This window comes from Roseovarius albus, assembly GCF_900172335.1.
GTDB lineage: Bacteria > Pseudomonadota > Alphaproteobacteria > Rhodobacterales > Rhodobacteraceae > Roseovarius > Roseovarius albus.
Genome location: NZ_FWFX01000006.1, coordinates 57672 through 171370, shown reverse-complemented (window position 1 = coordinate 171370; position 113699 = coordinate 57672). Strand labels below are relative to the sequence as shown.

At 54.6% G+C, this 113699-nt stretch carries 120 protein-coding genes and 2 tRNA genes (1 of these 122 only partly in view); 44 read left to right on the top strand and 78 right to left on the bottom strand.

Translation table 11 applies throughout. The features are described 5' to 3' along the window. From ROA7450_RS11150 to ROA7450_RS11135, 4 genes are all read right to left on the bottom strand, one after another. Positions 1-384, bottom strand: the beginning of a protein-coding gene (locus ROA7450_RS11150; RefSeq protein ID WP_085805795.1) for a phytoene/squalene synthase family protein. The gene continues 384 nt to the left of window position 1, outside the view; only the first 384 of its 768 coding nucleotides appear in the window; it begins with the start codon at positions 382-384; its stop codon lies off the left edge, out of view. Beyond that, positions 377-1987 (bottom strand): citramalate synthase, encoded by a 1611-nt coding sequence (gene cimA, locus ROA7450_RS11145; protein WP_085805957.1) that lies wholly within the window; start codon positions 1985-1987, stop codon positions 377-379. Before cimA ends, ROA7450_RS11150 begins: the two co-directional genes overlap by 8 nt. A gap of 100 nt (positions 1988-2087) precedes the next feature. After that, a complete protein-coding gene (cysS, locus tag ROA7450_RS11140; protein ID WP_085805794.1) occupies positions 2088-3467 on the bottom strand; it encodes a cysteine--tRNA ligase in 1380 nt (459 codons plus the stop codon). A 163-nt stretch (positions 3468-3630) separates the two neighbouring features. Next, positions 3631-4014, bottom strand: coding sequence for a VOC family protein (locus tag ROA7450_RS11135; RefSeq protein WP_085805793.1), 384 nt, complete (start codon positions 4012-4014; stop codon positions 3631-3633). Between the two features lie 80 nt (positions 4015-4094). On the opposite strand from ROA7450_RS11135, the gene soxR reads away from it, so the two are divergent. Together soxR and ROA7450_RS11125 are read left to right on the top strand one after the other, a co-directional pair. Further along, positions 4095-4565, top strand: a complete 471-nt coding sequence (gene soxR, locus ROA7450_RS11130) for a redox-sensitive transcriptional activator SoxR (RefSeq protein WP_085805792.1) — start codon at positions 4095-4097, stop codon at positions 4563-4565. Positions 4566-4856: 291 nt separating this feature from the next. Then, positions 4857-6395 carry a trimethylamine methyltransferase family protein gene (locus ROA7450_RS11125; protein ID WP_085805791.1) on the top strand — a complete coding sequence of 513 codons (1539 nt, stop codon included), beginning with the start codon at positions 4857-4859 and terminating at the stop codon, positions 6393-6395. A 59-nt stretch (positions 6396-6454) separates the two neighbouring features. Here the strand turns inward: ROA7450_RS11125 and ROA7450_RS11120 are convergent, their stop codons facing one another. Next, complete coding sequence (locus tag ROA7450_RS11120) at positions 6455-8071, bottom strand: acyl-CoA dehydrogenase family protein (RefSeq protein WP_085805790.1); 1617 nt, start codon at positions 8069-8071, stop codon at positions 6455-6457. 131 nt (positions 8072-8202) lie between these two features. On the opposite strand from ROA7450_RS11120, the gene ROA7450_RS11115 reads away from it, so the two are divergent. From ROA7450_RS11115 to ROA7450_RS11095, 5 genes are all read left to right on the top strand, one after another. After that, on the top strand, positions 8203-8502 hold the full coding sequence (locus ROA7450_RS11115; RefSeq protein WP_085805789.1) for an FtsB family cell division protein: 300 nt from the start codon (positions 8203-8205) through the stop codon (positions 8500-8502). A 125-nt stretch (positions 8503-8627) separates the two neighbouring features. Beyond that, positions 8628-9617, top strand: a complete 990-nt coding sequence (pdhA, locus tag ROA7450_RS11110; protein ID WP_085805788.1) for a pyruvate dehydrogenase (acetyl-transferring) E1 component subunit alpha — start codon at positions 8628-8630, stop codon at positions 9615-9617. A gap of 32 nt (positions 9618-9649) precedes the next feature. Next, on the top strand, positions 9650-11020 hold the full coding sequence (locus tag ROA7450_RS11105) for a pyruvate dehydrogenase complex E1 component subunit beta (protein WP_085805787.1): 1371 nt from the start codon (positions 9650-9652) through the stop codon (positions 11018-11020). Positions 11021-11032: 12 nt separating this feature from the next. Further along, positions 11033-12292, top strand: coding sequence for a 2-oxo acid dehydrogenase subunit E2 (locus ROA7450_RS11100; protein ID WP_085805786.1), 1260 nt, complete (start codon positions 11033-11035; stop codon positions 12290-12292). 197 nt (positions 12293-12489) lie between these two features. Continuing rightward, complete coding sequence (locus tag ROA7450_RS11095) at positions 12490-12834, top strand: CBU_0592 family membrane protein (RefSeq protein WP_085805785.1); 345 nt, start codon at positions 12490-12492, stop codon at positions 12832-12834. A 65-nt stretch (positions 12835-12899) separates the two neighbouring features. Here the strand turns inward: ROA7450_RS11095 and cysE are convergent, their stop codons facing one another. Then, positions 12900-13706: a serine O-acetyltransferase gene (gene cysE, locus ROA7450_RS11090; RefSeq protein WP_085805784.1), complete on the bottom strand. Its 807-nt coding sequence runs from the start codon at positions 13704-13706 to the stop codon at positions 12900-12902. 46 nt (positions 13707-13752) lie between these two features. On the opposite strand from cysE, the gene ROA7450_RS11085 reads away from it, so the two are divergent. Next, on the top strand, positions 13753-14130 hold the full coding sequence (locus ROA7450_RS11085) for a TraR/DksA family transcriptional regulator (RefSeq protein ID WP_234999499.1): 378 nt from the start codon (positions 13753-13755) through the stop codon (positions 14128-14130). On the opposite strand, the gene ROA7450_RS11080 is transcribed toward ROA7450_RS11085, so the two are convergent. From ROA7450_RS11080 to ROA7450_RS10985, 20 genes are all read right to left on the bottom strand, one after another. Further along, positions 14131-18156, bottom strand: a complete 4026-nt coding sequence (locus tag ROA7450_RS11080) for a baseplate multidomain protein megatron (protein WP_085805783.1) — start codon at positions 18154-18156, stop codon at positions 14131-14133. It abuts the gene before it with no gap. Next, a complete protein-coding gene (locus ROA7450_RS11075) occupies positions 18156-18602 on the bottom strand; it encodes an NlpC/P60 family protein (RefSeq protein WP_085805782.1) in 447 nt (148 codons plus the stop codon). The genes ROA7450_RS11080 and ROA7450_RS11075 overlap by 1 nt, the downstream gene beginning before the upstream one ends. Beyond that, positions 18599-19489, bottom strand: coding sequence for a phage/gene transfer agent baseplate hub protein (locus ROA7450_RS11070; protein WP_085805781.1), 891 nt, complete (start codon positions 19487-19489; stop codon positions 18599-18601). Before ROA7450_RS11070 ends, ROA7450_RS11075 begins: the two co-directional genes overlap by 4 nt. After that, positions 19486-20118 (bottom strand): DUF2460 domain-containing protein, encoded by a 633-nt coding sequence (locus ROA7450_RS11065; RefSeq protein ID WP_085805780.1) that lies wholly within the window; start codon positions 20116-20118, stop codon positions 19486-19488. The genes ROA7450_RS11070 and ROA7450_RS11065 overlap by 4 nt, the downstream gene beginning before the upstream one ends. A gap of 18 nt (positions 20119-20136) precedes the next feature. Then, positions 20137-20802: an RcGTA-type gene transfer agent tail tape measure protein gene (locus tag ROA7450_RS11060; protein WP_085805779.1), complete on the bottom strand. Its 666-nt coding sequence runs from the start codon at positions 20800-20802 to the stop codon at positions 20137-20139. Then, the gene (locus ROA7450_RS11055; RefSeq protein ID WP_085805778.1) at positions 20795-20995 is read right to left on the bottom strand and encodes a rcc01693 family protein; all 201 of its coding nucleotides are present in this window, start codon (positions 20993-20995) and stop codon (positions 20795-20797) included. The genes ROA7450_RS11060 and ROA7450_RS11055 overlap by 8 nt, the downstream gene beginning before the upstream one ends. Then, positions 20995-21324, bottom strand: coding sequence for a gene transfer agent family protein (locus ROA7450_RS11050; RefSeq protein ID WP_143534434.1), 330 nt, complete (start codon positions 21322-21324; stop codon positions 20995-20997). Before ROA7450_RS11050 ends, ROA7450_RS11055 begins: the two co-directional genes overlap by 1 nt. Positions 21325-21326: 2 nt before the next feature. Further along, positions 21327-21740 carry a phage major tail protein, TP901-1 family gene (locus ROA7450_RS11045; protein ID WP_085805776.1) on the bottom strand — a complete coding sequence of 138 codons (414 nt, stop codon included), beginning with the start codon at positions 21738-21740 and terminating at the stop codon, positions 21327-21329. A gap of 33 nt (positions 21741-21773) precedes the next feature. Beyond that, positions 21774-22187, bottom strand: coding sequence for a DUF3168 domain-containing protein (locus tag ROA7450_RS11040; protein WP_085805775.1), 414 nt, complete (start codon positions 22185-22187; stop codon positions 21774-21776). Next, positions 22184-22522 carry a head-tail adaptor protein gene (locus ROA7450_RS11035; protein WP_085805774.1) on the bottom strand — a complete coding sequence of 113 codons (339 nt, stop codon included), beginning with the start codon at positions 22520-22522 and terminating at the stop codon, positions 22184-22186. The genes ROA7450_RS11040 and ROA7450_RS11035 overlap by 4 nt, the downstream gene beginning before the upstream one ends. Continuing rightward, positions 22519-23121 (bottom strand): head-tail connector protein, encoded by a 603-nt coding sequence (locus tag ROA7450_RS11030; protein ID WP_085805773.1) that lies wholly within the window; start codon positions 23119-23121, stop codon positions 22519-22521. The genes ROA7450_RS11035 and ROA7450_RS11030 overlap by 4 nt, the downstream gene beginning before the upstream one ends. A gap of 145 nt (positions 23122-23266) precedes the next feature. Then, positions 23267-24448 carry a phage major capsid protein gene (locus tag ROA7450_RS11025; protein ID WP_085805772.1) on the bottom strand — a complete coding sequence of 394 codons (1182 nt, stop codon included), beginning with the start codon at positions 24446-24448 and terminating at the stop codon, positions 23267-23269. 43 nt (positions 24449-24491) lie between these two features. Next, on the bottom strand, positions 24492-25046 hold the full coding sequence (locus ROA7450_RS11020) for an HK97 family phage prohead protease (RefSeq protein ID WP_085805953.1): 555 nt from the start codon (positions 25044-25046) through the stop codon (positions 24492-24494). 23 nt (positions 25047-25069) lie between these two features. After that, a complete protein-coding gene (locus tag ROA7450_RS11015) occupies positions 25070-25300 on the bottom strand; it encodes a GTA head formation protein, RCAP_rcc01685 family (protein WP_085805771.1) in 231 nt (76 codons plus the stop codon). Beyond that, complete coding sequence (locus ROA7450_RS11010) at positions 25293-26483, bottom strand: phage portal protein (RefSeq protein WP_085805770.1); 1191 nt, start codon at positions 26481-26483, stop codon at positions 25293-25295. Before ROA7450_RS11010 ends, ROA7450_RS11015 begins: the two co-directional genes overlap by 8 nt. A gap of 419 nt (positions 26484-26902) precedes the next feature. After that, positions 26903-27364: a DMP19 family protein gene (locus tag ROA7450_RS11005; RefSeq protein ID WP_085805769.1), complete on the bottom strand. Its 462-nt coding sequence runs from the start codon at positions 27362-27364 to the stop codon at positions 26903-26905. 120 nt (positions 27365-27484) lie between these two features. Next, a complete protein-coding gene (locus ROA7450_RS11000; protein ID WP_442475975.1) occupies positions 27485-28807 on the bottom strand; it encodes a DNA-packaging protein in 1323 nt (440 codons plus the stop codon). Continuing rightward, a complete protein-coding gene (locus tag ROA7450_RS10995; RefSeq protein WP_085805767.1) occupies positions 28764-29105 on the bottom strand; it encodes a hypothetical protein in 342 nt (113 codons plus the stop codon). Before ROA7450_RS10995 ends, ROA7450_RS11000 begins: the two co-directional genes overlap by 44 nt. A gap of 194 nt (positions 29106-29299) precedes the next feature. Beyond that, complete coding sequence (locus ROA7450_RS10990; protein ID WP_085805766.1) at positions 29300-29821, bottom strand: hypothetical protein; 522 nt, start codon at positions 29819-29821, stop codon at positions 29300-29302. 258 nt (positions 29822-30079) lie between these two features. Then, positions 30080-30985, bottom strand: coding sequence for a LysR family transcriptional regulator (locus tag ROA7450_RS10985; protein ID WP_085805765.1), 906 nt, complete (start codon positions 30983-30985; stop codon positions 30080-30082). A gap of 103 nt (positions 30986-31088) precedes the next feature. On the opposite strand from ROA7450_RS10985, the gene ROA7450_RS10980 reads away from it, so the two are divergent. Beyond that, a complete protein-coding gene (locus tag ROA7450_RS10980) occupies positions 31089-32021 on the top strand; it encodes a DMT family transporter (RefSeq protein WP_085805764.1) in 933 nt (310 codons plus the stop codon). Positions 32022-32088: 67 nt separating this feature from the next. On the opposite strand, the gene mltG is transcribed toward ROA7450_RS10980, so the two are convergent. From mltG to fabD, 6 genes are all read right to left on the bottom strand, one after another. Continuing rightward, entirely contained in the window at positions 32089-33243 is a 1155-nt protein-coding gene (gene mltG, locus ROA7450_RS10975) for an endolytic transglycosylase MltG (RefSeq protein ID WP_085805763.1), read from the bottom strand. Then, positions 33243-34502 (bottom strand): beta-ketoacyl-ACP synthase II, encoded by a 1260-nt coding sequence (fabF, locus tag ROA7450_RS10970; RefSeq protein WP_085805762.1) that lies wholly within the window; start codon positions 34500-34502, stop codon positions 33243-33245. The genes mltG and fabF overlap by 1 nt, the downstream gene beginning before the upstream one ends. Positions 34503-34618: 116 nt before the next feature. Further along, positions 34619-35362 carry a 1-(5-phosphoribosyl)-5-[(5-phosphoribosylamino)methylideneamino]imidazole-4-carboxamide isomerase gene (locus ROA7450_RS10965; protein ID WP_085805761.1) on the bottom strand — a complete coding sequence of 248 codons (744 nt, stop codon included), beginning with the start codon at positions 35360-35362 and terminating at the stop codon, positions 34619-34621. A gap of 186 nt (positions 35363-35548) precedes the next feature. Beyond that, entirely contained in the window at positions 35549-35782 is a 234-nt protein-coding gene (locus tag ROA7450_RS10960) for an acyl carrier protein (protein WP_085805760.1), read from the bottom strand. Between the two features lie 235 nt (positions 35783-36017). Then, positions 36018-36755: a 3-oxoacyl-[acyl-carrier-protein] reductase gene (fabG, locus tag ROA7450_RS10955; RefSeq protein WP_085805759.1), complete on the bottom strand. Its 738-nt coding sequence runs from the start codon at positions 36753-36755 to the stop codon at positions 36018-36020. A gap of 64 nt (positions 36756-36819) precedes the next feature. Beyond that, positions 36820-37761 carry an ACP S-malonyltransferase gene (fabD, locus tag ROA7450_RS10950; RefSeq protein WP_085805758.1) on the bottom strand — a complete coding sequence of 314 codons (942 nt, stop codon included), beginning with the start codon at positions 37759-37761 and terminating at the stop codon, positions 36820-36822. Positions 37762-37925: 164 nt separating this feature from the next. Here fabD and ROA7450_RS10945 point away from each other — a divergent pair, with 164 nt between their 5' ends. Further along, positions 37926-39197, top strand: coding sequence for a cytochrome b/b6 domain-containing protein (locus ROA7450_RS10945; RefSeq protein WP_085805757.1), 1272 nt, complete (start codon positions 37926-37928; stop codon positions 39195-39197). 56 nt (positions 39198-39253) lie between these two features. On the opposite strand, the gene ROA7450_RS10940 is transcribed toward ROA7450_RS10945, so the two are convergent. Further along, entirely contained in the window at positions 39254-39826 is a 573-nt protein-coding gene (locus ROA7450_RS10940) for a YceI family protein (RefSeq protein ID WP_085805756.1), read from the bottom strand. 334 nt (positions 39827-40160) lie between these two features. Here ROA7450_RS10940 and rpsF point away from each other — a divergent pair, with 334 nt between their 5' ends. From rpsF to ROA7450_RS10915, 5 genes are all read left to right on the top strand, one after another. Beyond that, positions 40161-40517, top strand: a complete 357-nt coding sequence (gene rpsF / locus ROA7450_RS10935) for a 30S ribosomal protein S6 (protein ID WP_085805755.1) — start codon at positions 40161-40163, stop codon at positions 40515-40517. 26 nt (positions 40518-40543) lie between these two features. Continuing rightward, entirely contained in the window at positions 40544-40771 is a 228-nt protein-coding gene (gene rpsR / locus ROA7450_RS10930; RefSeq protein ID WP_009805008.1) for a 30S ribosomal protein S18, read from the top strand. A gap of 12 nt (positions 40772-40783) precedes the next feature. Beyond that, positions 40784-41389 carry a 50S ribosomal protein L9 gene (rplI, locus tag ROA7450_RS10925; RefSeq protein WP_085805754.1) on the top strand — a complete coding sequence of 202 codons (606 nt, stop codon included), beginning with the start codon at positions 40784-40786 and terminating at the stop codon, positions 41387-41389. 265 nt (positions 41390-41654) lie between these two features. Then, on the top strand, positions 41655-42356 hold the full coding sequence (locus ROA7450_RS10920) for an autoinducer binding domain-containing protein (protein WP_085805753.1): 702 nt from the start codon (positions 41655-41657) through the stop codon (positions 42354-42356). Positions 42357-42444: 88 nt separating this feature from the next. Further along, complete coding sequence (locus tag ROA7450_RS10915) at positions 42445-43221, top strand: acyl-homoserine-lactone synthase (protein ID WP_085805752.1); 777 nt, start codon at positions 42445-42447, stop codon at positions 43219-43221. 78 nt (positions 43222-43299) lie between these two features. Here the strand turns inward: ROA7450_RS10915 and tig are convergent, their stop codons facing one another. Further along, positions 43300-44631 carry a trigger factor gene (gene tig, locus ROA7450_RS10910; RefSeq protein ID WP_085805751.1) on the bottom strand — a complete coding sequence of 444 codons (1332 nt, stop codon included), beginning with the start codon at positions 44629-44631 and terminating at the stop codon, positions 43300-43302. A 393-nt stretch (positions 44632-45024) separates the two neighbouring features. Here tig and ROA7450_RS10905 point away from each other — a divergent pair, with 393 nt between their 5' ends. From ROA7450_RS10905 to ROA7450_RS10880, 6 genes are read left to right on the top strand one after another with little or no spacing between them, the layout of a single operon-like run. Then, positions 45025-46029 carry an AAA family ATPase gene (locus ROA7450_RS10905; protein WP_085805952.1) on the top strand — a complete coding sequence of 335 codons (1005 nt, stop codon included), beginning with the start codon at positions 45025-45027 and terminating at the stop codon, positions 46027-46029. Between the two features lie 15 nt (positions 46030-46044). Next, positions 46045-46995 carry a DUF58 domain-containing protein gene (locus ROA7450_RS10900; RefSeq protein ID WP_085805750.1) on the top strand — a complete coding sequence of 317 codons (951 nt, stop codon included), beginning with the start codon at positions 46045-46047 and terminating at the stop codon, positions 46993-46995. Then, entirely contained in the window at positions 46992-47465 is a 474-nt protein-coding gene (locus tag ROA7450_RS10895; RefSeq protein ID WP_085805749.1) for a DUF4381 domain-containing protein, read from the top strand. The genes ROA7450_RS10900 and ROA7450_RS10895 overlap by 4 nt, the downstream gene beginning before the upstream one ends. Continuing rightward, positions 47465-48448 (top strand): VWA domain-containing protein, encoded by a 984-nt coding sequence (locus tag ROA7450_RS10890; RefSeq protein WP_085805748.1) that lies wholly within the window; start codon positions 47465-47467, stop codon positions 48446-48448. Before ROA7450_RS10895 ends, ROA7450_RS10890 begins: the two co-directional genes overlap by 1 nt. Then, complete coding sequence (locus tag ROA7450_RS10885) at positions 48418-49968, top strand: VWA domain-containing protein (RefSeq protein ID WP_234999498.1); 1551 nt, start codon at positions 48418-48420, stop codon at positions 49966-49968. Before ROA7450_RS10890 ends, ROA7450_RS10885 begins: the two co-directional genes overlap by 31 nt. Further along, positions 49965-51209: a BatD family protein gene (locus ROA7450_RS10880; protein ID WP_085805747.1), complete on the top strand. Its 1245-nt coding sequence runs from the start codon at positions 49965-49967 to the stop codon at positions 51207-51209. Before ROA7450_RS10885 ends, ROA7450_RS10880 begins: the two co-directional genes overlap by 4 nt. Before the next feature lie 60 nt (positions 51210-51269). On the opposite strand, the gene ROA7450_RS10875 is transcribed toward ROA7450_RS10880, so the two are convergent. Together ROA7450_RS10875 and ROA7450_RS10870 are read right to left on the bottom strand one after the other, a co-directional pair. Further along, positions 51270-51354: transfer RNA gene (locus tag ROA7450_RS10875), tRNA-Leu, on the bottom strand. Positions 51355-51403: 49 nt separating this feature from the next. Beyond that, entirely contained in the window at positions 51404-52999 is a 1596-nt protein-coding gene (locus ROA7450_RS10870; RefSeq protein ID WP_085805746.1) for an NAD(P)H-hydrate dehydratase, read from the bottom strand. Positions 53000-53168: 169 nt separating this feature from the next. On the opposite strand from ROA7450_RS10870, the gene ROA7450_RS10865 reads away from it, so the two are divergent. The 6 genes from ROA7450_RS10865 to ROA7450_RS10840 all read left to right on the top strand — a co-directional run bounded on the left by ROA7450_RS10865 (position 53169) and on the right by ROA7450_RS10840 (position 58991). Then, entirely contained in the window at positions 53169-53507 is a 339-nt protein-coding gene (locus ROA7450_RS10865; protein WP_085805745.1) for a P-II family nitrogen regulator, read from the top strand. 38 nt (positions 53508-53545) lie between these two features. After that, on the top strand, positions 53546-54952 hold the full coding sequence (gene glnA / locus ROA7450_RS10860; protein WP_085805744.1) for a type I glutamate--ammonia ligase: 1407 nt from the start codon (positions 53546-53548) through the stop codon (positions 54950-54952). Positions 54953-55100: 148 nt separating this feature from the next. Continuing rightward, on the top strand, positions 55101-55940 hold the full coding sequence (locus ROA7450_RS10855) for an amino acid ABC transporter substrate-binding protein (protein ID WP_085805743.1): 840 nt from the start codon (positions 55101-55103) through the stop codon (positions 55938-55940). A gap of 389 nt (positions 55941-56329) precedes the next feature. Continuing rightward, positions 56330-57220: a hypothetical protein gene (locus ROA7450_RS10850; protein WP_085805742.1), complete on the top strand. Its 891-nt coding sequence runs from the start codon at positions 56330-56332 to the stop codon at positions 57218-57220. 85 nt (positions 57221-57305) lie between these two features. Beyond that, positions 57306-58118, top strand: a complete 813-nt coding sequence (locus ROA7450_RS10845; RefSeq protein WP_085805948.1) for a lytic murein transglycosylase — start codon at positions 57306-57308, stop codon at positions 58116-58118. A gap of 207 nt (positions 58119-58325) precedes the next feature. After that, complete coding sequence (locus tag ROA7450_RS10840; protein WP_085805741.1) at positions 58326-58991, top strand: hypothetical protein; 666 nt, start codon at positions 58326-58328, stop codon at positions 58989-58991. Between the two features lie 64 nt (positions 58992-59055). Here the strand turns inward: ROA7450_RS10840 and ROA7450_RS10835 are convergent, their stop codons facing one another. After that, positions 59056-59850, bottom strand: a complete 795-nt coding sequence (locus ROA7450_RS10835; RefSeq protein ID WP_085805740.1) for a heme-dependent oxidative N-demethylase family protein — start codon at positions 59848-59850, stop codon at positions 59056-59058. A 124-nt stretch (positions 59851-59974) separates the two neighbouring features. Here ROA7450_RS10835 and purB point away from each other — a divergent pair, with 124 nt between their 5' ends. The 3 genes from purB to ROA7450_RS20795 all read left to right on the top strand — a co-directional run bounded on the left by purB (position 59975) and on the right by ROA7450_RS20795 (position 62130). Further along, the gene (gene purB, locus ROA7450_RS10830) at positions 59975-61282 is read left to right on the top strand and encodes an adenylosuccinate lyase (protein ID WP_085805739.1); all 1308 of its coding nucleotides are present in this window, start codon (positions 59975-59977) and stop codon (positions 61280-61282) included. Between the two features lie 95 nt (positions 61283-61377). Further along, positions 61378-61911, top strand: coding sequence for a tetratricopeptide repeat protein (locus ROA7450_RS10825; RefSeq protein ID WP_085805738.1), 534 nt, complete (start codon positions 61378-61380; stop codon positions 61909-61911). Between the two features lie 63 nt (positions 61912-61974). After that, positions 61975-62130, top strand: coding sequence for a chitin-binding domain-containing protein (locus ROA7450_RS20795; RefSeq protein WP_143534426.1), 156 nt, complete (start codon positions 61975-61977; stop codon positions 62128-62130). Here ROA7450_RS20795 and ROA7450_RS10820 read toward each other — a convergent pair. The 5 genes from ROA7450_RS10820 to clpS all read right to left on the bottom strand — a co-directional run bounded on the left by ROA7450_RS10820 (position 62127) and on the right by clpS (position 66229). Continuing rightward, positions 62127-63068, bottom strand: coding sequence for a lysophospholipid acyltransferase family protein (locus ROA7450_RS10820; protein WP_085805737.1), 942 nt, complete (start codon positions 63066-63068; stop codon positions 62127-62129). The genes ROA7450_RS20795 and ROA7450_RS10820 overlap by 4 nt on opposite strands. Before the next feature lie 87 nt (positions 63069-63155). Beyond that, the gene (gene hemF, locus ROA7450_RS10815) at positions 63156-64037 is read right to left on the bottom strand and encodes an oxygen-dependent coproporphyrinogen oxidase (RefSeq protein ID WP_085805736.1); all 882 of its coding nucleotides are present in this window, start codon (positions 64035-64037) and stop codon (positions 63156-63158) included. Between the two features lie 14 nt (positions 64038-64051). After that, complete coding sequence (locus ROA7450_RS10810) at positions 64052-64858, bottom strand: SDR family NAD(P)-dependent oxidoreductase (RefSeq protein ID WP_085805735.1); 807 nt, start codon at positions 64856-64858, stop codon at positions 64052-64054. Positions 64859-64893: 35 nt separating this feature from the next. After that, positions 64894-65883: a class I SAM-dependent methyltransferase gene (locus ROA7450_RS10805; protein WP_085805734.1), complete on the bottom strand. Its 990-nt coding sequence runs from the start codon at positions 65881-65883 to the stop codon at positions 64894-64896. 1 nt (position 65884) lies between these two features. After that, positions 65885-66229 carry an ATP-dependent Clp protease adapter ClpS gene (gene clpS, locus ROA7450_RS10800; protein WP_085805733.1) on the bottom strand — a complete coding sequence of 115 codons (345 nt, stop codon included), beginning with the start codon at positions 66227-66229 and terminating at the stop codon, positions 65885-65887. A gap of 777 nt (positions 66230-67006) precedes the next feature. Here clpS and ROA7450_RS10795 point away from each other — a divergent pair. Both ROA7450_RS10795 and ROA7450_RS10790 read left to right on the top strand, forming a co-directional pair. After that, complete coding sequence (locus tag ROA7450_RS10795; RefSeq protein WP_143534425.1) at positions 67007-67393, top strand: hypothetical protein; 387 nt, start codon at positions 67007-67009, stop codon at positions 67391-67393. Further along, positions 67390-68148 (top strand): nuclear transport factor 2 family protein, encoded by a 759-nt coding sequence (locus tag ROA7450_RS10790; RefSeq protein ID WP_085805731.1) that lies wholly within the window; start codon positions 67390-67392, stop codon positions 68146-68148. The genes ROA7450_RS10795 and ROA7450_RS10790 overlap by 4 nt, the downstream gene beginning before the upstream one ends. Positions 68149-68391: 243 nt before the next feature. On the opposite strand, the gene ROA7450_RS10785 is transcribed toward ROA7450_RS10790, so the two are convergent. From ROA7450_RS10785 to ROA7450_RS10770, 4 genes are all read right to left on the bottom strand, one after another. Continuing rightward, positions 68392-69357 (bottom strand): LysR family transcriptional regulator, encoded by a 966-nt coding sequence (locus ROA7450_RS10785; protein WP_085805730.1) that lies wholly within the window; start codon positions 69355-69357, stop codon positions 68392-68394. A 6-nt stretch (positions 69358-69363) separates the two neighbouring features. Then, positions 69364-69921: a polyhydroxyalkanoate synthesis repressor PhaR gene (gene phaR, locus ROA7450_RS10780; protein WP_085805729.1), complete on the bottom strand. Its 558-nt coding sequence runs from the start codon at positions 69919-69921 to the stop codon at positions 69364-69366. 128 nt (positions 69922-70049) lie between these two features. Further along, entirely contained in the window at positions 70050-70499 is a 450-nt protein-coding gene (locus ROA7450_RS10775) for a phasin, PhaP (RefSeq protein ID WP_085805728.1), read from the bottom strand. Positions 70500-70637: 138 nt separating this feature from the next. Then, entirely contained in the window at positions 70638-72440 is a 1803-nt protein-coding gene (locus tag ROA7450_RS10770) for a PHA/PHB synthase family protein (protein ID WP_085805727.1), read from the bottom strand. 99 nt (positions 72441-72539) lie between these two features. Between ROA7450_RS10770 and phaZ the strand changes: the two genes are divergently transcribed. Further along, positions 72540-73832: a polyhydroxyalkanoate depolymerase gene (gene phaZ, locus ROA7450_RS10765; protein WP_085805726.1), complete on the top strand. Its 1293-nt coding sequence runs from the start codon at positions 72540-72542 to the stop codon at positions 73830-73832. A 112-nt stretch (positions 73833-73944) separates the two neighbouring features. Beyond that, positions 73945-74367, top strand: a complete 423-nt coding sequence (locus ROA7450_RS10760) for a hypothetical protein (RefSeq protein ID WP_085805725.1) — start codon at positions 73945-73947, stop codon at positions 74365-74367. 35 nt (positions 74368-74402) lie between these two features. Here the strand turns inward: ROA7450_RS10760 and ROA7450_RS10755 are convergent, their stop codons facing one another. The 5 genes from ROA7450_RS10755 to ROA7450_RS10735 all read right to left on the bottom strand — a co-directional run bounded on the left by ROA7450_RS10755 (position 74403) and on the right by ROA7450_RS10735 (position 78293). Continuing rightward, on the bottom strand, positions 74403-75128 hold the full coding sequence (locus ROA7450_RS10755) for an alpha/beta fold hydrolase (RefSeq protein WP_085805724.1): 726 nt from the start codon (positions 75126-75128) through the stop codon (positions 74403-74405). 206 nt (positions 75129-75334) lie between these two features. After that, positions 75335-75760: a VOC family protein gene (locus ROA7450_RS10750; protein WP_085805723.1), complete on the bottom strand. Its 426-nt coding sequence runs from the start codon at positions 75758-75760 to the stop codon at positions 75335-75337. After that, positions 75760-76503 (bottom strand): alpha/beta hydrolase, encoded by a 744-nt coding sequence (locus ROA7450_RS10745; RefSeq protein ID WP_085805722.1) that lies wholly within the window; start codon positions 76501-76503, stop codon positions 75760-75762. The genes ROA7450_RS10750 and ROA7450_RS10745 overlap by 1 nt, the downstream gene beginning before the upstream one ends. Before the next feature lie 72 nt (positions 76504-76575). Next, entirely contained in the window at positions 76576-76833 is a 258-nt protein-coding gene (locus ROA7450_RS10740) for a hypothetical protein (protein ID WP_085805721.1), read from the bottom strand. A gap of 254 nt (positions 76834-77087) precedes the next feature. Beyond that, the gene (locus ROA7450_RS10735) at positions 77088-78293 is read right to left on the bottom strand and encodes an MFS transporter (protein WP_085805720.1); all 1206 of its coding nucleotides are present in this window, start codon (positions 78291-78293) and stop codon (positions 77088-77090) included. Between the two features lie 127 nt (positions 78294-78420). Here ROA7450_RS10735 and ROA7450_RS10730 point away from each other — a divergent pair, with 127 nt between their 5' ends. After that, positions 78421-79302, top strand: coding sequence for a LysR substrate-binding domain-containing protein (locus ROA7450_RS10730; RefSeq protein WP_085805719.1), 882 nt, complete (start codon positions 78421-78423; stop codon positions 79300-79302). 96 nt (positions 79303-79398) lie between these two features. On the opposite strand, the gene ROA7450_RS10725 is transcribed toward ROA7450_RS10730, so the two are convergent. Then, positions 79399-80562 (bottom strand): S-(hydroxymethyl)glutathione dehydrogenase/class III alcohol dehydrogenase, encoded by a 1164-nt coding sequence (locus ROA7450_RS10725; protein WP_085805718.1) that lies wholly within the window; start codon positions 80560-80562, stop codon positions 79399-79401. A gap of 13 nt (positions 80563-80575) precedes the next feature. After that, entirely contained in the window at positions 80576-81235 is a 660-nt protein-coding gene (locus ROA7450_RS10720) for a DUF1826 domain-containing protein (RefSeq protein WP_085805717.1), read from the bottom strand. Between the two features lie 257 nt (positions 81236-81492). Here ROA7450_RS10720 and thrS point away from each other — a divergent pair, with 257 nt between their 5' ends. From thrS to ROA7450_RS10695, 5 genes are all read left to right on the top strand, one after another. Continuing rightward, positions 81493-83424, top strand: a complete 1932-nt coding sequence (thrS, locus tag ROA7450_RS10715) for a threonine--tRNA ligase (protein ID WP_085805716.1) — start codon at positions 81493-81495, stop codon at positions 83422-83424. Positions 83425-83699: 275 nt separating this feature from the next. Then, positions 83700-84002 carry a BufA1 family periplasmic bufferin-type metallophore gene (locus tag ROA7450_RS10710; RefSeq protein WP_085805715.1) on the top strand — a complete coding sequence of 101 codons (303 nt, stop codon included), beginning with the start codon at positions 83700-83702 and terminating at the stop codon, positions 84000-84002. A gap of 83 nt (positions 84003-84085) precedes the next feature. Next, positions 84086-84943: an MNIO family bufferin maturase gene (gene bufB / locus ROA7450_RS10705; RefSeq protein ID WP_085805947.1), complete on the top strand. Its 858-nt coding sequence runs from the start codon at positions 84086-84088 to the stop codon at positions 84941-84943. Next, complete coding sequence (locus tag ROA7450_RS10700; RefSeq protein ID WP_085805714.1) at positions 84940-85692, top strand: HvfC/BufC N-terminal domain-containing protein; 753 nt, start codon at positions 84940-84942, stop codon at positions 85690-85692. Before bufB ends, ROA7450_RS10700 begins: the two co-directional genes overlap by 4 nt. A gap of 5 nt (positions 85693-85697) precedes the next feature. Beyond that, positions 85698-86291, top strand: coding sequence for a DoxX family protein (locus ROA7450_RS10695; RefSeq protein ID WP_085805713.1), 594 nt, complete (start codon positions 85698-85700; stop codon positions 86289-86291). Positions 86292-86343: 52 nt separating this feature from the next. On the opposite strand, the gene ROA7450_RS10690 is transcribed toward ROA7450_RS10695, so the two are convergent. The 3 genes from ROA7450_RS10690 to ROA7450_RS10680 are packed head-to-tail and all read right to left on the bottom strand — an operon-like array spanning position 86344 to position 87285. Then, on the bottom strand, positions 86344-86712 hold the full coding sequence (locus tag ROA7450_RS10690; protein WP_085805712.1) for a hypothetical protein: 369 nt from the start codon (positions 86710-86712) through the stop codon (positions 86344-86346). A 46-nt stretch (positions 86713-86758) separates the two neighbouring features. Continuing rightward, positions 86759-87073: an ArsC/Spx/MgsR family protein gene (locus tag ROA7450_RS10685; protein WP_085805711.1), complete on the bottom strand. Its 315-nt coding sequence runs from the start codon at positions 87071-87073 to the stop codon at positions 86759-86761. Continuing rightward, positions 87073-87285, bottom strand: coding sequence for a hypothetical protein (locus ROA7450_RS10680; RefSeq protein ID WP_085805710.1), 213 nt, complete (start codon positions 87283-87285; stop codon positions 87073-87075). Before ROA7450_RS10680 ends, ROA7450_RS10685 begins: the two co-directional genes overlap by 1 nt. Here ROA7450_RS10680 and ROA7450_RS10675 point away from each other — a divergent pair. Further along, positions 87284-87490, top strand: a complete 207-nt coding sequence (locus tag ROA7450_RS10675) for a cold-shock protein (protein ID WP_085805709.1) — start codon at positions 87284-87286, stop codon at positions 87488-87490. The genes ROA7450_RS10680 and ROA7450_RS10675 overlap by 2 nt on opposite strands. Before the next feature lie 53 nt (positions 87491-87543). Here the strand turns inward: ROA7450_RS10675 and ROA7450_RS10670 are convergent, their stop codons facing one another. Genes ROA7450_RS10670 through ROA7450_RS10640 form a run of 7 tightly spaced genes read right to left on the bottom strand, consistent with a single transcriptional unit; the run spans position 87544 to position 94056 of the window. After that, positions 87544-88473: an AEC family transporter gene (locus ROA7450_RS10670; protein WP_085805708.1), complete on the bottom strand. Its 930-nt coding sequence runs from the start codon at positions 88471-88473 to the stop codon at positions 87544-87546. A 5-nt stretch (positions 88474-88478) separates the two neighbouring features. Further along, positions 88479-89282, bottom strand: coding sequence for an MBL fold metallo-hydrolase (locus tag ROA7450_RS10665; protein WP_085805707.1), 804 nt, complete (start codon positions 89280-89282; stop codon positions 88479-88481). Beyond that, positions 89282-90088, bottom strand: a complete 807-nt coding sequence (locus ROA7450_RS10660) for a TatD family hydrolase (protein ID WP_085805706.1) — start codon at positions 90086-90088, stop codon at positions 89282-89284. Before ROA7450_RS10660 ends, ROA7450_RS10665 begins: the two co-directional genes overlap by 1 nt. 15 nt (positions 90089-90103) lie before the next feature. After that, complete coding sequence (locus tag ROA7450_RS10655; RefSeq protein WP_085805705.1) at positions 90104-91231, bottom strand: DNA polymerase III subunit delta'; 1128 nt, start codon at positions 91229-91231, stop codon at positions 90104-90106. After that, complete coding sequence (gene tmk / locus ROA7450_RS10650) at positions 91228-91854, bottom strand: dTMP kinase (RefSeq protein WP_085805704.1); 627 nt, start codon at positions 91852-91854, stop codon at positions 91228-91230. The genes ROA7450_RS10655 and tmk overlap by 4 nt, the downstream gene beginning before the upstream one ends. Further along, the gene (locus tag ROA7450_RS10645) at positions 91851-93053 is read right to left on the bottom strand and encodes a D-alanyl-D-alanine carboxypeptidase family protein (protein ID WP_085805945.1); all 1203 of its coding nucleotides are present in this window, start codon (positions 93051-93053) and stop codon (positions 91851-91853) included. The genes tmk and ROA7450_RS10645 overlap by 4 nt, the downstream gene beginning before the upstream one ends. Further along, on the bottom strand, positions 93031-94056 hold the full coding sequence (locus ROA7450_RS10640) for an SPOR domain-containing protein (RefSeq protein WP_085805703.1): 1026 nt from the start codon (positions 94054-94056) through the stop codon (positions 93031-93033). The genes ROA7450_RS10645 and ROA7450_RS10640 overlap by 23 nt, the downstream gene beginning before the upstream one ends. 260 nt (positions 94057-94316) lie before the next feature. On the opposite strand from ROA7450_RS10640, the gene ROA7450_RS10635 reads away from it, so the two are divergent. After that, positions 94317-94406: transfer RNA gene (locus ROA7450_RS10635), tRNA-Ser, on the top strand. A 436-nt stretch (positions 94407-94842) separates the two neighbouring features. Here the strand turns inward: ROA7450_RS10635 and ROA7450_RS10630 are convergent. From ROA7450_RS10630 to ROA7450_RS10590, 9 genes are all read right to left on the bottom strand, one after another. After that, the gene (locus tag ROA7450_RS10630; protein WP_085805702.1) at positions 94843-95694 is read right to left on the bottom strand and encodes a carbon-nitrogen hydrolase family protein; all 852 of its coding nucleotides are present in this window, start codon (positions 95692-95694) and stop codon (positions 94843-94845) included. 2 nt (positions 95695-95696) lie between these two features. After that, entirely contained in the window at positions 95697-96599 is a 903-nt protein-coding gene (locus ROA7450_RS10625; protein WP_234999497.1) for a MurR/RpiR family transcriptional regulator, read from the bottom strand. 141 nt (positions 96600-96740) lie between these two features. After that, positions 96741-98033 carry a TRAP transporter large permease gene (locus ROA7450_RS10620; RefSeq protein WP_085805700.1) on the bottom strand — a complete coding sequence of 431 codons (1293 nt, stop codon included), beginning with the start codon at positions 98031-98033 and terminating at the stop codon, positions 96741-96743. After that, positions 98030-98644 (bottom strand): TRAP transporter small permease, encoded by a 615-nt coding sequence (locus ROA7450_RS10615; RefSeq protein ID WP_085805699.1) that lies wholly within the window; start codon positions 98642-98644, stop codon positions 98030-98032. Before ROA7450_RS10615 ends, ROA7450_RS10620 begins: the two co-directional genes overlap by 4 nt. Before the next feature lie 78 nt (positions 98645-98722). Further along, positions 98723-99727: a TRAP transporter substrate-binding protein DctP gene (gene dctP, locus ROA7450_RS10610; protein WP_085805698.1), complete on the bottom strand. Its 1005-nt coding sequence runs from the start codon at positions 99725-99727 to the stop codon at positions 98723-98725. Between the two features lie 413 nt (positions 99728-100140). After that, complete coding sequence (locus ROA7450_RS10605; RefSeq protein ID WP_085805697.1) at positions 100141-100626, bottom strand: thioesterase family protein; 486 nt, start codon at positions 100624-100626, stop codon at positions 100141-100143. A 2-nt stretch (positions 100627-100628) separates the two neighbouring features. Further along, a complete protein-coding gene (locus ROA7450_RS10600; protein WP_085805696.1) occupies positions 100629-101657 on the bottom strand; it encodes a histone deacetylase family protein in 1029 nt (342 codons plus the stop codon). A gap of 9 nt (positions 101658-101666) precedes the next feature. Next, entirely contained in the window at positions 101667-102596 is a 930-nt protein-coding gene (gene kce, locus ROA7450_RS10595) for a 3,5-dioxohexanoate:acetyl-CoA acetone transferase (RefSeq protein ID WP_085805695.1), read from the bottom strand. 3 nt (positions 102597-102599) lie between these two features. Beyond that, the gene (locus tag ROA7450_RS10590) at positions 102600-103943 is read right to left on the bottom strand and encodes an aminotransferase family protein (protein ID WP_085805694.1); all 1344 of its coding nucleotides are present in this window, start codon (positions 103941-103943) and stop codon (positions 102600-102602) included. A 99-nt stretch (positions 103944-104042) separates the two neighbouring features. Here ROA7450_RS10590 and ROA7450_RS10585 point away from each other — a divergent pair, with 99 nt between their 5' ends. After that, positions 104043-105011, top strand: coding sequence for a LysR family transcriptional regulator (locus ROA7450_RS10585; RefSeq protein WP_200812951.1), 969 nt, complete (start codon positions 104043-104045; stop codon positions 105009-105011). A gap of 318 nt (positions 105012-105329) precedes the next feature. On the opposite strand, the gene ROA7450_RS10580 is transcribed toward ROA7450_RS10585, so the two are convergent. From ROA7450_RS10580 to ROA7450_RS10560, 5 genes are read right to left on the bottom strand one after another with little or no spacing between them, the layout of a single operon-like run. After that, complete coding sequence (locus ROA7450_RS10580; RefSeq protein WP_085805692.1) at positions 105330-106589, bottom strand: aminotransferase class V-fold PLP-dependent enzyme; 1260 nt, start codon at positions 106587-106589, stop codon at positions 105330-105332. A gap of 17 nt (positions 106590-106606) precedes the next feature. After that, complete coding sequence (locus ROA7450_RS10575; RefSeq protein ID WP_085805691.1) at positions 106607-107620, bottom strand: glutamate cyclase domain-containing protein; 1014 nt, start codon at positions 107618-107620, stop codon at positions 106607-106609. Further along, entirely contained in the window at positions 107621-108883 is a 1263-nt protein-coding gene (locus tag ROA7450_RS10570) for an aminotransferase class I/II-fold pyridoxal phosphate-dependent enzyme (protein ID WP_085805690.1), read from the bottom strand. After that, positions 108880-110370, bottom strand: a complete 1491-nt coding sequence (locus ROA7450_RS10565) for an aldehyde dehydrogenase family protein (protein WP_085805689.1) — start codon at positions 110368-110370, stop codon at positions 108880-108882. The genes ROA7450_RS10570 and ROA7450_RS10565 overlap by 4 nt, the downstream gene beginning before the upstream one ends. Positions 110371-110383: 13 nt before the next feature. Further along, on the bottom strand, positions 110384-111760 hold the full coding sequence (locus ROA7450_RS10560) for an aminotransferase (RefSeq protein WP_085805943.1): 1377 nt from the start codon (positions 111758-111760) through the stop codon (positions 110384-110386). A 101-nt stretch (positions 111761-111861) separates the two neighbouring features. Between ROA7450_RS10560 and ROA7450_RS10555 the strand changes: the two genes are divergently transcribed. Further along, on the top strand, positions 111862-112788 hold the full coding sequence (locus ROA7450_RS10555; RefSeq protein WP_085805688.1) for a LysR family transcriptional regulator: 927 nt from the start codon (positions 111862-111864) through the stop codon (positions 112786-112788). A 9-nt stretch (positions 112789-112797) separates the two neighbouring features. Here ROA7450_RS10555 and ROA7450_RS10550 read toward each other — a convergent pair whose 3' ends face one another. Further along, positions 112798-113697: a hypothetical protein gene (locus ROA7450_RS10550; RefSeq protein ID WP_234999496.1), complete on the bottom strand. Its 900-nt coding sequence runs from the start codon at positions 113695-113697 to the stop codon at positions 112798-112800. Positions 113698-113699 lie beyond the last annotated feature (2 nt).

Sequence of the window (113699 nt, the reverse complement as noted above, 5' to 3'; positions counted from 1 at the left end):
GGCGGCATCTTTCAGGTACGACTGAAAGTGCGCCGTATCCTCAAATGGTTCTTTATATATATCCCAACGCCTTGCTGCGATGAGTTGATCTAAAAGATTGACCCCTTCAGCATCGATCACTTCTGCCAAAGGTGTTGTCACCTCATGACGCCGCACCGGCCCGCCTGCGCGGATTTCCTCCAACGCATCGCGCCACCATTGAAGGCGCATTTCGGCAATCATCGGCTCTTCGGTCAGCCATGGCGCGCGGGCCACTTCGACGTTGAATGCGTATAGCGGAAACAGCTTGTCGCGCAGTGCGACCGGTGCCGCCATTGTGGCCCTAAAACGATCGGGGTCGCCCTTTTCCACAATGGCGGCACAGGCCGCAATATCTTCACGCATCACGCAAGAGCTTCCAGTTTATGGCATCCAGCAGCGCCTCGAAAGACGCATCAACGATGTTTGGACTGACGCCCACGGTCGACCAACGCCGTCCCTTGCCATCTTCGCTATCGATGATGACGCGAGTCACCGCCTCAGTTCCGCCCTGAGTGATGCGCACTTTGAAATCGACCAGACGCATATCATCAATGGCATCCTGAAAGGGTCCCAGATCCTTTGCCAAGGCTTTCGCCAATGCATTCACCGGGCCACGGTCAGACCCATGGCCATCCATGGATTCGCTGACAGAAAGCTTCTTTTCACCGTCGACCTTAACGACAACAACGGCCTCAGATAACGAAGCCATTTTGTCATACTTGTTTTTGCGCCGCTCCACCGTCACCTTGTAGCGCTTGACCTCGAAAAACTCGGGCAACAACCCCAGTTCGCGCCGCGCCAGAAGTTCAAAACTCGCTTGAGCGCTGTCATAGGTATAACCGTGGTCTTCGCGATCTTTGATCTCGGCGAGAATACGAGATAAGGCCGGATCATCCCGTTGCACATCTAGACCGGCCTCGGCCAGTCGACGGCGCAGGTTGGATAGCCCCGCCTGATTTGACATCGGAATAATGCGTGTATTTCCAATAGCTTCCGGCGGTATATGTTCGTAAGTGGTAGGGTCCTTGAGGATCGCAGAGGCGTGCAGCCCGGCCTTATGCGCAAAGGCGGACGCCCCGACGTAAGCCGCCTGCTTGGTCGGCACGCGGTTGAGGATTTCATCCAGTTGTCGGCTGGCCATAGTCAGGGATTTCAACGCTTCAGCGCAGATCCCCGTTTCAAGCGTGCTGGCATAGGGCTCTTTCAACAGCAATGTGGGGATAATCGCGATCAGGTTGGCATTGCCACAACGCTCGCCCAACCCGTTCAACGTCCCCTGCACCTGCCGCGCACCGGCATCAACAGCGGCCAGACTGCCAGCCACCGCATTTTCGGTGTCATTATGGGTATGAATACCCAGTTGATCCCCCGGAATACCAGCGGCGACCACCTCTGCGGTGATGCGGTAGACATCATAGGGCAAGGTGCCGCCATTGGTATCGCACAACACCACCCAACGTGCACCAGCGTCGAGCGCAGCTTTCAGGCAGCTCAACGCATATTCGGGGTTGGATTTGAAACCATCAAAGAAATGCTCGGCATCAAACAGCGCCTCGCGGCCATTCTTCACAATATGTGAGATGGATTTGGCGATGTTGTCGCGGTTTTCGTCAAGCGTGATACCGAGGGCCGTAGTGACATGGAACTCATGGGTTTTGCCTACGAGGCAAACCGCACCTGTGCCCGCATTCATCACCGCTGCCAAAACATCATCGTTTTCCGCGCTCATACCTGCGCGTTTGGTCATACCAAAGGCGGTCATTGTGGCGCGAGTCTTGGGGGCTGCGTCAAAAAACGCGCTGTCGGTCGGGTTGGCACCGGGCCAGCCGCCTTCGATATAGTCGATGCCCAGTTCATCAAGCGTCTGTGCGATGGTCTGTTTTTCAACAGTCGAGAATTGCACGCCCTGCGTTTGCTGCCCATCGCGGAGGGTGGTGTCATAGAGATAGAGGCGTTCTTTGGTCACAGGGGACACCCCGTTTTGCAAAAGGCAAACCAAAGGTTTGACGTGCGGGCGCTTTGCTTCCGCCCGCGGTCGGATGCTGTGCTCAATTGCGATGGCGCATTCATTTCAAAGCCTCCAGTTTGGAAGCATCAAAATCGATGCCGGGCACCAACTTCACACTCTCTTTAGTCATTTGAACCTCGAGACCTGCTCCGATCAAAGACGATTTCATCTGATCCACAGCGGAGAAATCTTTTGTCGCTTTTGCCGTTTCGCGAAGGTTAAACAACTCGGTTTCTAAATGCGACAAGTCCTGTTGGCCCAAATTTACCCATTCCGGCAACCCCTGCTCGTAAAAACCCAGCATATCCATGTTCTTACGCAGTTGATTTGCATCATCCGCATTTGCGAGACGATGGCATGCGGTTATCGCGCGAGGCGTGTTCAAGTCATCAGCTAGCGCACTGATCAACTCTGGATCGGCTTCTTTTTCTTCAGGTGCCACTCCGGCATCTTCCGAGATCGCATACCACTTGCGCAGCGTCTTCTCTGCCTCTCGCGCCTTCTCTGCTGTCCAGTCCATCGGCTTGCGGTAATGCGTCGACAGAAATACAAAGCGGATCACTTCGCCGGGTATTCCCTGATCCAACAAATCGCGGACGGTAAAGAAGTTACCCAGCGATTTGGACATCTTCTTGCCTTCGACTTGCAGCATCTCATTGTGCATCCAGACGCGGGCAAAATCTGACCCCGGATTGGCGCAGCAGCTTTGCGCGATCTCATTTTCGTGGTGCGGGAATTGCAGGTCGTTGCCGCCGCCGTGGATATCAAAGCTTTTGCCCAACAGGTCATCCGCCATGGCCGAGCATTCGATGTGCCAACCCGGACGGCCCCAGCTCCACGGGCTTTCCCAGCCTGGCTGGGTTTCGTCTGAGGGTTTCCACAGAACAAAATCCATCGGGTTTTTCTTATAGGGCGCAACCTCAACTCGGGCCCCCGCGATCATATCATCGACTGAGCGGCCCGACAGCGCGCCATAGGCTTTGTAGCTGTCCACGGCAAAGAGCACATGACCTTCAGCAGCATACGCGTGCCCCTTTTCGATCAGCCCCGCAATCATTGTCACCATCTGTGGGATATAATCGGTGGCGCGTGGCATCAGGTTGGGCTCCATCGCGCCAAGCGATCCCATATCATCCAAAAACCACTGAATGGTCTCGTTGGTAATGTCACTGATCTTACGACCGGTTTCAGCGGCGCGAACGTTGATCTTGTCTTCTACATCCGTGAAGTTGCGCGCATAGGTCACTTTGTCTGCCCCATACACATGGCGCAGCAGGCGATAGAGCACGTCAAACACCACGACAGGGCGGGCATTGCCCAGATGCGCACGGTCATAGACTGTTGGCCCGCAGACATACATGCGCACGTTGTCACGATCGATGGGTTCAAACACCTCTTTCCGGCGTGTCTTGTTATTGTGCAGCTTGATCTCGGTCATAAGTCCCTCGTGGCGCGCAGTGTTCCCGCAGCGGGCTTATCAACTTACCTTCAAGGATGGAATAGAAGACGACCCGCAGAGTGCTCTCAGCAGGTAATAATGCAGCAGATAATGATGGTTGCAGTCTTCATAGGGGCGACCATAGGGGGCCGCCCCACTGTGGTCAAGCAGCTTGGTTGTAACTCACCACTTCGAATTCGATACCGTCCGGGCCATCAAAGTAGAACCTCAGCCCAGGTTCATAATCGCCGTGGCTGTGCGGGGTATATCCAGCGGCTTCAACCTTGCGCTCGACAACCTTAATATCATCCACCACAACGCCGACGTGATTCAGGCCCGCAATCTGTTCGTAAGTATTGCCCATTGGGGTTAGGGGCTTACCCGGTTTGTAAAGCGCCAGATAACTATCCTCATCTCCAACATGAACGGTGTAACCGTTGTCTTTGGCCGTCCCTTCCCAGCGGACATGCCAGTCAAACAGATCGCATAAGATTGCCGCGATTTCCTGCGGGGCTGTGACTGTGACATTCAGATGCTCGAGTTTCATCCCAATTCCTTTCAATTTGATTCCTCTTGAGTTTCATTGTAATTTCTCAAGTATACCTTAAATCAATATGGATAATTTTCATGCCAACCAACAGGTTAGCCAATCGCGGGTTAAGCATCGGCTTTGTATCCGAGCGCACGGGCCTGCCCACGTCCGCCATTCGCTATTACGAAGATGAAGGATTGGTCACCCCAGACCGCAATGTCTCTGGCCACCGCCGCTACGCCCGGGCGGATATCAGGCGGCTGTCCTTTGTAATGATTTCACAGGGCCTTGGCTTCTCTATCGCCGAGATCCGAGCGGCGCTTGCCACCCTGCCCGATCACCGCACTCCGAATAAAGGGGATTGGAACCGAATCTCTAAAAAATTCGGCTGCATTCTGGATGAAAGGATCGAACAGATGCAGTCCCTGCGCGCGCGCCTAGATGGTTGCATTGGTTGCGGTTGCTTGTCGCTTCAAAGCTGCGCTTTGTATAATCCACGCGACCGTGCCGCAAAGCGTGGCAAGGGTCCGCGCTATCTGATGGGCGATCCTGTCGAGCTCGATTAGGCGCGAGAAACCGCGCAATTTAATCAGTCATGGCAAGTTGAAATGAAAATAAATATCACTTTTTCATTGCCTGTTTGCGACAAACGTCGTTATTTGAATAGATCGGTTGTGCTAGATGGTGCATTCCCTCTCATCACGTAGGGAGAAACTGACAATGAAACCAAAATGCAAGATTGCATTGGTGATCTATACGATCGGCGCGACCCGTGGGCGTGCTGCGCGTGGAAGACCGTCTTTGGTTTGAGCCAATAAGTATCAAATCAAAATTACTCTTTTCTAGGATACCAAATCATGAATGCATCTTCTTCCCGCCGCTCTGGCGGTCGCTCCGCCCGTCGTGCTAGCCGTGCGGCACCTCTTTCAGATGAAATGCGCCCTATTCGCCCCGGTTTGGAAGGTGGTCGATACAAAGCGCTCACTCAGGACCAAATCGAAAAAATTCACAATGCTGCACTTGAAGCTCTGGAAACCATCGGTCTTGCCGATGCCCCAGAAAGTGGTGTCAAATATCTGACTGATGCTGGCGCAATCTTGGGAGACGATGGGCGTATTCGCTTTCCTCGCGCTGTTGTCGAAGATGCGATCGCGAAATCAAACAAGCAGATCACTCTGTATAGCCGGGATGGCAAAAATGATCTGGACCTCTCTGGTACGCGTGTTCACTATGGGACAGCCGGTGCTGCCGTGAGCATGGTTGATATCGAAGGCAAAGAATACCACCACAGCACTTTACAAGACCTGCACGACGCCTGCAGAATCTCTGATGTTCTAGACAACATTCATTTCGTTCAGCGCCCAGTGGTGTGCCGAGATATCGAAGATAACCTAGAAATGGACCTCAACACGATCTACGGAAGCGTGTCAGGCACTACTAAGCACATCGGCACATCGTTCACCGATCCCAGCTACGTCAAAAGTGCGCTGGAAATGTTGCACATGATCGCTGGTGGTGAAGATAAGTGGCGCGAACGTCCCTTTGTCGCGAACTCGAATTGCTTCGTTGTTCCGCCGATGAAGTTCGCAACTGAATCCTGCGAAGTGATGGAAGAGTGCATTCGTGGCGGAATGCCGGTGCTCTTGCTATCGGCGGGTATGGCTGGTGCTACAACACCATCCACGATCGCTGGTGCTGTTGTTCAGGCGACGGCGGAGGTGCTGGGCGGTCTGGTCTATGTCAATGCTGTTTCGCCGGGCCACCCTGCGATCTTTGGAACTTGGCCCTTTGGTCTTGACCTGCGCACCGGTGCCATGACCGGGGCATCGGCCGAACAAGCCTTGCTTAGCTCCGCTTGCGCACAAATGCATCAATTCTACGGCCTGCCCGGCGGCGCTGTTGGTGGTATCTCTGATGCCAAGCTGCCGGACATGCAAGCCGGATACGAGATGATGTGTTCGAACGTTATGGCGGGTCTGTCAGGTCTGAACATGGTGTATGAGGCTGCTGGCATGCATGCGTCTTTGCTTGGCTTCTGCCATGAATCCCTCATCCTTGGTGATGATCTGATTGGCCATGCCATGCGCTGCATCCGTGGTATCGAAGTGAACGACGAAACCTTGGCATTGGATCAAATCCGTGAAGTCTGCATCGGTGGACCCGGCCACTATCTGGGCACAGACCAGACCCTTGCCCGCATGCAGGTGGACTATGTGTACCCCACACTTGGTGACCGAACATCCCCCAAGGAGTGGGCGGAGATAGGCAAGCCAGACCTGATTGAGAAGGCAATCGCGCGCAAAGAAGAAATTCTTGCCACCCGTTCAGCGGCACGGTTTGATCCAATGCTGGATGCACAAATTCGCGAAAAATTCAACATTTACCTTCCCGCGTAAACACCTGTTAATAAATGGATTCGGCGCCCATTGTGGCGCCGTTTCTATTTAGCCTTGTTTCAAATCCTGGCCAAGATACCTTTGTGATTCCCGGCCGGAATCGCACCGTAAACCTGTCTGCGAATTTCTGGCAAACGCGTAGACACGTACGTATCTGATACTTCCGGTGGCGCATGTCGGATCAACACAGACGCTGTTAGAAGTCTCGCCAGATCTTCCACAAACCACCGGGCCTCGACCTCCTCTGGCACGATATCAAACCGCTCCTGATGCCTTGTCAGTGCTATGTCAAAAGTACGGTTCACACCTGTTGCTTTCAACAACTCAGATTTTAGCATTTCACCCGCCAATGGCGTACGCTGCAAGGTTCGCAGAATGTCCAGACAGATGACGTTCCCCGATCCTTCCCAGATCGAGTTTAATGGCGCTTCGCGATACAAAAGCGGCAATCCGGACTCCTCGACATATCCAATGCCACCCAACACCTCCATCACTTCATACACCACCGTGGGGCAGATCTTGTTGTTCAGGAATTTTGCCAAGGCCACGGCGATCCGGGACAAGGCATGCTCCTCCTTGGACACTCCATCAAAAGTTCTGGCCACGTAGAGCCCGAGCGCCAGTGCCCCTTCCCATTCAAGCGTCAAATCGGCCAAAACAGCCTGCAACAGAGGCTGATCAATCAACTGTTTCTGAAAGACACTCCGATGTGATGCCCAATGTTTCGCCTGAACCAGCGCTGCCCGCATCAAACCTGCAGGTGCCAACGCCGTGTCCAGTCGGGTATGATGCACCATCTCAATGATTGTGCGAATGCCTTCCCCTTCATCGCCAAGCCGATAGGCCAAGGCATTTGAATATTCAATCTCAGCCGAGGCATTTGACCGATTGCCAAGCTTATCCTTAAGTCGCTGTAGTTGAATCGAATTGCGTTCCTCGTCCAACCAACGCGGCACCAAAAAGCATGTCAGCCCCTCCGGTGCCTGCGCCAGTGTCAGGAACCCATCAGACATCGGCGCAGAACAAAACCACTTATGCCCACGCAAACGATAAGCCTCTCCGTCTCGCACCGCTTGCGTTGTACATTGGCGCACGTCAGAGCCGCCCTGCTTTTCAGTCATCGCCATGCCCAAAGTGGCTGCGTGCTTACCACCTACATGTTTGATGGAGCGATCATAGGCCCATGATGAGAGTTTTGGTGCCCATTGATCATAGAGCCGCTGGTCCGCGCGCAGGGCTGGGATTGCGGCGTAAGTCATCGTCATCGGACAGCAACTGCCCGGCTCGACCTGACTGTGCAGATAAACCATCGCCGCATGAGTGGCATGGCCACTCGCACGCCCTTCCCAGGCGATACCTGAATACCCGCCTTCCAACCCCAGCTTCATCATCTGATGATAGGCCGGATGATATTTAACCTCATCCAACCGCCGCCCCGCCGCGTCGAACAGCACCAGTTCCGGTGTGTGCTGGTTGGCTGCCCGTCCAACCTCGCGGATCTCCGCGGTACCCAGTGATTTGCCGTGTTTTGACAAATGCACCTGATCTGCCTCTGCCATCGCTGCATAACATTGCAACGCTGGATCAGACGTCCAGAGGCCTATATCCCCAAGCTCAGGCGGCTGATTTCCTACCTCATGAGTTCCCAGTTCCGATCGTGGCGGCAGCTGTGACATGAAAGACTCTCCTATTAACAAAGATTAGCCCGCAATGCGTTTTTCGGCAAAAGGGGGATTCACATCGCGAATCACCTGTGTCATTGTGGACGAACACCGCACGCAGAGGCGGGTTTTGAGGCAGAAACATAATGGCACTCTACAAGCGGCCCGCCTTTGGCGTACTGACATTCTTTCTGATTGCTTTTGGGCTCGGCGCCTACTTCACCTTTGCCGCCGTGCAAGGCGATTATGGCGTGTTTCGCCGTGCGGAAATTGATGCGGAACGCCGTGCCTTGCAGGCACAACTTGATCAGCTCGATACTGAGATTGCCACAATGGAAAATCTGACCAAACGCCTGTCCGATTCCTATCTGGATTTGGACCTTCTGGATCAACAGGCCCGTGATGTGCTTGGCCTGCTACGCGCGGACGAGATCGTCATTCGCTGACCCCTCTCTTCAATTTAACGACACTGACCTGCCGCGGCGGCATTTCCCCCTCGCAACTACAGGCAAAATGTTATATTAAGTAGTTTAAGGCTAAACTATTTATCAAAATTGGGAGACCCGAACGCATGGCCACCCGGAAATCATCCAAAAAATCAAATACTTCCGCAGAGGAGCTGACACAGTTCTATCGCGATATGCTCTTGATCCGTCGATTCGAAGAAAAGGCAGGCCAACTCTATGGAATGGGCCTGATCGGCGGCTTTTGTCACCTGTACATCGGACAAGAGGCCGTTGTAGTCGGCTTGGAGGCTTCGACCAAAGAGGGCGACAAACGCATTACAACCTATCGCGACCACGGCCATATGCTGGCCTGTGGCATGGACGCTAACGGCGTCATGGCCGAACTGACGGGCCGCGAAGGTGGCTATTCGCGCGGCAAAGGTGGCTCGATGCACATGTTCAGCCGAGAAAAGCATTTCTACGGCGGCCACGGCATCGTTGGCGCCAACGTACCTTTGGGTGCGGGTCTGGCCTTCTCAGACAAATACAAAGGCAATGACAACGTCACCTTCACCTATTTTGGGGATGGTGCTGCCAACCAAGGTCAGGTTTACGAGACCTTTAATATGGCCGCCCTATGGGAACTGCCGGTGATTTTCGTGATTGAAAACAACCAATACGCCATGGGCACCTCGCAGAAACGCTCCACCTCTTCCCCCGACATTTATACTCGCGGTCAAGCTTTTGGCATTCCTGGCGAGGCAGTGGATGGCATGGATGTTCTGGCCGTCAAAGAAGCCGGCGAAAAGGCTGTAGCCCACTGCCGCGCAGGCAAAGGTCCTTATATTCTTGAAATCAAGACCTACCGCTACCGCGGTCACTCGATGTCTGACCCCGCCAAATACCGGACGCGTGAAGAGGTTCAGAAAGTGCGTGAAGAAAAAGACGCGATCGAACATGTTCGCGATCTGTTGCTAGATGGCAAACACGCGACCGAGGATGACCTCAAGGCGATCGACAAAGAGATCAAGACCATCGTCAACGCCTCGGCAGACTTTGCCAAGATCAGCCCGGAACCGGCTCCAGAAGAGCTTTGGACAGACATCTACGCCTGAACCGGCCGACAGAGATTGCAGGAGAACAAGAAATGGCAACCGAAATTTTGATGCCCGCCCTGTCGCCCACCATGGAAGAGGGCACATTGGCCAAATGGCTGGTCAAAGAAGGCGACGAAGTGAAAAGCGGCGATATTCTCGCCGAAATTGAAACTGACAAGGCCACGATGGAATTCGAGGCCGTGGATGAAGGCACGATTGGCAAGATCCTCATCGCCGAGGGCTCTGAAGGAGTGAAAGTCAACACTGCGATCGCTGTACTGCTGGAAGAAGGCGAAAGCGCCGACGACATCGCCAGTGCTCCGGCGGCAGCACCCGCAGCAGATGCACCGGCACCCGCTGCAGCAGCCCCAGCAACAGCCTCTGCCGCACCTGCGGCCCCTGCCCCGGACACCAGCCCCGACTGGCCTGAAGGCACTGAAATGCAGAACATGACCGTGCGCGAAGCGCTCAACGCCGCCATGGCCGAGGAAATGCGCAGCGACGACAGTGTCTTTGTCATGGGCGAAGAAGTCGCCGAATACCAAGGCGCATACAAAATCACCCAAGGCCTGCTTGATGAATTTGGCGCAAAACGCGTAATCGATACGCCGATCACCGAACACGGCTTTGCCGGGATCGGCGTTGGCGCCGCTTGGGGTGGGTTGAAACCCATCGTCGAATTCATGACCTGGAACTTCGCCATGCAAGCGATTGACCAGATCATCAACTCAGCCGGTAAAACCAACTACATGTCCGGTGGGCAGTTGGGATGTTCCATCGTGTTCCGCGGCCCCAACGGTGCCGCCGCGCGCGTGGGCGCACAACACAGCCAAGACTATGCCGCATGGTACGCGCAGGTGCCGGGCCTCAAGGTTGTTCAACCCTATTCAGCGGCTGACGCTAAGGGCCTGCTGAAATCGGCCATTCGCGACCCCAACCCGGTGGTGTTTCTGGAAAACGAAATCCTCTATGGTCGCAGTTTTGAAGTGCCCAAGATCGACGATTTCACTATCCCTCTGGGCAAGGCCCGCGTTGCACGCGCCGGCACTGACGTCACAATCGTGACCTTCGGCATTGGCATGACATACGCACTCGACGCCGCCGAGAAATTGGCCGAAGACGGCATCAGCGCCGAAGTCATCGATCTACGCACATTGCGCCCAATAGACTATGACACTGTGATTGCCTCGGTGATGAAAACCAACCGCTGCGTCACTGTTGAAGAAGGCTGGCCTGTCGCCTCCATCGGCAATCATTTGAGCGCCACAATCATGGAACGCGCGTTTGATTATCTCGACGCCCCGGTGATCAACTGTACCGGCAAGGATGTTCCGATGCCCTATGCAGCCAACCTTGAAAAAATGGCGCTCACATCCACGGTCGAAGTTATCGATGCCGTCAAACAAGTCACCTACCGGTAAGGAGAAAGAGCGATGCCCACAGAAATTCTGATGCCCGCCCTGTCCCCCACCATGGAAGAGGGCACATTGGCCAAATGGCTGGTTAACGAGGGTGATACTGTCAGCTCTGGCGATTTGCTGGCCGAAATTGAAACAGACAAGGCCACGATGGAATTCGAAGCCGTTGATGAAGGCACAATCGGCAAAATCCTGGTCGCGGAAGGCTCCGAAGGCGTGAAGGTCAACACCGTCATCGCTGTTCTGCTGGAAGACGGCGAAAGCGCTGATGATATCAGTGCAACACCTGCAGCCGCACCCGAGGCCGCCCCCCCTGCGCCGGTCGCCGCCGACGGCGCACGCATCTTCGCCTCGCCTCTGGCGCGTCGGATCGCGGCGCATAAGGGCCTGGACCTCAACCAGCTATCAGGCTCTGGCCCGCATGGGCGCATCGTCAAAGCTGACGTTGAAGCAGCACAACCGGGCGCAGCGCCCACTGCTGCACCAGCGGCTTCAGCCCCGGCTACACCTTCAGCGGCTCCGGCCGCGGCTGCAGTTTCCGCTGGCCCATCGACGTCTCAGGTCGTCGCCATGTACGAGGGTCGCGAATACGAAGAGGTTTCTCTCGACGGCATGCGCAAAACCATTGCCGCACGCTTGACCGAGGCCAAACAGTCGATCCCGCATTTCTATCTGCGGCGCGACATCAAACTGGACGCCCTGCTCAAGTTCCGCAGCCAGCTCAACAAGCAACTCGAAGGTCGCGGTGTCAAACTCAGCGTTAATGACTTCATCATCAAAGCTTCAGCACTGGCGCTGCAATCCGTGCCCAACGCCAATGCGGTATGGGCCGGTGATCGCATGCTTAAGCTGAAACCTTCTGATGTCGCCGTTGCAGTTGCCATCGAGGGTGGGTTGTTCACGCCCGTGTTGAAAGATGCCGAGATGAAATCGCTCTCGGCTCTCTCAGCCGAGATGAAAGATCTCGCGGCGCGCGCTCGTGATCGCAAACTTGCGCCACACGAGTATCAAGGCGGCAGCTTTGCCATCTCCAACCTCGGCATGTTTGGTATCGACAACTTTGATGCGGTCATCAACCCACCACACGGGGCAATCCTCGCCGTGGGTGCAGGCAAGAAGCAGCCCGTCGTTGGTGATGATGGTGAATTGACCGTAGCGACCGTGATGTCTTGCACGCTCTCCGTGGATCACCGTGTGATCGACGGCGCCTTGGGCGCGGAACTGCTGCAAGCCATCGTCGACAACCTCGAAAACCCGATGGTCATGCTGGCCTAAACGCTACAACAGGATCAAAGGAAAGGCCGCTGTCAGTCAGCGGCCTTTTTGTATGTCTTGAATTTTTTCCCGATTTCTTAACGCAAAATTACGCTACGCCTCACGCCGCATTGCGCCTTTTTAACTATCCTTAGATCAAAAATTTATCTCCGGCCGTCGCATTTTAGCACTGAATTAAATTAAATTTAGGTAATCACATGCCCTCAATCTCATTTGAAACCATCGATACTGTCGTCTTGTGCCGCGCAGTCGGCCTGCTGGGTTTTTCGATTTATGTTATTGGCTTTTTCAGCCTTTGCTCGGGGCGGCTCAATAGCAGTACCCCCGCCTATTCCATGCTTGTTTTTATTGCCTCAAGTTGTGTGATGATCTCGCTCCTAGTCGAATTCAATCTGAGTGCCGCCCTCATTCAACTATTTTACATTGTTATGTCTCTTGGAGGTATTTTCGTTCGCCTTTCAGGCAGGAAGAAATCGCCGAAGCGTCCCGAAAACCCAGTAATTCAAAGCCGAAAAACTGAACATTTTGATCGAGCGGCCTGAAACACACGAATCGCCACCCTGCTTCAGGGCGGCGTTCAAGTCTCCACATCTCATAAATCTGATGCTCAGCGTACACCCAACAACTGATCCATCTCAATCGACGGCTGATCGCATCCCGCCTCGCCAACGATTTTGGCAGGTACACCTGCAACAGTTTTGCAGGGCGGCACTTCTTGCAGCACGACCGACCCCGCCGCGATACGCGAGCAGTTGCCCACCTTTATATTGCCCAGCACCTTGGCCCCGGCCCCAATCAGAACACCGCTGCCAATTTTGGGGTGGCGATCTTCTTCTTCCTTACCGGTCCCGCCCAGTGTGACCGAATGCAGCATCGATACGTTATCGCCAACCACAGCCGTTTCACCGATCACAATCGAGTGTGCATGGTCGATCATGATGCCCTTGCCAATTTTGGCCCCGGGATGAATATCCACACCGAACACCTCGGACGAGCGCATCTGGAAGAAACGCGCCATATCCTGACGGTCATTGTGCCACAGCCAATGCGCCACACGGTAGGCCTGCACCGCCTGAAAACCTTTGAAGTACAGCATCGGCAGAATATAACGATCACACGCCGGGTCGCGATCGTTCACCGCCACGATATCCGCGCGCGCCTCCTGCGAAATCTCAGGGTCCGCGACATGCGCCCAATCACAGATTTCACGCAAAATCTGCTCAGGCATCTCCGGCGAGGCCAATTTCAATGAAATTCGATAAGCCAGCGCCGATTCGATGGTATTGTGGTGCAGAATACTGGAATGCACCAAACCACCCAGCAGCGGCTCGTCAGCAATTGCGGTCTCAGCTTCCTTGGTGATCCGGGTCCAGACCGGATCCACTTCTGAAACATGTGCGCGTGTTTTCACCATTTGCAAGCTCCTTTGGCTCGTGCTTGACTATAACACATAGGGAGCAATGGCAAAATGCAAAGTGGTGATGGGAGATATAAGCAAAATGCATGAATCGGACCTGTCAGAATTCCGCATTTTGATTACAGAACGTCTTGCCGCGCTGGACGCCGAGGATGACCTCGGCGCCGAGGGTCAACAAACGGTTGAACTTGATCAGCAAGCGGTCGGGCGCCTCAGTCGCATGGACGCTTTGCAAAATCAGGCCATGGCGAATGCCAACCACACCCGCCGGCAATCAGAACGCACCCGCCTAAATGCCGCCCTCACCCGCATGGATGAGGATGAGTACGGCTACTGCGACAGCTGTGGTGAAGACATCAACCCAAATCGCCTGCGTCTGGACCCTGCTGCTTTGAAATGTATCGATTGCGCCAAGGGTTAGTCACGCATCAAACACGTATCTGGCAAATACCCCTGCACCATACAGGGCCGAGACCTGTGCCACTTGCAATTCATCCCCTTCGTCAAAGGCATCCGCTATCTGATCAACCGTTGAATAAAGCCATTCAGGTTCATTGGCCATTTCTTCGCGCAATATTTCCCCGGCCCGTACAACACGCACAATATACAGCTCTCGCTCTTCACCCAGTGGAATCTCGGGCGTGTCCCAACGGTCCGCGCCTATCCTGCTGCGCCGCACCCAGCTAAATAGGCGATCCTGTCCTGCAGCACCCTTTAGCTGTAGGTGGACCGGTCGGTAGGGCCGCAATCCGATACCGTCAAACGCCAGCTCGATCTGCTGGTAAGACTCGTCATCAAACGGCCGCCCTGCCGGACCGATCCGATAGAACCGAGACAACCTGCGTTTGGCCTCGGGCAAGTTGATCTGCTGCGGACTGCCATCGAGGCGGACAACAAAAGACCCCTCGGGCCAAGAGTAGCCCTCCGGCCTTTCAGTACCTAATTGCCCGCGCAAGCGCATGCTCAACATGTAGGTTTCAGGCCCAGTCAGACCCGCTGTTTGAAATTGAAACAGCTCCCAGTGATCCGGCTGCCCATCCCCGATCGCGCACAGGTTGGCCCCATTGAGCACCCCTGCCTCACTGACACTTTCTAACTCCCCGTAAAGCATCTTCACCATCAGCCCCGCACCACGATCCATCACGCCAGATGGGGCCCACTCCAAAACGGATTCTGTCACACCAATCGGTGAACGCGCGTTTGCAACGGTATTCAAACGATAGTCCGCGTCAAAGTCAGATGAATAAAGCGAAGCCGCGCCGGGCCAAGGATCCGCCGCAACTGCTAGGTAAGGCGCATGCGGCACCTCCTCTCCGGATAGCAGCGGCAAATCCATGAAAAACGGGGATATGGGCGATGGTGGCACATACGAGCCCACATTCGCCACTTCCTCCACAAACTCCACGGGGCGATAGCTTTCGGGGTCTATCCGTACCCCATCCAATTGCTGTATGCCGCCGCGTTCTTCAACGCGGTCAATCCGATACAGCCCCTGACCACCATCTTCTGGCAGGGCCACGACATCTCCGGCCCCCACCCCCAGATCGGAAGGCGGCAGGCTGAATTGCACTGTATCCGTGTTTAGCTGCGCCTCAGATAACCAACGCTCAACCGTTTGCCGCCCTTCCGCCCGCGTCATCGACAGTGGAAACTCCGATGCCGATACAACAGGATTGGGATCATCCGACAGAATGGCTTCTTCCGCGACCACCTCAAAATCACCGTCGGCCTCGATAAACCGCAGTCGCACTCGGCCTGACAGTTCCGCGGCGCTGCCCCGGGTATATTCTAGGGGGCCCTTTTCCTTTGGATCCCGGACAACCGTTTCCGGGTCAATCATATGATCCGCTACACCATCGCGCATGCGAAATTGAAGTGTTCCATCCCGCTCAATCGCGTCAAACCCATAGCGCAGCATCAAGGGCTGCAGTGCTGCCCGCGCCTCGCCCACGTCGTCCACCTGATACCCGCGCACCATGCCATGAAGCTTGGAAGTATCGACATGGGCCGCCCCCGCCTCCTCAGCGATCTCATCCACAACCGAGGCCAACCGACGCGAGGCCGCCCGACCTGAGATCCAATGCCCCCGACCATAGTTTCCCCCATCACTCCATAGCTTGCGATTATTTGGAAAAAACGGATAGGGCCGCGTATCATAGGCCCAAACATAGGCGTGATCCATATCCACCATCGGCCCTTCGTACAGATCAGAAACCGGGTTGTGCTCAGCGCGTCCCCAATAGCCGTTTATCGCCCGCAGGTACTGCATCTGTATCGTTTCATCCCGCCGTCCATCAGAAAAGTAAGGCAAGCGCGATTCCGAAGACTTCTGATCCAGAAACTTGTTTGGCTGATTGGTGCCTTTATCCACCGCAGCACAGCCATATTCGGTAAATCGTATTGGTTTCGAGCCCGGCACCCAATCCGTGGGCAGCTCAGAGCGCACGCCTCCTACTCGCTCATGGTGCACATTCTCCCAAAATCCGCGCATATCCTTATAGCGCCAAATCCACGGCTCATTATGCTCTGCGTCTGTGATCGGCGTCCTGATCTGCGCCGCGCGCGCCTCATCCGAGGCATAATACCAATCATACCCTTCGCCACCTTCAACATTGGATTGCAAATACCCAAGATCATACGCCGTTTCCCAATGGACATCCGCGTGATCCTGACCATCCCGCCAATCTGACAGCGGCATGTAATTGTCGATCCCAATGAAATCGATGTTCTCATCAGCCCACAGTGGATCGAGGTTAAAAAACCGATCCCCGGAGCCATCCTGCGGTTGATAGCCGAAATACTCCGACCAATCCGCCGCATAGCTGATCTTGGTTTCCGGCCCCAGCAATATGCGCACCTCTGCCGCCAGATCCCGCAATTCCTGCACCGCTGGAAAGCTATTTCCGGTGCCCCGAATTTGCGTCAACCCGCGCATCTCGGACCCGATACAAAAACTCTCCACTCCGCCAGCGGCCTTGCACAGGGCCGCCTGATGCAAAATGAACCGCCGGAACCCCCATTCATTCGGGCCACTGTAGATGACCGGGCTCAATTTCGCGTTCCAGTTCAGATTGATCAGACTGGACAGGCCGCTGCTGCCCACTGTCGCCGTGCCATTGGTCGAAAAATGACTGGCCCGCGCAGTTCCAAAAAACGCAGCCACTTCGGCATCTGCCCCACTCGTCCCATCTGGGCTCCCGGCCCGCCCTGAGGCTTCACTCAATGTGATGCGCCCTCGCCACGGCAACGCAGGCTGCGTGTCTGCATCGCTATAGGGGTCAGACAGCGTATTGCCGTCCTTCTGATCCATCAAAATAAACGGGTAATACATCACCTCTTTGTTCTTTAGCTTCAGTTTTTTGATCGCTTGGATCACAGCCCTGTCAGAAGGTGTCCCTCCATAAAGGGGCTTGTTATCCGATCCTCGAACCACCCGCTGTGCATTACTTCGTAAAACACCAGACACATGCCAGGGCATATTCGCCCCATCAAAGGTATTTTGCTCCACTTTCGGTCGGATGTCACAACGGTCACAACGCAGATCGTCCCCAAACCAACTCACCACTATCGAAACAGCCTTGCAGGCCGGCAACTCACCCTCCAGCGCGGCAATGGCAGTGTTCATGTCACTTCTGCCAGATCGTGAATTCGCATTCACCACCTTGCCTGACCCCGGCCCGTGCCGGAGTGTAATCTGTGCCGTTGCCAGAGAATACTCCCCCGTGCCCGGCAGTAGCGCCACGCCCCTCACCGCCTGCGGTGGGTCCAGCTCGGCCCCCGGCTGCCCCTCTTGCGGCGGCCGTATCACCTCAAATGAAAACTGCGGCACACGGTTCCCAAACTGATCCAATTGCAGGTTTTCAATCACAACATAAGCCGTACCGCGATAGGCCGGGACCGTGCCCGTCCCTTCAATCGCTTCGATCTTGGGATCGGGCAATTGATCACGCGTGCCAAAATACACCCGCATATCCAATTTATCGCGGGTCAGTTCATTGCCATCGGCCCAGACCCGGCCCACCTGACTGATCTCCCCTTCGCACAAGGCAATCGCCAGACTGATCGAATATTTGTATTCGCGCACTGTGGGTTCCGGCGGCGTGGCTGGCCGTCCGCCACCTTTGCCGCCACCACTACTGCCGCCACCACCTCCAGACACAATGACTCGCTCGCGAAACTCCGTGGCCCAGATCACCTGACCTGAAACCCGCATACGACCGTAGATCTTGGCAACCGCATCGCCCTCACCCGATCCGGTCAGGCGCAACCGGCGGACACGCCCGGTTTCAACAACCTCTGATCCCCGTCCCATCGTACGTTGATCAATGGAACGCCCGATCATCGCCCCTGCAAAACGCCCTAACGCCGCGGTCGATAGCCCCAAGACAGTTCCACCGATTTGGCTGCCAATTGCACCCCCCACTGCTGATAAGACAACTGTCGCCATTACACTTTCTCCTCAGGAAATCTAAATCGAGCCGCGATCCGCCGTTGCCACGGCGTACTCAGCGGGCTCTCCACCACCGCATGATCTGAATAGGCATGGATGAAACTGGCCTGCGGCCCCACACACCCAACGATGCCAAGATGTTTGGCCACCGCCCCATCGCGCATCCGAAACAACAACACATCCCCGGGCTGTTCATCATTTAGATGAACCCGCTGCAAATGCCGCTCGGCCGCACGCCACAGCACCTCATCACGCGACGGCTCCGCCCAATCCATCGAATAGGCGGGCACCGCTTCCGGTTCCACTCCACGAACCTCACGCCAGACCCCGCGCAGCAAGCCCAGACAGTCCGTGCCCGCCCCTTTGGTCGAGGTCTGATGCCGATAGGGCGTGCCAATCCAGCCCCGCGCCGCCTGCACCACCTGCTCTCCGATCCCGTTCATCGCCGACGGCTCTTTCCATTCAACCGCCCCGCGCGGGTTGGGTCCGTAACAGACCAATCGTCCCCCGGAATATCCGGGAACCCTTGGAAATTCAGGTAGTTGTCGAACTTTTTCCGACAGGTTTCACTACGCTTGTCGCATCCCGCAATCAGTCGCAACAAATCCCCAGGCCTAATCTCGGCCCGCAAGGGGTGCCACAGCTCAATCAACCGCCCCTTGGCATCTTCACTGTCCCGTTTGATCAAACCGCTCAGCCCCTCGGCCTTGCCGGACAGAACACGCAGAACACCGAATTGAAACCATTCTGCGGCATAACCCTCAAGCGCGGCAAACCGAAAGGCACGGCGCTCTTCAACACCCTCCACCGCGCATTCAGCGAAATACGCTGGCGTCTCCAGATCAAATCCGCAAGCCCGATCCCCCAGTACCGCGCCACAGGGCCTTTGATAAATCCGCCCGTAGGGCTGGTTGAGCACATCCGTCAACCCACGCAATTCCGCCTCAAAGGCCCCACCTTGGCGGCGCATCTCGCCAATCAGCCCGCGAAACTGCAACTGCCGCTCTTCAACGTTTTGCCAGTTGACCAGCCAGGCCTGCACTTCTGCTCCGTCATAACGTCCCGCTTCGATATCGTCCTCGCGGATGGCGGCATCACTCAATGCCCCCATCGCTTCGGTGTTATCCACCGACAGGCCCGTGCTTTGCTGTAAGGCCAGCGCACTCAACCCTGTATCTGCACGAAACGTGACCCCCTCAAACTCCAAAGGTAAATCGTGATCGGTAAACCCCATCACTTCGCCATCTCTTCGCACCAGCACCCAACACCGGCAGGTCGTCGTAACCGTCGTCTGCAGATGCGCCTTAAGACCCTCATTGAACTCACTCATACCCGGATCTCCACCACGGGAATGCTCGGAACCTCACCTGCCTGAAAGCTGGCAACGCTGGTCTGGATCCGATCCGTATCGAACCGCACTGGTACATCAAATTCAAATCCAGCGGTGATCATGATCCCGTCATTCGGCGGATGTGCAAAGGTTACCACGCCGGCGCTTGTATCCACTTCATAATGGATGCCATCCTGCTGTTCGACATCCCCAAGGCCAATTCTCACTGTGCCCAATACCGGCTTCACGATCGGCCGCTGATAGGTGATCTCGCCTGATCGATATGTCTTGATCAGCGGGAACACTGTCGTCACATCATCGCCGCGCGCGATTTCCAAGTCATCATAGGCAGGTATTTCTGCCGCCCGGCTGGTTTTGAAATCCGTCCAGTCCTTCCACCGAAATCCATGGATTTGCCCCTGCCGCGCTTCAAAAAATGCGATTACCGTCTCAATGTCATCCAATGAACGCATCGCCAGCCCCGCATCATAACGCCTGCGCGAATGTGCCCAGGGTGTGTTGCGCTCCTCAAACCCGTTGGCCAACGTCACAATATCAGTGTGCCGCTCCGGCCCCCCCAGCGAGCCGAAACTCAGACTGGCCGGAAATCTCACTTCATGAAATTTCATCTCTCAAATCCTCTCTGATCAGCGGTTGCGATTGCCGCGCCCAATCGCCCGGCCCAGTTGCGCGGCAATCTGCACCTTAGAGCGGCGAAACCCCTCCACATCCGGCGTGTTGATGTTCATGGTGATGTTCACCGGTGCAGCGTCCCCGTTACTGCGCACCCCAAGTTTACCATCGGCCCCTCTGCTCAGAGGCATGATCGCTTCGGGTCCAGCTTCGCCCATCAGCCCGGTCTCCCCTCCACGCATCGGAAAGGATACCGGCCCGCTGACCACCCCTCCCTCGGCAAAGGGCCGCACACGGCCTTGGGAAAAACTGCCCCCCTTAGCAAAGGGCAACAAATTTCCAACCAATCCGCCAATACCTTCCGAAATCAGGCCACCCACATGATTGGTCACCGGCCGCACCGCCGCGTTAAAGGCGCTATTGACCATCGACTGGCCAATCTTGTCCAAAGACTGCGACAGGCTATCGCCGTTCACAATCGCCCCACGCATGGCATTGCTCAGCCCTCGGCTCATGCCACGCTCAAGCGTCTGCACATCAGAACCCACTTCAGCAAAGGCAGCTCTGACCCGCGACAGCTCGGCATTAAACACGCCTGCCATTTCGGCAGCGCCGCCCAGACCGTCCTCCAGCTCTGCCGCCTGCAGATCCAGATCCTCCAACCCATCCCCGTCAATCATCTTTCACCTCCTCAGCATCTGGATACCGCTGCGACAACGCATCCAATCCCGCCCGCCGCAGCGGCATGGCCCCTGACCCGGCCCCCAGCATCAGTTGAAATTCTGCAGGCGTCAGCGCCCAGAACTCTGCCGGTTTCAACCCGAGCCCGCGCAACCCCGTCTGCAACAAGACTGGCCAGTCAAATCCGCCCATTATCCCACCTCAGGCAAGGCAAAGGCCCGAGCCAGCAACGCTGCCGACACCTTGGTCGCCTGCATCGGGCCACCTTCTATCTCAGCTGATAACAAATCCGCAGCACGTCCCTGCCAGCCACCACCGCGCAACCCGGCCACAATCAAAGCCAACACATCACGCGTAGAAAATGCCCCCTGCTCGAACCGCTCGACCAAGGCCACAAGACTGTCGCTTTCTAATCCAGCCTCCAGGTCCGCCAACGCCCCCAGCGTGAGCTTGAGCACATGACGCTGCCCGTCAATGACCAACGCCACCTCGCCCGCCCAGGGATTGCCATCCACTTCCATGCTCATATTGCCGTAAAGTTCAGCCACCCGGCCGAGTCCAGCGACAACTCGTAAGTCGCCTCGCCATCATGGGCGCCGCTATATTCAATTGCCGTCACTTGAAACGGCCCCTCGATGATGCCAAAATCCGGGATCACCACCTGAAAGTCCGGCGTATCCCCATCGAAAAAGATCTGCCGCGCCCGTTCATCACTGGCCTCGTCGCGAAACACGCCAGACCCGCTAATTGACGCCGATTTCACCCCGGCCCCCGACAGCAGCTCGCGCCACCCCCCCTGGCTCTCAAGGCTGGTCACATCAATACTCTCGGCATTGAAACTCACCCGCGTCGCCCGTAGGCCCGCCACGGTCTGAAAACTGCCATCCCCCGTCAGGTCAATCTTGACCAGCAGGTCTTTACCGTTTTGAACTGCCATTTATCGTCTCCATTTCATGAAATCTTGTGCACATCAGACGGCATCATCGACACGCGCCCGAAAAATCAAATCGATCCGCCGCAGCGCTCCGCCATCCTCACGGCGCGCCCGTGCCCGCCAGAAATGCAATCCCGTCAGATGACCCCGGCTCAGGCTCAACTCTGCCTCGTTCAACCGATCGCTGATCGCCGCCGCCACTTGTTTGGCCTGATGAAATCCCGGCGCTTGCGTCACCACCGACACGGTTATACGATGCCAGCCCCCGGCCCCTGTGCTGTCACACCGCCCGCGCACTTCTTCCGGGCCAAGTGTCACGTATGTTTCCGGCAACTCCCCAGTGGGGACCTCGTCATAGATCGCGGTGCCGACCATTGCCGCAAGGTTCAAATCTGTGCTCAGATAGCCATAAATCGCCTCCTGTAAAGCCGCTGCAATGCCATAGCTCATAGCCCACCCTCCTCTTGCACATGGCAGGTCAGAAACCGGCCATGAACGTCGCGTTCGTAGACAGCCTCAATAGCAAACACGCGGGTCCCATCGCGAAACCGCTGCCCAGCCACAGGCCGCGCCGGCGTTCCCACCGGGGCTGCCCGTACCACGATGCGAAACCCGCTTTGCGTCAGATTTGTCGCCGTTCCACCAACCTCGCGCCCGCTCCGCGCCGATACGTCGGCCCAAAGCGTCCCGACAGCGGCCCAGCTCTCTGAATATCCGCCCGCCCCGTCGGCCACCCTCTCGGGTGCCTCCAGCACCAGCTTGCGATTGAGATGCACCCGTTTCATCGCGCCGCCCCTCCGGCAAACAGCCGCACGGTGCGATAGCGCTCGATCAGGCTGGTCACCCCAAAGGGCATGCAGCCTCCGCCAAGCGCCGTCTCGTCGCGATACTCATAGTAATGCGCCGCCAGCAGCAGAACTGCCTGCGCCAGATCCGCCGGTAGATCGCCCCACGTGGGTCCATAACCCGCCGTCAGTACCACCTCCGCCACACCTCCTTCGGGGATCATTGGCAAAAGCGTTCCTCTGGGCCGCAAGATCGGGCGCTGCATATCCGCCTCCAGCAGATAGAGCGCTGGATCAATCACCTCTTCTTCATCGGTCTGACTGCGCAGCTTCAGCGCCGTCACCGCGCTCACCGGTGCGATTGGCAGGGCCTGTCCGGCCTGATCGCGCCACCGCGTCACCGTCCATGAAAACCCTCTCGCAATCAGCGCCTTGCCGGTCCGCGCTTCAATTGCGGCCAAGGCCGCCCGCAGAAAGCTTTCCAGTACCGCATCCTGTAGTGTGTCATCATCAAACCCAGTTCCCAATCGCAAATGCGCTTTGAATTCCGCCAGTGGCAGCGCGGCCTGGGACACCGCAGTTTCTTCGATCAACATCATGGAATTGCTCCACATTTTACGGATCCCTCTTGCGTTCAGACGCGCGGTCCCAGCGTTGCTCGATCAGAGAGGAGCAGCTGGACAACGCCTGCCTGGCCCGCGCGCCCGGGTGGGGCCACGCAGGACCCCACCCCATTCACCCCCCTTACGAAGTGGCGAATTTCAGCAGTTTGATTGCGGCAAAGTCACTGACATCCCCGCCCACGCGCTTGGTGGCGTAGAACAGAACATGCGGCTTGGCGCTGAATGGATCGCGTAGCACCCGCAGGTCCGGGCGTTCGGCCACGGTGTAACCTGCCGAGAAGTCACCAAAAGCAATCGCCATCGCATCCGCCGCCATATCCGGCATGTCCTCGGCAATCAGCACCGGATAGCCCATTAGGCGCGCAGGCTCCCCCGCCGCCAGACCATCAGACCATAGGAACCGGCCATCGGCATCCCTTAGCTTGCGCACCGCGCCCGCCGTTTTTGAATTCATCACAAAAGTGCCATTCGCCCGGTATTGCGCGCCAAGCGCATAGACCAGATCGACAATTGCATCGGATCCATTGAAATCACCCGCCGCACCGGTCGGCACATAGCCCAGATTGCCCCAGCTCCAGCTGTCATTGTCCACACTCGGATGATCCAGCATCCCCTTGGGCTTATCGACACCATCACCGGCGATAAACGCCCCTGCCTCGGCCCGGGCAAACTTGTCGGCAATCCGCCCCGCCAGCCATCCCTCAACATCAAAGGCGCCGTCATCCAACAAGCGCTGGCTCGCCTTCGGCAAGGCGCTTAACTCGTGTAATGGAATGGCAATCCGATCAATCGTTGGCGTTGCCCCCTCGCTCACCGACCCGGTTTCTGTGGCCCAGCCATGGCCTACGTCCGTATGATCAACCAGCACGTCATAAGACGTCGCTTCGACCTGCACCACATTGGCGATCGCCCGGATCGACGCGGTCGAAGATAGCACCGATCGAATGGTCTCGGATGTCTGCGGATCTACCAGATAACCACCATCGCCTGCCACAGCCGTGTTCAGCGCCTTACCTTCCAGCTCCAACCCGCGCAACGCATCATCGTCACCACTGCGCAGATAGGCATCAAAGGCCTTCGCATGCGGCGCATCGCCGTCAGCTGTACGCGCCAATACCGGACGCATCTGCGCCATTGATTTCCGTTCCAATCGTGTCATTTTTTCTTCCTGCTGCTGAAGTCGCTTCATAAGATCGGCTCGAAAGCCCCTGAAATCGCTTGCGAAACCCGCCACTGCGGTCTTCACCTCGGTCACCGAAGACAGATCTTCCCCGGTCCGAGAATTCACCTCGGTTCTGCTCATCGCTTTTCCTGTTCTGGTCGTTTCTGGTTGTGTTCTGGCGCGCCTACCGCGCCATCTCCTGACGCGCGGCCTCAAACCCCGCCGCCAATTCCTGCATGGCCTGCTCCATCGGAATGTCCGCTCCCTTGGCTGTTACCCGCGCGCTGGGCAGCATCGGAAAGGTCACCAGCGACACCTCCCATAGCTCCAGTTCCTGCAAGAGACGTGCTCCCTTGTCATCCTTCACCGCCTTGACGGTGCGATAGCCAATGCTCAGCCCGTCAATTGCCCGTGCCGCAATCAATGCCGCCGCCTCGCGCGCCTTGGCCACATTTTCCAACAAGCGCCCTTTGACATATAGCCCCTTGGCATCCTCGCGCACCTCATCCCACACCCCAATCGGTTGGGCCGGGTCGTGCTGCCACAGCATCTTCACCTGCCGCCCCTCGGCGCGCAACCGCTCCAATGACCCCGCATAGGCCCCCGGCTGCACAATATCGCCGCCCCGGTCCCGGTCATCAAACCGGCTGGCATAACCTTCGATCAGCGTGCCATCGGTCACGTTCAAGACCCCATCCATCTGGCAGAACTTATGTTCCAGCCCCCAATCTATCGTCATTCCCAACATCCTCTCTCAAACCCTCACGGCATCGCAGTGATCAACGGCTGAAACGCCTGCGCCAAAATCGCCCCCACCACACCGTACACCGCCAGCCAAAGCCTTTTTTCCAATCGCTCCAGTGCCGCTTCGATCTTGTCCAACCGCTGCACCAAGGCTTCGTGCTGCAGCTTGGCCACCCGCTCATGCGCCTCCAGCCTCAGTGCAGGCGCGCAATCAAACGCCTCAAACCCATATCGCGTGTCTTCAGACATCCGCAGGCTCACCACTCAACGCCGGCAATCCCAACATTTCGCGCTTTTCCGCTGTGGTCAGAAAATCCGCACCAGTCACCCGTGCCCACTGTGCATCTCGTTCGACTGCCAACGCCGGCACCTGATCCAGATCCGGGCGCAGCTCCACCGGCTCTTCGGTAAAGCCCTTGAGCCATTCACTGACCCCCGCCACCACGCGCGTCGCCAACGGCAACACCGTCAGGCGGTAAAACGCCCGGTTGGCCTCCTGGTAATTGGCATAGGTCGCATCCCCTGGAATCCCCAGCAACATCGGCGGCACCCCAAAAGCCAGCGCAATCTCACGCGCGGCACTTTCCTTGGTCTTCTGAAATTCCATGTCAGATGGGCTGAAACCCATTGGCCTCCAGTCCAAACCACCTTCCAGCAGCATCGGTCGCCCGGCATTGCGCGCCCCCTGATGGTGCGTCTCCATCTCGCTCACTAGCCGGTCATATTGATCATTGCTCAGGCTGCCTTGCCCCTCGGCCCCCTTATAGACAATCGCACCCGAGGGCCGCGCGGCATTATCCAGCAGCGCCTTGGACCAGCGGCTGGCACTGTTATGCACATCCAGCGCCTGCGCCGCCGCCTGCAGCGGAGACAAGCCGTAATGATCGTCCTGCGGATGGAAGTTCTTCAGATGACAGATCGCTGATGGTCCATCCTGCACCTCGAAGCGGTGCTTGCGCCCACTCACGGCGTATTCATAGGCCACCGGCCAGCCATCCCCCCCAGGCAGCACGCTCATCCGGTCCGAGCGCAGCACATGCAGCTCCAGCGGGCATTCGCCCTCGCCGCCGCCCACGGCCTCCAGATAGGCATTGCCACTCAGCAGCAACTGCCCATAGAGCACCTCGAACAATTCCGCCCGCCCCTGCGCCATATTGGGCCGCTTAACCAGATCAAGCACTGGATGGGCACTATAGCGCATCACCTCATCTTGCAGCACCAGCGGCAGGCTCGCCGCCGCCTCGGCCAGCAGTTTGACACAGCGAAAGCCAATCGGATTACCCGCGAACCCCGTCCGCATCAGGCTGGCGGTATCCCGCGGGCTCCACAACACTCGGCCCGCATTGCCCCAGGCCACCACACGGCCAGCTGCACTTGCCTTTTGCTCTGGCGCAACCTGCTCTTGCCCCTGCCGGAAGAAATCCAAAATCATCTGTTCAAAGCTCCTCTGGCTGCCTCACGAGGGATGCTGTTCACCCCGGGTTGAAGCCATAAAACCGCCAAAGCTTTACGAAAGATTTATCAATGCGTGCGCTCGCCATTCGCCAACGAAATAAGGGTTTTCTTCCAATCCCAAGGAAATCTAAAAGGTTCAAACTTCCCACATCATCGTAATACTTTAATGATTATACTTTGCTTAACTGTGGCAAAGAGCACCTCAATGCCCGAAACAGCGCGCGCAGCGCGCCGGGCAGAGCCCGACCGCCCCATGGGCGGGCTCTTTTGCCATGTCAGCCATTTCAGATAAGTCGGATGTGAGTTGAAACATAAATCAAGATGCGACACCCGTATCAACGCCCACCCGCGGTCTGGCTCTGCCCGTGGCAACTTAAAATGTTCAAATCGACTAAATTATGCTCTTTCAGGAACGAGCAAAAGTTCTTCATTCTTTCTCAGGAATCGCAGCAATGCTTCATCAACTACAGAAAGCCTGCGAAAGGCCAGAACATCATATTTCTGAAGGCTTAAGGCGCACTCTTCTTCTGTAATTTTCCCACTTTCAAACTTCGCAAATTTATTGCCCGCTTTTTCTGCAAGATCGGCGCATTCGGACAATTCAACTTCTTTCAAAGCTGAGCATGTATCAAATAAAGTCTCCAAACCTCTGTTCAGAAAGTATTGCGTGAATCCGCCATTTAGAACTTCCCCAGAATAAATGAGGATTAACTGAACTTTCCATTCGGGATCACTCAGTCCAAGTTTTTTCAGACCGCTATCCAGTCGGCCACTCCAGAAGCCAGAAAGTGTCGCGACAGCCTCTATCGCATCGGTATCGTACAACAAGCGCTGAAAGTAGTTTTCGTTAATTTTCATTGTTCGCTCACCGCACGACAAACCTGCATACAAGTCGCACAATTACAAACTTTTAGTAAAGCTCCAACTCCGGAACCTCATAGAATTCAATGTAAATTGCGCTAAACAAGCGTTGTTCTCTCAAACCACCCGCACCTTCGGCTCTCGCCATTTTGCCGCCGGGGTGATCATCAGTTCCGTCAGCGCCCAGACCAGCGCATCCACCCGGTCCGGGCTGCCTTTGCCCTCAAACCCCTGCGCCGTCATCTGACCCATCTGGTCCTCCAGCTCCGCCAATCCCCGCGCATGATACACCCGGCCCTGCTCATAGAGCGCCGCCACCGGCTCCGCCCGTGCGACCTTGCCCCGGCTGGCATGCACGCACTTCACCGGCACCAGCGGATCGACCTGCCGGATCACCTGTTCCACCAGATCGCCGCCCTGGTTAACCTCTGCCACCAACCGCGACGCCCCATATTGTTCCATCGCCCGAATGGCCGCGCTGGCCCACCGCGTCGGGCTGGCGGCCTCGACCGTGCAATCGGCCAGCACATAGGCCCGCCAATCCTGCACCGGGCCTTGCGTCACGGCCCCCGCCACCACGATCCCGCAGGAATCTGATGTGCCCTTGCCTGTCACTGGCGGATCCACCGCCACGATCACCCGGTCCAACTCCGGCAAGTCTTCAACCTGCAAGGCTGACAACATGGCGCTGGTCCACAAGGCTCCCTCGGCCTCATCAATCAACACGCCGTCCAGCTCCTGCCGCCCCAGTCGGGTCCCAGCATAGCGCGCCCGAACTTCATCCAAAAACGACTGCGCCAGAAACGCGGCATTGGCCTCGGTCGGAGCCTGCGTCACAACTGTGCTGTCCTGCGCCAGTACATCCTTTAAAACGCCCACGTTGCGCGGCGTCGTGGTCACGCAAACCTGCGGATGCTCCCCCAACCGCAAACCAAACTGCAACATATCCCAGGTCGCCCGCGCCTTGCGCCATTTTGCAAGCTCATCCACCCAGGCCCCGTCAAACTGCGGTCCTCTTAACGCCTCCGGATCATGCGCCGAAAACACCTTGGCCACCGCCCCGTTGGGCCAGATCAATTGCTTGCGCGTTGCCTGCCACACCGGCCTGCGATCCGGCGGTGAACAAGCCATGATTCCGCTTTCGCCAAAGACCATCACCTCGCGCACCTGCTCGATGGTCTCGCCGACCAGTGCAATCGCCCGGCAGCGACCTTCATCCAGTGGACGCGCGCCTTCCACCTGCGCCCGCACCCATTCGGCCCCGGCGCGGGTTTTCCCCGCGCCGCGCCCGCCCATCACCACCCAGCTGTGCCAATCGCCCTCTGGCGGCAATTGATGCTCCAACGCCCAGAACTCAAACAGATAGGGCAATGCCAACAGCTCGCCCTCGTTCAGGTCATTCAGGAAATCGTCCTGGGCATCGCGCCCTTCTGAGACGATCCAATCGGCAGCAGATCGAAGCCCGGGCTTCGGCAAAGTCGAGCGCGTAGTCGTAAACAATGCCCTTGTCTCGTTTGTTGCGTTTTTCAAGTTGTGCCTCCGCCTCGATGGCGATTTTCAGCCATTGCCGGATTTCCGCAATCGCCCGCCCCGCCTCTTTCAACTCTCCCAGATCGCCCGCCCTGATGCGCTCGTATCTGGCCTCCAATTCCTCGCGCATATCCGCCAGCTGACGCTCCAATGCGGTGATCGAGGTGGTCAGGCCCGAAGGCCCCGTATCGGGGGTGATTAATGTCATAAGTGCTCTGCCTCATCTGTTGTGACACCCCTCTTTTCGCGAACGCCTCGCCGCGTTCTGTCCAGTGCAGGCATTAGGATCAAAGACAAAGGTTAATCAGACGAAAGCGCGGCGCACGCAGCGTCAACCACAAAAAACAAGGCCCCCCGAAGGGAGCCTTGCCACTGAATTTCCTATACGTTCAGAGCGTCAGATTACTGAAGCTCTTCCGTGCATTTGCGCGCCTCATAGATCGCGTTTTTTGTGCCAGCAAGATTGATTGTGTAAATGTAAGGCGTGTCAGGGAAAGCAATCATCTCGCCTTCTTTTTCAAGATCCTTGACGAAGTTCGGGTTGTTCACCCGAATGTAGCCACCCTTGTAGCCATCTTCCAGACCAGTGCCGACACCCGAGGCTTCACCCGTGTAGACATTATCATTCACCAAAACGACAACCTCTTTCAGGCCTTCTTGAACTTCAGCACTTTGGGAAAATGCTCCGACGTAGCCGTAGTCACCGGACTTCGACAGGCCCATCTGCACCAAGCCACCGTTGTCGCCCTTCTGGGCAATCAGGCAGTGCTTTCGGGTGTTGTTTTGGTAGACGGTCCAAGGGCCGGCCGTACGATAAATTGCGATATCATCGTCAGCTGATGGCAGGACATCGGCGTCAGATGCAATTGCAGGTGATGCCAGAACCACTGCAATGGCAGCGCATGTATTATAGAACTTTTTCATGTTTCTCCCCATAGAATTAGTCAGGTTCTCAAAAACAGACGCCCTCCTGAGATGGCGAGCGTCCGGCGTAATCTGTTCGCACAACCACAATATGTACAAATCAGACATAAGATACAGTCTTTTTTACTCAAAACTCAAAAAATCTCGCAACTTCATCTGGATAAGCAAGAATACCGTACATATCCAGACCACTATCAGACTATGTTGTTTACGATCACAAGGCAAATTCGGATCAATATTCCTTTTTCAGACGCTATTCTATACCGATCTGTCTCTCCAAGAAACGAGAGCATCCTTCAGCAAACGCAAACACTCTAACCGTCTGTTCTGCTCTGGGTAGTACAGGTAAAATGGCGGCAGATCGCGTCTATACTTATCCAGAATTGTCTCAAGCCGCCCAGCTTCCAAATGATCTTGCATGGTCGCACGCAAGGAAAAACCTATGCCATGTCCTTCGCTGGCTGCTTGAGTCACGCCTGCGACCTGATCAAAGATAATCCTGCCAGATGGATCAATCAGTTTTTCCTGTCCTTCCTCGACAAACCGCCACTCTGCCAACTGGTTCGCGGTAGGCAATTTATACCGAATGCATTGATGCTTCAGCAGATCGCGGGGATGTGCAGGACAACCATGTTTTTCAATGTAAGACGGTGCTGCAAAGAATACCAAATCAAGCGGATGTGTGATCCGCACGGCCACCATGTCGGGTGCCAGGGATTCTCCCAGCCGAATGCCTGCATGAAACCCTGCGCGGTTAATATCCACCAATTCTTCATTCCACGACAGGTCCAGCTTGATTCCCGGATAATCCGCCAGAAATTGCTCCAACACCGGTGCAAGTGCCGTCATGTAAGCGCCACGAGACAGGCTCAGGCGCAAGGTGCCGGTGGTTGATGTCCCCAGTTCCTTGGTCTTTTTCACCGCATAGGTCATGTCCCGATAGGCCGGAGCCGCCGCTTCGAACAAAATTCGCCCGGCTTCTGTCAGTTCAATTCTGCGCGTTGTCCGGATAATCAGGCCAACGCCCATTTTCTCCTCCAGCGCTTTGAGTTGCAGGCTCACGGCTGGCGGTCCAACCCCAAGTGCCCGAGCTGCGGCACGCAAAGATCCTTCCTGAACAATCGTCAGAAAGACTTCGATTCCCTGAATTGGAGCACGGTCCATTATTTAATTTTACTAATGAGTTTGATTATAATTCAATGTCTATTCAAATACCGGCACTCAAATAACATGAGGCACATACTTTAGTCACACACAGGTCTATGCCGTGAGCCTCACAGATTTATCCAATCGCCCCCAAAATCTGAGCCGTGGAATTACCTTGGTCATCGCAGCTGCATTCAGTATTTCGCTGCAGGATTTGGTGATCAAACTATACAGCACGCAACTGACGCTGTGGCAAATCTTCGCCCTGCGCGGGGTGCTGATGCTCCCCCTTCTTTATGCCGTGGCATGGTGTCGTGGCGTGCATAGAAATGTTCTTCGCCTCGCTTTGCAGAGGTGGGTGATGCTTCGCTCCCTCTTTCTGGCATCGACCTTCCTCGCCTTTTATGCCGCCCTGCCCTTTCTCAATTTATCGACTGTTGGGGCGGCAAATTATGTCGCTCCCATCTTCGTGACATTGCTCTCCGCCTATGTGATTGTCGAACCTGTTGGCCCGCGCGGCTGGTTTGCAGTGTTGATCGGTTTCCTCGGGGTAGTGATGTTGCTGCAACCCGGTACCGATGCGTTTTCCTACTGGGCCATCCTGCCCCTGATTGGTGCCACCTTCTACGCACTGGCCCACATCACGACACGGGTAAAATGCCATGACGTCCCGCTTTCAGCAGTGGCTCTCTCGCTCAACCTCGTTATGATGGCAGCAGGTATTTTGGGCAGTCTGGTAATCACAGCTTTTCCCCCAACTGACGTACTCACCCAATCCTACCCATATATTTTTGGAAAATGGGGATCGCTTGGCGTTGCAGAATGGCAGATTCTATTCCTGCTCGCCTGTCTCTCGCTTGCCATCTATATGCTGCTTGCTGGCGCATATCAGGCCGCTCCACCATCAAACGTAGCTACATTTGAATATAGCTACCTGATCTTCGTTGTGATTTGGGACTATCTGTTTTTCGCACTCTTACCGAATGCGCTATCTATTTTCGGAATGGTTTTAATCGTCAGCGCAGGTTTGATGGTTTTGCGTAAACAACGCTAGCCATCAAACCGTCAGGGGTTTGTGTGCGTTTTAGTGGGCATTGCGTACATGATGTACGCAATGCCTGTTATTGACTGTTACGCTCGGCTTCGATCTTGCGCCATTCCGCCACATTGGCGTTATGCTCATCCAATGTCTTGGCGAAGGCGTGCCCACCGGTGCCATCAGCCACGAAGAAGATATAGTCTGTACTGTCAGGGTTGACTGCGGCCTCTATGCTGGCCCTCCCGGGGTTGGCAATCGGTGTCGGCGGCAGCCCTTCAATAATGTAAGTATTAAAGGGCGTTCCCTTACGAAGCTCACTTTGACGCAAACCACGTCCCAAGATGCCCTTGCCTTCAGTGATGCCGTAAATCACGGTCGGGTCTGTCTGTAGACGCATGCCCCGGTTCAGACGATTAGCAAAAACGCTCGCCACTTGGCGACGCTCTTCGGCCAATCCGGTTTCTTTTTCTACAATCGACGCCAAAATCAACGCCTGATAGGAATCTTCTAGCGGCACATCATCCGCTTTCGAGCCCCAAGCTTCAGCAAGGATATATTCTTGTTTTTGCTGCATTTCTTGCAGAACTTCAGTTCGGGTATCACCGCGACGAACTTCGTAACTATCCGGCGCCAGCCAACCCTCACCGGGAATCTCGGCGACTTCACCATCCAGAACATCAGCGGCTTTCAAACCCTGAACAATTTGCCAACTGGTGACCCCTTCTGCCACCGCAATCCGATACCGTGTATCCGACTCGTCACGCACGGAAGTATAGGCCTCGGGTGCTTCATCTTCATTAGGATTAAAGGATGCAACTTCAACGTACTTTTCGGTTTCGGTATCCAATTCGCGCACCAGCGTTTCCAACGACGTGACACCAATTCGATAGACAACCTCAGTCCCACATGTGCTCGCGCCACCTTTGGTGACCAGTTCCACGATATCGCCCATGCTGGACCCTTCCGGGATCAGCCAGCTACCCGCTTTCAGAGCACCACTTTTATCCGTGTACTCCGCACCGAGACGAAAGATTGTACCGCTCGAGATCGCGCCCTGCTCTTCGAGGTTTTCCGACACCCGCCGCATGGTTTGGCCACGCTCCACCCGCAGACACATCTGATCCGCCAACGGGCCTTCAGATGCATACTGGTTCTTGCCCCACAGGATTACACCCGCCATCAAGAAGATCAGAACAATCAGACATGTCAGTGCGTTAGAGGCAATATGCCGCCACATTAGCGCAACTTCCCGACACACAGACTGGCATTCGTTCCGCCGAAGCCAAAGCTGTTGGACATGGCGATATTGATCTCACGCTCACGCTTGGCTTTGGGTGCCAGGTCCAAAGGTGTCTCAATTACAGGAGTGTCCAGATTGATCGTCGGCGGTGCAACTTGATCGCGGATCGCTAGTATCGAGAAAATCGCTTCAATTGCACCGGCTGCTCCCAGCAAGTGACCGGTAGAGGATTTGGTCGAGCTCATTGTTGCATGGCTCGCCTTGTCGCCCAGCAAACGCTCAACAGCTTTTAACTCAATTGTATCCGCCATGGTGCTGGTACCGTGCGCGTTGATGTAATCCACCTCAGATGCTTCGATACCGGCGCGCGCCAATGCTGCCTGCATCGCGCGGAACCCACCATCGCCATCTTCAGACGGCGCCGTGATGTGATACGCATCACCCGACAGGCCGTAACCCAAGATCTCGGCATAAATCTTCGCACCGCGCGCTTTGGCATGCTCGAGCTCTTCCAGAACCACGATGCCCGCACCTTCCCCCATGACAAAACCATCACGATCTTCATCATAAGGGCGGCTTGCCGCCTGCGGGACATCGGCCCGTTTGGTTGACAGTGCCTTACAGGCGTTGAATCCCGCAATCCCGATTTCGCAAATCGCCGCCTCGGCACCACCCGCCACCATGACGTCCGCATCACCAAACTGGATCAGCCGCGCCGCATCACCAATGGCGTGGGCGCCTGTCGAACAGGCCGTCACAACAGAATGGTTCGGACCTTTGAAGCCATAACGAATACCAACCTGACCGGAAATCAGATTGATCAGAGCACCCGGAATAAAGAATGGGGAAACCCGGCGTACGCCTTTGTCACGAATGATCAGCGTTGTTTCCTCAATGGAGCGCAAGCCGCCGATGCCTGAACCGATCATCACACCTGTACGCAGCAGGCTCTCTTCGTCTTCAGGTGTCCAGCCAGCGTCTTCAACGGCTTGCTGAGCTGCCGCCATACCGTAGAGGATAAAATCATCGACCTTACGGCGCTCTTTTGGCGCCATATAGTCGTCAGCATTGAAGGTGCCTTCGCTACCGTCCCCCAAGGGCACTTCGCAGGCGTATTTGGTGGCAACGTTTGATGCATCAAACCGTGTGATAGGACCAGCTCCGGATTGACCATCCAGAATCCGTTTCCAGCTTTCTTCAACCCCATCGGCAAGAGGGGTAACCAATCCCAGACCGGTGACGACGACTCGACGCATCCTACTGTCCTTTCAACGCAATCTTTCGCTGCTCATATCCTGCCTTGCCCCCCGGGGGCAAGTCCAACGCGTACGGGCGCGCAAAAGCACGCCCGTTTTTGTTATATTTGGGGGATTTATTGGAACTCGGCAACCGGTTCTGGTTCGGCACGACCAGTTAGAAGCGCCTCTTCCAGATCGATATCCTTCGAAAGGATCGCTTTACCAATCAGCGTTCCCGAAATGTTATGAACATACTTCAGACGAGCAACATCATCAACATTGCGCACTGTCCCGCGCGCAATCACCTGATGGCGCGTTTTCGCCGCGAGATTGGTGATGACACCCAGGCTTGCATCCTGGTCCTCTATGTCGGCATCAATATCGGTCACAATAACACCAGCCAATGGAACGTCTTCAAACGCCTTTATAAAATCCTCCGGGTCAAAAGCGCTCTGCGTGCGCCAACCTTCAGTCATTACGGCACCTTCAAACACATCAACGGCCAAAACGATTTGGTCAGGGTGCGAACGTGCCATCTCTTTAACCCATTCAGGCTCGCGTGCGGCCATTGTACCAAGAACAATTCGGCCGGCCCCTTTGTCAATCCAACGTGCAACACCCTCACGGGCGCGGAAACCACCACCAAGCTGGATCGGAATTCCCGCCTGACGGATCATCTCCTCGATAAGATCACAGTTATCACCATCGGAGGCCAACGCGTTTATGTCAGTGACATGCATCCATTCCGCACCTGCCGCCGCAAATTTGCGCGCGGTTTCAATTGGATCGACGTGCCAAATGACTGGTTCTTCCAGCCGACCGCGTGTCAGTGAAACACACTTGCCATTGTGAAGTTCTATTGTCGGATAGATGATCATGATGAGGCGCCCTTTCTATCAACTCCGCTCTGCTTTGAATGACAGAGTTCTGTGTCTTTTAAGTGTAGTTCGAAAAAACGATTTTACCAAATCGGCAATTAACGCCCCGATTACGTCATAGATTGCAGAAAAAAGAAAGGCCCCGAATAATCGGAGCCATCCTGCATTTCATAAATGTGAAGTGTATTAAGACGCTTCGGTGATGAATTTTACTGCATCGCCAAAGGATTGAATGGTTTCTGCGGCGTCGTCAGGAATTTCGATACCAAATTCTTCTTCAAAGGCCATGACCAGCTCGACCGTGTCAAGGCTGTCTGCGCCCAGATCATCGATGAAAGAGGCATTCTCTACAACTTTGTCCTCTTCCACACCCAGGTGCTCAACAACGATTTTCTTTACGCGGTCTGCGATATCGCTCATGTCATTTTCCTCATCTTTTGTCAGGCCTGTGGCCTCAGGTCCGCCCCTGCTCGTGCCGGGATACGGCGTTGGTTTTGCCCCTCCGGGCGGTTCATTCTGTCCGTTTACACGGGTCGCCAACTCAGAAATTCCTCCTGCGTCAACGAGTCTGCGCCGCCTATATCACATGCCGCGCTAATGGCAAACGTTTTCACAAAGTGGGGCACCTGCAAAAAATTGCAAGCCCCCCGCATAATTACAGCATCGCCATGCCGCCATTGACGTGCAGGTTCGATCCCGTCACGTAACCGGCTTCCGGGCTGGCCAGATACAAGACAGCCGCAGCAATTTCTTCGGGTGCACCCATACGGGCCGCCGGGATTTTACCGTTGATGGCGGCCTTTTGTTCATCGTTCAGCTTGTCGGTCATCGCGGTAGCGATGAAGCCCGGCGACACGACGTTGGCAGTTATACCGCGACTGGCGACCTCATAGGCAATGGATTTGGTCAGTCCGACCATCCCCGCCTTAGACGCGGCATAATTCACCTGACCGGGGTTACCGGTTGATCCCACAATCGATCCGATGTTGATGATCCGGCCCCAGCGTGCCTTCATCATCGGGCGCATAACACCCCGGCACAACCGCATGGTTGAGGTCAAGTTCACATCCAGCACGTTCTGCCATTCATCATCCGACATGCGCATGAAAATCTGGTCGCGTGTGATACCGGCGTTGTTCACCAGAATATCCAGCCCGCCCATCGCAGCCGCCGCATCTTTGGTCAGGGCATCCACCGCCTCTGGATCACCCAGATTGCAAGGCAGCACATGCGCGCGGTCACCCAACTCAGCCGCCAGCGATTCCAATGGTTCAACACGTGTGCCGCTCAGGCCCACGGTTGCTCCAGCGCCATGCAATGCCTTGGCAATCGCGCCGCCAATACCACCCGATGCGCCCGTGATCAGGGCTGTTTTACCAGTCAGGTCAAACATGATTTTATTCCTTTTTCTTCGGCAAACCCAAAGCTTGCCAGCATCTCATCAACTCAATGAATTCTTAAGCCTGCAGCGCTTCTGCCGCAGCTTTGACTTCATCCGGTGTTCCCATGTTGCGGCAAGCCAGAGTGCGATCAATCCGACGCACCATCCCACTCAGGGCTTTACCAGCACCGATCTCCCAGATCTCGGTGATCTCATGCGCGGCCATAAACATCACGGATTCACGCCAGCGGACTGACCCAGTCACCTGTTCTACCAATAGGGAGCGGATCTTTGCCGGGCCACTGATCGCTTCTGCTACAACATTGGCCACGAGTGGCACAGCCGGGCTTACGATGTCGACTTCTTCCAGTGCCTGCGCCATGACGGTCGCTGCTGGCTCCATCAAGGCACAATGGAACGGCGCGCTCACCGGCAGCAACACCGCGCGCTTTGCACCACGTTCTTTGGCTAGATCAACAGCACGGTTCACCGCATCGGCATGGCCAGAAACAACCACCTGCCCGGGGTCATTGTCATTCGCGGCTTGGCAAACTTCGCTCATCGCGGCCTCTTCAGCCACGGCTTTTGCCGCGTCAAAATCGAGCCCTAGCAGAGCAGCCATCGCGCCAACACCAACTGGGACCGCCTCTTGCATGGCTTTACCACGTGTCCGCAGCAAACGGGCGGTATCAGCCACGCTGATCGCACCCGCTGCGGCTAACGCAGAATATTCGCCCAAAGAGTGGCCAGCGACCATCGAAGCGGCCTCGATCGTCACACCTTCAGCCTCCAATGCACGCATCGTTGCCAAAGAGGTTGCCATCAATGCAGGCTGTGCATTCTGTGTCAGGGTCAGGTCTTCTTGCGTGCCTTCCCAGATCAGATCGGACAGTTTTTCGCCCAAAGCATCGTCAACTTCGTCAAAAACCACTTTCGCTGCCGGATAGGCGTCGGCAAGCGCCTTGCCCATGCCAATTGTCTGTGCACCCTGCCCCGGAAATACAAATGCTCGACCCATATTCTGCTTATCTCCCTGATATGTCCCCTATCCGATACCGTGCTGCGCGCCGTGACGCAACGGCGAAGCGTCGCGGTGCACATCCCCTGTGCGTAAACTGGTATTGTTCTCCCGTTTGGATAGGATAGGTCTCAGACAAATATAACTTAATAAGAGATGCCATAATGCCCCGGCACAACAGCCCCACCACATACGGGTCCGTCGCAAAATCGTTTCACTGGGTGACGGCCCTCCTTATCGTTTCGGCCATTCCGCTTGGGATCATCGCCAATAATGTTGCGCATGGTATCACCACTGGCGTTGCCGCGACCGAGGCAGACATTGCTCGTGCCTACCTTTTGTTCTCGCTCCACAAAACCATCGGTGTCACGGTTTTCTTCGTCGCATTGGCGCGCATCCTTTGGGCGCTCATGCAAACCAAACCCGGGCTACTCAATGGCAATCACAAGACCGAGGCGTTGGCAGCAGAAACTGTTCATTGGTTGCTTTACGGCTCGCTCGTTGCCGTACCGCTCAGCGGTTGGATCCACCACGCCGCAACAACTGGCTTCGCCCCGATCTGGTGGCCCTTTGGACAAAACCTGCCGTTTGTTCCGAAAGATGAGCATCTGGCCGAATTCACCGGCACGCTGCACTATATCCTGCAATGGGTGCTGATCGGTGCACTGGCCGCGCACATCGCGGGCGCGATCAAACACCACGTGATCGACGGCGATGCCACCCTGCGCCGTATGCTACCCGGCCAGACCGACGCCCAACCGACTCAGGAACAACCCGGCCACGTACTGCCCTTTGTTGCTGCGCTGATGGTCTGGGCCGCAGCAATGGGCGGTGGCGCTTATTTGGGGTGGTTCCCACAATCGCATGCCGTGGAAACGATTGAAGTGATAGAAACGGAAGCACCCCAAACGTCAGAGGACACTGCAACATCCTCCGAAGCGGTCACCAAAGGCAACAGCTGGCTGGTTCAAGACGGTGCGCTGAACATCATCGTCAAACAATCTGGATCGGACGTTACGGGTGGCTTTGCCGATTGGACTGCAGACATCACCTATGCTGAAGCCGCCGATGCGACAGGTAAACACGGCAATGTCGATGTGCAAATCAACATTGCGTCCCTATCCTTGGGCGCGGTTACCGATCAAGCCATGGCGGCTGACTACTTTGATGTTGGCACCTTCCCCACCGCGCAATTTACTGCCGATCTGGTTGCCGATGGCGATCAGATGATCGCACGCGGCACGCTGACCATCCGTGATCAATCGGTCCCGGTTGAGATGCCGTTCACATTGGAAATTGACGGTGATACCGCAACAGCGGCGGGCGAACTCGCCGTTGACCGCCGTGATTTCAACATCGGCGCTGGCGTCGGTGATGAAGGGACACTTGGGTTTGGTGTGAAAATCCAGTTCAATCTAACCGCCATAAGTGGATAATACTAAGAAAGGCTGCTGAAGATTTCGGCAGCCTTTCAAAAATCTTTGGTAGCAGATTAATCCGCTTTGGCTGCCTCGATTGAGATCAGAACTTCGACCTCATCGCTTACGTTCGGAGCGGCATATCCGAGGCCAAAATCAGACCGCAGCAAAGTTGTTTTGCCATCAAAACCTACCCATGGCTTACCAGCAAAGGGATGATCGCCGGTCTTGTTCAGATCCGCTTCAAGCACAACCGATTTGGTCACGCCATTCATGGTCAGGTCACCGGTGATCTTGCCCGTGTTCTCGTCTGTGACTTCAATTCCAGTGGAAACGAAGGTCACCATATCCCCTTCGGCTGCATTGAACAGATCCGCACCCATGAAGTGCTCGAACCGCTGTTCCCATCCAGTAAACAAAGAGCGCACCGGAAGCTCGACACTGACAGAAGAGTTTTCAGGGGCTTCGGCGTCAAACATGATTTCGCCCTCAAAACCAGAGAACATGTTGTAAGTCGTGGAATAGCCAAGGTGATTATAGCTAAACAGCACCTGACTATGGCTTGCATCCAGAACGTATTTTTCCGGTTCCGCAAAAGCGGCCGTTGCGGATAGAGCCAACGCTGCGGCGATAAGGGGGGATTTCATGTGAAGTTCTCCAAATTGGTTTGTCGCGAGGTATTCGGTACAATGGCTGCAGGCTATGCACGTGTTCTCAGTTGCAACTTAGGATATTTTTATCTGAGTAAAACCCACACTTGCGGAAATCCGCCAATGACTTAGAGACGCAAACAACCGTGCAGGAAACGCTTGGGAATTTAGCTACTTCAGCCAAGTTTTCTTGCCTTGCACCAGATGATGATACATCGTATACGCCCCCTGCCTTTTGCAAAGATATTTGAACCGCGCAGTCTCTCGTGGATGGGTCGCAAAAGGTTTATGACCCGCCTTTGAAATGCGCCTTGATAGAAGTGGAGCACACATGCCGCTGTATGAGCATGTATTCATCTCGCGTCAGGACTTGTCCAACGCGCAGGCTGAAAGCCTTGTCGAACATTTCAGCACCGTACTGGCGGACAACGGCGGTAAAGTCGTTGAGTCAGAGTACTGGGGCGTTAAGACAATGGCCTACAAGATCAACAAAAACCGCAAGGGTCACTACTCCTTCCTGAAGACTGATGCGCCATCGGCCGCCGTTCAGGAAATGGAACGCCTGATGCGTCTGCATGACGACGTAATGCGTATTCTGACCATCAAAGTCGAAGAGCACGCCGAAGGTCCGTCGATCCAAATGCAAAAACGTGACGAACGTGGCGACCGCCGCGAGCGCCGCGCTTGATCTGCCTGAAGAAAGGACACTAAACCATGGCTGCAAAACCATTTTTCCGCCGTCGTAAGGTTTGCCCATTCTCGGGCGAGAACGCACCTAAAATCGACTACAAAGACACGAAACTGCTGCAACGCTATATCTCAGAGCGTGGCAAAATCGTGCCTTCCCGCATCACCGCCGTTTCGGCTAAGAAGCAGCGTGAACTGGCCCGTGCTATCAAACGCGCCCGCTTCCTCGCCCTGCTGCCTTACGCTGTGAAATAAGGAGAACCTGACATGCAAGTTATCCTTCTCGAACGCGTTTCCAAACTGGGTCAAATGGGCGACGTTGTATCCGTCAAACCAGGCTACGCACGCAACTTCCTTCTGCCACAGGGCAAAGCTCTGTCGGCATCCGAGCGCAACATCTCGGACTTTGAAGCACGCAAAGCGCAGCTGGAAGCCAACAACCTGGAAACCAAAAAAGAAGCCGACGCTCTGGCAGAACGCCTAAACGGTCAGCAGTTCATCGTGATTCGCCAAGCGTCTGATTCCGGTGCTCTATACGGCTCAGTCAGCACACGCGATGCCGCAGACGCGGCAACCGATGGTGGTTTCACTGTTGATCGTAAGCAAGTTGCCCTGACTCGTCCGATCAAAGAACTGGGCCTGCACGACGTGATCGTCACTCTGCACCCCGAAGTCGAAGCAACAATCGAACTGAACGTTGCCCGCTCGGAAGAAGAAGCAGAACTGCAAGCGACCGGAAAAACCATTCAGGAAGCCGCTGCAGAAGCAGAAGAAGCCGCAGAATTCGAAATCGCTGAACTGTTCGACGATATCGGTTCCGCTGCAGACGAAGACTTCGACGCTGCACCAGCTAGCGAAGACGAAGACGTCTGATTTAGCGATACTGCTTAACAATTAGAACGCCGCGCATTGATTTGCGCGGCGTTTTTTGACTGTTACCATAATCGCATCAGCCATGCACTTCACCGCAGATTTCGCAATGATTTCGCAAATTTCGCGTAGATTGTTCAGAGTATTTGGATACAATCTAGACCCGAGTGGACAACGGCACGCCAGTTCACGCATACTGCTTGGTAGTTATCAAGAATAGCTACGTTCGTCGCGCGATGTTTGAATTTCTCAAAGGCTCACATATTGAATGGAATTGATTGACCTTGCAGACATGCCAAATGGCAAAAGTGACTTTGTTGGCCATTTGCGCAATGTGTGTGAGAGCCTAGGGTTAGAGTATGCATCTTATGCCTCGACACATCCTTTGAGCGGAACCGTGCACGCTTTCACGACCTACCCTGATCGCTGGAAGAATCACTATATGGAGCATGGCCTTCATTTGCAGGATCCGACTCTGGAAAAGGCCGCGCGGAGTATTGCCCCGGTTGACTGGGGACGTTTAGAACGCTCTGCTAATTTTCAATCTGTGTTCAGCCAAGCATATGATTTTGGTTTGCCAGATACAGGTGTGACGATTCCGGTACGGGGTCCGTTTGGCGAAGTTGGCCTCTTTAGCGTGTCTGCACCCTTGCCAACCGATGGTTGGCAAAAACTTCGCACGCAAATCATTGGAAACTTACAGTCGTCTGCGGTTTACCTGCATGATGCGGTCATGACATCAGAGACGGTGATGAAAAGTCTGCGCTTCCCGCACCTCTCCTCGCGCGAGAAAGAAATCTTGCAATGGGTCGCTGCCGGTAAATCGCAGCAAGACATCGGCGATATCTTGTCGATATCCCTCCGGACAGTTGAAGTTCACTTGAGATCAACGCGAGAAAAACTGTTTGCTTTGACAACGGCACAGGCTGTCGGCCGCGGCATTTCGTTAGGCTTAATCACGCCCAGCTGATCAGACGAAAGCCCCTACGGGATTTCCCCAATATCTTCTTTTGTGAGAATTGTTACGTTCATCCCACAACTTATAGGGGATAATTCTAATGATACTCGTAATTGACGCACTCAATAGAGACACGTTTGGCTCGATACTCGATGAAATGTACCAGTTAAGAGCCCGCGTATTTAGTGACCGTATGGGGTGGGACGTCAAGATCACGAATGGGCGCGAAATTGATGAATTCGATGATCAGAACCCGGCTTATGTCGTGCAACTGGATGAAGACCTGAATGTCACCGGTTGTGCACGCCTGCTGCAAACCACTGGTCCGCATATGCTTTCTGATGTCTTCAGCGATATCTTGTGTGGTGAGCCACCGTTACGCAGCGCATTGATGTGGGAATCAACTCGTTTTTGCGTTGATCACGACAGGCTGGATCATGGAAAAGGGGGCAAATCCATCGCCCATGCAACCTGCGAGCTGATGGTCGGCATCTTGGAGTACGCTCGCACTGCCGGGATCGAAGATATCGTCACTGTGATTGATCCCATCATGAACCGCATTCTTAAACGCTCGGACAACGCGCCATATGACTATGTTGGCGAAACCGTCGGTATGGGCAAGGTCAAGGCCATGGCAGCCCTCCTAGAGTGTTCAGAAGAACGTATTAAGCGTGTTCGAGCCTTTGCCAGTATCACAGGCAATATCTTCATTCCGGAAAACGAGTTGGCAGAGATGATGACAGCCAAAGTCCGGCCAATCATGACGACAGATCTGCAGGACTATTTTGACGATCAGTTTTCATCGGCCACAAATGAACGCGAAAAAGCGGCCACCCGCGCGCTGCAACAAGCACTCGGCGACGTCTCCTTGCACTAGGCACACATATGAACACTAACAAAAAAAGGGCTGCCAAACAGGCAACCCTTTTCCATTTTCCAGCGGTATACCCGAAGATCAGTCTTGGTCCAGCGCCTCAACGGCTTTTTCCAGATCATCCTTGCTGATCTCTTTGTCTGTGACTGAAGCCAGTTCGACAACATAGTCGATGACTTTTTCTTCAAAGATCGGCGCACGCAGTTGCTGACGCATCTGCGGGTTATTTTGAACGAATTCAAAGAACTCGCGCTCGTGACCAGGGTACTGACGTGCTTGCTGCATAACTGCTTGAGTCATTTCGGCATCGGTCACGTCAACCTCGGCCTTGCGGCCCAGTTCAGCCAATAGAAGACCCAGACGTACGCGGCGCTCAGCCAGCTTGTTATGCTCATCGGTGGCTTCGATCTCAGGATGATCATGGCCTTCGACTTCTGGATTTTCTTCATGCCAGATCTGGTGCGCGATTTGCTTGGCTTCTGCCGCAACCATCGACGGAGGCAGGTCAAAGCTCACTTTGCCGTCCAGGTCATCCAGCAGGCTACGCTTCAGAACAGCGCGTGCGGCACCGGCATACTCTTCTTCCAGACGCTCACGGATCTGGCCCTTCAGGCCGTCCAGATCTTCAGCACCGAATTTGGTTGCCAGCTCGTCGTTGATTTCTGCGGCAGCAGGTGCTTTGACGGCTTTGATCGTGCAGTCAAAGACAGCTTCTTTACCGGCCAGCTGCTCGGCTTGGTAATCTTCCGGGAAGGATACCGTTACCGCTTTCTCTTCTTCGGCTTTCACGCCAACCAGTTGCTCTTCGAAACCAGGGATGAAGCTATTTGAACCCAGAACCAACGGGTAATCTTCGGCACTGCCACCTTCAAAGGCTTCACCGTCAACTTTGCCAACAAAGTCCATGACAACCTGATCGCCATCTTTGGCTTTGGTGCCTTTTTTGCGATCTTTGAAGTCCTGTGCGCTTTCCGCAAGATTGTTCAGAGCCTCTTCAACAGCGGCATCATCGGCTTTGGTAACCAGACGCTCCAGCTTGACCGATTTCAGGTCAACTTCTGGGATCTCAGGCAGTGCCTCATAAGACATTTCGACTTCGACGTCGTCGCCTTCTTTCCAATCCTGATTGGCCATTTTGACATCAGGCTCGGCCGCTGGGCGTTCGCCGCTGTCTTCAAAGTGCTGCGACATTGCGCCATCAACAGCTTCTTGCATGGCTTCGCCAAGCACACGACCACCAAATTGCTTTCTTAGCAACGCCAGAGGCACCTTACCTTTGCGGAAACCTTTCATCTCCACTTCAGGCTGGGCTTCCTTCAGCTTGCCTACAACTTTCTCGTCCAGCTCAGCTGCGCTCAAAACCAGTTTGTAGCCGCGCTTCAGGCCTTCGTTCAGGGTCTCGGTGACCTGCATGTCGATCCTCATCCATAGCGTTGTGCCGCGCAAAACGCGGGCAGATAAATCATTGGCTCTTCTATTGCCCTGACCACCCGCGCGCAAGGGTGAAACACCATCGAATATCGTTTTGTTACACGGAACACGGCAGGCCTCTGCATCATCGATTAAACCAACAACTCTGCAATGCCAATTGGCGTGCTAAACAATCCGCGACGCTTCACACAGAACGGCAAAACTGCCTGATAATGAGGTTAACGGATCAAAACTTGACGCGCGCGAGATATCGCGATTTGCTAGCTGCAACATTGAGGGCATGTTTTCAGGACCTAAAAGCGACTGAGACCCTCCCTAAAGGAATTTGAAATTTTGATGTCGGTAGATTGGCGTCAAGCGCAAAGGGTTTGCGATATGGCGAATACTGAAACTCCACCATTACCGGCCCTAGCGGCGATTGATGACCTACGCAAGCGCATGAGCGCCTCGATCATTGGTCAACGCGATGTGATCGACCGGCTGGTGATCGGCTTGTTGGCAAATGGCAACCTCTTGATCGAAGGTCTGCCCGGCCTTGCCAAAACACGCGCTGTCAAAGCGATGGCAAAAAACTTGGATGCAGATTTCAGTCGAATTCAGTTCACGCCCGATCTGTTGCCTTCAGATGTCACTGGCACCGAAGTGTATTACCAAAGCGAAGAAGGCGGCTCCTTCCGTTTTGATCCCGGGCCGATCTTTGCCAATATTGTTCTCGCTGACGAAATCAATCGCGCCCCGGCCAAGGTGCAGGCGGCACTGCTCGAAGCGATGGAAGAGCGGCAAGTCACGGTCGGCGGAACAACCCACCCGATGGAACCGCTGTTCATGGTGATGGCAACGCAGAACCCCATCGAACAAGAGGGCACTTACCCCCTGCCTGAGGCACAGATGGACCGATTCTTGATGCATGTGAACATCACCTATCCACCTGTGGAGGATGAGGTTGAGGTCATCCGCCTTGTGCGCGGAGAGGAAATTGCCGCGCAGCGGACCGCAAAAAAAACGCCAAAACCCACGGCCATATCGCAAGATATAATTTTTGAGGCCCGCGGTGAGATCGGACAAATTCATGTTTCTGACGCGATGGAGCGTTATATGGCCGATCTGGTCTATGCCACGCGTACACCGGGTAAACTAAGCGAAGAACTGGCGCGCTGGATCGAAATCGGTGCCAGCCCTCGCGCATCGCTGGCACTAGATAAATGTGGCCGGGTGCATGCATGGCTAAATGGACGAGATTATGTGGACCCGCTGGATGTGCGCGCGGTCGCACCGGATGTTTTCCGACACCGTCTGGGCCTCAGCTACGAGGCGCAAGGGGATGACCGCTCAGCCGATGATGTGATCGCCGAAATCTTGTCGGTTGTTGCCCTGCCCTAGGAGGGATTGCACGATATGGCCTCAGTTGCTGCCACATCTGCCCATGACCCCTGCATTCATGTGGATCTGGATCAATTGCGTCGACTTGGATCGCAAGCGCGCACGTTGACTTTCCTACCCCGACAACCCGCAGCCTCGGTCCTCAATGGCCGGCACGCTTCCAAGCTCCGCGGGCGTGGGTTGAATTTTGAAGAACTGCGCGAATATGTCGATGGTGACGACATCCGCACCATGGATTGGAAGGTCACGGCGCGCACGGGTAAACCGCATGTTCGGGTCTATACCGAAGAACGTGATCGCCCGACGCTCCTGATCGTTGACCAACGCATGTCGATGTATTTTGGCAGTCGGGTTTTCTTGAAATCCGTGATTGCCGCCGAAGCCGCAGCCTTGGCTGCCCATCGTGTTCTGGCGCAAGGGGATCGCATTGGTGGATTGGTGTTCGGCGACGAGGTGATCGCGGAGCACCGCCCTGCCCGCAGCCACAAGGCCCTCAATCAAGTGCTGACATCGATTGCCAAGGCCAATGCCCTGCTACATGCCGATGCGCCGGTCGCGGCCGCGCTGCCGCTTAACAAGGTGCTGCGTTCCGCCCTGCGCATTGCCAAGACAAATGCCCTGATCATGGTGTTTTCGGATTTCGACGGAACCGACGATCAGACCGACGCGCTGATCGCCGCACTGGCGCGGTCCAACGATCTGATCCTGTTCAACATTGCCGACCCTTTGGCGGATGGCATCCCGGCAGACCTGCGCATGACCGTAACCGATGGTCATCTGCAGGCAGAGCTGAACACGGGTGACGGTAAAGTTCATCAACGGCTACGTGACATGCTGCAAGGGCGTGCGGCCATCGTGCAGACATGGTCGCGTAAATACGGCGTGCCGGTTTTACCCCTGACCACGGTAGAACCTGCTGCAGATCAAATTCGGCAATTACTCGGTCACGGGAGGGTCCCGCGATGAGCTCGGAGCTTGAAGGATTAAGCCTGGTCGAACTGATCGACCTGCTTGAGGAAGCCCCCCAACCTGCAGCGATCGCAATGACACCGCAAACACCGGGTTGGCTGGTTTTGGGGGCCGCATGTCTCGTTGTGGCCGTTTGGCTGTCGCGTCATTTGATCCGCAAAAAACGCGCCAATGCCTATCGCCGGGCTGCGCTGCAAGCGTTAGACAAGGCCGCGGATGATCCGGCACAGATTGCAACAATTCTCAAACAAACAGCCTTGGTGGGATATCCCAGAAAACGCGTTGCCAGTTTGAGCGGAAGCGAATGGTTGGCCTTTCTGGATGGCTCATTCCCCGGCTCTGGCTTTGCCAAAGGCGCCGGTAAGACCCTGACAACAGCTCCCTATAGTGACAGTGCCGCCGCACCGGAACTCTCCACGCTCGCCAGAAAATGGGTTCGGGAACATCGGCCAGAAAGGGACGTGTGATGCTAACGCTCTCCGCGCCTTGGGCCCTGTGCCTCCTGCCTTTGCCATGGTTGATCTGGCGATTTGCCCCACCGCATCGTGAGCGGGTCAGCGCGATCCGCATTCCTTTCTTTCGCCGGGTTACGAAAGCCGCTGATGTCAAAGCCCTCCCCGGCGCGGTGATCCTTCAACGCACTAAGTTCCAGATGGTCGCCGCCATCCTGATCTGGGCAATGATCGTAATGGCGCTGGCCAAGCCGGAACGGCTGGGCGAACCCATCGTGATTGAGAAAGCCGCCCGTGACATCGTACTGGCTTTGGATATTTCTGGTTCCATGGACGCCCGCGATTTTGCCGCAGAGGACGACAAACCACAGCAACGTCTTTCGGCCGTGAAATCGGTCCTGTCAAAGTTCATCACAGCGCGCGACAGTGACCGCATGGCTCTTATCATCTTTGGCACGCGCGCATTTGTGCAAGCGCCGTTCACCGAGGATCTGCCAAGCCTGCAAGGTTTTCTCGATCAAACAGAGGTGGGCATGGCTGGCCCGAATACCGCATTGGGCGACGCGATTGGCCTGTCTTTGCGGATGTTTGATGCAAGTGACGTTGATGAACGCGTGTTGATCTTGCTCAGCGATGGGGCTGACACCAACAGTCGCATGTCCCCAGCCAACGCCGCCGCCATTGCGTCGGACCGAGGTGTGACCATTCACACGGTTGGGGTTGGCGACCCCGATGGCACCGGCGAAGACAAAGTTGACCTCACCGCGCTTCAATCCATCGCGGATAAAACCGGCGGCTCCTACTTCTTTGCCAACGATCAGGCGGCGTTGGAAAACGTGTATAAGGAGATTGACGCGCTCAATCCGCGCGTGACCGAAACAACCAGTTTCCGCCCGCGTGAAAGCTTGGTGCATGTCCCACTGGCCGTGGCCTTCATTTTTTTGATCTGCGCAGCCGCTTGGCTTCAATGGTCACGACAGCGGGCGGTGCCAGCATGACGCAATTCATCGAATTCTTCCACTTACTGCGGCCATGGTGGCTGCTCGGCCTGCTACCGGTGGCCTTTTTGTGGTGGTCCATACGCCCACGCAAACAACGCACATCCAATCAACACGCTGCCCTTGCCCCTCATTTGGCAAAGGCATTGGAGGTTGGAAACACGCACACACGCCGGTTTTCCCCGATTGATCTGTTCGCACTTGCGGGCGTCCTGCTATGCCTCGCGGTCGCGGGTCCCAGTTGGAACCGGGTTCCCAATCCACTGGTTGCAGAAACCGCGCCGCTGGTTGTGGCACTCAAGGTGACGGAGTCGATGGAAGCCCCCGATCTTGCACCATCGCGTTTGGATCGTGCGAAATACAAAATCCTCGACCTGATCGAATCCCGCGCAGGCGCGCGCACGGCGCTGATCGCCTATGCGGGCTCGGCGCATCAGGTCGCACCGCTGACCGAAGATCCGAACATACTCAAGCCTCTGCTAACGGGGCTGATACCAAAGGTCATGCCCGTCGAAGGTGCCGATGCCGCCACAGCCTTGGCGCTGGCACTGGAGATCTTGGGCAAATCTGAAACAGGTGGCGCGATCCTCTTTGCCCTCGACGATCTCGATCCCGCTGATATGGTGGCATTGAACGCCGAGGCCGTCGAAAACCGACCACCTATAGTGTTCTTGCAAACCGTGCCTGATGGAAACGATCTCCCCCAACTGGCGCAAATCGCAAATTCCAGCACCGTTCAGATCACACCGGACGACAGCGATATCGCCCGGATCGAACGCCAGCTTCGCTCGCTCCAACAGGCTGCGCTGGCTGATGACGATCGCCTGCAGTGGCAGGATCGCGCCTGGTGGCTAGCTTGGCCCGTGGCTTTGTTTATCGCGCTGTGGTTCCGCCGTGGCTGGACCATGCGATGGGCTGCAGTCGCTCTGGCGCTCATTCTGACGCAATTTCCAAATGCAGCGCGTGCAGATGGATGGAAAGACTGGTTCCTAACCCCGGACCAGCAAGGATACCTCGCCTTTAAGGACAATAGTTTTGCCGAGGCAGGCGAATTATTCGAGGATCCGATGTGGCGCGGCTATGCCAAGTACCGCGCAGGCCAGTATGAAGACGCTATTGAGATTTTTCAACGGCTGGACAATGCCGATGCCGCCTTCAATCAAGGCCTGGCCGAAATCAAAAACCGACAATACCGCCCGGCAGTACGCTCGTTTGAAACTGCATTGACCCGGCAACCGGATTTCCCGGCAGCTCAGCACAATCTTGAAGTGGCCAAGGCCATCGTCGAATATGTCGAAGCCACGCGCGAACAGTCTGATACCGGCGAAGAGGCCGGGATCGGCGCAGACGATATCGTGTTCGATAATGAGGCCGCCAAAGGAGCTGAAACCGAGATCGAGGCCACGCAAGAAGACGCCGCCCCCCAAACCGCAGAACAGTGGATCGAGTCCATCGACACCGGCATGGAAGATTTCTTGCGCGGCCGGTTCCTGGCTGACAATGCGAGGGCCGAGCAATGATCCGCACGCTTATCGCTCTTGCCCTGATCTGGCTAGCTGGCATCGCAGTGGCGCAAGATGAGCCACAACTATCAGTCGAATTTGAAACCGATACCGTCACCGTCGGGCAGCCCGTCGTGTTGCGCATGAAAGTTCTGGTCCCAACCTGGATGCTCGCCCCGCCGGAATTTCCCGCACTGGACCAACCCGGCCTGCTGATCCGGCTGCCAGAGCGCGCAACCTCGCCGATCAGCGAAACGGTGAAGGGTGAAACATGGTCGGGGGTTCAACGATCTTACCGGATCTATCCCTTGCAAGCAGGGTCATTCTCCTTGCCACCGGCGAACATTCTGGTGACCTATCCAAAGCCCGGTGAAACCGATCCAACGCAGGTCAAATTGCCACTTGAGCCGGTCACGTTCACAGCCCAAGTACCTGCAGGCGCTGAAGAGTTGGATCCCCTAATCATCGCAGAGAGTTTTACGCTTGAACAAACGCTGGACACCCCAAATGATCTGCACCCTGGTGACGCTGTAACACGCGTGCTCACTGCGCAGATCACGGGAACCACCCCAATCATGATCCCTTCCCTCACCCCGGAATTCACCGGTGATGCAGCACGGGCTTATCCTGAAGACCCGGTTGTCCGCGACACCGAAGAGCGCGGCCACCTGTCGGGCAGTCGCGTGGAAGAAACGACTTATCTCGCCACAGGCCCGGGAACAATGACTTTGCCGCCTGTGAAACTCGACTGGTTCAACACTGAAACCAACGCCGTTGAGACCATCAACATTGGAGGGGCCGAGATCAAAGTAACTGGAACGGCAGGTCCAACAGGCAAGGAGCACTGGTTCAACTGGCAGTTTGGCCTCGCAATCGCCGCCATCGTCCTGATCGTCCTGGCGATTGTCCGCAGCCTTACCCCTCATCTGCGCCGCGCCATCCAATCCGCTCGAAATCGCTGGTTGGAGAGCGAAGCCTACGCGCATCGCAACGTGCTTCAGGCAATACGCACTCGGGATCTTGGAACAACCTACATTGCCCTGAGCCATTGGCGTTCGTTCTACACAGGTGCATCCGTAGATAAAATCGAAGTTGCGCTTGCTGATATTGGCTTGTCAATCTTCAGCCAACACACGCGCACCGCCTCCGCGCCCTCAGACTGGTCAGAACTTGAACGGGCTTACAAGGTGTTGCGCAAGGAATCTTGCCGAAGAGCGCGTGCCAGACCTCAAAACCTTCAGCCACTCAACCCCACGTAGGGGTCAACTCATGTTGCCAGCTGAACACAGCCTTGATATCAAATCACTATTTTGATGGAATGGTGCGGGTGGAGGGACTTGAACCCCCACGCCTTGCGGCGCTAGAACCTAAATCTAGTGCGTCTACCAATTTCGCCACACCCGCTTCCGGCCTGCCTCTTAGCAAAGCTAGATTTGGGATGCGAGCAGAAAATTCAACTCACACCAAGTTTTCTAAAAACCTTTGGCAATTCCTCGGGCAAATCCTCGGCAATCAGACCGGGGCCAAAGCTGAGCGCGCATTCCACATGCAGCCAGGCCGCCGTTTCTGCCGACTGCATCGGATCAAACCCGCGCGCCATCAACCCGGTGATGAACCCGGCCAGTACATCGCCAGACCCAGCCGTTGCCAACCATGGGGTCGACCGCTCGTAATGCGCTGAATTGATCGAACACCGACCATCAGGCGCTGCAATCACTGTATCCGCCCCCTTGAACAGCACAACACACCCTGCCCGCTTGGCCGCCTCACGCGTGGCATCCACCTTGGAATAGGCCGGGCCTTTGGTGGGTACCTCGTTCAGCTTGGCCAAGATATCCGGGAACAACCGAGCAAACTCGCCCCCGTGCGGCGTCAGCACGCAATTGTCGTGCAGCAGGTCAAACAAAGCCTCCGGTGCATCCGTAAAGGCCGACAAGGCATCGGCATCCAACACCGTCGCCCGTTTGGACGCCAAGGCCACAGGCACCAGTTCCTTTGCTCTGTCCAAACCCAACCCTGGCCCGAGGCACAGAGCATTCAAACGCTCGTCCAACAGCACCTCGGCAAAACTCTCTACCCCCTCAATCCGCTTTAGCATCAGCGCCGTGATCTGACAGGAGACTTCCATCTGCGCCGACGGTGGCACGCCCAGTGTCACCAACCCTGCCCCGATCCGCAGCGCCCCCCGCGCTGCCAGCCGCGCTGCGCCGGTTTTGCCCGAACCGCCTGAGAGGATGAGGGCGTGGCCATGGGAGAATTTGTGACTAGTTTTTAAGTTATCTGGGCTTCGCTCTTTGCCGCAAAGAACCCAATCGCCCATCCCATAGTCGTCATTTTTCAACAATTTGTGCGTCTGGAGAGGGTTTCGAATCCTTTGGGGTAACCCTATGTCAGTTTCGTGAAGCGAAAATGTTCCGTTTCCCGCACTTTCGAGGTGATGCCCTAGCTTTGCTCGATGAAATGTTACCGTCATTTCAGCAGGCAATGCCAACCCCAAAACCTTACCGCTATCAGAACAAACACCAGACGGGATGTCGACAGCGATCATGCCGGGTCGCACCCCTAAGAACATTTGGCACAAAGGCTGCAAGGTTTCAGCCAGTTCTCCCTCGATAGGTCGCGTCAGCCCAGTGCCAAAAATAGCATCTATAATCCAAGCTTTTCCAGCTTCTTCAATTGACCTTGGACAATATGCTTCAATGTCAAATTCTGACATTGGTGAAACGGTTTCGTGGCTAATCCACCGCTCATAATTCACCCGCGCATCCGGCGGCAGTTTGTCAGCGGCTCCATAGAGAAACACCTCCACCTCCCAGCCCCATTCTTTGAGCAATCGCGCGATAACAAACCCATCGCCGCCATTGTTCCCCGGTCCGCACAGAACCACCGCGCAATGGGATGCTTTCTTCAGTTCCGGCCATTCCTCAAAAATCGCCTCAACCACGCCCCGTCCCGCGCGCTCCATCAGCTCCAGGCCCGTCACTTCACCCGACTCAATTGCCGCCTGTTCGATGGCCCGCATCTGTGCTGCGGTCAAAAGCTCTGTCATTTACGCCTCACTCGATTCACTCTTGCTCATTTCAGATGCATGATGCCTAAAAAGTGGGCAATCCCATTCATTACTGCACCTGCAGCATTCCCACCCCACGCTAACCGATTGTATCCCCCTTCGGGAAGTGGTCGAACATCCCCGAAACCCCAAATTCGGAGGCCCGCCCGTGAAAAAGATCGAAGCCATCATCAAACCCTTCAAACTTGATGAAGTGAAAGAAGCGCTGCAGGACATCGGCGTGCAGGGTCTGTCCGTCATCGAGGTCAAAGGCTTTGGTCGCCAAAAGGGCCATACCGAACTGTACCGCGGTGCCGAATATGTCGTCGATTTCCTGCCCAAGGTTAAAATTGACGTGGTGCTGGACGATGATCAAGTCGACGCCGCAATCGAGGCCATCGTAGACGCTGCCAAAACCGACAAGATCGGCGATGGCAAAATCTTCGTCAGCCCGGTAGAACAAGCCATCCGTATCCGCACCGGTGAAACCGGTTCGGACGCACTCTAACTCAATTCGCAAATCTCCCAGCTAAAAGGATATCGGGAATGAGCATCTCAGACGTTCTCAACCAAATCCGCGATGAAGACATCGAATATGTCGACGTTCGTTTCACAGACCCACGTGGTAAACTGCAGCACGTGACCATCATCGCCGACCAGGTTGATGAGGACTTCCTTGAGGAAGGCTTCATGTTTGATGGCTCGTCCATTGCCGGCTGGAAGTCGATTGAAGCGTCAGACATGAAATTGATGCTCGATACCACCAGCGCCTATGTTGACCCGTTCTACGCGGAAAAAACATTGTGCATCCACTGCTCGGTTGTTGAGCCAGATACTGGCGAAGCCTACAACCGCGACCCGCGCGGCACCGCGCAAAAAGCCGAAGCCTACCTGAAATCCTCTGGTATCGGCGACGTCGCCTACATGGGGCCAGAAGCGGAATTTTTCTTGTTTGACGATGTACGTTTCTCAAACAGTATCAACAAAGTATCCTACGAAGTTGATGCTTCAGACGCGTCCTGGAACACCGACACCGAATATGAAATGGGCAACATGGGCCACCGCCCCGGCCTCAAAGGCGGTTACTTCCCAGTCAACCCAATTGACGAAGCGCAAGACCTGCGCTCAGAGATGCTCAGCACCATGAAGCGCCTGGGCATGAAGGTCGACAAGCACCACCACGAGGTGGCCAGCTGCCAGCACGAGCTGGGCCTGATCTTTGATAGCCTGACCAAACAGGCTGATGAGCTGCAGAAATACAAATACGTGATCCACAACGTGGCCCACGCATACGGCAAATCCGCCACCTTCATGCCCAAGCCGATCTATGGCGACAACGGCACCGGCATGCACGTGAACATGTCGATCTGGAAGGATGGCAAGCCTTTGTTCGCAGGTGACAAATACGCGGACCTGAGCCAAGAAGCACTGTATTTCATCGGCGGCATCTTGACCCACGCTAAATCGCTCAACGCCTTCACCAACCCGGCGACCAACAGCTACAAGCGCCTGATCCCAGGGTTCGAAGCACCTGTTCTACGCGCCTACTCTGCACGCAACCGTTCGGGCTGTGTCCGTATCCCATGGACAGAAAGCCCAAAAGCCAAGCGTGTTGAAGCACGTTTTCCTGATCCGGCCGCCAACCCATATCTCTGCTTTGCGGCCCTGCTGATGGCCGGCCTTGATGGGATCAAGAACAAAATCGATCCCGGTGAAGCCATGGACAAAAACCTCTATGACCTTCCTGCAGAAGAGCTCAAAGACATTCCAACCGTCTGCGGCAGCCTGCGCGAAGCCATGGAAGAGCTGCAAGCCGATCACGATTACCTTCTGGCTGGCGATGTGTTCACTAAAGATCAGATCGAGGGCTATATCGACCTGAAAATGGAAGAGATCGAAACCTACGAGCACACCCCGCATCCGGTTGAATTCCAGATGTATTACAGCTGCTAAGCTGTCAGAATATCACACGAACTTCAGGCGCCCTGCGGGGCGCCTTTTTTGGTGCGGGCTTTTCCGCCTCTCCAGCGGAGATCGGTTTGACACTCCCGTCCCAGCGACTACTCTGCACCCAACTGATTTCATACCAAAGGATAACTGAATGCGTCGCATGACCCTTGGCCTTCTGATGACGGCCCTGCTCGCTGCTCCGGCAACTGCTCAAACCCTTGATCGCATCCGGGCCAAAGGCGAGATAAACATCGGTTACCGCACAGACGCCGCGCCTTTGTCATTTGCTGACAGCGCAGGTCAACCCGCAGGCTATTCGATCAAACTGTGCAAAACCATTGTTAAAGCCATGGCTGAACCCTTAGAACTCGAAGAGATCAAGGTGAATTATGTTGCCGTCTCAACAGAGGATCGGTTCGACCAAGTCGCCTCCGGGAACGTCGACTTGCTTTGTGGCGCCGCGACCATCACGCTCCGGCGGCGGGTAAAGGTCGACTTTTCCACCCCTACCTTTATCGACGGAACTGCAGTTCTGTTGCGCAGAGAGGCGTCCGGAGATGTTTCGCAACTCGAAGGAAAAAAGATCGGTGTACGCAAAGGTACGACGACTGAACAGGCTCTAGGCAATTCGCTCAAGCGTGCCGGCGTCAATGGCGAAATTGTTGCCTTTGATGATCACGCAACGGCTATGGGCGCTCTGGAAGCGGGTGAAATCGAGGCGCACTTCGCTGATCAATCCATCCTTTACAATCTGTTCAGCAGCAGCGAAGTCCAAAACAAGTTTAAGATTTCAAACGAAATATTAACCGTCGAAAAGCACGGATTAGCGATGGAACGCGGCGACGCCGATATGCGACTTCTAGTAGATTCGATCATCTCAAGGCTTTACGCCGCGGGAGAGATGCAAAAACTATACCGCAATACGTTCCCAACCGCCCAACCTGGCCTCGCAATGCGAGCGATGTACATGATCGCTCCAACTGTTCCATAAGCGTTGTTCAGGATCAAACTTACATGTGCATAAGCACGTGCTGCAGAGGGTGCCTTCCGGCACCCTTTTTCATGACACTTGTTGCAATCACTTTCCGAATGCAAATTCTCAAGAAACCCTCACGATTGGTAACCTAAGATTCATGAAACAGAATATTTCATAAGCCCAACCGTGTCTTACGACACAGACGTTGCTTTACTCAGAATCAGATGAAACGCCCCATCAACCGTCGACTTGCGAGCATAATTGCAACGATTTGTTTCAAATTTAGAACCAATTCGCGCGATTACGGCAAATTGCCTCAATGTGTCCGTAATTGAAACAAATTGATTTCACCTTATGAGTGTAAAAAATGTGCAACTCTCTAAGTGTTCAAATCGGGCCATAGCATGAAAAACGAAAAAGACTGGTTAACATCGGGTCTCATTTTTCTGGGATATCGAGATCTCGACATCGTTAAGATTGCCAATCGGGTTGCCCATAGTTTTGAGGCCCTGGAAGAAAAAGTCACTTCGGTCCGGGTTCTTTCAGACATCTGTGCTTTGGTCGCAACAAACGATCATGTAGTGAGACTAGCAATATGCGAAGATATTGAAATCGCCACATTGCAGAATCCTGCAGAGTTTTTCCTTGCCGTTCAGATCAAATCGAACCGCGATGAAACAGACGGTCTCGGCAAGGAACCATTACAGATCGATGCGATTTTAGCGCATTCATTGACTCTGTTACATTGGGCCCTATCCCCGGATTACGTCAAATGGATTGGGCGAACAGATATCCTGAGTAGCACGGATTTCATCAAGGCAACCACTCAGCCTGATCATCAAGAAAACATGGAACTGGAAAATCAACTTGCCTGCCCTTCTCGGCTGGCCTCCCCCTCTCGCGCCAAAGCGCTGCCAGAGATTGAAGAAACGGCTGACATTCTGCAACAGCGGCTGTTAGCCCGTCAGACTGTTTCAAATCAGGATCTGGCCAGCGAGAGCGACCTGCGCGCTATTTTCCAGGAAAATTATCCAACCGAAGCAACACGCATTGAAACTGTGGTCGAAACCATCAAGCAAAGCGACCTTCTACGCCTATCCGCATGGTTTTTATCCTTCGCGGTTTTCTTGTTTTGTATCCCTGTTGGCTTGGCTCTGATCATCTTTAACCTGATCATGGGCGAAGATCTACGCCTCAGCTCACAAACCGCTGCCCTGACAGGCACCTTCGTGACGTTCAATGTCTACGGGACAACGGCACAGGCAATGGAAACGCTACAGCACATAGTGGGATGAAGATTCAATTCTGCTCAAGTTCCCCTTGTGCATGCTCCCCTCTCAACTCATTGTAAAATAACAACCGCTGGTGGGGGGCTTTGCCATGAAAATAAAGAAACGAAACTTTGTTCCGACATTGGGAATTTGCCTCCTTTTGCTTCCAGCCAGCGCGGCCATTGCAGCCAAGTGCGGTAATACCTCCAATGGTTTTAACGCATGGAAATCGGCCTTTGCCAAAGAAGCCAAGAAGGCCGGTGTCAAAAAGCCGGGCCTGCAAGCCCTTTCAAGCGCACAATATGCTACCCGCACCATTGCCGCCGACCGGAACCAAAAAAGCTTTAAATACTCATTAGAAAAATTCATGCAGATCCGTGGTGCAGATACAATTGTCGCCCAAGGTCGCAAGCGCAAAGCGCGCAACCCCAATTTCTATGCATCGCTTGAACGTCAGTACGGTGTGCCTGCTGGTGTAATCATTGCCATCCACGGAATGGAAACCGGCTTTGGCGGTTTTATGGGGGACAGCGCAGTGGTCTCGGCCATCACCACCCTCGCCTATGATTGCCGTCGATCGGACTTTTTTATTCCCCATGCAATCGGCGCATTGAAACTGGTCGATCAGGGGGCAATAACTGCGGCCACCAAGGGAGCGAAACACGGTGAACTGGGCCACACCCAGTTCTTGCCGGGCAACGCTCTCAAGTACGGTGTCGACGCCAATGGCGACGGACGGGTCGATTTCTACTCCCAAGCGGATGCCCTCGCTTCAACTGCGAATTTTCTACGGCAAAAAGGTTGGAAGCCGGGCCAAGGCTATCAGCCAGGCGAACCCAACTTTCATGTGATCAAGCAATGGAACGCGGCCACCGTTTATCAAAAAGCGATCGCCATTATGGCAGCTAAAATCGACCGATAGAATGCTAAATATCTGATATATAATACAAATCAGTATGCAACATTGATCAAACAGGACAAATATCACCACTTACCTGTCGGCAAGGTTTCGCCTAACACCTCAGCCCCGAGGGAGTTTGACCAAAGTTCCGCCACAGTCCCAGCAAAATCTGCCCCAATTCGCCAGCTAAATTTTTAAGATATTCGGGCTCCATGATGGGTGGAAAATATGACGTCCTGCAAAAATTTTGGTACAATCGCGGTCCTTGAATACCGCAAAAAGCCACAACTTGGCTTTGCTGATATCGTTGAAGAATTCGACATTTCCTTTCAGATGGCTGACACCGGCCAGCGCAGCCTAACTTGGGATTGCGACGATGTTGCCATCTTGGATCGGGAATCATTGCGCATCGCGCTGGGCTGGATCGAACCGTTTGTGCCCGGTGCCTCATGGCATTTGGTTATTGCAGTCGGTAGCTCCCCTGTAGGTGACAAACGTCCACCGGTACCCGGGTACTTTGAGGCTATGTCTCAACACATTGTCGACAATACCGACAGCTACCTGCCTTATGACACTGTCATGCAAGGCGAAGCCAGCTGCCCAATCGGCAGCGAAGTAATTGACCGCGTAGCGGATCTGTTGGAAACCAGCATCGGACAAATTTCTGACAATGCCCCTTACGTCGCACCCAAGGACCTGATCCTCACTTCTGAAGATGAGCCCATGATCGACATTTCATTGGCCAGCACTGAGAAAGAGATATCCTTGCCGAAACGGCTCACAATTTACACGCTCAGCTGTTCCTTCCTGCTGCAAGTCCCCGCCGTCGGGGCCTTCATGCTGGTCTATTCTTTGCTACGTGATGTCAGCGGCACATCGGGCCTCCCCGCCTGACACACTGTGAATGATTTTTTGCCGGACTGGCCTGCCCATTCTTGATTGAGGGGCAGGCCAAGTCTTATTTGTGTACAGGTACATTCACCGCATGTTTCAACACATAGGTATGGATGGAAAATACGCAGGCCTGCGTTTTTGGTAGACGCAGCACACACTGCCGCTCCGTTCTCAAATACGGATATCCTGCACGCAACTCTTCTGACGGAGTCTGACGTGAAACGGGTTGAAACAACGTCGGATCAGCATAATGCAACCGGTTGAACCGCCACAAAGGCCTTCCGACCTGCACACCATCAAACAACCGCTGCACCCGCCGTGCGATTTGATCATCATATTCCGGCACCCTTGCGTGAATCCCAATCAAGGGTCGCCCAATTTTGTCGGCCAATCGCCAACTGGCCGGAAAGCATAACACAGCCCCAACCAAAAAATGTTCTTCACCCTGCTTTTGTAGCAGACAAAAATCATCCTGAACAATATGCCCCAGACTGCCTAAGGGGTCGGCACGATCCACATTGACCACAACGCCATCCGGACGCAGCACTTGGCCTCCGGATACAGCAAAGCCTTGCCCGTTTATAATCAGCCAATCCAGCACATGCTGCAACAGTTCTTCTGCGGCCTCTCGCCCCTCTGGGCGCAGTGCTAACACATCCTCCCGCTGGGTTCGTAAAAGACGCGTGCGTTCAGCCATTTGTGCAGCATAGACATCATCCGTTAGCAGCCAGTCCTCTGCATTGAGAGGTGCGATACCGGGTAAGGACCGCAAATTCTCAACATCATAAGGCGTGCTGCTCTGCAGAATTTCTTCTCTTTGAAACTGTTGCCCAAGCTGCTGTGCTTCAAAATTTGCCATTACCACACCTCTTAGCACTTAAAACATGAGCATTCTGCCTCACCATCACGCTCCTGCCTTGCCGCTGCGCGCTGCTCGGTCTAAACCCGCCACAAGATTTAACCGATATCCGAAAGCCCGTCATATGATTCCTCGCTATTCCCGCCCTGAAATGGTTGCCATCTGGTCACCAGAAACAAAATTCCGCATCTGGTACGAGATCGAGGCCCACGCCTGCGACGCTATGGCAGATCTGGGCGTGATCCCGCGCGAAAACGCGCAAGCAGTTTGGAAAGCCAAGGATGTCGAATTTGATGTTGCCCGTATTGACGAAATCGAGGCCGAAACCAAACATGACGTCATTGCCTTCCTGACCCACCTCGCTGAACATGTCGGCTCAGAAGAGGCCCGCTTTGTCCATCAGGGCATGACCAGCTCCGACGTTCTGGATACCTGCTTCAACGTGCAACTTGTCCGTGCCGCCGACATCCTGATCGAGGATGCCAAGGCCCTACTTGCCGCCCTGAAAACACGCGCATTTGAGCACAAGAACACCATCCGGATCGGCCGCTCGCACGGCATCCACGCCGAACCCACCACTATGGGCCTGACCTTCGCGCGTTTCTACGCCGAAATGGACCGCAACCTGCGTCGTCTCCAAACCGCCCGCGAAGAAATTGCCACCGGTGCAATCTCAGGCGCAGTTGGCACATTCGCCAACATCGACCCTGCAGTGGAAGAGCACGTCTGCAAAGAACTCGGGCTAGAGCCAGAGCCGATTTCAACCCAAGTCATCCCTCGTGATCGCCATGCCGCCTTCTTTGCGGCGCTTGGCGTTGTGTCCTCGACCGTTGAAAACATCGCGACAGAAATTCGCCACATGCAGCGCACCGAAGTGTTGGAAGCGGCTGAATTCTTCTCGATGGGCCAAAAAGGCTCTTCCGCGATGCCGCACAAGAAAAACCCGGTTCTGACCGAAAACCTGACTGGCCTTGCCCGCCTGGTGCGCATGGCTGTTGTGCCCGCACTGGAAAACGTGGCGCTGTGGCACGAACGCGATATCTCGCACTCATCAGTCGAGCGTAACATCGGCCCAGATGCGACCATCACGCTCGACTTCGCCTTGGCCCGCCTGACCAGCGTCATCGAAAAACTGCTGGTCTATCCAGACAACATGCTGGCCAATATGAACAAGTTCCCCGGTCTGGTCATGTCGCAGCGTGTCCTGCTGGCACTGACACAAGCCGGTGTTTCACGCGAGGATTCCTATAAAATGGTGCAACGCAACGCCCTAAAAGTCTGGGAAACCGGATGTGACTTCAAAGGTGAACTGCTCGCCGACGAAGACGTCGTCAAAGCGCTAGGCGTGGAACAAATCGAAGAGAAATTCGACCTTGGCTACCACACCAAACACGTCGATACGATCTTCAACCGCGTCTTCGGCGAAAGCTAATGCGCTTCACATAAGCGTTACGGACCGAATAATCCTGCATCTGGTGTGTTTTGAATGATAGAATTTCATTAAGACACACGCCTGCAGGAGGTCCCATGCTTCGTCCCCTACTCGCCGCCGCCATTCTCGCCCCTAGCCTTGCTCTCGCTTCCGGCGGTGGCGGATCTTCCGCACCAAAACCGTCCGAGACGACCCAAACCTGCACTGGGGGCAAAGTCTGGGACAAAAAAACCAAATCTTGCGTCGATCCACAACACAGTTTCCTGAGCGACGATGAGCTGTATCAGGCCGTTCGCGAATTCGCCTACTTCGGCGACTTGGCACACGCTCAGTCGGCTTTGTCCGCCATGTCAGATCAAGACGAAGACCGCGTTCTCACCTACTGGGGGTTCACCTATCGCAAACTGGGTGAGATTGATCGCGGCATGGCTTATTACCGCGCCGCCCTCACAACGAACCCTGCCAACATTCTGGCCCGTTCGTACATGGGGCAAGCCCTGGTCGAACAAGGTGATTTGCAGGGCGCGCGCCACCAATTGTTGAAAATCCGCGAATTCAATGGCAAAGGCACCTGGGCTGAAACTGCGCTTTATAACTCGATCACCACCGGCCAAACCTACAGCTATTAACAAGCCCCTGCCGTTTTCTACGCTGCTATGCTATACTGCGCGGCAGATGCAGGAGACTGACAGATGAAAATTGCAACGATTCTCGCCTTTGCCCTTAGCCTGAGTGCCGGACAAGCCGCTCTGGCCTGCAGCAAACACAGCAAACAAACGATGTCCTGTGCGGAAGGTACGGTTTGGAACGTTGACAGCCACAGCTGCCAGCCGCAAACCAGCAGTTAACTTTCTGCCTTGCGGCGCATTTCTTCCAATTGCTTGGCCCCCTTGTCCGCCATCGGACCAATACCGTCTTTCCAGCGGCGGTGAATCCAGAACCATTGATCCATGCGCTGGCGCACCTGTGCCTCCAGCCGGTCGTTGACCTCTTGCGTCATCGTCACCGGGTCAGAATGCGGCACCGGCTCCTCAACCAGAATGTTGAAATCCAACCCGTTTTCCGCGCGAATGCCCCAAACCGGCACCAGTGGCGCGTCAAATTTAAGCGCCAATTCCGCTGTGGCGAGTGGAGAAAGCGCCGGTTTTCCAAAGAATTGAAGCGGCACACCGTCATGTGCATTCAAGTCGGTCAGGATGGCCAGAACCCCACCTTTGCGCAGGTGTTTAACCATCTGCATCATGCCGCGGCGGCCTTGTTCGAACATCGGCTCTGACAGCGATCGCATTGCCTCGGTATAGCGCACGTTGAACCAGTTGTTTGACATCGGACGATAGAACACTCCCATCTCAAACCCCTGTTCGATCATCGCAACACGTGCGGCATTGAAGCTGCCAAAATGCCCGGTGACAAAGATGACTGGCTTGCCTAGCTCGCGCGCCTCACGAATGGCGGGCAAGCCTGGCCCGCTTACCGGTGAATGCCGGGTCCGTTCGGTAAAGGCCTTGTGAGAATAAAGCTCGATCATATTGCGCCCAGCCCCATCCGGTACGGCACGCGTCAGATGTCGGATCTCTTCCTCGGGCAGATCTGGCAGCACATATGACAAATTTTCGCGAATGCGTTTGTCATAGCTCGCAATCGGCGCCACAATCCGTGATGTGATCCAGCCGATAAAAGCAATCCGCCAGCGGTAGGGCAGCAACATCGCAAATGCGATTGGCGCATACATCGCCATGCCCACCATGCGGTCGCGGGTCCAAAAGGGCTGTTTTTCGTCACTCATTAGGTCAAAGTCCGGCAAATTCCGTCCGCAGACATACGCTTGCGCCCCTGCGATCACAAGGGGGGGATACTTATTGATACACTTCAATCAGACCCACTTGGCCATCGGTGGCAGGCTCATCAGCACCGCATCGGGGTCGTGCCCCGTGGCCAAACCAAACTTGGTGCCACGATCATAGACAAGATTGTATTCAGCATAGAGACCGCGATGCACCAGTTGCACATCCTTGTCTGCCTCATCCCACGCTTGAACACGTCGTTTATTAACCAAAGGTACGAAGGCCGGTAGAAACGCCCGACCGATATCCTGCGTCAGGGAGAAATCCGCCTCCCAATCACCGCTATTCTGATCATCCATAAAGATGCCACCAACACCGCGCGCGCGCTTGCGATGCGGAATATAGAAATACTCGTCCGCCCATGCCTTCAGGCGCGGATATTCCTGCGCCCCGTGCGGGTCCAGATGCGCCTTTTGGGTGGCATGGAAATGCGCAGTGTCCTCGTCATACTCAATACAGGGATTGAGGTCAGACCCTCCACCAAACCACCACGCCCCCGGTGTCCAGAACATGCGTGTGTTCATATGAACCGCTGGTACATGCGGATTTTGCATGTGCGCGACCAGACTAATGCCGCTGGCCCAAAACTGCGGGTTTTCCGCAATCCCCGGCACGCCACGCGCCGCCATGGAATTTTGCGCTGCCTCACCAAGCGTTCCATAAACCTCGGACACATTGACGCCGATTTTCTCAAACACGCGCCCCCCGCGCATAACGCTCATCAATCCGCCACCGGCATCCGATCCGTCATCTGCCGTGCGATTGGTTTCTCGCACGTCAAACCGTCCGACAGGATGATCAGCCAAGGGCCCACTGTCATGCCGGTCTTCAATTGCCTCAAAAGCCTCAACAATCTGATCTCGCAGATCCCGAAACCAAGCGGCAGCCCGCTGTTTTTGCTCGTGCATCATTGTCTTGTATCGCCTCAGTGCGCCGGAACCATTACCGGGTCCAGCAGGCTGCGCCCACCGTCCACCGTCAGAACCTGACCAGTCATAAAGTCCGAACTATCGCTGGCCAGAAACTGTACGGTTTCCGCCAACTCAGAGGCCGACGCCACCCGCCCTAACGGCGTACGTTCTTCGATTTCTTTGCGATATTCGCGATTTTCCTTCAGCGTTCTCTGCAACGACCCACTCATTACCGAGCCAAAGGCCACTGCATTCACCCGAATCCGATTTTCAGCCAGCGACAAGGCCAGCGATCGCGTCATCTGGTTCAGTGCGGCATTTGACACTGAATAAGCCAGCAACTCGGGGTGTGTATTGCGCGCCGCAATCGAAGACAGGTTGATGATCGCACCGATCACGTTCTCGTCGTCATCATCATCCTCGGCCTGTTTGATCATCCGTCTCGCCACCGTTTGGCTCAGACGCAGGGCCGTCATAAAGTTTTGCTGCATCAGCATCTCGACCGCATCATCTTCGGCACTCAAGGCATCCGACGGCACAATCTGACGCGAGGCGTTGATCAGAATATCGACCTTCTCAAATGCATCAATTGTCGCTGACAACAAATTGGCCTGCGTCAGTTTTTCACGCAGATCCCCGGCAAAATACCGCTGCGCGCTGTCTTCTTCATTTTCGCCCAGCTCGTGCACCAATTGCTTCTCGTCCATATCGGCGAACATCACATTGGCACCCTTGTCGACAAAATGCCGCCCAATGGCCAGGCCAATTCCATTGGCCCCTCCGGTTACAATTGCTGTCTTGCCGGAAATTGAAAATGACATGAACGTCTACCTTTCGTCCCAGTACAGTCCGCGTCTCAGCGCGGCTTTCGCAATGGTTTTTGCCCGTTGAGGATCTTGAACTTACGATCCCCGGCCATTTCGCTGACATGCGCGAAAAGCGCTGCCATGGTTTTTTCATAAGGCAGATGCCGATTGGCGACCAGAAATAGTTGCCCTTGGGGTTTTAGCATCCCCCAAGCCGAGCGAATAAACGCCTGACCCAAATCCGGGCTAGCCGCCCGCCCGGTATGAAATGGCGGATTGGTTACAACTGTATTAACGCGGTCCTGCGGCTGCCAGCGGGTGGCATCTTCCCAATGCAACCACGCGCGCGCATCCGAGATGTTCAGCCGTGCACAAGCCAGCGCATCATGATCCGCCTCCACCAGATGCAACGCTTCGACCTCTTCGCGTTCCAGAATGCGAGCGCTGAGATAGCCCCAGCCACCACCCAGATCGACCACCTGCCCACCCAATTTCTTGGGCAAGCTGTCCGCCAAAAGCTTGGACGCCGGATCAATCCCATCAGCGGAAAACACCCCTGGCAAAGTTTCGAATCCCGGAGCCACTTCTTGGGACTGCGTCGCCCAATCCTCGAACCCATCCCCGGACGGGAACGAAAACAGCTTCCCGTGCGCCTTGGACAGCGGCACTGACGTCTCTGCCCTCTTGCGTACAGCTTTTAGGACCGAATCCGCGCCATCCGTCTTGGCACCATCTATCACAACCAGTCCATCGGTCACCGCCGCCGCCTTGGAAATCATCGTCTGCGACAAAGCCTTGGCCCGGCCCAGAAAAACAATCGAAAGGCTGTAGCGTCCTTCGGGTTCTTGTCCGCAACTAAAGCCACGTCCGGCAAAGTGATCATAATCCGGTCGAAACCCGGTCAGGACATGACAGCGATCAGAAGGCAACGCTGACAGATCCGTATCCATCTTTGGGCCAAACACCGCGATCCGGCCGACTTCAGGCAGCGTCAATTCCCCCTCGGACAGGGCCAGCGACAGGCGCGAAACAACAGCCATATTACTCTTTTTCCATGGTGCACTGCAGCGGGTGTTGGTTGCGGCGGGCAAAATCCATCACCTGCGCCACTTTGGTCTCGGCAATCTCGTGACTGAACACGCCCACCACGGCCACACCTTTTTTGTGCACCGTCAGCATGATCTCAAACGCCATCGCATGATCCATCCCAAAAAACCGCTCCAATACGGCGATCACAAATTCCATCGGGGTGTAATCGTCATTCAGTAGCAAGACTTTATACAACGGCGGTCGTTTGGTCTTGGGACGTGTCTCAACCAGAACCGATGCATCTCCATCCGGTCCATCATCGTCTTGGCCTGACATTTTAATGATACGTTCAATCATGAAAATACACGGTTTGCCTATAAGGTTTCTGCGCAGTCTATATAGCCTCTACTGCCCCGCTGAAAAGAGGGAAGCCGCACAGATCATCCCGCATCAGCCCATAAATGCAACGAAATACAGATTTTGTGCGCTACGACCACTGCCCTTGAGAGAGCTTGTCCACATAAACACGCTAATTCACCAAATAGTGAGCGTATCTTTTTAACTTCACAACCAATCCCAATCTAAAAGACGAGGCGCAGTTGAGTGATGCATGCAGCCCCGTCAGGCAACTACGGGGCGATTTTCTGCATCTGCTCTGCGTACTCACGGCTGCGTGTTCAGCGTTGTGGGGTGTACGTCCCTCAAACGCCGCACCACGAATGCAGCAGCCGGAGAGGCTCGTGACCCCCATTTGCGAGCCTCTCTTTTCCTGTTGGACGTCAGACAAATTTGACCTTTGCCCATAAATTGACCCAACCACCGCGAACCGGACGTTTGTGGCAGTGCCTTGAATGACCGGATGGATCCCAAAGCAAAAAAATGCGGCGCTTTTCGAGAACATCCATTAAACCGGCGAAAACGCGCCAAAACTAATATCTTGGTGCCATCATTTGGCTAGAAGGTTGCTTTCGCGTTGCACACAAAGTCGAGCGGCCACGAGGAGCCCTCCGCTCTAGCCCATCGCAGATTTACTGTAATGATATTTTCCTTTGGTCGGGTAAGTATGCTGATCGGTAACATTTAGCTGTTAAGGCTGAACAAAACAGTTCTCAGTTCATGCAAGAGGAGAGCATTGTGAATACGCCATCAGGACAGTTTTTGCCGAAGTGGTTTTGGATCATCATCGGCCTCCAGATTATCATCGTTTCGGTTTTTGCGTTGTCTACCCTGTTTAACCCTCCACCAGACTTCAACTACACCACAATGGCTTACATCACACGCAACCTGACGGCTGTACTCGCGGTGATCCTGGCTGTATGGTTGCGTAGCCACGCAGCGCTCTTTGTTGCCTTAGCAGCGCGCGTTGTCACCGATATTGTTGATGCTACGACTGTGTTCACGATGAACGCAACCTACCTAAAATCTGCAGTGCCAATGGTCGTCGCGTTGCTGATCATTCCGGCCTTGGTTGGCATGGTCTTTTTGTGGCGGCGGATCAAGCAGGAGAAACGTAGGTCATGAAATCCCAAAAACAGCTACTGATGAAGCTCCTCAAGGGTATCGAAACGGGCGACCCAGAAGCGGCTGCCGTCGTCAACGAAAGCAAGTATATTCAGCATAATCCGCGTACTGGCGAAGGTAGCCCAGGATTGGCGGAACTCTTTGCACGTTTGGCCAAGACAAACCCGAGCGTCACCTTTTACCGTGTGTTCGAGGATGGTGATTTCGCCTTTGCCCACAACGAGTATGACTTTAACGGTGTAGAAGTGGCTTTTGAGGTGTTTCGCTTTGAAGACGGGAAGGCGGTAGAACACTGGGACAATATCCAGATGCTTCAACTTCCGAATCCGTCAGGCCGTACAATGTTGGATGGCGAAACTGAAATCACAGATCTCGACAATACCGAGCACAATCGGAAGATGGCCCGTGAGTTTGTCGAACGCGTTTTAATCGAACGAAATTTTGATTTGATGGCGACATATCTCGCAACTGATCTTATCCAGCACGATCCAGAAATCGCCGACGGCATCGATTCTCTGCGTGCCGCACTCGACCAAGGGCAAAACAGCGCGCCCAAGATTGAACATCAAAAACTCCATCGCGTCCTTGCCCAAGGCAATTTCACCCTGTGCATGATCGAAGGCCACCGGGATGGGGTACATGCGGGCCTATACAGCCTGTTTCGACTTACGGCTGGAAAGATCGTGGAACACTGGACTACATTCACGCCCATTCCTCCGCGCCAGGAATGGAAGAACGACAACGGCAAATTCTAACGCGCAGCCCCAACATGGACTAGGTTCATTAATCAGCGAAAATTGCTATTTTTGGCTAACTGTTCGAATGCAGACCTCCGCGTATTCTGGTCGAAGTGCTGCTTTGTCCGTATAGGCGACATTGGGTCAGAATTGCTTGACGTTTGGACCTATTAGGAATGACAGGCCTCCCTCATCAGATCCAAAAATTTCACACGAAATGTCGAAAGCGCACGGCGTTCCGAGCTTTACGTCTTGGACGTCCTACAAAAGCTTCAGGATATCGTCGGAAAATCCGTACTGTGCAACCGCCGGGTCAATGATGCTCTCTTGCAAAATCGGCCCCAGCGTTTCTGCCACCTTTTCAGGCATGTCCTTTAACACGCCTTTGCGGCTGATGAGTGAGATTGTGCGCGACAGCGGCGCCATCGGCAGATCAAACACATCAATCTGATCGGAAAACCGCCGCGCCCGCATCAGGGCCAAGGGCGTCAATATGGTCCAGCCCTCGCCCTGCCCGACCAGTGCCAGTATAGCTTGATAACTATCCAGCTCAAACCGATGCGGCAATGAAATGTTCTGCCGTGCCAAATGCGACGTGATGAGACGCCCCATATAATGCCGCTGTGTGTATTGGATCAGCGGCAGACGCTTAAGCTGACGCAACACATCCTTGTCGGGGTTGATCACGCCCTTGGGCGCGGCCACCAGAAACCCTTCTTGCAGCAAGGGGTGCACCTCAACCCAGTCCTGCTCGGCCCCCAGCTCTGCCACTACGATTACATCCAGAGACCGGGCATCCAACTGGTCATAGAGGAAATGGCTGGCTCCGGTTTCCAGCAAAAACTGACATCCTTTCAGCTCTCGCGCCATGTGCATCAGCAGTTTCGGCGTCACGTCGGCCTCGAAATCCTCGACCATGCCCAGCCGGAAACGTGTCAGCATCGACAGATCTGACATCGCCAGTTCAGCCCGCGCCAGTGCCGCTTCGTTCAAGATGGCCTGCGCCCTGCGATGCAGGATCTCGCCAGCCGGGGTCAGCCGCACGGGCCTCGCATTGCGCTGCAGCAAGGTGGCTCCCAACGCGCCCTCAAGATTGGTCAACTGTTGGCTCACCGCCGAGGGGCTCGCTCCCAACCGCTTGGCCGCTGCCGAGACCGAGCGTTCATCTGCCGCAGCCATGAACACTTCGATCCCCCACAGGGTTATGCGCCCAGGGCTGTCAACCATTTGAGGTTACTTTCCCAGCTTCGACAGCTTGTCCTGAAGCTCGGACAGTTGTTTCTTAATATCGCTAAGGTCTTCATTGCTGCTCTCGGCGGGTGCAGCACCGGGCGTAGGCACCTTACCCATGCCACTTAATCCACCGGTCATTGCCTTTAAGAACGCCTCTTGCTGAGCGCGCATAGCCTCCATACCTGGCATGCCAGACAATGGATTAGCTTTTGTCATGCTGTCCATAACCTGGCTCTGACTATCGCGCAACATCTCGAAACTTGCGGCCAGAAAATCCGGAACCATACTGGTCGCCTGGTTGCTGTAACTGCGCACAAGGTCTGTTAAAACATTGATAGGTAAAACATTTTCTCCACGGCTTTCATGTTCCGCGATGATCTGCAGTAAATATTGCCGTGTCAGGTCGTCCCCTGATTTCAGATCGATGATCTGCACCTCGCGCCCATCACGAATGAATTCAGCAATGTCTTCCAGCGTCACATAATCGGATGTTTCCGTATTATACAGACGGCGGCTTGCGTAACGCTTGATCAACAACGGTTTGTCAGACTCAGCCACGACTTTCCTCCCAAAAATGCAGCACTGCAGCATAGACTATCCACAAGCCGTGCAAAATAAAAGGGCGAGCATGACGCTCGCCCTTGAAGATCAGACCCAATCGGGAGGATTAGGGGTTAGATCTAAGCTTACTTAGCAGCAGAAGTTGCTTTTTTCGCAGCTGTTGTCACTTCGTCAGCAGCTTTTTTAACAGCTGTTGCTGTTTCTTCTTGCAGGTCTTTGCCAGCCGCCATCATCAGCTCAACAGTTTGTGTCTGAACTGCTTTGGCGATTTCTGCGAATGCTGCGATGTTTTCGGCAGCAACTTCGGCGTTGGCTGATGCGAAATCAGTTACCGCTTTGGCATAATCAGCAGGGTCTGCTTTGGCTTTGCTGACGTCTGTCAGTTTGGCCAGTGTTTCTTTTGTCCATTTGCTTGACAGCTCAGCTGATTTTTCAGCAGCTGACAACGCAACACCTGAAAGCTTCTCGCTCAGGGCCGCTTGGTTTTTGAACGCATCGTCCATCGCTTTTGTATCGACGGGGAACGCGCCCATGATGTCTTTCATGACAGTGTTAAAGTCTTGTGCTTTAGCCATCGTTTCAATCCTTGATTTGCGTCAGCGGGTAATTCCGCTTTCTGCGTCTGCAAACTATATACATGCTGCATTGCAGCATTTCAAGGTTTTTTCTGCACTGCAGCAAATATTTCACAATTCAGGGATTTGTGTTTAATTTCAATCCATTGCCTTGCGACGCACGTAAGCACCCGGTGCAGGCGCCAAAGGTTGATGCGAAGAATCACCCGGCTCGCGGGCCGAAATCTTCTTTCCAGACCGCTTGCGCAGCCAGCTTTCCCAGCGTGGCCACCACGATCCTTTGTGGAACTCTGCCCCCTCTTGCCAGTCATCAGCAGTCAGGCTCAGGTCCTCATTAGTATAGTGACCGTATTTCTTTTTGCTGGGCGGATTCACGATACCCGCAATATGGCCCGACTCGGACACAATAAATGATCGGTCCTTCGCCCCGGTCTGCTGGAAACCGCGGTAACAATCTTTCCATGCCGCAATATGATCCGTCTCACAGGTCACCGCCATCAGCGGGATTTTTACATCACTGATATGAAGCTTTTCACCCAAGATCTCAAACCCGCCATCGATAAGCTCATTACGCTGACACAAGCCGCGTAAATACTGCATCGTCATCTTACCCGGAAGGTTGGCCCCGTCTCCATTCCAATACAGAAGGTCAAAAGCTGGCGGCGTTTCCCCCATCATGTAGCTTTTGATCGCGGGCGAATAGATCAGATCGTTTGAGCGCAGGAATGACATTGTGCGCGACATGATAAAGGAGCGCAGAATCCCCTGTGTGTTCACTTCCTCTTCGATACCGTCGATAAAATCGTTTTGCAGGAAGGGTACAAATTCCCCCTGCTCCGAGAAATCTGTGAGCGCGGTAAAGAAAGTCGCCGACTTGATGCTTTTGTCGCCACGTTTCGCCATAAGCGCCAAAGCCAGGTGCAAGGTGGTCCCGGCGATACAATAACCAACCGCATTCACCAGCTTCACGTTGCAGATTGCTTTTACCTCGCGAATGGCTGCCAGGAATCCATCTTCGATATATTCCTCAAGCCCTACATCTGCAAAAGAGGCATCCGGATTCACCCAGGACACAACAAACAGCGTATAACCCTGATCAGTGATCCACTTGATCAAGCTGTTTTGCTCCTTGAGATCCAGAACATAAAATTTGTTAATCCAGGGCGGAAAAATCACCAACGGAACCGAATGCACCTGCTCTGTGGTTGGCGCATATTGGATCAGTTCCATCATTTTATTTCGGTACACCACCTCGCCCGGCGATGTGGCCACGTTTTCACCCAATTCAAAGGCACTCTCATTTGCGAGCCGCACAACCAGCTCGCCATTGTTAGCCTCCAGATCGGCGACAAGGTTTTCCAACCCCTTCACCAGACTGGCTCCTTCCGTCTCCACCGCCTTTTCCAATGCATCCGGATTGGTGCCCAGAAAATTGGTCGGACTCATCATGTCAATGATCTGACGCGAGAAATAATCCAGACGCTGCTTGTCAGTCTGATCCAGATCCTCGATTTCTGCCACCGCTTGCCGAATGGTTGCTGCGTTGGTGGCATATTGCTGCTTGACGTAATGGAAATAGGGATTGGTTTCCCAAAGCGGGTTGGCAAAACGCCGGTCCCCCTTCAGCGGATCATCACCCTGTTTTTCCGGGGCAGTCTGACCCTGCGCCATCGCCTGCTGCGCTTCCATAAAATGGCGCACGGATTTACCCCAATATTCCAGCTGCTGCTCATAAATCCGGCTGGGGTTTTCCAGAAATTCCGCCCAATAGGTCGTTGCTGCGCGTGCAAAAAGGTCTTGCGATGGGCCGTTCAATGTCGGATTCGCCGGCTTACGCACCGATAGGGCCTGCACCAAACGTTGCGATAATGCCTCTACTTGCGCAAGATTCTGATTTAACCGCTCAAATTTCTGTTCGGAAATGTCCTCATGCGTTGCCATTTTAACGAATCTTCCTTAACTTTCTGCTGTGCAGCATAATATCGCCGGGTCACAGGTTTGTAACAGAGTCTACCCGTACGCCACGCAGGAGACCAGTACATGCGTTACATGATGACCTACGATCTGATGGAGACCATCCGCAATACCAATCAGTGGTTGGGTGCCTCTGCTCTTTCCATGGCATCATACCCTCTTTTCAGCATGACACCAAACCCTGCGCTGCAATGGATGGCCGCCTGGGGCGAAGTGACGGAACGTAGTTTTCAACGCATGGTCGTTAAACCCGACTGGGGCATCGAATCCATCACCGGCGAAGACGGTCGCGACCATCTGATCAATGTCGAGACCGTGATCGAGCGCCCTTTTGGCGATTTGATTCACTTCGCCGTTCAGGGTCGCGAAGAAATGGACCGCCGCGTGCTTTTGGTGGCCCCGATGTCCGGCCACTACGCCACATTGCTGCGCTCTACTGTGAAATCCCTCCTGCCGGATTGCGAGGTCTATGTCACCGACTGGCATAACGCCCGCGACATTCCCGTTTCCGAGGGCAAGTTCGACGTCGAAGATTATACGCTTTATCTGGTCGACTTCATGCGCGAGCTGGGCTCGGACCTGCATGTCATCGCGGTTTGCCAACCTGCGCCCTTGACCCTCGCCGCAACTGCTTATCTGGCCGGACAAGACCCCAAGGCACAGCCACGCTCCCTCACCCTGATTGGCGGTCCCATTGATCCCGATGCCGCCGCCACCGAAGTCACCGATTTTGGCCGGCGCGTTACCATGGGGCAACTCAAAGAAACCATGATCCAACAGGTCGGCTTCAAGTACAAAGGCGTGGGCCGCAAAGTCTACCCCGGCCTACTGCAGCTCAGCTCTTTCATGTCGATGAATTCCGAACGCCATTCCAAGGCGTTCAGCGATCAGATCATGCGCACAGCACGCGGTGAGGCCAGCGATCACGATCCGCACAACAAGTTCTACGACGAATATCTTGCTGTCATGGACATGCCCGCCGAATTCTACCTCTCCACCGTAGAGCGCATCTTCAAGGGTCTTGAAGTGGCACAAAACAAATTCACCGTTCGTGGCCATAAAATTGACATCGGTGCAATCACCAATGTCGCTGTGAAAACCGTCGAAGGCGGCAAGGATGATATTTCCGCCCCCGGCCAGTGCGTAGCCGCGCTGGACCTGTTGACCGGCCTGCCTGACAGCAAAAAGGCCAACTATATCGAACCGAACGCAGGCCATTATGGAATCTTCGCCGGTCGCAGCTGGCGCAACAATATCCGCCCCTTGGTACTTGATTTCATCGATGCCAATTCCGAGGCCCCAGCCAAACGCAGCCGCACCGCCCCGAAAAAGAAGAAAAAGGCGACCGCCAAAGCGTAAGCAGCGCTGCCAGAAAACGAAAATTTGGTTAAAATTTTCTATTTTTTAACACTTCGCGCGTCCCAATAAAAAGACGAGGTCATTGGACCTCGCTCTTGCACTGGGGATAACGATGGTGACCAGAGCTAATGTAATCACAGCGATAGCGGGATTTATCCTCTCGGCTGTTCCGACATTGTCTCCGGTTTACAGCGCGACAACACAGGCAGAATTGACGGAAACACAGGCCATACGCAGCCTTCCCACCACGTCAGCTACCTTTCTCAAACCAGAGTTCATGTTCCTGACCCCGTCCAAGTTTGACAACGTGACGAAACTAACTGCTTCCCATGCCACGATCCTGAATTTGTTGAGCACAGGTAAAACACTCTTTGCCGTCAGCTTCGATAACTTCTCCACCCAGCCACATCTTCCAATTTCGTTCACGGCAATGCCAGTTCGCACTCCCTTGGTTCAACATCTGGACGCTCTGGGGTTTATGTGGGACTTTCGCCTGCCTCGCATATACCTACCAATGCGTCATACCCGGAATTAGGGTTTGGTCTAACGCAACTCTGCAAATGTCTGCGTTCAAGCATCCACCCGCATGCGCAGCACCAAAGGTTGATCCAACCAGCCCGTAAGAGCCTCCAACACCTGAGAGGGTTGCTCCAGCGTTGGCAAGTGACCTGCATCAGGTAGGATCCTAAGTTCTGCGAAGGGAATCAACTTCGCCATGAACTCTAATCGCTTCACCGGTACCAAAGTATCCTGCGCCCCCCCCAGTACCATCACCGGCACCTTGCTCTTGCGCAGCTCGGCCTGATAGTCGCGCCGCCGTTGCAACGCCCGGATCTGCGAAATAATCGTCTCCGCCCCGACTGCGCGCGCCATTTCCGCCACCCGCGTCATCACCCCTGCACGTCCCGCGGCCACCGCTAAAGCCTCTGATGGCAAAAGCCCCTCAATCGCGTCTTCCCACAGCCCGGCCTTCAACTTCACAATCCATGGCTCATACTCAGCCGCTGACTGAGGTGTCTCCGGCAAAGGCGTGCAGTTCATCAATGCTACCCTCATCACCCGGTCCGGTGCACGCCGCAACAACTCCATCGCCACGATGCCACCCATGCCCTGCCCGGCCAGCGCAAAGCGCCGTGGCAACACATCCAGCAGATTTGATGCGATATCTTCGATGCGGATGCCTTCGGTAATCGGGGCCATTGTTACCGCCCGGTCACGCCCCAAGACTTCCAGCACGGGGCCAAACGCCCGCACGTCGCACATCAGGCCCGGCAATAATACCAATGGCTCACGCATAATTAAAATCCTGCTGCCTCAATCTCTTATTCTTACCACCTACCCTGCCACAGCCCGGCAACAGGTCAAGCCAAGCGCGGCATTTCTGTCAAAAGTGAGTCTTAATTCCAACACACCGGCCAACCTGCGCGCGCCCAACCCGAGAAGAAGGCCATAGGCCGCCGACGAGATTATCAAGCGCGCGCCAAAGGCGCGCTCCAGTTGGCTCAATACCCGTTCCAGCGAAACGCGCCGTCAGTGCGCAACGCCGAAAACGGATTATGGGCAATCTCCCAGATATGGCCGTCGGGATCAGCAAAATACCCATGAAACCCGCCCCAGAACACCTCTTGTGGGGGTTTGACAATCCGCGCTCCGGCGGCCTCGGCACTTGCCATCAATTCCTTGACGGAACGACGTGATCTCAGGTTATGGGCCAGCGTCACCGCCCCGGTCCCCAGATCCGCCTCCGCAACCCCCAGCTCTGCGGCCAGCGCCATACGCGGATACAACCCCAAAGTTTGGCCAATCAAATCAAAGGCAATCACGCCATCCGGGCTCTCCACTCGTTTCCAGCCCAAAACCTCGTAAAACCGGGTAGACCGTTCCAGATCCGCCACGCCCAAAGTGATCAGAGAAACACGTTGCTCCATTACGCCAGGACCTCTTCGAGTGAACGCTCGATCAGCGCCAGACAGGGCTCATCAGAAAACCGATGGTCCGCCCCTTCCACAAGCGTCAACCGCATATCCGGCCCCTGCGCATGCTCCAGCAATCGCAACGCCACCGACATATCGACATCTTCATCCGCCGTGCCCTGCAGGAATCGAACCGGGAATGGCAACGACAATTCCGACCGCAACACCAGCTGATTGCGCCCATCTTCGATCAGGCGTTTGGTAATTATATACGGCTCGCCATACTCGCTGGGCAGGGCGACTTGCCCCTCTCGCTCCAATGTCACCTGTTGCGCTTCATCAAACCCGGCCCACATCGAATCTTCGGTAAAATCCGGGGCCGCCGCAATCGTCACCAGCGCCGCCACCTTTGAGGGCAACTCGCGCGCGCACAACAGCGAAATCCACCCCCCCATAGAAGAGCCCACCAAAACCTGGCGCCCCTCCGTCAGCGTGGCAATTGTCTCCATCGCATCCGCTGCCCAATCACCGATGCAGCCATCAGTAAAAGCCTCCGACGACTCCCCGTGCCCGGAATAATCAAACCGCAAGAACGCCCGCCCCTGCGCTTTGGCCCAAGTCTCAAGATGCACCGCCTTGGTGCCTTCCATGTCGGATTTGAACCCACCCAGAAACACGACACCGGGCTCCGCCCCCGCTGTTTTATGATAGGCGATCCGCCGCCCAGTTGATGTGTTTAAAAAATCTGCCTGCGCCATCCGCTCGCCTCACCCAGTAAATACCTGAGTCGAGTTTCACCGAATAACGAGGGAAGTTACAAGATGCGTCTCTCAGGCAATCGAGCCGACCCGCATCTCAATCTGCCGAAGCAAACTTAGCTCGGCCGCGCTTTTGACCGAGTTCTTGTAAGCGACACCCATCTCAATGGCCTGCTCTGCAAAAGTGGTTTTTGCGGGCTGGCGATCCATTTCGAAACCAGATTCCTGCTCAGACATTTGAGTGATCTGCAGTGTCATAACGAACTTCCTTACTGTCGCTGCGCCGCCTTCCATATCGGCGACATGCCCCAACGCTATGATCGCACCCATTAGATCGCAACATAAAAATCATTTATTTTCAGTATATTAAAATGAACCTTTGCATACAATCGCGCACAAGACAGGCATACATTTGCACACAATGCCCGTTTCCCCTGTTTTACAGGCATTTGCCCGGCATCGCGCACAAACGCACGCAAATGTATGCCAAAAATAGCCCTGTGTCGGTTATGTGACACTCCCCTTCAACAGGCGAAGACAACGCCAGCCGGATAGCGCCGACGACCAGTAATTGTTCCCAAGGGTTATTCGTAGTCCGGATACCGAACGGCTCGACCAAGCCCCCCGAGAGCTGCAATCATAAAAAACAACGACGGCACCAACGCCATTTCGATCCATTCCATGCGATCTGCCAACCAACCGCCAAGCAGCGTCAGTAAAAACGCAACCGAGAACCCGATGAGCGTCATGCCCGCGCTAAGCCGTGTCACCGCAATGCCTTTCGCTATGGTCGGTGGCAAGGAGATCAATAAGATCAACTCAATCGTGGCTGCAAATCCAGCGACCAGTGCCGAAGCCCACGACAGCCAGCCCTCCATAAAGGCAAACCCTGCAAGCCCGAGGATCGTAAGCAATGCTGAAACAGCAATCGGCCCGCGCAATCCAACCCAACCCGGCCGTATAAGCACAACAAAAGAGGCCAGCAACGGCGTGGCGTTATAAGCGAAATGAAACTCCTCCGCCGCACCGTACTCCCCGCGCGACTGAAGGATGGATCCGGAATAGGCATTCACAACAAAGAAGGCGACCACAGAGCTGGCCAGCAGCAGCCCATATTGCCACACTCGTATATCATCCCATCTCGGCAGCGATCCCTGCTGGCACAGGCCGGGAAGAGCAGCGTTGTCAGTCTCCGCCTGCTCCTTCGGCACCTTGATCAAAGCCACGAGCAAAGCAATCAAAACAATCGGCACGCTCCACAGCACAAGCGCAAACCGCCAATCTCCGCCCGCCAAAGGAAGCACCAAAGGCAAGGTCAGCCCCGCCCCAGACAATTCCCCCATCATCATGCCATTAAGATAAACAGCACTACCCAGTGCGACATGTGTCGGTGTCCAAACTCGCGTGGCTGCTGGCAGCGCTGTTTGAAACACCGCCACGCCCATCCCCATGACCCCCGATGCGAAAAACAACAGCGACGCGGACGATACCTGCCCTCGCGTGACAGAGGCAACCGTCATGACAAGCAACCCGGCCACGATGGCTGCGCGCAGACCAAAGCGTGCGATAATCCACGCCGCCGGAATCGCACCAAAGGCCACCGCCACAACCGGCAACATCGTCAACGCGCCCTCTGCCGCTTCTCCAAGTCCAAAACTCTCCGATATACGGGTCGCCAAGGGCGGTGCGGCCAGAATGGGCACGCGCAACGTCCAGCCCACCAGCCACAGGATGATCAGCATTTTGTAAGGCACCGCTTGGGTCGCAGGATGGGCCGCGCTTTGGTTCATAAGGTCAACTCGCCTAATTCTGATATGAGTTTTTATGTTCCGAACGTCGGAACTTCACCAAATATGCGCTTTATTAAATGAATACCTATCGATTTTATTTGATTCTGATGTTAGATAATCTCACATCATGACCAACATCAGACACCTCCGCGCCCTTCAGGCCTTCGACGAAACTGCAAAACATCTGAACCTCAGCAAAGCAGCTGAGGCACTCAACGTCACCCACGGTGCCGTCAGTCGGCAAATCAAACTGCTCGAGGAATATCTCGGCACCGCATTGTTCCGCCGTCGCCCCGCCGGCGTGGAGCTGACCAGCGTTGGCGCGCAACTGTTCCAATCCACCCGGCAGGCCTTCCCAGCCCTGCAAAAGGGCGTGTCAGAGGTCAAACGCCAGCCCGAACGGCAATCCCTGAAAGTCTCTCTGCCCAACGCCGTTGCTCTCAAATGGCTCGTACCCCGCCTGCCGCTGTTTCAACAAAAACACCCCGGCATTGCGCTGTTTCTGGAAACCGATGATGGCATCACAGATTTCGACACCTCCGAGGTCGACATCGCCCTGCGCTTTGGCGTGCCCAATTGGAACGGTCTTTACAGCGAAAAGATCACAGACGAAGAGCTCGTCGCCGTCGCCTCCCCGGATCTTGTTGGTGATGTTCAACTGCCAATGTCGGCCACAGACATCGCACAACTGCCCCTTCTCTATGACGTCTTCAATGCAGGGTGGGACAAATGGGCAGAGAAAAGCGGCTTAAACCCAGATCAGGTCACCTCGCAGAACATTCAGTATTTCGATAGCGCGGTCTTGCTCGAGGCCGCCATTGACCGCCAAGGTGTTGCCTTGGCCCGGCACCTTCTGGCTGCTCGGGATCTGGAGAATGGTCGGCTTGTCCGGCTGGACAAGCGCTGCATACCGCTCGAGCGCGGGTTACATTTCGTCTGCAGACTTGGTGATCAAGATCGTGTCGCGGTCAGAATTTTAAAGAAATGGTTGCTCTCGATCTGTGTGTGACCGCGATTTTGGCCACACAAAAATCAAAAGTTTCGAATATGAAAAGCGCAGGCATCTTAGCCTGCGCTTGATCGCAAATTCACTGGGACAATCACATTATTCCGGAACGATCTGACCCGGCAGCGAATTTACGGTCATCGTATGATCTGGCTGGAAGTGGATCACTGAACGGATCGACTCACCGGCCTTCAACAGGTCAAACGCCGTGTTGATTTGCCCATGGTTCATATGGTGCGTAATATAGGGATCGACGCTGAAATCACCCTGCAGCCATTCGTCAACCATGCCCGGCAACTCGCTGCGGCCAAGGACACCACCAAATGCAGTCCCTCGCCAAACACGACCAGTAACTAGCTGGAAAGGCCGTGTTGCAATCTCTTGTCCCGCGCCTGCAACCCCGATCACAGTGCACTCGCCCCAACCTTTGTGACAGGATTCCAAAGCCGCTCGCATCAAATCTACGTTCCCAACGGCTTCAAAAGTGTAATCCAGACCGCCATTGGTGATCTCAACCAAAACTTCTTGGATCGGCGCGTCATAGTCCTTTGGGTTCACGCATTCAGTTGCACCCAACGCCTTGGCCAACAAAAATTTGGATGGATTAATATCAATCCCAATAATCCGCGACGCGCCGTTCATCACGGCACCTTGAATAACCGCCATGCCAACTGCGCCGAGGCCAAAGACAGCAACGGTTGAACCAGGCTCAACTTTAGCTGTATTGCGCACAGCCCCCATGCCGGTTGGTACAGCACAACCCATAACCGAGGCTTTTGATAAGGGGGCTTCTTTTGAAATTTTTGCGACCGATATTTCCGGCAACACGGTGTATTCGCTAAACGTACTGGTCCCCATGTAATGCAGGATTTGCTTCCCCTTATATGAGAAGCGCGAGGTGCCATCTGGCATTAAACCGGCACCTTGTGTCTTGCGGATGGTTTGACACAGATTGGTTTTACCCGATTGGATATAAGGGCAATCTGGATCCTCTGGGATATATAGTGGAATCACGTGATCACCGGGTTTAACCGATGTCACGCCACGGCCCACCTCTTCGACAACTCCGCAGCCTTCGTGCCCCAATACACATGGAAATAAGCCTTCAGGGTCTTCACCTGAAAGTGTAAAAACATCTGTATGGCACAGGCTTGTCGTGACAATCCGGACAAGAACCTCACCATCTTTTGGGCCCTCAAGATCGATTTCTTCGATCTCTAGGGGTCGATTAGGTTCCCAAGCAATCGCGGCGCGGGTTTTCATGACATACCTCCTGTTAATGAATGGTTTTAGGTGTGTTTGCGGGCCCAACTTCCAAATCCATAACCGGCTCCAACACGAGCTGTAGCCGCGTTTCATTCGGATCTTGAAAGGGGGGTGTTCGATATAAAATGTTCGTCGCGGACGGCTTTGGCCAGAGCTTGCCACGCAATATGATCGGTGAACCTGTTGGAACGTTGGAATAGCTCTCTGGCTCCCTCCCTCTCACCGATTTCCCATATTGCGTCCCTGCTCCGCGATAGGTGCAAACCAACCGCGCAGTGACCGCGTCAACGTGAAAGCCACGAAGGTCACAATTTAAAGGTGCGCCTAGGTTGAGCCGTAGATAGTCCACACCCATTACCTCGGCAAAAAGCGCGGCCATCGCAGCGATATCACCGCTTAGCATATGACATTCGCGACAATCTGGCGTGCCACAAATATGTATCAAGTCAACGAGTGCCGCGTGAACCCTTTCGGGTTTCAGAATCATCCGCGCAGTTGGCAATACGTCAGCTTCGAGAGTGTCGATCCAAGTCTGAAACTCATGCAATGGCGTCCGCCGCCAAATCGCCGCCGAGCATCCGAGTCGATGGATATTCACGAGCTCTTCCGGAGTTTCAACAATAGCCACACCATCAAAGGTATCTTGGGCAACTTTGTGTACGAGGTTCATATGGCGGCCTCTATTGGCAATCGAGCAGGCAATTTTTCTTGCGCTTTTTGTTATGTTATATCATTACTTTTCGCAATCCTTCTTCCATCAATTTTCTTACCAACCGAGTTTGCTACAAATCCCACGTAAAACCTGTACAAATTGCACAAAAGTGGTCCCTCTTGACTTGTCCCAAAGAGAACGCCAAATAACGACCGAACCATATACCCGCAACCGGGCGTTCCGTGGGCGCCAAACTGACGAGGAGCATCAGGCCGATGGCCCAGATTTCCCTTACTTTCCCCGATGGCAATATGCGCGAATTCAATGCAGGCGTAACCCCTGCAGAGGTCGCGGCAAGCATTTCGAAATCTTTGGCCAAGAAGGCCATCTCCGCTTCTGTGAATGATCAGCACTGGGACCTTCAGTGGCCAATTGATCAGGATTCATCTATTAGCATCAATACCATGAAGGACGAGGCTCCAGCCAATGAGCTAATCCGTCATGACCTTGCGCACATCATGGCCCGCGCCGTGCAGGAGCTTTGGCCCGACGTCAAGGTTACCATCGGCCCGGTCATTCAAAACGGCTGGTACTACGACTTTGATCGCGAAGAACCCTTCACCCCAGAAGATCTGGGCGCGATTGAGAAAAAGATGAAAGAAATCATAAATCTACGCGATAAAGTTACCACTGAAGTGTGGGATCGTCAGCGCGCAATTGAATTCTACACCGCCAACAATGAACCCTACAAAGTCGAATTGATCGAATCCATCCCCGGTGATGAACCGCTGCGCATGTACTGGCACGGCGACTGGCAAGACCTTTGCCGCGGTCCGCACCTGCAACACACTGGTCAGTTACCTGCGGATGCGTTCAAACTGATGTCCGTGGCAGGTGCCTATTGGCGCGGTGACTCTGATCGCCAGATGCTTCAACGCATCTATGGCGTTGCTTTCACCGGCAAAGAAAAGCTCAAGGCTCACCTGCACATGCTGGAAGAAGCCGCCAAGCGTGATCACCGCAAGCTTGGTCGCGAAATGGACTTGTTTCACTTCGAAGAGCACGCACCGGGCTCGGTCTTTTGGCACCCCCCCGGGTGGCGTGTATTCCAAACCTTGATCGCATATATGCGTCGCCGCCAAGAGGCAGCAGGCTATGTTGAGGTGAACACCCCCGACATCATGGATCGCGCGCTGTGGGAAACCTCGGGCCATTGGTTCAACTACATGGATAATATGTTCCTAGCCAAGACTCACGATGACCGTGACTATGCGCTCAAGCCCATGAACTGTCCCGGCCACATGATGCTCTATAATCATAGCCTGCGCAGCTATCGCGAATTACCGATGAAGATCGCCGAATTTGGCAAGGTACACCGGTATGAACCGTCGGGTGCTCTACATGGTCTGTTGCGCGTGCGCAGCTTTACTCAGGACGACGCGCATATCTATTGCACACCTGAGCAGTTGACCGAAGAATGTCTTAAGGTCAACGATCTTGTCTTGTCAATTTATCGCGACTTTGGCTTCGAGGATGTTCATATTAAATTGTCAACTCGCCCCGAAAACCGGATTGGAAGCGACGAAAGCTGGGATCTGTCCGAAGGTGCGTTGAAAGCGGCCCTTGATCAGGCCGGGCTTGAGTACACAATATTTGAAGGTGAAGGTGCGTTTTACGGGCCCAAGCTCGAGTATGTCCTGCGCGATGCCATCGGCCGAGACTGGCAATGCGGCACCCTGCAGGTTGACTACAATTTGCCGGAACGATTTGGTTCAACCTACGTGAGCGCTTCAGGGGAAAAAGTTGCGCCGGTCATGCTGCACCGTGCGCTCTTTGGCTCTCTGGAACGGTTCACTGGCATTCTGATAGAAAACTGGGAAGGTAAGTTGCCCTTTTGGCTGGCTCCACGTCAAGTGGTCGTCGCGTCAATCATTTCGGATGCGAATGCTTACTGCATTGAAGTTGTTGAGAAATTGCGTGCAGCCGGTGTTCAAGCCGAAGCGGACCTGCGCAATGAAAAGATCAACTACAAGGTACGCGAGCACTCACTAGGCAAAGTTCCGGTCATTCTGGCTTGCGGTCTAAAGGAAATCGAAGAGCAAACCGTTTCGGTCCGCCGCTTGGGCGAGAAACAAACCAAGGTTGAAAGCCTCGAAAATGTTACAGCGGCGCTCTCGGTCGAGGCGACACCGCCCGATTTGCTGTAACATTAGACATCTGGCATGGCCGAATTGTTGTAACAATTCTCATCAATTCGGCCACACCTACAGTTTTTATCATTACATTACAGTGCCTTAAACCGTACGCAACGTCACATTTCAATTGACGGCTCCGTGTCTAACGCTCTCGTGAATGGTATTTTCACCCCTCCCACCCTTATCTTATCCCTATCGCCGATGAACGGTTTGGCAACACGGTGTTGTCAACAGTGTCCCCCCATCGGTACGATGAGATACGACTTTTAACTCTAGGGAGAGACCCGATGTCGAATGTAATCAAAACTGTTGCCCTTGCTGGTGCTGTCACTGCTGCTCTGGCCGCTCAATCCACCACAGCCTCCGCTGGTGCCAAAGAGAAATGCTTTGGTGTGTCTCTGGCAGGCGAAAATGACTGCGCCGCGGGCCCAGGCACAACCTGCGCCGGCACGTCAACAGTGGACTATCAAGGCAACGCTTGGAAGCTGGTTGACGAAGGTACATGCACAACCATGGAGCTGCCTGCACAAGCTGACGGCGCAGCCCGCGAAGGTTCACTTGAAGAATTGTCACGCGACCTGCCAGCGTAAGCGTATAAATTTCGGGGTGGGCTGTTCACTTTGGCCTGCCCCATTTTTCATTTCATTGAATTTACTCAGGATAGGGCATGAACATGTTGGACAACAGCAACAATGACAATCATCTGCCCTTTGCAGCTGGTGTTGGCTACAAACCACAGCATTTCAACCAGATCCTGAATGATGCAGCCCCGGTCAAATGGCTGGAGGTGCATGCCGAGAATTACATGGGAGACGGCGGCCGTCCTTTGGCGCAGCTACGCCATTTGTCAGAGCGTTTTCCGATCTCTGTCCACGGTGTTGGCCTCTCAATTGGCAGCGAAGGTCCGTTGAATCCCGATCATCTGGCGCGCTTGAAACACCTTTGTGACTGGCTTAATCCAGCCAGTTTTTCCGAACATCTGGCATGGTCCACGCATGACAGTCATTTCTTCAATGACTTGCTGCCACTGCCCTATACCGACACAACTCTGAACCGGATCTGCGATCATATCGATCAGGTGCAAGAGGTTGTTGGCCGCAAAATGCTGCTAGAAAACCCGTCCAGCTATCTTGCCTTTGATGAAAGCACATGGTCCGAGCCTGATTTCCTGCGTGAAGTGTCAAGACGTACGGGATGTGGCCTGTTGCTGGATGTGAACAACGTTTTCGTTTCAGCAACCAATCTTAATTATTCCCCGCAGGCTTATATTGACGAATACCCCATAGAAAACGTGGGGGAAATTCATCTTGGCGGCCATGACGAGGATGAAGACGATCATGGACACCCCCTGCTGATCGACAGCCACGGACGCGAAGTTGTAGACCCTGTATGGGCACTGCTTGACTATGTGCTTGAACGCTCGGGTCCCAAGCCGGTTTTGGTCGAATGGGACACAGATGTTCCAGAGTGGCCCATGTTGCAGGCCGAAGCGACCCGCGCGCAAAACGCCTTGCATAAGGTGCCCGCGTGAGCGTGTCACAAGACATATTCAAGGCGGCGATGCTGAATCCGCAGGCTATTGTGCCAGAAGGCTTGAGCGACGCTCAAGCCCGCCCTGCCGGGCGCCGGTTCAACGTCTATCGCAACAACGTTGCAGTATCTTTGACCGAGGCGATGCATCAAGCCTTTCCGGTGATCACGAAATTGCTAGGTCCCAACAATATGGATGGTCTGGCTGGCATATTCTTGCGGCAGAATCCCCCGTCCTCGCCCTTGATGATGCATTATGGCGAAGCTTTTCCTGCCTTCCTTCAGGGCATGGATCAGCTTTCTCACCTCGGCTACCTACCCGACATCGCGTGGCTAGAGCTGGCCATCCGCCGTTCCTACCACGCTGCGGACAGCTCCCCGATTGCGCCCAACGCGCTGGCCATTGATCCGGAGCAACTCGCAAACGCCACTTTGCAATTTGCCCCGGCAATGGAAGTATTGCGCTCCGATTGGCCCATCTATGATATCTGGGCGTACAACAGCATAGATGGCACGGCAAAACCCCAATCAACCGCGCAGGATGTGCTAATCACGCGGCCAGAATATGACCCCATTCCAAAGCCTCTGCCTATAGGCGGCGCTGACTGGATTGATGCCCTGCGTGACCGGCAGAGCATCGGTCAAGCGCAGGAAACAGCTATGGCGGCACAGCCAGAATTCGATCTTGGTGCCACATTAACTCTGCTGTTGCAGGGTGGTGCCATCACCTCTCTTACTACCGAAGGATAAACGGCATGCGTGCTCTTCTCTCCCTCCACAATGCAATCTTTGGCTTGGTCGAACGTGTCGGCGATTGGCTGCTGCCTATGATTGCCCGATTTTTGTTCTTGGCAATCTTTTTTGTGTATTTCTGGAAATCCGCAATGACCAAATTGGGTGACGGCTTTTTTGGCTTCCTGTTTCCCTCAGATGGTGCCTACATCCAGATGTTCCCCCGTGCCATGGAAGCTGCCGGTTATGATAGCAGCCAACTTGGGGTTTTCTACTGGGCGGTCGCTGTTGCAGGCACCTGGGCCGAAATCATCCTGCCCATTCTGATCGTCGTTGGTTTGTTCACCCGGATCGCCGCTGTCGGCATGATCGGTTTCGTAACCGTACAGAGCCTGACAGATGTCTATGCCGCTGGCCACTCAAAATGGGGCCACTGGTTCGACAATGTTGTTGAATACGATCCGGCCATAAAAGGGGTTGGTTTGTTGGATGATCGCTCTTTGTGGGTCTTCTTGCTACTGGTTATTGTCATCAAGGGTGCTGGCGCAATTTCACTCGATGCAATCTTGTGCCGCATCTATTGCCGCGACAAAAGTTTAGAAACTGAAATGGCATAATCACGAATGCAAAAAGTCTTAGACGCCGGCCCAATCTGGGCCGGCTTTTTGTTCAAAAATGCGATTTGGGCTCATCAGGTTTGCCGGCCGCCAAAGCCAGAATGCCACCAAGTGTCACAAACCCAATCGGGAACATCGTGAAGACGCCAAAACCAAAAGCGTAATACATAGAACCCGCTGCAACCGACATCAGCACACCACCCCACAAGGCGCGCACCTTGGCCATAGCCCCTCCTGCGATTGCCAATATCGGGGCCAGAAAACTTACAGTTCGGATCAATCCAACGTTTTCAACCTGTTTGGCGACGCCATCAATCTCGCCCACCGCATCGACAACCTCGGTATACCCAAAACTGGCAAAACCAACCAAAAGCGATAGCAAGCCGCCGATTAAACCCAAAACCAATGCTGCATTTCGCATTTATAACTCTCCAAACAGTTTTCTCTTACGTATGGTGGATTTTGCCTTATCCAAGCAATTTCTCTTGCACATCCTTGGCCCAACCTAAAGACAACGCTCCGTCATGTTCGATCAAAGGGCGTTTCAAGAGCGTCGGGTGTTCTGCAAGCAAGTCAAGTGGGTCTTTCGCGCGCTCAGACTCGTCTAAACCGCGCCAAGTCGTTGATCTTGCGTTCAACAATGCGTTTCCAAACTGAGCATAAGCGGTTTTTAGCAGTTCCGCAGGGACCCCATCTCTCCGGACATCACGAAACTCTGCATTTGGAAGAGATTTCAACGCCTTGCGGCAGGTATCGCAGTTTTTCAACCCATAGATGATCATCACAATTCTCCAATATTTTCGATGCCATAGCGGTTTTTAATCGCGCGGTCATCAGAGTTTCGCTTGCTTTTTACATTTCCGGTGCAATGATCCCCGTATGACATTGGTCTTTCAGGCTCGTTTTTTTTGGTTGCACCGCCGGAAATGCTGAAATCCAACGTGATATGGCCCGGCATTTCCGGGGAAGCGAAGTTAAGAAGGAGAAGCGGCATGCCGACCGGCACCGTGAAATGGTTTAACACCACCAAGGGATTTGGCTTCATCGCACCAGATGAAGGCGAAAAAGATGTTTTTGTTCATATTTCAGCAGTAGAGCGCTCGGGTTTGACCGGCCTCGCTGACAATCAAAAAGTTGAATACGACCTGCAAGAAGGCCGTGATGGCCGAGAAATGGCGGCGAATTTAAAGCCCCTCTGAAAATTCTGTAGTTCTATCTAATGGCGGGCGCTGATCCGCCATTACAAATATTGTCACGGCAAGACGGTCAACCATATCCAGGCTGTGACGATTGAGATTCCTGTGGCGATCAGCACCGCTGAAGCTGCCACCCTCTGCCCCCTCCCATACATATTTGCGAAGATATAGGCGTTCACCCCTGGTGCCATTGCTGCGGTGATCACTGCCGATCTTGTAGCCTCAACCGAAATCCCGGTGGCAAAGGACAAGGCGAAGGTGATCATTGGATGAATGGTCAACGAGATCACGCAGACATAGAGGGCAACACGCAAGTCGCCCTGGGGCCGGTACTGCACTAAAATCCCGCCCAACCCAAAGAGGGCTGCCGGAAGTGCAGCGCGCGCAATCAGGGCAATTGCCTCGCCCAATGGCTCTGGCAGTTCTACATTCAGAAGATTCACGATTAACCCAAGCGTGATCCCGACGATCATGGCGTTCGAGAACATCGCTTTGAGAACCTTAAAGAAGCTCGCGCGTCCACCGCTTTCCCGTGCCTTTGCAATCTCCATCGCGGTGATGCCAACGCCATAGCAGAATGGGGAGTGCAAGGCGATGATAGCAAAATTTGCCGTCAGAGCGCCCGAACCATAAGCACGCTCGGTGATTGGCAAGCCCAACAATAGTGAGTTTGAGAACAAACAACAAAATCCAATGGCAATCGCGTCTTGCCAGTCGCGGCTGAACAGGTATCGCGCGCCCCAGACACCCAATGCAAAGCCAGATAACGCACCGATGTAAAAGCTGCTGAGCAAGCGCCACTCAAAGCTTTGCCCCAAATCCAGATTGGCCATGGCATTGAAGAGCAAACAGGGAATGGCGAACTTTTGGGTGAACACCATCACCCCGTCGACGCCAGCCTGAGAGAACCAATTGCGCCAAACTGCTAGGTAGCCAAACCCGAGAACGATAAAAACCGGCAGGATGACATTGAGCAGCGCCTGCATGGGTGTCAGACCGTCAGGCTGATCTGCATCCCGTCGTAGGCTGGGACAATGTGGTCAGGCGTTTCATCCGCAACGGTTTGATAATCCAAATCGATGTGCATGTTGGTCAGCACACCAATGCGCGGATTTACACGTGCGATCCACTCAAGCGTTTGCGACAAATGGGTGTGTGTCGGATGCGGGGAACGGCGCAATGCGTCAACAATCCAATACTCCAACCCTTCCAGTTGCAGCCAGACCTCGTCCGGGATCTGCGCAACATCGGGCATATAGACCACGCCATCGACCTTGAACCCAAGCGCATCGATGGAGCCATGGTTGACCCTCAACGGCCACAGCGCAATATCACCACCGGCCCCCGAAATCGTGACGGGTTGGTCATCATGGATCGTATTCATCGTTAGGATGGGGGGGTATGGGGAATCCTCGGGCTGCACAAAGGCATAGCCAAACCGGGAGTACAGCGCGTTCTGTGTGTCGCCATCAGCCCAGACATTCAGGCGCTGCTTGGTGTTGAATACAATCACCCGCAGGTCATCAATACCGTGCACGTGGTCTGCGTGGCTGTGAGTGAACACAACTCCATCCAACTCGCCGATCTCGGCATCCAGCAATTGCTGGCGCATATCTGGCGAAGTATCGACCAGCACGCGTGTTACACCATCGCCATCAAAACGCTCGATCAGCATAGAACAGCGACGGCGGCGGTTCTTGGGGTTATCAGGATCACAATCCCCCCAGACGCCACCTATCCGAGGAACACCACCCGAAGAGCCCGTGCCCAATAGGGTAAACCGCATTTCGGCCATCAGGCGGCGGCCTTGTATTGCGCGGCCTTGCTGAAAAGCCGATCGAAGTTGGCCTGTGTCTGCGCCGCAAATGCGGACCATTCCATACCAAAAACCTCGGCCCCCTTTTGCGCGGTGTACACTGTATAGGCCGGTTCATTGCGTTTGCCGCGATATGGTGGTGGGGCCAGATAGGGCGCATCGGTTTCCACCAACACCCGGTCGACGGGCGCTGCCGCAAAAATATCGCGCAATTCCTGACTTTTGGGAAAAACTGCAATGCCGGACATTGACAGGTAAAACCCTAGATCCAGTGCCACCTTGGCCAACTCGGCTGATGATGAAAAACAATGCATGACGCAGTTGTAAACACCGTTTTTAAATTCATCAGTCAGGATGCGCGCCATATCCTCGTCTGCAGCACGCGCGTGAATGATCAACGGCAGGCCGGTTTCCCGCGCGGCTTCGATATGCACGCGCAACGACTGCTTTTGTACATCCGCGCTGTCCGCTGTGTAGTGATAATCCAGCCCTGTTTCACCAATGCCAACAAACTTGGAATGACGGGATAAGACCACCAATTCATCTACAGTTGCCATGGGCTCTTCTGCCGCACTCATCGGATGGGTGCCTGCGGCATAAAAGACGGGCGCGTATCGCTCCGCGAGGGCACGCACAAGCGGTTCTGACCTGAGCTTTGTGCAGATAGTGACCATGCGAGTCACTCCCGCGTCGACCGCACGCGCGATGATCTCATCGCGCTCTGCGTCAAAGGAATCAAAGTCGAGGTGACAGTGGCTGTCGGTAATCTCAATCACGTGGGACATGTCTAATCCAAGGGTTCAGCCGGCGGCGGTTTTCTGAATGCTGAATACCGTATCAAGGACCAAGGCGACGGGGTCAAGGTTCACTGACTGCCCATGACGCGCGCGTGATGAAATTTCCTGCGCACAATCGGCCCAGCGACGCCCTTGAATGGCATCTGGAGCGAGCCGCATGAAGGCTTCCTGCTCACCCTCGGAAGCTGGTATAGCAGGCGGATGCCCGTAGGCCCCGGTTTGCGCCATCCGGGTCAAAAGCAAGTTGATTAACACTAACAGCAGGTCCAGTTTCTGCGCTGCTTCCTTGCCTGTGATCGACTCGGCCAACTGCATTGCCCTTTGCCGGTCAAACCGTTGCGGCAGGCCCGCGATGATCTGAACCAATTCATCATAGATTTTGAGACCATCTTGGTTGATCAAACGAATAGCCTCTCCAACTGAACCACCGGACAAAGCGGCCAGTGCTGCGGCATCCTCACCGGGATCCACGCCCGCTTGCGAGAGCGCTCGGCCAATCACATCGGTTTCAAGCGTCGCCAGTCGTAGAACGCGGCACCGCGACCGGATTGTCGGCAAAAGCCGCGCCGCTTGGTGCGTGATCAACAGAAAAGTTGTGCGCTCCGGCGGCTCTTCCAGCATCTTCAGCAGCGCGTTTGCCGCCTGTGTGTTCATTTCGTCAGCGCTATCGATGATCACAACCCGCCGCCCGCCATCAACAGAGCTGAGTTGGAGAAACTGGTTCAACTCACGCACATTATCGGCTACGATGGCGTCTCGCAGCTTTCCGGTTTTCTCGTTCAGTCCGCGCGTAATTCTATACAGGCCCGGATCAGATCCTGCCAACAAACGCCGCGCGACCGGATGCTCAGTATCAATGTCGAGTGTTGCAGGATCAGGCAAACCCTCGCCAAACAAACCGCCATCATCAGAATCTGGCGTCGCCAGTAAAAATCGTGCGATTTTCCATGCCAAGGTGGCCTTGCCCACGCCGCGCGGACCGGCCAGTAACCAAGCATGATGCAGCCGCCCCGCATTGAAGGCTGACAGAAACGTGGTTTCAGCCGCGTCTTGACCGAAAAGCATCACAGTCTCTCGCGGGTGTGGCGCCCCATCGATACGGTCGGCTTCGGGCTGTGCGTCAGTGCTCATGATAGAAAGGCATCTACGACAGCACGTACATCTTCGGCAACCTCATCCACGGTGCGGGCACCATCGATCACCTTAATCCGCTCTGGCGCTTGTGCGGCCAGATCAAGAAAACCCTCGCGCATCTTCTGGTGCATGTCCTGCCCCATCGTTTCAAACCGTTCTTCACCCCCTTGGCGGGCAAAGGCACGGGACAGCCCAATTTTAGGGTCCATGTCTATTAAAATCGTCAAATCAGCTTCGCGCCCGATCATCAGTTCATGAAGTTGGTCGACTTGTCTTCGCAAGTCGCCGCGGCTCACCCCTTGATAAATCCGGGTGCTGTCAACGTACCGGTCGGAAATCACGATCTGACCGGCGTCTAAAGCCGGTAAAATCAACCGCTCAAGATGATCACGTCGTGCAGCGGTAAACAACAAAAGCTCGGTTGCCGGTGACCAACGATCAGCATCCCCTTCGAGCACGAGTTTACGAATGTCTTCCGCTCCGGCGCTCCCACCCGGCTCGCGTGTAAACACTACGTCGTGTCCAGCCGATTTCAGATACTCAGCCAAACGCCGCGCTTGTGTAGATTTTCCCGAACCATCAATCCCCTCAAAACTGAGGAAACGCCCCTGCCCGCTCAAAGTGCACCTTCGGTATTGTCGCGCAACCGTTTGAGGAAAATGCTTGTTGCTGTTTGCAAACGCACCACGAAACCACCTGGTCCAACGTCGTGCGCGGCCACCAATGGGATACGCGTCTCAGGCATACCTTCGGGCATGAGCACCAACTCGGCAAGTTTTTGACCTTGCTTTACAGGCGCTTCTATCGGGCCGTTATAGACCACCTCGGCATTCACCTCTTCATCAGAAAGCACGGGAAGCAAGGTTTCGACATCCTGCTCCGATGTCAGCCCGACGGTTGGCGTTTCCCCCATCCAGACGTCTGCCTGTGCAATCTGGTTTCCTGCCTTTATGATCGATTTTTGCGAGAACTGACGGAACGACCAGTTCACAACCGCTTCCGCTTCTTCTGCCCGCTCTCTTGAACTTTCCATCCCTGACAACACGAAAACGACCCGGCGATCGCCTTGCTTAGCAGAACCCGCCAAACCGTAACCTGCTCGTTGTGTGTGGCCGGTTTTCAACCCATCCGCGCCAATGCCGAGTTTCAACAAGGGATTACGGTTTTGGATGTTTTTCGGTGCGCGTCCGTCGAACTCAAATTCGGTTTCGGCGAACATCGGGTAATATTCTGGAAAATCCTCGATCAAACGGCGCGACAAGAGCGCCAGATCACGCATGCTCATCAGGTGCCCGGCTGCAGGCCAGCCATTGGAGTTGGAAAATGTCGAGTTTGTCATACCCATCTTCTGGGCCCGCTGCGTCATGAAACGGGCAAAACCCGCCTCTGTCCCATCTGGGCTAAGGGCCTCGGCAATGACCACACAGGCATCGTTACCGGAGAGGACAATGATCCCTCTGAGCAAATCCTCGACACGAACCCGGTCTGTCGTGTCCAAAAACATGGTAGAACCGCCATAGCTCATCGCGTGTTGCGACACCGGCAGCTTTTCATCCAATGACATTTGCCCCTTACGGATCGCCTCAAACGCAACATAGAGTGTCATCAATTTTGACATCGATGCAGGCGGCAAAGGCTCATCGGCATTCTTGCTCAACAAGACGGTGCCCGTACCGACATCGATCACAAAGGCTGATTTCGCCGACGTATCAAAAGCTTGTGCCGAAACTCCAACACTTCCCAAGAGGACGGACAACGCGCACAATTTGGCGGCTTGGCGCGCTTTCTCCAGCAGATTAGTTGCGGACGGGATAAGCATCATTGAATCCGTTCCCCTTGATCTTTTTCAACATCGCGCTGCGTTCCACTTCGGTCGAGGCTGGGCCCACGACAACGCGCCACAGCGACTTACCTTGGCTCTTCTGCTCACGCACAGACGACTGAAGGTCTTTCTTGCGCAGATCTGCAGCCGTCTTTTCAGCATTCTCTTTCTGGCTGAAGATCGCAACCTGAATATAGGGATTCTTGAGCGAAGAGGTATTCGTGGTCTGGGTGGATACGCCTTCTGTACCAGAGCTCTCCGAAGCGGCCTTAGCTATTTCAGCCGCGTCGATTGCCGCTGCGGCACCGGCGACAGTATCAAGTGAGTTTGACTCAATGGGTGCGGGTTTCTTTGTTTTCTTTTCGCTTTTTTTCTTGGCCGGCGTTTTTTCTTTTGTTTCTTTTGGCGACTCTTTTGCAGGTTCCGCGACCGCTGCAACTTCTAACGGTTCGGCAGCAGGCTCCGGCGCAGCTTCCGGCTCCTCAACCGGCGGCGGAGGTGTTTCTTTCCGCAATGCTGTTACCGATAACTCTGCTGGTGCACCAGCCAACATACCGAGTTCATCCGCCGCATCGGATGATACCTGTATAGCAGGGCCAGGATTGTTGCGCTCCCGACGAAACAGCGCCCCGACAACAGATTTAGAATTCGAAGTATTGCGTATAATCACCCGCTCCGGCTGACCAACATCGGGATGTGCCACCCAAATTCCACCCAATGATGGGCGCCCGTCCCACAATCCCTTGGTCGTCACTTGAAACACCTCTGGTGCTTCGACGTCACGGGCTTCGCCTTTGGGAGTCTTGGGAACCGTTTGCGACGCCTCGGTACCCTCTGTGTTGTCAGGCTTCAGAAACCCCTGCCCTTCTTCACACCCGGCAAGCGCGATCATGCTGAACATGGCCACCCCCTGCCATGCCCGTAATCTACCAATTGAACGAATGCTCATTCTTGTATCCTTGCCCGTCGCCTTGCATGTCTGACTGGTTTTTCCAGCCATGTTTTATCAATGCAGTCTCTGCATAACCGCACTTTACCCTGTCATCGCATGCAAGAAAAGTCTGCTGTCATCATTTCGGCAGAAATCCCCTAATTTCAGAACGTCGTCGCTACTCTAAAAAATTCCCATTTTTAAATGGTAGCTGGACCAAAAGAAACGTCAATCCGCAAGCGCCCACTTCATTCTTATCCGCATACCATATGATTGTTCAAATTTACTCTTGCAGCAGAAATACTCTTTCCCTATGAAGCCTCTAAGTCGGAGGAGTGGCAGAGTGGTCGAATGCACCGGTCTTGAAAACCGACGTAGGTGAAAGTCTACCGTGGGTTCGAATCCCACCTCCTCCGCCATAAGAATTTTTTCAACCCAAGCGTAAACCGTTGATTTTATTTTTTTTTAGAACCTTCTACGCGACTCAAAGTCATCCCACATCAAATTCCCCATACAACACACGTTACATTGTGATTGCTTTTGCTGAGACAATTGATGGCGATTTCGAACGTGGAAAAGGTCTTTTGCTTTATTGAAAGGGCGATAAAGGTATCAATCTGCCAGCCCCGAAGATTCATTCGGCTTTGCCGGCCTGAGCTAGGCATATCAGCGGCTTTATAGACAGGTCGGCTAAGCAGCATAGCAGGCTGACTTGCCGCCAGATACGGTTTCCAGATATATTCGCGACACCGTCTTTGGATTTACGCACGACAGCCATTGACTTGCGGTTCATCAACCAAGCACGGTTTACGGTAAAGGTGGTCTTAAGACCATAAATTCCGCTGACCGCCAGGATCACTTAGCCAAATTGCGTAGGTTGCCCCCATAATCCGGCAACCTATCTTTCAAAAAGGTATAGTCACGTCGTGCTTTCAAAAGTGTGGCACGATCAAGGGTAAACCGCTTGAACACCTCATCACGATCAGGAAAGGTCTCGGGCTTTATATTTCCATCCATCCATGGGTAACAGAACAAGGAGTTTCCATAGTTCACCCCGGCCCGGTTCAGGGACGAAAAGAACACCTGATTTTCGATCGCACGCGCCATGGCAAAGTGATGCCAAGTGGCAAAGCTATCGTCGCGGTAATAGGCCCCGCAGTGCAAGATCAGATCAACGTCATGATTCAGCACCAAGGTGCGACTAAGTTCAGGAATGCGAATGTCGTAGCAGATGATAGGTGCAACCTTGAAACCATTGACCTTAAACACACACAGATGGTCGCCGCGCGTGTAATATTCTTTCTCCATCGACGCACCATATTGTGCCAGATGTAGCTTGTCATAGTGGCCAATCAACGTACCATCCGGTCCGACGACGCCCATTGCAATGTGGTGGCACCCCTCACCGGACCGCGGAAATCCGTAAACCACAGTTATGGCCAATTCACGCGCCAGCGCTGACCACGCCTGAAATGAAGGCCCATCCAATTCTTCGCCAATTTCATCGAGGCGTGAGAACGTTTCACGCGAGTAATCAATGCTGGACAGCTCTGGCAAAACGACCAGATCTACATCGCCCTGCTCGGCAATGGCCTGACGCACCTTCGCAGCAGACGTTAGCAGATGCGCATCGCGCTCTGCGGCTGTTGTCATGGTGGGAATCTCAATTTGGCACGCCAAAAGGCGCAGCTGGTCGGTATTGGGCATGGTTAGTCTTTCGATTGATCCCAGTATTCGTTCAACCGCTTGCGGGTATCTTCGATTTGGGAAACGCGGTCAGCAATATTCTTGGTCTGCCGGGTCACAAAGAAGCCGATCAGGGCCTCAATCAGGATAGTCGCACCCACATAGCTTTCAAAAAACAAAGGGCTGTCATTCGGGCTGAGCAAGGAGAAATCAGAATTGATCGCGATGGGTGCCGCAGGGCTGTCCGTGATCGCAATCACCTTTGCTCCCCGTTCCCGCGCTAGAATGGCCAGATCAACCGAGGACCGCGCACAGGGGCGTTGGCTGACGACAATCATTGCGTCTTTTTCGGAAATCTCGGCCACTGGATCCGCCAGTATCCCTCCATCACCGCGTACAAGTCGGAACTTTCCGCTGACCATGATTCCAAGATAGTAGGCATAGGCTGACAGGCATGATGACGCCTGCATCCCTACGAGATAAACGCGATCCGCTGCGTTCAACACCTGTGCCGCTTCGGCAAAGTAATCCGGTGAAATACCATCAAAAATCGCAGTAATATTGTTATGAGTCGCTGCTCGAAAATCTTCCCATTTCGCATCTGCATCTTTTTGCCTACCACTCTTTTGAAGTGTTTCAGCGCGCAGATGGTATTCACGCATGTCACCGTGTTGTACCTGCTCGCGATAGACATCTCGCAGTTCGCCGTATGACGCATAGCCCAGCATCTTGGCCAGTCGGGAAAAGTTCGGCAAGGAAATGCCCGCGTTGTCTGCAACCTTGCGCATCGACAACGTCGCGACATCCCCAGGATGTTCAAGCATGTAGGAGGCCGCAACCTTCAAGACCCGCGGCAACTGAGGGTGCAATTCCTTCAGTTTCAGCGAGACATGAGAATAAGGTGTGTGGTCGACTGTTGAGCTCATATTTTCTTCGGGAAGACCGTCATTCACGACATTGGTTATTCAGTTCGAAATATAGCATTTGTAAAATTATTATCAAACAATTTTACAAATGCTATATTAATGTTGGCAGGGCACCATTACCCTGCCAACAGTGTTTAAGTCTTACTTGCTCAGCAGCAGGTCAGGCAGCCACAGCGCCAGTTCTGGCACGAACGTTGTCAACATCAGCGTGGGCAACCACGCAAAAATGATGAAGACCAGCGTTGGCCACAACATCTTGGAGACCGGCGTATCGCAGATCTGCGCTCCGAGATACAGCAAAGGCGCTGTCGGTGGCGTGATGTTGGCCATGCCAAGGTTCACGCCGATAACCGCCGCGAAATGGATCGGGTCCATCCCAACGCTCTGCGCAATTGGCAGAAGGATCGGCGTCGCCAGCAACAGGCCAGAGATGTCATCCATCAACATGCCGATCAGGATCATCACAACGTTGATCATCAGCAAGATCACAATCGGATTTTCCGATACGGAATAAACCATCTGTTTGGCCAAAGCCGGAGCACCTTGGGCAATCAGGTTGTCCGACACGATCAGAACCATGAAGATCATGACCATGACCACACCGATAGTGACACCAGAGTTCTGGATCGTCTGTGCTAGTGACCTCCAGGTCAGGCCGCGGTAGAAGTAGATCGCTACCGGGATCGCATAAACCACAGCAATACCTGCGGCCTCGGTAGGCGTCATGATACCACCATAGATACCACCCAAGATGATAACGGGCATCATCAAGGCTGGTCCGGCCAAACGCCCCTGCCCCAACAGCGAGGGCATGAACGGGTTCGGCCGCTCTGTGAGTTCGATGTTGTCATATTTGCGCAACATGAACTGGTTGGTGACGATCAACAATGTGATCAGGATCATCGCGGGAATGACTGTCGACAAGAAACACTTCAACACGTGTTGCTGTGCAACCCAGCCATAAAGGATGTGCGATGAACTCGGAGGGATCAGAAGGCCGAGAGGACTAGCTGATACAATCAATGCGGCCGATTGCCCCTTAGGGTAGTTCGCCTTTTTCAAGTGAGGCATCATGATGCCACCGATGCAGGTCAGGGTCGCGTTGGCGCTTCCGGAAATGGAGCCGAAGACACCACAGGCCAAAACGCCTGCTGCGCTCAGGCCACCCTTGACATGGCCGATAAACATCTCAGCCAAGGCGACAAGCGGTGCTGCGATCTTGCCTTTCTCCATGATGCCACCGGCAATCATGAACAGTGGGATCGCGAGAAGAACCAGCGAACGGATCCCCGTGGCCCCAGTCGGCAGGTAGCCCGAGATCGACTGGTCGCCAACAAGTGCAATGAAGATCAAGACCGACCCAAACGCCACATAGACGCTGACCCCGAGCAGCAACATCACACATACAATAAGCAGACTTCCGGTGATGATCATTTGTCAGCCTCCTTGGCCATGTCGGATTTTAGGGGCAGGCCGAGACCTTTGCGGATGTGCACGTAAAGATAGGCCGCGGTGAACATCGCCATAAAGCTAAAGGCAACCATGATCGCAATCCGCCACGAGACGAACGGAATGCGCAACACAGGGGTCGCACGCAAGCGGGGGAAAGCGAAGTCATCAGCCAGCGAGACGTAGCAGGCATAAACCAGAAACAGGATCACCAACAATTCAATCGTGAGAACAATGAACCCGCGCCACCAGACCAACTTGGGGTCTTTGATTACGATGCCAAGGATATCTGCGTTGATATGCAAATTGCGTGAGGACGCCAGAACAGCACCGGCAAAAAAGCCCACGATGCTGATGGCCAGCAGCCATTCTTCATAAGCAAATAGATCGCCGCCAAAGCCATATCTGATCACAACGACGGCTCCAAACGTGAACGCCATCAGAAATCCTGAAAATGTCACGATCAGCCTCATGACAAATGCTACAAATTTCAAGGGCATACCGATGATGCTCGGTAACTCGTCTGTTATTTTCGTCCGGCCATCAGAAACTGTGTAGCCGAAGAATGTCGGGTTTTCGCCTTCTAATTTTGACATGTCCCCCCCTGTTTATTGGTCTTATTAATTGGAAAAAAGGCCGGCAATTTTGCCGGCCTTTATATGACTTTCTAAGTCTTAGTTCTTGGCTGCAAGCAGACGGTCAATCACATCTTGACCAACACTATCTGCCATCAGTGGCCAGATGTTTTCCTGAATATGGGCAGCCATCGCGGCCTGCTCTTCGTCATTCAGGCTCAGGATGGTGTAACCTTTGTCCAGCAGCTTCTGACGGTAGACTTCGTCGTTCTCACGATTGTAGGCAAAGAAGTCGTCCGACGCTTTGGTCATTGCCGCTTGCAGTACCGCAGCCTGTTCTTCGCTCAGTTTATCCATAGTACGCTCGGACGCATAGAATGTTGTCAGCTCTGAAATCGAGTTGTACTCGATGAAGTGCGTGCCAACATCGGATTGAGCAAAGATCGAGTATGTCGCTGTCTTGGTGCAGCAGATCGCGCCATCAACGATGCCCGACTGGATCGCAGGGAAGATGTCGCCCCATGCCATTGTGGTGGCCTGGAAACCCAGTGATTCAACCATCGACTTCACAACATTCGAAGACCAAACACGAATGTTCATGCCTTTGTCGTCAAAGTTGTTCCAGTTGGTTGGTTCTTGGGTCGCAACGATACCAACAAAACCTTCCGGGTTTTGCGCCAAAATACGGACGCCATAGTCAGAGGTGATTTCCTGCAGGATTTTGTTATATTCAGAATCCAGGTTGCGCATGATGTTGTCCATATCGTCCCAGCCACCAACAAGGAATGGCATCGACAGGAATTCCAGACGCGCATCTGTGTCCGCATAGATGAACGCCGCCGCCAGATCGATGTTGCCACGGGCAACGTCTTCGAACAGCGCTTCACCCGACCCCAGCTGGTTGGCAGGGAACACATCGATCTTCAGACCAACGTCAGCTGCCGCAACGTCTGCTGCAACCTGCTCCATCATTTTTGTGCCTTGGTGATCGATTGGGAACACGCCTGCAAAACGCAGTGTCATGTCTTCCGCCATTGCTGGCATCGCCATGGTCAAGGCTACGGCGCTGGCCATCAGGCCCTTTGCCAGAGTTTTAACTTTCATATTGGATCTCCTCCAGTGTTGACTTCGCAGCTCTGTTCATTGTCTGACACGCTGCAAAATGAGCAATTTATTTTTTGGCAGATTTCGTCACTTATCTGCAGTGGTTCTGGACCTTATTGAGCACAGTTAACGATTGCAACTTTTTATTTGAAAATGTTTCATATGGAAAATTTTCAACAGAATTTAATCGTTCAGACATATTGTTGAGGCATCAAATTAGGCATGCCCCTGTAAAAAGTGCAATCCAGTAAAGCCCAAAAACAAACGAAATTCGGCCCCTATACATGCGAATAGGCTCGTGACCTAATCGCACATTGCTATTTCTTCGCGCTTTCCTCCCTTTCACACCCATTAACGGGCAACTGATTCTTTCTTCGCCCCTACTTTAGACGCTGATTCGGCGAATCAGCCTCCTATTGCCGGTGCAATCCGATAGAGCACCCAAGCTGAGTTGGACGTGGAATCTCAGCGTGCGCGGCAACCAATTCCTTAATGCGCTCTTGAATGTCCTGTGGATATGGCGTTGATCGGCGAGTGGCGTGATCAACATTGATCAACACCTGCTCCATCACGCAAACCAGCCCTCCATCGCTTTGCTTGTGCATTTCTCCCGCGATGTGAACACGCTTGGCGTCCCCCGCCAGCAATAGATATTGGCAGTAAAACTGATCGCCTTCGACCAGCTCCCCGATATAATGCACATGGTTTTGGACCACGAAAGGTCCCTGTCCGCTTGCCTCAGTATAACTCTGCCCAGCGCCAAGCTTACGATCCAGTATTTCATCGAGCCCCGTATCAAACACCATAACATAATAGGCCATGTTCATGTGATCGTTATAGTCGATCCATTCTTTGGGAACGGTTTGAAGGTCTGTGCAGACCCAATCTCTTTCAAACATGCTCAGGCACCGCCTTCGTACCCGACCAGAAAGGCGTACAGGTTACCGCCCAGTTCGTCACACAGATAGCCGCCCTCTTGTACGATCACGGCTGGCACATTAAGCGCGGCCAGCATCTTCGCCATTTGGGTAAAGCCAGGGGTCGACACCCCCAGACCACCAAACGGATCGCCTTCAAAGGCGTCCAACCCCAGAGCAATAACTACCGCACTCGGTGCAAAGGCTTTGATATGCTCCAGACCGTCAGACAGTCCCTTCATAAACCCTTCATCGCCCGTGCCACGGGGCAAAGGAATGTTCAGGTTATACCCAAATCCGGCACCTTCCCCGCGCTCATGCGCATGACCCCAGAAAAACGGATAGAACCGTGCCGGATCTGCGTGGATTGAAAGCGTGTAGACATCGCTCCGCTCATAGAAGATGCCTTGCGTACCATTACCGTGGTGCAGATCTACATCAATGATCGCGACCCGATCATGCGACTTGCGCAGATACTGCGCGGCAATCGCGCTATTGTTGAGATAACAAAAGCCACCGGCCAAATCGGTAAAGCAGTGATGCCCCGGTGGACGGCACAGTGCATAGGCAAACTGATCTCCACCCTCGACAGCCTGCGCCGCAGACACGGCACAGTTGGCTGACCAGCGCGACGACTCCCACGTATGTGCCCCTATCGGGCAAGACATATCGGTGATGTGATATCCTGCCTGCCCCACAGCCGACAAAGGATAGCTGGCAGTCCGACGATCAGGGTGGATGTTGGGAAAGATCTCGGGCGTTGCATCCGGGATGCGCTGCCACCGGGTGTAGACCGTCGAGAGAAATTTGAGATAGGCAGGTGTGTGCACTGCCGCCAGCGGGTCCATGCCGTGATCCTTCGGTGCACAGATCTCGTGCCCACCGCGTGCCACGCCTTCCAGCAGGCGATCCATTCGCTCGGGCTTTTCCGGGTTGGGCTGCACCACCCCGTTCACCAGAAACCCGGATGGGAAATGCTGCCGTTGTTTTTCCTGATCGACAAATATCTTCATAATCGCCCCCTAAAACCCCACCTTGTCCGCGCCTTTGAGCTGTAACCGTTCCCGCACTTCTGCGGGCGTTGCCACCTCGAACCCCAGCTCTTCGATGATCCGCCTGATTTTTGACACCTGTTGTGCATTACTTTCTGCCAGTTCGTTTTTGCCGATCATCAGGCTGTCTTCCAACCCAACACGCACATTGCCACCCAGTATCGCGCTCAATGTGGCCAAAGGCATCTGCTGCCGCCCCGCCGCTAGTACAGAAAACTGGTATTGATCGTCCAGCAACCGGTCGGCCGTCGCCTTCATATGCATCAGGTTTTCCGGGCAGGCATCAATGCCCCCCAAAACCCCCATGACAAACTGCAGGAACACCGGGGCCTTCAGGCGCTTTTGCTTAACGTAATAGGCAGCCGTCTGGATATGGCCAACGTCATAGCATTCCAGCTCATAGCGCGAACCGCACCCATCGCCCATGAGATCAAACAGCCGTTCTATGTCGTGAAAGGTGTTTTTGAACAATGTATCTCGGGTGTTTTCCAGAAATTGCGGCTCCCAGTCGTGTTTCCACTCGGAATACCGATCTTTCATCGGGAAAAGCCCGAAATTGATCGACCCCATATTCAGTGAACACATCTCGGGAGATAATTCAGCCGGGGCAGACAGGCGCTCCTCAATGGTCATCTGCGAACTGCCCCCAGTGGTGATGTTGATCACTGCATCGGTGGCATCCTTAATCTTGGGCAGGAACTGGCGGTAAACGTTGATATCAGCACTGGGTCGCCCGCTTTCGGGATCACGCGCATGCAGATGCAAGACAGACGCACCCGCCTCTGCCGCCTCAATCGCCGAGGCCGCAATCTCCTCGGGCGTGACGGGCAGATATGGGCTCATGCTTGGTGTGTGGATTGATCCTGTCACTGCGCAGGTGATGATTACTTTCTGCACCATGACTTATTCCTCCAACCCAGCGTCGCGCGCAAAGGCGGTAAGGCTGTCATCCAAAATATTCAGTATTTCGCTAATCTGCTCTTCGGCCACGATCATCGGCGGGCAGATAAGGAAGTGATCCCCATCCACCCCGCCCCGTGTACGGCGAGAATAAGTGATCAGTCCACGATCATAACAAATGTCGACAAAGCGGTTGTAGGCATTCAGGTCTTTCGGCAGCGGCGCCATAGTCTCGCGATCCGACACCATCTCGAAGGCTGTCAGCAACCCTTTGCCCCGCACATCGCCGATAAATTCGTACCGCGACATTAGCTCATTCAGCCCTCCCATCAGCACATCGCCCATGCGTTGGGCATTGCCCATCAGGTTCAACCGATCGATTTCGTTTAACACGGCCAAGCCCGCCGAGCAGGCCAAAGGGTTGCCCGCATAGGTATGCCCGTGCGCAAAACCACCAGCATCCAGCACGGTTTCAACCATGCCCTGATCAGCTATCATCGCCCCTAGGGGCGCGTATCCTGCAGCAAACCCTTTGGACACGGCATAAAGATCCGCGCGCACATCCCAGTGTTCCGACGCCATGAACGTACCGGTGCGTCCGACACCCGACATCACCTCATCCATGATCAGCAGCACGCCAAATTCATCGCAGATTTCGCGCACCCGCCCATAATAGCTGTCCGGTGCCACCAATGCCCCGGTGGAGGCACCGCCTACCGGCTCCATAGCAAAGGCCAGAACGGTTTCCGGCCCTTGTGCGATGATCTCTTCGCGCAGCATCTCGGCATATTTCAAGCCGCGTTCTTCATCATTCAGGTTATCGCGATCCAGATAGCACGTCGGTGCTGGGATCTTGGGCATATCCTTAAAGAGCGGCGCAAAGGCATCCTTGAGCGGGCCGTACCCGGTGAGCGCCAGTGCCCCCAAGGTCGAGCCATGATAAGACGGAAAGCGCGAAATGACCTTCCACCGGCTCTCCTGTCCCGCCGCCACGGCCCATTGCCGGGCAAACTTGACGCAAGACTCCACCGCTTCGGACCCGCCTGAGACAAAAAACACCCGGTTCAATCCTGCGGGCATCTTGCCCGCGATTACTGTGGCCAATTGCTCTGCAGGCTCATTCTCGAAATGCAGACGATAGGCAAAGGTCGCGCTATCCATCTGTGTCTTCATCGCAGCCAGAACGTTAGGATTGGAATGGCCGATATTGCTGACCATCGCCCCCGATGAGCCGTCAATGAACCGCGTGCCATTCTTAGCCCAGATATAGATCCCATCAGCACGGTCTACTTCGGGGCGACGCGCCCGAGATTGATAGAACAGGTTTGAGGATTTTTGGGCGTCCATTGGAGACACTCCGCGATTACGATTCTGAACAAGAGATTGCAAAAATCGTCATCATAGAGCAAATAGATATTAGCAATAATTAACATTGATTAGATCAATATGAACACACCATATGACGCCGAAAAAATCGCACGCGAACTGGATTGGAACCTGCTGCGCACCTTCATGGTCATCGTACAAGAGGGCAGCATCACCCGCGCGGCCAATCGGTTGCTGCTTCAGCAGCCTTCGGTCAGCCAAGCACTTCAACGGTTGGAGGCCCGGATCGGCACCACACTGATTGACCGCGCCCCCTCGCATTTCCGCGTCACCTCTGCGGGGCAGATGCTCTACGAAGAATGTGCCCAAATCTTCGGAACCATCTCACGTGCCGTACAAACAGCGCAGACCACCACAGATGAACTGACAGGCCATGTCACCATCGCCACGCTCAGCCGGGTCGAAAGCCCGCATTTCGACCAGATTCTGTCAGATTTTCATTCCCAGCACCCACAGGTGCGCTTCGATATCGATGTCCTTTCCAGCAAGGCAGTGCAGAAGGCTGTGTTGGAAAAATCCGCGAGCCTCGGCCTGTGTCTGGTTTACGATCCACATCCGAAGCTCGAACATTCCATCATGTATCGCGCCTATTTTGGATTCTATTGCGGGCCGTCACATCCTCTTTTTGGCAAAACAGGCCTGACCTTGGATGATCTGCGCGGCCATTCATCGATTTCCTTTCGCACAGATCAATTGACCGATGCGCTCCGACCCGTGGCCCTTGTTCGGGCGCAGCACAGATTGGACGAACGTGTTATCGGCTACACCTCGCATTTGGGAGAAGCCTTACGCATGATCACCGCCGGGTTGGGCTTTGGTCCACTCCCCTCTCACACCGCCGATCAATATGTTGCACAAGGCCAGCTATGGCGTCTGCCTCCATACGAAAACATGTTCGAAATCGACATTTATCTGGTGCACAATCCAAACGCCCGTCTCAACACGGCCGAAACCGCGTTTTTCGACAAGTTGAATGATTGGGTCAGCGCAACGGACCTTGAAGAACGCACCTATTTTCCAGCGCATTAGAAGACAAAACTGGACTTTCATTCTTGCCCCCCTCAAGGCATGCGCTGCATGCAAGGCCACTATGTCGAAAGAGCACTTCTAAGTGCCGCATTTGCCGCCTAAGTCTTGGCTATCAGTCTTTTGTAAGGAACACCCAAATGGCTCAAGTTGCTAAAGAAATCCTGCCTCTCGTTGCTGTCCTCGGCGCAACCGCGCTGTTTTTCGCGCTGCACAGCTATATGGTAGTGATGTAATCTGCTCAGGCTTCCCTGAGATGTCTACGAATTGGAGCGCTTGACGCTCCAATTCCCTTATTCGACTGTAAAAAAGCTCTAGTTCCTAGCCGTCGTTTTCCAAAGAACGCACCGCTGCCAGCAACTGCGCAACCTCCGCCTCAGTGTTATAGTGGCACAGCGAGATGCGTATGCAATCTTCCAAACCCAAAGGGTTGAGAACGTTACCACTATAGTGGTCTGCTTTGCGCGTATGGGTGCGAATCCCCTGCTGATTGAGCGTTTCAACAACATCCACAGAAGCCATTCCTTTAACAACGATAGACACCAACCCCTCACGCGCAGGGTTGTCTTCCCCGGCCAAGATCGTGACATGCTCCATATCCCGTAGCCCTGGCAGGTTGCCCGTGCCGTTGATCATCGCATTGGTCAAATGAGTTTCATAGTCATGGATAGCCTCACCCGCAGCTTCTAACCGTTTGCGAGGATCTGTTTCATGTGACACCTGCCCACCCAGCCAGTCAAAATAGGTTACGACATCCGACACAGTTGCATAGGAGCCGGTATCGCGCGTGCCAAACTCCCATCCTGTCGCCGGGGCGTCGATCAACATATCATGCGGCGCTGCGCTCAGGCGGTCAGAAATCCAGGCAATGCCATAGCCATGACGCGAAAACACCTTGTAGGGTGAAATTGCGTAACCATCGACATTGTAGCCGTCCAGATCCAGCTGACCGTGGGCGGCATGCTGGATACCATCCACAATGATCCAGCAGTCCGGAGCGACCGCCCGGATTGCCTTGGAAATCGCGGCCACGTCCATCCCTATTCCGGTCACGGGTGAGGCATGCAAGATCGTGGCCACGGTGACATCAGGCGTCATCAGGGCCGCGTAATCTGCGGCAGTCACCATGCCGGTTTCATCGTCATGAACGACATTGACATAGTTCAATCTCGCAATCTCGGCCCAACGCCGTGCGGCACTGCGCGTCGCCGGATGCTCAATCGACGAGCCGATCACCTTGCTGCCCCTCGGTGCATTCACGCAGGCAGTGCGGATCATCCGAAATAGCAGCTCCGTCCCGCTCTCGCCTGCGAAGAACTGACCTGAGGTTGCATTCATGAACACCGCGAGGTCATCCTTGGCCTTGTTGATCACGTCTTGCGTGCCCTGCCCTGCGGAATTGATCCGCCCCGGGTTATCAGGGATGCCCGCATAGAAGGCTGAGGTTTCCACCACCGATTTCAGTGTCAGCGCTCCGCCCGCATTTTCAAAAAAGATGCGCTCCCCCTGAAACGGGCAGCTATCAACGTGGGCAAATCGATCACGGATCGCTGTGATGAGGGCGGGATTGTCTTTAATCATTATTCTGTCCTGAGAAGTTAGAGCGCACGGCTCACAATTGTGCGACACAATTCGGCCACTGCGAGATGGCTTTGGCGTGGAAAGCCGTCAACACTATCGTCAACGATGCCATGGGTGGAATTGATTAGCCCGTTAGCCACCATCGTATCCAGCAATAGCGCTTCGCGCTCCGGTGTATGCAGCAGTTTTGCATCTCCAGCCCGTGTTGCCATGGCTGCGACGATTGCGGTGCAGCCCCAGTTTGAACAGGCCGCCGTCACCAGAACATCACAACCAGTTACAGCCCCGATACCTCCACCACAGCCGCATTTGCACTGATCGCCATAAGGAACATTGAATTTGACATGATCCACAACCTTGCCCATCCCGATCTCATTGCCGCCGTCGCCAACGGCCACCACAGGGATGTCGCGTGCAAGCCCTTCATCAAACAGCAAATCCACCCGCGCTCGGCCCATTCCGTAATCAATCCCGCGCATAGAGTGATAGACGCCGTATTCGTTGCGTCCGACACGCTCGGTCGAAAACAATAAATCCGGCTGAAGTTCATCCAACAGCGCTATAGCCTGCGCCTGCCCGCCCGCATCGTCGACCGCGTAAGGTAACATGACAATCGTCGCAAGACTCTTGTCCCTACGCGCAATCGCGGCCTGTTCCAATGTCACGGGAAAGAGCCCGGCTGATTGGCAGACGTTTCGGATGGCAGGCAACAGGGTTTCTTCGCACAACATGACACAGGTGGCATTGCGCGCCATAACCAATGCGCGTGCAATTGCCGCCGCCCCCGATGGGCCATCGTTTTCCCCCAGTTCCGGCGTAATCCAAGCACGCGACACAGACCCTGTGGTCAATATGGCTGTGCCCCCTTCTGGCACAGCCATCAGCGCATCTGCGGCTGCCCCCACCAAAGACCTGCCTTCAATGGCGCGTGCGGCTTTAAACAAATGTTCAACCCCGCGCTCGCCCATATCGATATTGACCAACTGATCCAGCCGGTCATCCAATCGGGTGATCAATTCTACATCCGCCATTCATTCTTCTCCAAACAGCACACGGGAAAACCACTCATGGTCGTCCAATTTCTCAGCGACCTCATGAAGCGCAGTCATGACACATTGTGCCACTGCGTCAGCTCCACCCGCGCGTGCAATAGCACCCGTTGTCGGTTTTAGCCGGATCGATACCCGTCCACCGGGCTGGCCATGCGTGTTCACCGTCACAATACCCTTTTCGCGCAACATCAGCATGCCCACTGCAGCGGTTACCTCTGCCGGAACACGTTGGGTTGCCTCTTCGCTTGCCATTTCCAAAATAATGGACATGGCATCTTGCTCATCAACCTTCGGCCCCAGCGCTGAACGGATAACATTCTCTGGCCCCAATCGCTCTTCCAATGCCGCCGCGAGATCTTGCCCATCCTGCGCCTCTTGCAACAGCAGATTCGGGGTAAACCCCTGTAAACTGCGCATCGCACCCACTGCAATCGGTGCCCTAGCCTCCATCCCAAGTTCGCTGGCTTTGGCCTGCACGGAAATGACGACTTCTGGTCGCCCACACAATACCCCTGCGCGCGGCCCAGAAAGACCCGCCTTATCGGCATTGGTGATCACCAGATCCGCCCCAAGTGTTAATGCTGGCACCCCGCCTAACAACACCGGTCGGAACCTTGCACCGTAGGCCTCATCCAACATCACAGTACATCCCGCAGTCTGAGCCATTTGCACACCTGAAACGGTCAGTTCATCCGGCAAACAGGCGAGCTCCGACGTCACCGTGGTGATGATCACTAACGAAGGCTGACAAGTACTAAGCGCGTTCTCCAGCTCCTCCAGATCATAGACCTCAGACACGGGTACATTTGCCAACTTGGCTCCGCGCGTGACTGAGGCATGGCTGCGGTCGCCCTGCGGCACCAACGACACCACCGGGCGGTTATTGGCATGCGCCAAGATCGCCGCAATGATCCCTGCGCTCGTGCGATTGATCACGGCAACGGCCTCGTGCCCACTGCCTCCCATGTGGGCAATGGCAGCCTGTCGCAATTCTTCGGCAAACAAGCCGGGCCCGATCCACTCTTCGCAATTCACAGTCAGATCATCCGATGAGACGGGATAAAACCGAATGTTGCCAGTGCAGATCGCGATCGTGTCGATGCCTTCGCGGGCAACAAACTCCTCGGCAACCCGTCCCGCCTGCGCCAGACGCCGGACTTCATCTGCCGAGTTACGCAAAATCTTACCCCGGGCATAGCCGACGCCCGGATCGATCACATTGCCGAAGCGGTCTTCGCTCATGCACCATCCTCAATGTTGATGGTCACACATTTGCGATAGGTATAGGCCTCGAGCGCGCCCTCGATCGAGTATTCACTGCCCATGCCCGATTGCTTGGTGCCGCCATAAGACATGCCGGGAATCTGCCCGCCACCTTGGTTGACCTGAATCCAGCCCGCATCGATAGCCCGTGTCAGGCGTGTGATCCGGCTGATGTCATGGGTGAACAGAAAGGCCGCTAAACCATAATGCGTATCATTGGCCATCTCGATCACCTCGGCCTCATCCTCAAACGGGATCGCCACCATAACCGGGCCAAACACCTCTTCACGCGCAATTCGCCAATCGTTGTCGACACCTGTGATGATGGTGGGGTTTGGCGTGAATCCAGCGGGCTCTTCTTCCGGCACCTCTCCAATCAGGAATGTCGCCCCCTCCGCTTGTGCTTCTGCCACATAGGCACGGATCTCCCCGTATCGTTCGGAATTGACCACCGCCCCCATATCTACATCTGGATCCAGCGCATCGCCCACCTTCAAAGCCGCCGACTTCTCAGCCACTGTTGGCATCAACGCATCCCAGATGTCTTTGTGAACAAACAGCCGCGACCCCGCCGTGCAGCTTTGCCCTTGACGGGCGAAACGCATGGCATTTGCCACCTGCTGCGCTGCGCTATCCAATCGACCGTTTGCAATCGCATCCGGAAAAACAATTGTCGGGGATTTGCCACCCAGTTCCAGCGTCAGTTTGGCAATCCGATCCGCCGCAGCATGGCCGATCAACTTACCGACTTCTGATGAGCCGGTGAAAGACACCTTGTCGATTCCCGGATGGTTCGCAATTGCCGCCCCGGCTTCTTCGCCTAACCCGGTCACCACGTTGAACACGCCGGGCGGGAACAGCCCATCGGCCAGTTCTACCAGTTTCAAAATTGCCAAAGGCGCATCCTCGGCAGGTTTCAAAACCAGACAATTGCCCGTCGACAAGGCCATGGAAATTTTCACGCAACCCAGCTGCAGCGGCGAGTTCCACGGAATGATCGACCCCACCACGCCATGTGGCTCGCGGGTGGAGTAGCTCAACAGCCCTGGCCCCAGCGGCAGGGTCTCACCCTTCTGCTCAACCGCGACACCGCCGTAATATTTCAATACTCCGGCTGCGCCCATCGCCTCACCACGCGACTGTGTCTTGATGGCATTTCCAGACTCTGCCGCCAGGACGCGTGCCACCTCCTCAGCATTCTCCTCCAACCGACGGCCCAACTCGGTCAAAAGCTTACCACGCTCGGCCGCCGCAAGAGAGCGCCACGCAGGCTGTGCGGCACGGGCGGCTTGAACAGCCAAATCCACTTCGGCTGACGTGCCGCGCCCGACATCGCAAATGGGTGCGCGACGTGAAGGGTTCTCAATCGTGATCGTGCGCCCATCGGCAGGCCAATGCCACGCGCCGTTGATATAGCTTCCTGCTAGTCCGGCATCCGGCAGTTTTGGTTCCAACAGTGTTCCCATTCCACCCTCTCCCTTACATCTTAGCCTTGATCACAGCCCAGGCGTCGTCCAGCGCGCCTTTGAACCGCTCTGTGGCAATGTCAATCTCGTCTTCGTTGATGATCAACGGCGGCATGAAGCTCATACGATCCCCGATTGCCCGCAAATACAAGCCCCGGTCATGGGCAAAGTTTTGCACCAATTCGCCCACTTTCCACGCAGGATCAAACGGTTCCCGCGCCTTGGCGTCTTTCATCAACTCAAATCCGCAGAACAGGCCCACGCCACGGACTTCGGCGACCAAGGGGTGATCTGCCATGGCATGGCAGTTTTCAAGGAACCTTTTTGACACTCTGCGCACTTGACCGACCAGATCAATCTCATCATAAATGTCCAGCGCCTCAAGGCTCACTGCCGCCCCGACCGGGTGACCAGCATAGGTGTATCCATGACCAAAAGTGCCAACTTCATCCGAGTTTTTAATCATGTCTGCGTAAAGTGCATCCTTGAACATCAGCGCCGAGATTGGAAAGAACGCCGCTGACAGCGCCTTGGCGCAGCTCACCATGTCCGGCTCCAGCCCCCAGGTTTGTGACCCCCACATATTACCGGTCCGACCAAACCCGCAAACCACCTCATCTGCCAAAAGCTTGATGTCATATTTGCGCAGAACAGCCTGCATTTCACGCCAATACCCTTCGGGCGGCATCAAAGCACCTCCACCCGAAATTGCAGGCTCAGCAAAGAACGCTGCAACAGTTTCTGGCCCCTCAGCCAGGATCAGCTCTTCGAATTTGGCAGCCATACGCCCCGAGAACTCTTCCTCGCTTTCGCCATCAATGTGGAAGCGATAGTAATTCGGCAGTTCTGTATGTTTGAACTCAGGCAATGGCAGGCCGAATTTAGCGTGCATGTGGGGTTGTCCCGACAAGGACACAGTCGCAATGGTATTTCCATGGTACCCTCGGACGCGACCAATAATCTTACGACGTTGCGGCTCCCCGCGCGCTGTGTTGGTGTACCATAACAACTTGATCGCCGTATCGTTCGCCTCGGATCCCGAACATTGGAACATCACCCGGTTCATCCCGCTCGGCGCCATGTCAATCAGCCGTTCGCCCAGTTCAGCCACACGCGGATGCGACCGATTATAGAACGTCGGCGCAAAAGGCAGCGTGTTCATCTGACGGATTGCCGCATTGACCAGCCGCTCGTTGTTGTATCCGAGGCTCACACAGCCCAGCCCTGAAAAGCCATCAATGATTTCGCGGCCTTCGCTATCATAGATAAACACACCTTTTCCGTGGGTTATCATCAACGGCCCCTGTTCTGCATGCTGGCGCAGATTTGACTGCGGATGTACATGGTGGGCCATATCTTGCTTGATCGAGCGGAGGGCGTCAGCGTTCATATCGGATCCTATGCGAATTTTTGTGCTGATTTGACAATCAACTTGACTGAATTCCAATCTCGAAGTTTTCTCACTTTTGTGAATTTCTCTCAGGTAAAAACATGCGCCCTCTGCTCGACCTCCGCCACTTGCAATTAATCCAGGCAATCATCGAAACCGGTCGGATCACCGACGCCGCTGAAAAGCTTGGCGTCACTCCGTCGGCCCTATCGCATCGCCTGCGCGAGGCAGAACGCCGGCTAGACGTGCCACTCTTTACACGCATGCATAAACGCCTGCGCGTCACCCCTGCGGCTGAGCACATGGCCGTGGTGGCCGAACGCATCCTGACGGACCTTGCTCGCGCCGAAGATGATGTGCGTCGGATGAATGCTGGCATCCAACATGTCGTGCGCCTGTCGGTTGAGGCCTACAGCAACTATCGCTGGCTGCCCTCGTTCATCAAGTTCATGAAGTCCCGCACACAAGGCATTGACCTACAGATCATGGCCGGTGCGCGTAGCGACCCGCTAACCAGTGTCCTCAACCGCCACATCGACATCGCAATAATGTCTGGGGACATCAACCAAACCGGCGTGTCTTCGGTCCCCCTGTTTCAGGATCCGTTACTATACATCATGGCACCATCGCACCGACTCGCAGATCGCAGTTTTGTCGAAGGCAGCGACATCGTCGGCGAGCCCTTCATTACCTACACCAAGGTCCCCGAACCCGACCGCGAGTTCGCCCGCCTGTTCCGACCCACGGAAAGCTACCCAAAATGGGCCGCAACCGTGGAGCTGCCCGAAGCAATTGTTGAGCTGGTCGCCTCGGATCTGGGCACCAGCGTTTTGTCCAACTGGGCGTTGCAAACGGCCATAACCGAAGGCCGCATTGTCGGCGCACAGGTCACGCAAGACGGCCTCACTGTGCCTTGGTCGGCGATCCTGCGCAATGAAGACATGGTGGATGGCGATCCAATCCGTGAGGTCGCCGAACTGCTGGCCGAATGGTGTGCGTTCCCGGATGGAGGATTTCAATCCACGTGATCTGGAAAACTAGAATCTTATGCGAAATGACCCACCAAAAATCGGCGCTGTATCGTAAGACTGGCTGCTGATCTGATTGCCATTTGCATCGTCCAAGGACAATTCCCCGTTAAATTCGGCACCGGCGAAAACATTGAACGACATGCCAGGATTTGGGGCGTAACTGATCGCCACAACAACAGGTATGCTATCGTCTTCGCCGACACCGTCAGGCGCAACACCTACGTCATCAAGGCGAAACCGCACGCTTTCCGCCCGCGCAGAGAGTGAGAGGTCAAGTTTGTCGTTATACGCGTATTTCAACGTAAGTCCCGGGCCTCCGGTGGCCCCAAGCCCCGAACCTGTATTCAAATTCCATCGATCGCTAATGTCCCAATCAACGAGCAAGGCAGGAAAGAACTGCAATTCGCTTTCTTCCAGCTGACTGAAAGCGCCAAAGGCGGGGCCCAGCGTCAGACTATCACTAATTTCCCAAGAAGCACCGGCAAATAGACCTGCAGTCACCCCATCTGACGCATCTGCCCCACGCTGATAATCCCAGCGCACTTGTGGCGCAGCAAAAAGGCTGGCGCGTTCCCCAAGCTGGAGCCGCACCGGCGTAGAGATGCGGATGTCGCGGATGTCGTTCCATGGCTGTGTTGAGGCTTGACTGAATTCGTAATCGAACTGACCGAAATTCACCGACAACCCTGCCGAGTTTCCGTTATCAAATTTGAACAGCGCAGTGCCCCGCAAAAATGTACGAGTCGCGGTGAAGTCGCCTCCATTGTCGAGATCAGCACTGCCTTGATAAATCGCAAGCCCATCCACTTGATTCAACCAGCCGGTTGGCATCTGGGCTTGAGCTGGAGTGGTCGTAACTAAGGCAGCGACCATCGCCGAAGCCGATAGGGCCATGTGTTTATTCATCT

Coding starts and splice junctions, on each gene's coding strand:
- cysS (WP_085805794.1), bottom strand. CDS start 3,467: ATGACCGAGATCAAGCTGCACAATAACAAGACACGCCGGAAAGAGGTG.
- ROA7450_RS11135 (WP_085805793.1), bottom strand. CDS start 4,014: ATGAAACTCGAGCATCTGAATGTCACAGTCACAGCCCCGCAGGAAATC.
- soxR (WP_085805792.1), top strand. CDS start 4,095: ATGCCAACCAACAGGTTAGCCAATCGCGGGTTAAGCATCGGCTTTGTA.
- ROA7450_RS11125 (WP_085805791.1), top strand. CDS start 4,857: ATGAATGCATCTTCTTCCCGCCGCTCTGGCGGTCGCTCCGCCCGTCGT.
- ROA7450_RS11120 (WP_085805790.1), bottom strand. CDS start 8,071: ATGTCACAGCTGCCGCCACGATCGGAACTGGGAACTCATGAGGTAGGA.
- ROA7450_RS11115 (WP_085805789.1), top strand. CDS start 8,203: ATGGCACTCTACAAGCGGCCCGCCTTTGGCGTACTGACATTCTTTCTG.
- pdhA (WP_085805788.1), top strand. CDS start 8,628: ATGGCCACCCGGAAATCATCCAAAAAATCAAATACTTCCGCAGAGGAG.
- ROA7450_RS11105 (WP_085805787.1), top strand. CDS start 9,650: ATGGCAACCGAAATTTTGATGCCCGCCCTGTCGCCCACCATGGAAGAG.
- ROA7450_RS11100 (WP_085805786.1), top strand. CDS start 11,033: ATGCCCACAGAAATTCTGATGCCCGCCCTGTCCCCCACCATGGAAGAG.
- ROA7450_RS11095 (WP_085805785.1), top strand. CDS start 12,490: ATGCCCTCAATCTCATTTGAAACCATCGATACTGTCGTCTTGTGCCGC.
- cysE (WP_085805784.1), bottom strand. CDS start 13,706: ATGGTGAAAACACGCGCACATGTTTCAGAAGTGGATCCGGTCTGGACC.
- ROA7450_RS11085 (WP_234999499.1), top strand. CDS start 13,753: ATGGCAAAATGCAAAGTGGTGATGGGAGATATAAGCAAAATGCATGAA.
- ROA7450_RS11080 (WP_085805783.1), bottom strand. CDS start 18,156: ATGGCGACAGTTGTCTTATCAGCAGTGGGGGGTGCAATTGGCAGCCAA.
- ROA7450_RS11075 (WP_085805782.1), bottom strand. CDS start 18,602: ATGAACGGGATCGGAGAGCAGGTGGTGCAGGCGGCGCGGGGCTGGATT.
- ROA7450_RS11070 (WP_085805781.1), bottom strand. CDS start 19,489: ATGAGTGAGTTCAATGAGGGTCTTAAGGCGCATCTGCAGACGACGGTT.
- ROA7450_RS11065 (WP_085805780.1), bottom strand. CDS start 20,118: ATGAAATTTCATGAAGTGAGATTTCCGGCCAGTCTGAGTTTCGGCTCG.
- ROA7450_RS11060 (WP_085805779.1), bottom strand. CDS start 20,802: ATGATTGACGGGGATGGGTTGGAGGATCTGGATCTGCAGGCGGCAGAG.
- ROA7450_RS11055 (WP_085805778.1), bottom strand. CDS start 20,995: ATGGGCGGATTTGACTGGCCAGTCTTGTTGCAGACGGGGTTGCGCGGG.
- ROA7450_RS11050 (WP_143534434.1), bottom strand. CDS start 21,324: ATGGAAGTGGATGGCAATCCCTGGGCGGGCGAGGTGGCGTTGGTCATT.
- ROA7450_RS11045 (WP_085805776.1), bottom strand. CDS start 21,740: ATGGCAGTTCAAAACGGTAAAGACCTGCTGGTCAAGATTGACCTGACG.
- ROA7450_RS11040 (WP_085805775.1), bottom strand. CDS start 22,187: ATGAGCTATGGCATTGCAGCGGCTTTACAGGAGGCGATTTATGGCTAT.
- ROA7450_RS11035 (WP_085805774.1), bottom strand. CDS start 22,522: ATGAAACGGGTGCATCTCAATCGCAAGCTGGTGCTGGAGGCACCCGAG.
- ROA7450_RS11030 (WP_085805773.1), bottom strand. CDS start 23,121: ATGATGTTGATCGAAGAAACTGCGGTGTCCCAGGCCGCGCTGCCACTG.
- ROA7450_RS11025 (WP_085805772.1), bottom strand. CDS start 24,448: ATGAGCAGAACCGAGGTGAATTCTCGGACCGGGGAAGATCTGTCTTCG.
- ROA7450_RS11020 (WP_085805953.1), bottom strand. CDS start 25,046: ATGACGATAGATTGGGGGCTGGAACATAAGTTCTGCCAGATGGATGGG.
- ROA7450_RS11015 (WP_085805771.1), bottom strand. CDS start 25,300: ATGTCTGAAGACACGCGATATGGGTTTGAGGCGTTTGATTGCGCGCCT.
- ROA7450_RS11010 (WP_085805770.1), bottom strand. CDS start 26,483: ATGATTTTGGATTTCTTCCGGCAGGGGCAAGAGCAGGTTGCGCCAGAG.
- ROA7450_RS11005 (WP_085805769.1), bottom strand. CDS start 27,364: ATGAAAATTAACGAAAACTACTTTCAGCGCTTGTTGTACGATACCGAT.
- ROA7450_RS10995 (WP_085805767.1), bottom strand. CDS start 29,105: ATGACATTAATCACCCCCGATACGGGGCCTTCGGGCCTGACCACCTCG.
- ROA7450_RS10990 (WP_085805766.1), bottom strand. CDS start 29,821: ATGAAAAAGTTCTATAATACATGCGCTGCCATTGCAGTGGTTCTGGCA.
- ROA7450_RS10985 (WP_085805765.1), bottom strand. CDS start 30,985: ATGGACCGTGCTCCAATTCAGGGAATCGAAGTCTTTCTGACGATTGTT.
- mltG (WP_085805763.1), bottom strand. CDS start 33,243: ATGTGGCGGCATATTGCCTCTAACGCACTGACATGTCTGATTGTTCTG.
- fabF (WP_085805762.1), bottom strand. CDS start 34,502: ATGCGTCGAGTCGTCGTCACCGGTCTGGGATTGGTTACCCCTCTTGCC.
- ROA7450_RS10965 (WP_085805761.1), bottom strand. CDS start 35,362: ATGATCATCTATCCGACAATAGAACTTCACAATGGCAAGTGTGTTTCA.
- ROA7450_RS10960 (WP_085805760.1), bottom strand. CDS start 35,782: ATGAGCGATATCGCAGACCGCGTAAAGAAAATCGTTGTTGAGCACCTG.
- fabG (WP_085805759.1), bottom strand. CDS start 36,755: ATGTTTGACCTGACTGGTAAAACAGCCCTGATCACGGGCGCATCGGGT.
- fabD (WP_085805758.1), bottom strand. CDS start 37,761: ATGGGTCGAGCATTTGTATTTCCGGGGCAGGGTGCACAGACAATTGGC.
- ROA7450_RS10945 (WP_085805757.1), top strand. CDS start 37,926: ATGCCCCGGCACAACAGCCCCACCACATACGGGTCCGTCGCAAAATCG.
- ROA7450_RS10940 (WP_085805756.1), bottom strand. CDS start 39,826: ATGAAATCCCCCCTTATCGCCGCAGCGTTGGCTCTATCCGCAACGGCC.
- rpsF (WP_085805755.1), top strand. CDS start 40,161: ATGCCGCTGTATGAGCATGTATTCATCTCGCGTCAGGACTTGTCCAAC.
- rpsR (WP_009805008.1), top strand. CDS start 40,544: ATGGCTGCAAAACCATTTTTCCGCCGTCGTAAGGTTTGCCCATTCTCG.
- rplI (WP_085805754.1), top strand. CDS start 40,784: ATGCAAGTTATCCTTCTCGAACGCGTTTCCAAACTGGGTCAAATGGGC.
- ROA7450_RS10920 (WP_085805753.1), top strand. CDS start 41,655: ATGGAATTGATTGACCTTGCAGACATGCCAAATGGCAAAAGTGACTTT.
- ROA7450_RS10915 (WP_085805752.1), top strand. CDS start 42,445: ATGATACTCGTAATTGACGCACTCAATAGAGACACGTTTGGCTCGATA.
- tig (WP_085805751.1), bottom strand. CDS start 44,631: ATGCAGGTCACCGAGACCCTGAACGAAGGCCTGAAGCGCGGCTACAAA.
- ROA7450_RS10905 (WP_085805952.1), top strand. CDS start 45,025: ATGGCGAATACTGAAACTCCACCATTACCGGCCCTAGCGGCGATTGAT.
- ROA7450_RS10900 (WP_085805750.1), top strand. CDS start 46,045: ATGGCCTCAGTTGCTGCCACATCTGCCCATGACCCCTGCATTCATGTG.
- ROA7450_RS10895 (WP_085805749.1), top strand. CDS start 46,992: ATGAGCTCGGAGCTTGAAGGATTAAGCCTGGTCGAACTGATCGACCTG.
- ROA7450_RS10890 (WP_085805748.1), top strand. CDS start 47,465: ATGCTAACGCTCTCCGCGCCTTGGGCCCTGTGCCTCCTGCCTTTGCCA.
- ROA7450_RS10885 (WP_234999498.1), top strand. CDS start 48,418: ATGGTCACGACAGCGGGCGGTGCCAGCATGACGCAATTCATCGAATTC.
- ROA7450_RS10880 (WP_085805747.1), top strand. CDS start 49,965: ATGATCCGCACGCTTATCGCTCTTGCCCTGATCTGGCTAGCTGGCATC.
- ROA7450_RS10870 (WP_085805746.1), bottom strand. CDS start 52,999: ATGACAGAGCTTTTGACCGCAGCACAGATGCGGGCCATCGAACAGGCG.
- glnA (WP_085805744.1), top strand. CDS start 53,546: ATGAGCATCTCAGACGTTCTCAACCAAATCCGCGATGAAGACATCGAA.
- ROA7450_RS10855 (WP_085805743.1), top strand. CDS start 55,101: ATGCGTCGCATGACCCTTGGCCTTCTGATGACGGCCCTGCTCGCTGCT.
- ROA7450_RS10850 (WP_085805742.1), top strand. CDS start 56,330: ATGAAAAACGAAAAAGACTGGTTAACATCGGGTCTCATTTTTCTGGGA.
- ROA7450_RS10845 (WP_085805948.1), top strand. CDS start 57,306: ATGAAAATAAAGAAACGAAACTTTGTTCCGACATTGGGAATTTGCCTC.
- ROA7450_RS10840 (WP_085805741.1), top strand. CDS start 58,326: ATGACGTCCTGCAAAAATTTTGGTACAATCGCGGTCCTTGAATACCGC.
- ROA7450_RS10835 (WP_085805740.1), bottom strand. CDS start 59,850: ATGGCAAATTTTGAAGCACAGCAGCTTGGGCAACAGTTTCAAAGAGAA.
- purB (WP_085805739.1), top strand. CDS start 59,975: ATGATTCCTCGCTATTCCCGCCCTGAAATGGTTGCCATCTGGTCACCA.
- ROA7450_RS10825 (WP_085805738.1), top strand. CDS start 61,378: ATGCTTCGTCCCCTACTCGCCGCCGCCATTCTCGCCCCTAGCCTTGCT.
- ROA7450_RS20795 (WP_143534426.1), top strand. CDS start 61,975: ATGAAAATTGCAACGATTCTCGCCTTTGCCCTTAGCCTGAGTGCCGGA.
- ROA7450_RS10820 (WP_085805737.1), bottom strand. CDS start 63,068: ATGAGTGACGAAAAACAGCCCTTTTGGACCCGCGACCGCATGGTGGGC.
- hemF (WP_085805736.1), bottom strand. CDS start 64,037: ATGATGCACGAGCAAAAACAGCGGGCTGCCGCTTGGTTTCGGGATCTG.
- ROA7450_RS10810 (WP_085805735.1), bottom strand. CDS start 64,858: ATGTCATTTTCAATTTCCGGCAAGACAGCAATTGTAACCGGAGGGGCC.
- ROA7450_RS10805 (WP_085805734.1), bottom strand. CDS start 65,883: ATGGCTGTTGTTTCGCGCCTGTCGCTGGCCCTGTCCGAGGGGGAATTG.
- clpS (WP_085805733.1), bottom strand. CDS start 66,229: ATGATTGAACGTATCATTAAAATGTCAGGCCAAGACGATGATGGACCG.
- ROA7450_RS10790 (WP_085805731.1), top strand. CDS start 67,390: ATGAAATCCCAAAAACAGCTACTGATGAAGCTCCTCAAGGGTATCGAA.
- ROA7450_RS10785 (WP_085805730.1), bottom strand. CDS start 69,357: ATGGTTGACAGCCCTGGGCGCATAACCCTGTGGGGGATCGAAGTGTTC.
- ROA7450_RS10775 (WP_085805728.1), bottom strand. CDS start 70,499: ATGGCTAAAGCACAAGACTTTAACACTGTCATGAAAGACATCATGGGC.
- ROA7450_RS10770 (WP_085805727.1), bottom strand. CDS start 72,440: ATGGCAACGCATGAGGACATTTCCGAACAGAAATTTGAGCGGTTAAAT.
- phaZ (WP_085805726.1), top strand. CDS start 72,540: ATGCGTTACATGATGACCTACGATCTGATGGAGACCATCCGCAATACC.
- ROA7450_RS10760 (WP_085805725.1), top strand. CDS start 73,945: ATGGTGACCAGAGCTAATGTAATCACAGCGATAGCGGGATTTATCCTC.
- ROA7450_RS10755 (WP_085805724.1), bottom strand. CDS start 75,128: ATGCGTGAGCCATTGGTATTATTGCCGGGCCTGATGTGCGACGTGCGG.
- ROA7450_RS10750 (WP_085805723.1), bottom strand. CDS start 75,760: ATGGAGCAACGTGTTTCTCTGATCACTTTGGGCGTGGCGGATCTGGAA.
- ROA7450_RS10745 (WP_085805722.1), bottom strand. CDS start 76,503: ATGGCGCAGGCAGATTTTTTAAACACATCAACTGGGCGGCGGATCGCC.
- ROA7450_RS10740 (WP_085805721.1), bottom strand. CDS start 76,833: ATGGGTGCGATCATAGCGTTGGGGCATGTCGCCGATATGGAAGGCGGC.
- ROA7450_RS10735 (WP_085805720.1), bottom strand. CDS start 78,293: ATGAACCAAAGCGCGGCCCATCCTGCGACCCAAGCGGTGCCTTACAAA.
- ROA7450_RS10730 (WP_085805719.1), top strand. CDS start 78,421: ATGACCAACATCAGACACCTCCGCGCCCTTCAGGCCTTCGACGAAACT.
- ROA7450_RS10725 (WP_085805718.1), bottom strand. CDS start 80,562: ATGAAAACCCGCGCCGCGATTGCTTGGGAACCTAATCGACCCCTAGAG.
- ROA7450_RS10720 (WP_085805717.1), bottom strand. CDS start 81,235: ATGAACCTCGTACACAAAGTTGCCCAAGATACCTTTGATGGTGTGGCT.
- thrS (WP_085805716.1), top strand. CDS start 81,493: ATGGCCCAGATTTCCCTTACTTTCCCCGATGGCAATATGCGCGAATTC.
- ROA7450_RS10710 (WP_085805715.1), top strand. CDS start 83,700: ATGTCGAATGTAATCAAAACTGTTGCCCTTGCTGGTGCTGTCACTGCT.
- bufB (WP_085805947.1), top strand. CDS start 84,086: ATGTTGGACAACAGCAACAATGACAATCATCTGCCCTTTGCAGCTGGT.
- ROA7450_RS10695 (WP_085805713.1), top strand. CDS start 85,698: ATGCGTGCTCTTCTCTCCCTCCACAATGCAATCTTTGGCTTGGTCGAA.
- ROA7450_RS10690 (WP_085805712.1), bottom strand. CDS start 86,712: ATGCGAAATGCAGCATTGGTTTTGGGTTTAATCGGCGGCTTGCTATCG.
- ROA7450_RS10685 (WP_085805711.1), bottom strand. CDS start 87,073: ATGATCATCTATGGGTTGAAAAACTGCGATACCTGCCGCAAGGCGTTG.
- ROA7450_RS10675 (WP_085805709.1), top strand. CDS start 87,284: ATGCCGACCGGCACCGTGAAATGGTTTAACACCACCAAGGGATTTGGC.
- ROA7450_RS10680 (WP_085805710.1), bottom strand. CDS start 87,285: ATGCCGCTTCTCCTTCTTAACTTCGCTTCCCCGGAAATGCCGGGCCAT.
- ROA7450_RS10670 (WP_085805708.1), bottom strand. CDS start 88,473: ATGCAGGCGCTGCTCAATGTCATCCTGCCGGTTTTTATCGTTCTCGGG.
- ROA7450_RS10665 (WP_085805707.1), bottom strand. CDS start 89,282: ATGGCCGAAATGCGGTTTACCCTATTGGGCACGGGCTCTTCGGGTGGT.
- ROA7450_RS10660 (WP_085805706.1), bottom strand. CDS start 90,088: ATGTCCCACGTGATTGAGATTACCGACAGCCACTGTCACCTCGACTTT.
- ROA7450_RS10655 (WP_085805705.1), bottom strand. CDS start 91,231: ATGAGCACTGACGCACAGCCCGAAGCCGACCGTATCGATGGGGCGCCA.
- ROA7450_RS10645 (WP_085805945.1), bottom strand. CDS start 93,053: ATGCTTATCCCGTCCGCAACTAATCTGCTGGAGAAAGCGCGCCAAGCC.
- ROA7450_RS10640 (WP_085805703.1), bottom strand. CDS start 94,056: ATGGCTGGAAAAACCAGTCAGACATGCAAGGCGACGGGCAAGGATACA.
- ROA7450_RS10630 (WP_085805702.1), bottom strand. CDS start 95,694: ATGCCCAATACCGACCAGCTGCGCCTTTTGGCGTGCCAAATTGAGATT.
- ROA7450_RS10625 (WP_234999497.1), bottom strand. CDS start 96,599: ATGAGCTCAACAGTCGACCACACACCTTATTCTCATGTCTCGCTGAAA.
- ROA7450_RS10620 (WP_085805700.1), bottom strand. CDS start 98,033: ATGATCATCACCGGAAGTCTGCTTATTGTATGTGTGATGTTGCTGCTC.
- ROA7450_RS10615 (WP_085805699.1), bottom strand. CDS start 98,644: ATGTCAAAATTAGAAGGCGAAAACCCGACATTCTTCGGCTACACAGTT.
- dctP (WP_085805698.1), bottom strand. CDS start 99,727: ATGAAAGTTAAAACTCTGGCAAAGGGCCTGATGGCCAGCGCCGTAGCC.
- ROA7450_RS10605 (WP_085805697.1), bottom strand. CDS start 100,626: ATGTTTGAAAGAGATTGGGTCTGCACAGACCTTCAAACCGTTCCCAAA.
- ROA7450_RS10600 (WP_085805696.1), bottom strand. CDS start 101,657: ATGAAGATATTTGTCGATCAGGAAAAACAACGGCAGCATTTCCCATCC.
- kce (WP_085805695.1), bottom strand. CDS start 102,596: ATGGTGCAGAAAGTAATCATCACCTGCGCAGTGACAGGATCAATCCAC.
- ROA7450_RS10590 (WP_085805694.1), bottom strand. CDS start 103,943: ATGGACGCCCAAAAATCCTCAAACCTGTTCTATCAATCTCGGGCGCGT.
- ROA7450_RS10585 (WP_200812951.1), top strand. CDS start 104,043: ATGAACACACCATATGACGCCGAAAAAATCGCACGCGAACTGGATTGG.
- ROA7450_RS10580 (WP_085805692.1), bottom strand. CDS start 106,589: ATGATTAAAGACAATCCCGCCCTCATCACAGCGATCCGTGATCGATTT.
- ROA7450_RS10575 (WP_085805691.1), bottom strand. CDS start 107,620: ATGGCGGATGTAGAATTGATCACCCGATTGGATGACCGGCTGGATCAG.
- ROA7450_RS10570 (WP_085805690.1), bottom strand. CDS start 108,883: ATGAGCGAAGACCGCTTCGGCAATGTGATCGATCCGGGCGTCGGCTAT.
- ROA7450_RS10565 (WP_085805689.1), bottom strand. CDS start 110,370: ATGGGAACACTGTTGGAACCAAAACTGCCGGATGCCGGACTAGCAGGA.
- ROA7450_RS10560 (WP_085805943.1), bottom strand. CDS start 111,760: ATGAACGCTGACGCCCTCCGCTCGATCAAGCAAGATATGGCCCACCAT.
- ROA7450_RS10555 (WP_085805688.1), top strand. CDS start 111,862: ATGCGCCCTCTGCTCGACCTCCGCCACTTGCAATTAATCCAGGCAATC.
- ROA7450_RS10550 (WP_234999496.1), bottom strand. CDS start 113,697: ATGAATAAACACATGGCCCTATCGGCTTCGGCGATGGTCGCTGCCTTA.